Raw genomic sequence first — 82893 nt, 5'->3', positions numbered from 1 at the left:
CTGAAGGGCCAACCACCCGCCAGCCGCGTCCCCAACCTCACAGGGCAATACACCTAGGCCCCGTCGCGAAAGTCGCTTCCCCGCTGCCTGAAGGGCAGTGGGGAAGCGACCCTCACGACGCGGCCGGGCTGGGGCGCCGGCTTCAACCCGTGGCGGATCGCGTGGGCCGCGTCGATGCCGTAGCACACGTCGCGGAAGAAACGCTTGCAGGCGATGCCCAGTGCGCGCATGTCCGTCCCTGCCCCTCTCTCGTGCACTGCTGTCCACCACGATCCCGCAGGGGGTCCTACCGGAACAGTGGCGGTAGTGACGCCTTTCGCTAAGATTCCGCCAGGGCTCTTGGCAGAGGAGCGACGGATGATCCAGAGGCAGCAAGACCCCCCGTACCGCGTCGCCGTGCTGGTGACCGATCAGACCTCGTCCTTCGAGATCGGCATGGTCACAGCGGTCTTCGGTCCGTATCTGAGCGATCTGATGCCCGCGCACTACGAGCTGCGGCTCTGCGCGGAGCGGCCCTCCTCGGTGCCCATGGCAGGGGGTGCCGTGCTGACCACGCGGTACGGGCTACGGCAGCTGCGCCTGGCCCACACGGTCATCGTGCCCAGCAGCGCCGATCCGGAGGTGCCGCCGTCCGGCGCGCTCGTCCGAGAGCTGCGGGCGGCGCACCGCGCCGGCGCGCGCATCGTTTCCACGTGCATGGGTGCCTTCACACTGGCGGCGGCCGGGCTGCTCGACGGACGGCCCGCCACCACCCACTGGCGCTGGGCCGATCTGCTGCGCACCCGTCACCCGCGGGTCGCGGTGGATCCCAATCCCCTGTACGTCGACGACGAGGACGTTCTGACCGGTGCCGGCAGCGCTGCCACGCTGGATCTGTGTCTGCACCTGGTACGCAAGGACTTCGGGACGGAGCTGGCCAACACGGTGGCGCGCCGACTGGTGATCCAGCCGCACAGGGACGGCGGCCAGGCGCAGTACATCGAGGCACCGGTGCCGGCGCCGTCCGAGGACCACGGGGTCGCGCGCAGCATGGCATGGGCCCTTGAGCACCTGAGCGAGCCGGTCACGGTGGGTGCGCTCGCCCGCCAGGCGCGGATGTCCGAGCGCAGCTATCTGCGCCACTTCGCCAGAGTCACGGGGACTTCACCGATCCGCTGGCTGATCTCGCAGCGGGTACGGGCGAGCCTGCCGTTGCTGGAGACCTCGCATGCCTCGGTGGAGCAGATCGCGACGGCCGTGGGTTTCGAGTCGCCGGTGACCTACCGGCACCACTTCTCCAGGACCATGCGTACGTCGCCGTCGGCCTACCGACGGGGATTCCGTACCGTGCACGCGGCCGGAGAGGCTGCTGACGGCGCGGAACCCGTGTGACCCGGTGTCGCGGTCACCAGCCCGGCCGTGCGCGTCTGCCGAACAGGATGCCGCCCGGCTCGGGTGGTGGTGGCGTGCCGGGGCGCAGCGGCCAGGCCAGCAGCATGCCCGCGACGAAGCCGACGACATGGGCCGCGTACGCCACGGTCCCTGCGTGTGAGAGGGCCGCGCCCGACGAGTACACCGCCTGCAGCCCGAACCAGAAGCCCAACACCGCCCAGGCCGGCAGCCGCAGGGGCAGGAACAGCAGGAACGGCACGAGGATCCAGACCCTCACCCTGGGGTAGAGCACCAGATAGGCGCCGAGCACCCCGGCGATCGCCCCGGACGCGCCGATCAGCGGCGCGGTGGAATCCGAGTTCGCCAGCGCGTACCCGTACGCGGCCGCGTACCCGCACACCACGTAGAACAGCGCGTACCGCACATGGCCGAGCCGGTCCTCGATGTTGTTGCCGAAGATCAGCAGGAAGAGCATGTTGCCCAGCAGGTGCAGCCAGCTGCCGTGCAGGAACATCGCCGTGAACACCGACAGCACGGGCGACTTGACGTAGCCCGGCGGGCCCACCAGACATCCGGGACCCCGCTGCGGGTCGAAGGCGACCTGGCCCGTCGGCACCAGCCGCGGCAGCTGGTGGTGGATCAGCTCCCTGGGCACCGCCGCGTAGTGGTCCAGGAAAGCCTGCAGATGGCACAGCTGCGCCAGGCCGCTGTCACCCGCCACCGAGCCGGAGAGGCCCGGCATGAAGAGGAAGACGAGGACATTGGCAGCGATCAGCGCGTACGTCACATACGGCGTCGTGCGTACGGGCATCACATCATGGACGGGGATGACCACAAGGAACTAGTGCCCCCTGACGGACCCCGGAACCGTGTGTCGCCGCCGAGCCACGCGCCTACCACGCGACGTTGCGCCCCAGTGGGTGAACGCGACCGTCTCCGCGTACGTATGTCTCCTCAACGCCCGCGATGCGACGAACTTCGTGATGAACTACGTGAGGATCAGGCGATGAACGACCGAGTTACTCCTCCGATGCACGCCACGCCCGACGGTGAGGCCGAGATCACCCTGGTGGTGCGCCTGCCGTGGGAGGACGTGGCACGGCTCGGCCAGGAGGCCGGCCGGCTCGCCGCGCAGATGAAGCGGCCCGTGACGCTCGACGAGGCCGTCAGCCACCGGTTGCGGTCCGCGCGGCCGGCTGCCGCCCACGCGAGGCCGGCGGGTGAGCAGCCGCCCGCGATGTCCGGGAGCGCGTCCGTGTCGTCGTTGCCGCCGCGGCCGCCGGCGGAGCAGGCACGGCAGGCGATCGAGAGGATCAACGGAACGGCTTAGCCCCGCTGGTTGGGTGGGTCGGGCGCCGTGGGGTTCCTGTCGGTTTTGGGCTGCCGGCTCGTCGGGGCTGGTCGCGCCCACGCGGCGGAGCCGCATATCGACACAGCCCCGCGCCCCTAAAGCTCGCTGCTTCGCAGCTGCTTTGTCGCCTTTCGTGCCGCTACCAGTACCGGGTCCCAGACCGGGGAGAACGGTGGGGCGTAGCCCAGGTCCAATGACGTCATCTCGTCCACCGTCATGCCCGCCGTCAGTGCCACCGCCGCGATGTCGACGCGTTTGGCCGCGCCCTCGCGGCCGACGATCTGGGTGCCGAGGAGGCGGCCGGTGCGGCGTTCGGCGAGCATCTTGACGGTCATCGGGGCGGCGCCCGGGTAGTAGCCCGCGCGGCTCGTGGACTCGACGGTGGCGGTCACGTACTGCAGGCCCGCCCGGCGTGCGTCCTTCTCCCGCAGGCCGGTGCGGGCGATCTCCAGGTCACAGACCTTGCTGACCGCCGTGCCGACCACGCCGGGGAACGTGGCGTATCCGCCGCCGGCGTTCGTGCCGATGACCTGGCCGTGCTTGTTGGCGTGCGTGCCCAGCGGGATGTGCCGCTCGCGGCCCGAGACCAGGTCGAGGACCTCCACACAGTCGCCCCCCGCCCAGATGTCCTCGTGGCCGCGCACGCGCATGGCCAGGTCGGTGAGCAGGCCGTCGTGGTCGCCGAGCGGGAGGCCCGCCGCTTGCGCGAGCGCCGTCTCCGGGCGTACGCCGATGCCGAGGATCACCACGTCCGCCGGATACTCGGTGTCCTCCGTGGCGACCGCCCGCACCCTTCCGTCCTCGCCGGTCAGCAGCCTGGTGACCTCGGCGTCGTTCACCATCGTGATGCCCAGCCCCGCCATGGCCCGGTGCACCAGGCGCCCCATGTCGGGGTCGAGCGTGGACATGGGCTCCTGGCCGCTGTTGACGACCGTCACCTCGTACCCGCGGTTGATGAGGGCCTCGGCCATCTCCACACCGATGTACCCGGCGCCGACCACGACCGCGCGACGGCCCTTCGTGGCGGCCAGCGTGTCGAGGAGGGCCTGTCCGTCGTCCAGGGTCTGCACGCCGTGCACGCCGGGCGCGTCGACGCCGGGCAGCGGCGGGCGGACCGGGCGGGCGCCGGTCGCGATCACGAGCTTGTCGTACGACGTCCAGGACTCCGCGCCGGAATCGACGTCCCGCGCGCGGACGCGTGATCCAGGGACGTCGATCTCCGTGACCTCCGTGCGCAGTCGCAGGTCGATCCCCCGCGCGCGGTGCTCCTGAGGCGTGCGCGCGATCAGCTGGTCCCGGTCGGTGACGTCACCGCCCACCCAGTACGGGATGCCGCACGCCGAGAAGGACGTGAAGTGGCCCCGCTCGAAGGCCACGATCTCCAGCTCCTCGGGGACCCGCAGCCGACGCGCCTGCGACGCGGCGGACATGCCCGCCGCGTCGCCACCGATCACGACCATGCGCTCCCGCGCACCCCGCGCACCCCGCGTGCCCCTCGCGCCCCGCCTATCGCTCATGCTCATGCGAACACGCTACGGGGACAGGGCATTTCAGTCCCGTCGGCCCTGTCGGTCCCGTCAGTCCTGTTCGCCGCTCTCCCGCGGTCGCGCGCCCTCCGGTGCCGGGCGGGCCTGCGGCAGCGGGCCCAGCGCGGACATCGCCGACGCGGACGCCGGGGCCGGGCGCTGCGGCCGCCTGGGCCGGACGACCCGTACCCACACCAGCACCAGCAGGGCGGCGCCCAGGAGGAACGGGAGCAGCGCGCCGAGCGCGAGCGCGATCCAGCGGAACATGGTGACGAAGGCGTTCCAGCCGCCCGCGAGCGCGTCCAGGAAGCCCGGATCGTCGTCCTCGGTGGCCTTCTTCGCCGGGTTCTCGGTCAGCGAGAGCGTGATCGTGGCGAGGCTGGTGCGGTCCTTCAGGGACGCCTGCCGGGCGAGCAGGGCCTCCAGATCGGCCTGACGCCTGCTCAACTCGCCTTCCAGGGTGACCACGTCGCTCAGCTTCGTCGCCCGGTCCATCAGCTCCCGGATCCGCGCCACGCTGGCCCGCTGCGAGGCGATGCGGCTCTCCACGTCGACGACCTGGTCGGTGACGTCCTCGGCCTTCGCCTCGCGCTCGATCAGTTCGCCCGTGCCCTCCAGGTCGGCCAGGACCTCCTCGTACGTGTCGATGGGCACGCGCAGCGTGACACGGGTGCGTTCGCGGCCCTTGCCGTCGCGGGTGGTGGTCTCGCCGCCGACGAACCCGCCCGCGTTCTCCGTGGTGGTGCGGGCCGCGTCCAGGGCCTTCGGCACGTCCTTGACCCGCACGGTCAGCGAGGCGGTGCGGATGATGTGGCTCGCGGTGGGATCGGGTGCCCGGGTGGCCTTGCCCGCGCTGCCGCCCTTGGCGTCGCTCGCGCTGAAGTCGGCACCCGCACCGGCCTGCTGCTTGCTCTGGGCGGCGCTGTCGGAACCCCCGTTGTCCCCGCCCGAACTGCACCCGGCGAGCGCCAGCGAGGTGACGAGGAACAGTGCGGCCAGGGCCCGCACAGGTCGCCGGGATCGTCGTATACGTGTTTCGGCCATGTCTGGTTGCCCCCGAGGGTTGTCGTGACGGACGTACCTTCGACGCCGGAACGGCCCGGAACGTTGGGCACTTACGGTCCCGATGCGGTCACGGCCAGGACCCGGCCGGGACTCGGCCGGAACTCGGCGGGGGCTCGGCCGGGGCACCGGTCGATCACCCGGCATCACCCGGCATCACCGTCCTGTCAGTGGGGTCTGAGAAGGTGGAGGCATGCGTGGATCAAGTGCGGGGGCGGGGCACGTCGTCGTCATCGGGGGCGGCGTCGCCGGGCTGGCCGCCGCGCACCGGTCGCTGGACCGGGGCGCGCGGGTCACCCTCCTGGAGGCGTCGGACCGGATCGGCGGCAAGCTGCTGCCCGGCGAGATCGCGGGCGTGCGGGTGGACTTCGGCGCCGAGTCGATGCTGGCGCGCCGCCCCGAGGCGGTCGGCCTGGCCCGTGAGGTGGGCCTCACGGACCGCCTCCAGCCGCCCGCCACGGCCACCGCCTCGATCTGGACCCGCGGCGCCCTGCGCCCCATGCCCAAGGGCCACGTCATGGGGGTGCCGGGCACGGCGTCCGCCCTGGCCGGGGTGCTCTCCGAGGAGGGTCTGCGGCGCATCGAGCGTGACGCCGACCTGCCGCGCACGGAGTTCGGCGACGACGTGGCCGTGGGGGAGTACGTGGCGGCCCGACTCGGCCGAGAGGTCGTCGACCGTCTGGTGGAGCCCCTCCTGGGCGGTGTGTACGCGGGCGACGCGTACCGTATCTCGATGCGGTCGGCCGTCCCCCAGCTCTTCGGGGCGGCCCGCGCCCACGCCTCCCTGACGGAGGCCGTCCGCGAGGTCCAGGCCAGGGCCGCCGCCGCGCAGCAGACCGGGCCGGTGTTCATGGGCATCGAGGGGGGAGTGGGCGGGCTGCCGCTCGCGGTCGCCGCGTCGGTGCGCGCGCGGGGCGGCGAGATCCTCACCGGGACGCCGGTGAGCGAGCTGCGCAGGACCCCGGCGGCGTGGCGTGTCGTCGCGGGCGACCGTGTCCTGCACGCCGACGCGGTCGTCGTGGCCGTCCCGGCCCCGGCCGCCGCCGAGCTGCTGCGTGCCGAGGCGCCCGCCGCCGCGACCGAGCTGGCCGCCGTCGAGTACGCGTCCATGGCCCTCGTCACCCTCGCCTACCGCCGCGCCGGCACCGCCCTCCCCGAGGGCAGTGGCTTCCTCGTGCCGCCGGTCGACGGGCGGACCATCAAGGCGTCCACCTTCGCGTCCCAGAAGTGGTCCTGGATCGCGGACCAGGACCCCGACGTCCTCGTCCTGCGGACCTCCGTCGGGCGGTACGGCGAGACGGAGATCCTCACCCACGACGACGACCACCTCGTGGCCGTCTCCCGCCACGACCTGCGCGAGGCCACCGGACTGACCGCCGAGCCCGTCGAGACCCGCGTCACCCGCTGGAACGACGGCCTGCCCCAGTACCCCGTCGGCCACCACGCGCGCGTGGCCCGTATCCGCGCGCACGTGGCGGGGCTCCCCGGGCTGGCCGTGTGCGGCGCGGCGTACGACGGCGTCGGCATCCCGGCGTGCGTCGCGAGCGCCTACGCGGCGGTGGACCAGCTGGCCGGCGACCCGTGTGGTGTGGAGGAGCTCACGGCCAACCCGGTGCAGAGCCTGCACGGCGGAGCGGGAGAATAGGTTCATGAGTGACGACGCCCCCACCACCGAGTCCGGCAGGATCCCGAACAAGGGCAAGCTGGCCAAGGACCTGAACGAGGTCATCCGCTACACCCTGTGGTCGGTCTTCCAGCTGAAGGACGTGCTGCCCGAGGACCGCGCGGGCTACGCCGACGAGGTCCAGGAGCTCTTCGACCAGCTCGCCGCCAAGGACGTGACGGTCCGCGGCACGTACGACGTGTCGGGGCTGCGCGCCGACGCCGACCTCATGATCTGGTGGCACGCCGAGACGAGCGACCAGCTCCAGGAGGCGTACAACCTCTTCCGCCGCACCAAGCTGGGCCGCGCGCTCACGCCCGTGTGGTCGAACATGGCGCTGCACCGCCCCGCCGAGTTCAACCGCTCGCACATCCCGGCGTTCCTCGCCGACGAGACGCCCCGCGACTACGTCAGCGTGTACCCCTTCGTGCGCAGCTACGACTGGTACCTGCTGCCCGACGAGGACCGCCGCCGCATGCTCGCCGACCACGGCAAGATGGCCCGCGGTTACCCGGACGTGCGCGCCAACACGGTCGCCTCGTTCTCCCTCGGCGACTACGAGTGGATCCTGGCCTTCGAGGCCGACGAGCTGTACCGCATCGTCGACCTCATGCGCCACCTCCGCGCCTCCGAGGCCCGCATGCACGTCCGCGAGGAGGTGCCGTTCTTCACCGGGCGGCGCAGGTCGGTGGCGGAACTGGTCGCGGGGCTCGCCTGATCGGTGCGTCCCGTCGGCAGTGGTGCGGCAGCGACATCTCAGGGGCGCGAGAGGCAGGCCCTAGCGATGCCCGAACGCCGCCCGCACCTCCGGCTCCCCGGCCGCCCGGACACCCCGTATCGCGACCGAGGTGAGATACGTCCGGTCGTCGTCGCCCTCGGCGTGCCGGGTGAGCGTGGCGAGGAGCCGCAGGCCCGCCGGTGACGCCCAGTGCGCGTACGGGTGGACCTCGACGCGGGCGATGGCCAGGCAGCTCAGGCTGAGGATCAGGGGGAGCGCGAACCAGAGGGCGATCAAGGCCGGGTCCTCGCCGGGGCCGTGTGCCGGCATCAGCAGGGCGACGGTGCCCAGCGCGGTCACGAGCAGCGCGGAGCCCCGTACCTGGCGGACGGCCTCCGCGACCGTCGTCCGCGTGCCGTCCGGTACGGCGAGCCCGGCCTCGACGAGCCGGTCGGCGAGCCGCCGTACGGACTCCGCGGCCGCGGCGGACTGCCGTACGGGGTCAATGCGCGACTGGCCCTCAGGGCCTATGGCCCCTATCACCGAACGCTCCATGTCGTCCCGCCCGTCCGGGTCCACCACGGTCGCCCATCCGGTGTGCGCGAGCAGCAGGCGCCGTTGCCGGGCCATCGCCACCAGCGTCAGCTCGGCGACCCGTGCGGGGCCGCCGGACAGGAACGCCGCCTCGTACAGCGTCAGATCGCGGCGTACGACCCTGGGTTCGGCGTCGGTACGAGCGCAGGCCAGGCACAGCCGTGTGCACGCCGCGCCGACGGCGACCCAGGCCAGGAGCAGGAGAAGTGGCCACACCATGGGCGCGTTTCTATGGGAACGGCCGCCGGATCGCCATGGGTTGTTCAGGATGCGGACACGCGGTCACCGGTACATCACGTTCCGCTTCAGGGCCGGTCCTCCTCGGGGCCGATGGCCGCCGGGGGCAGGCTGTGGTCCGGGGCCGGGGTCACCGGGACCGGGGAGCCGGGATCAGCGGCCGGGCCGGGCGGGGCCGGGGAGCGGGTGAGGGGCGGAGTGCTCTTCGAGGCGGCGTCGCGGGCGAGGGCGTCGTAGTCGACGAGCCCGGTGGCCTCCAGGACCTTGATGTGGTCGAGGACGGTCGCGTTCGCGTCGTCGGCGAGGTCGCGGACCAGGGAGTTGCGGGTGGTGGCGCGGACCTGCGCGACCAGGGAGAAGACCGTGCCGTGCGCCTTGCGCAGGATGTTGGCGAACTCCCGGTCGTACTCCTCGCCCCGGGCCGCCTCCAGGGTGGCCAGCCAGGACCGCTGTTCCTCCGTCGGCTGGTTGGGCAGTTCGAGCCCGAGGCGGGCGGCGACGCCGCGGACACGTGCGTCGAGGAAGGTGTGGCCCTCGACGAGGTGCGCGCCCGCCGTGTGCACGGCCTGGGCCGTGCCCTTCTGCTCGGCCTGCTGCCCCGCCGGCAACTCCCACAGACCGGCCAGCCTGACCTTGGTGATGAACTCCCGGTCCAGGCCGGACAGCGGACCGTACTCCGTCGACACAGTGGACGCGTTGAGCGCGTGGACGCCGGTGCCGGAGCGGTCCGCGTACGACCAGAAAGGAATGATCAGCGCGACGAGGGTCGCCGTCAGTCCGGCGACGATCAGCCCTGTCCCACTGACCAGTCCACCGCGGTTGATGGATCGCAATGGTGCCTCCTGTCGCGGCACCGCACGCCAGTGCGCTTCGGGTGCGGGGTGACTACAGACCGGCATGTTACTGCCCGGTCCACGTCAACCGCCCGCACTCAGCGGCGGAGCAGGACCCGGCGGGTGGCGCGGGCCAGGCGGGCCGTCGGGCGCTCGGAGCGCGGGACGGGGCCCGAGCGGTCCAGCCACCACTCGCGCAGCCGCCGCCTGGCCTCGGCGTCCTCGGGGTGCCCGGCGAGCAGCAGATGCTCGGCGAAGTCCAGGGCGTCGCGGCGGTAGCCGCCGCTCATGGGGTGCCCGTGCGTGTACGCGAGGAAGGCCGGGCGGTACGACTCCCCGAGGATCTCCGGCAGTTCGGGCGCCACCTTCGCCACCACGTCCGCCCGCTTGGCCCCGAGCGCCCGCCCCTGCACTCCCAGCCGCGCCCGGTCGAACCCCTCGGGTACGGGCGTCCCCGCCACCAGCGCCGAGAGCAGCGAGGCCTGCGCCAGCCCGAGCCGCTGACGGGCCGGACCCGTGGAGGGCGCCGGATCGGCGTCGCGCCGGGGAGCGGTGCCGCGCTCCCCGGCCCCGGTGCCGGCCAGTGCGCCTTCCGCCGCGGACGCCCGCCGTACCGTGTCCCGGATCGCGGTCAGCTCCCGCTCCAGTTCGGCCGGTTCGGGGAAGTTCTCGTCACGTTCCAGGAGGATTCCCGGCGGGGTGACCCGGGAGACAAGGTCGGCGAGCACGTCGAGCACGGGCTGGGAGACCGGGTGGGCGTGGCTGTCGTGCCAGACACCGTCGCGTTCGAAACCGCCCGCGACATGGACGTACGCGATGGCCTCGACCGGGAGTTCGTCGAGGGCCCTGGACGGGTCCTCGCCCCGGTTGACGTGGTTGGTGTGGAGGTTCGCCACGTCGATGAGGAGCCGGACGCCGGTACGGTCGGCCAGCTCGTACAGGAACTGGCCCTCCGTCATCTCCTCGCCCGGCCAGGAGATGAGCGCCGCGATGTTCTCCAGCGCCAGCGGCACCGGCAGCGCGGCCTGGGCGGCCCGCACGTTCTCGCACAGGACGTCGAGCGCGTCCCGGGTGCGCGGGACCGGGAGCAGGTGCCCCGCTTCCAGCACGTCGGACGCCGTCAGGGGGCCACCCGCCCGTACGAAGGCGATGTGCTCCGTGACAAGGGGCGCCCCCAGCGCCTCCGCGCGCTCCGCGAGAGCCCGCAGCCGGTCCTCGGCGGGACGGTCGGCGCCGCCGAGGCCGAGCGAGACGCCGTGGGGGACGACCGTGACGCCGCGCTCGCGCAACCGGGTGAGCGACTCGGGGAGATGGCCGGGGCAGACGTTCTCGGCGACGACCTCGACCCAGTCGACACCGGCACCGACACCCGCACCCGCACCGGCACCGGCACCCGCACCGGCACCGGTCCCGTTCCCGGCCCTGGCGGCCATGTGCTCCACGGCCTCGGCGATCTCCGGCCGCCACCCGATGCCCGTCCCCAGCTGCTTCATCCTCGCCCCCTCCTCCGTCACGTCGGTCAGGCCTCACCAGGACCCTGTGGGTCGTCTCCCCGCGGCGGACCTGTGTTCCGGCGTGCCCGACTCATGACCCCGGCACGGCGGGCCGAACCCCCCGGAGGGGACCTTCAGAGCAACATTTGAGCTTGCGGCGGCTTCCCGCGCTCCGGCCCCCCGCGCTCCGGCCCCCCGCCGCTCACGGGCTACTGGACCTGTGGTTGTTGGCCCTGATCGTCGTTGAGTTCCTCCGGATCGGGCCGGTTGGTGTTGACCACGCCGGGTGCTCCCGGCGAGACGGACGAGCTCACATCGGGGTTGGTGCTCGGCTCCGCCGCGGGCGGCGAGACGGGCGACTGCCCGGGGATCGGCGGTGGCGGTCCGGTCGGGCTGGCGGTCCCGGAGACCGCCCCGTTGGCGATCCTCTCGAAGTCGACCGCTCCGGTCTTCTCCAGGATCGTGATGTGGTCGAGCACGGTCTGGTTGGCGTCCGAGGCCAGCTGGCGCACCAGCGTGTTACGGGTGGAGTTCCGCACCGTGGCGATGTCCGGGAAGATCTTGCCGTGCGCGGCGCGCAGGAGGTTCGCCCATACCTGGTTGTACTCGGCGTCCGAGGCCGCGGTCATCTCGTTCAGCCAGCCCTGCTGCTGGGCGTTGGGCTGGTTCGGCAGCTCGACACCGAGCTTCGCCGCGATGATCCGCACCCGCTTGTCCAGGTCGGCGTGGCCCACGATCAGGTGGTTCGCCGCCTCCTGCATGACCTTGTCGGAGGAGCGCTCCAGCGCCTGCTGGCCGGCCGGCCCCTCCCACAGCCCCGCCAGCCGTACGCGGACGATGAGGTCCCGGTCTGACGGGGTCAGCGGACCCCACTGCGTGGTCACCGTGTCTCCGGTGAGCGCGGCCGCGGCGGTGGCGTTGCGGTTGGGGTATGAGACGAACACGGGGTAGGCGAGTGCGCCGATCGTGCCGGCGATCGCCAGGGCGACGAGGACAGTGCCCTTGGAACGTCGCAAAGGTGCCTCCCGGAGGAAACCAACTGGTCGTTGGGAACGTGCTTGGCCAGTGCCAAGAGGTACGTACAGGCCGGTCGGCATGTTCAACCGGCTGCGATACGGCCGCGTGGCCGTGAGGGTGAGAGTGGCGGCGACACCGACACCTGTGCTGGTGACGGGCCCTGTGACAGGCCGGACCGTCGAACGCCGTCGGTCCGGGCGGTGCCGCCGGGGGCGGGTCAGATCGTGCCGTTGGCGATGGCGTCGAAGTCGACCTGTCCGGTCTTCTCCAGCATCGTGATGTGGTCCAGCACGGTCTGGTTGGTGTCCGAGGCCAGCTGGCGCACCAGGGTGTTCTGGGTCATGTTCCGCACCTGCCCGATGGCGGGGAGGATCTTGCCGTGGGCGGAGCGCAGGAGGTTCGCCCACGTCCGGTCGTACTCGTTGCCCTGGGCCGCGCTCATCTGCCGCAGCCAGCCCTTCTGCTGCTCGTTCGGCTCGTCCGGGATCTCGACGCCCAGCTGGGTGGCCACGGTCCGCACCCGCCGGTCGAGGTCGGTGTGGCCCACGATCAGGTGGTCCGCGGCCTCCTTGACGGTCTTGCTGGACGAACGCTGCATCGCCTGCTCCGCGGCCGGCAGCTCCCAGAGCCCCGCCAGCCGCACACGGACGATCAGATCGCGGTCGGAGGCCGTCAAGGGGCCCCACTGCGTGTTCACCATGCCGGCCGACATGTTCGCCTGTGCGGTGCCGGACCGGTCGGTGTAGGACCACACGGGGAACGCCAGCGCCCCGACGGTGACGACGAGGGCCGCGCTGGCGATGACCGAGACTTTGACGCGCTCCAAAAGAGCCTCCCCAGGGGAAACCAACTGGTCGTTGGGAACTGTTACGTGGCCAGTGCAGGGAGGTACGTAGGGAACGGCCGTGTTGTTCAACCACGCTCCGTCTGTGGCCGTCCGAGGTCGCGCAGCGCCGGATGGTCCGCCACCACCGTGCACGAACCCGGGGCGATCTCCGTGAAGCCGGCGTCCCGGACGACCGGGAGGCCGGAGGCGGTCAGGTGCCGCCAGCGGTCGGGCGCGGGGGTGCGTACGGCGAGGGGGAAGCCGGCGTCGCGCCAGGCCGTGCGGTCCGCGTCGGACAGCTCCCACCAGGCCAGTTGGGCGCCGTGGCCCGCCTGTGCCATGGCCTTGCCCGCCGACATGGCGACCTCCGGGTTCATCCAGAGGACGGGGGCGGCCGGGTCCGCGTCCATCGGGGGTTCCGGGTCGTCGAGGTCCGTGCCCGAGACCTGGAGGCGGGCCAGGTCCTTGGGCCAGCCGTCCAGGGGAACGGGAGGGAAGACCCGTACTTCCGCGGACTTGCCCGTCACCGTGATCCCGGGCAGCGCCTCGGCACGGCGCCACTCCGCGCCACGCGCCCGGCGGACCACCTTGCGGATCCGGGCGTCCTGCCAGTCCCGCATCGCCCGTGCCCACTGGCCGTCGCCCAGCGACCGCTCGTCGCTCAGCATGACCAGCACCGCACGGGCCGCCGTCTCCAGCGCGTCCGTACGGGCCGGGGGAGCGGACCGCTCGATCCGCGCCACCAGGGGCAGCACGAACTGCGGCGCCTCGTCCCGGGACACGGACTCGACACGGAAGGGGCTGCCCTGCGCTGTGCCGTCCGCCACCGTGTCGTCCGTCACCGTGTCGTCCGTCACTGTGTCGTCTTTCACCGCGTCGCCGTTCAGCGAGGTCTCTGCACGCGCGTCACTCGTCACGCACCCCAGTCTGCCAGGCGGAAGATCCGTTCCCCTGCGCGCGTCCGCACACCCGTACGAGGATGGGGCGCATGGCACGTGAGGTACCGGAACGCGAACAGCAACGGTTGCGGCTGGAGGGCGTGGGCCGCCGCTACGGGCGACGCGGCCGCTGGGTCCTGTCCGGCGTCGACCTGGAGGTGGCCCCCGGGGCGCTGGTCCGTATCGAGGGCGCCAACGGCACCGGCAAGTCCACGCTGCTCCGTCTCCTCGCGGGCCTCGACGCGCCCACGGAAGGCCGGATCGTGGGGCGCCCGCGCACGGCGTACGTCCCCGAACGCTTCCCGGCAGCGCTGCCCTTCACCGCGGCCGACTACCTCATGCATCTCGGCACCGTCCACGGCCTGTCCCGCGCGGCGGCCGCCGATGCCGCCGACGAGTGGCTGGAGCGCTTCGGCGCCGCCGAGCACGCCCGGACGCCGATGTCGGAACTCTCCAAGGGCAGCAGCCAGAAGGTCGCCGTCGCCCAGGCCCTGCTCGCCGCACCTGAGTTGCTGGTCCTGGACGAGGCCTGGACCGGCCTGGACGACCCGGCCCGCGGCGAACTGGAGCGCGCGGTGGCCGAGCGCACGGCCGCCGGGGGCGCGGTGGTGTTCGTCGACCACGACCCGCGCCGGCTGGCGGGGCGACCGGACGCGACCTACGCCCTCGTCGAGGGAGCCCTCAGTCCTCGTACTCGTACGGACCGCGGTACGGGGAAGGAGGACGCGGGTGCGGACGGCCCTCATGTGATCGTCCGGGCACAAGGGCCTGCGGGGGCGGCCCCGCCGGACGAGGTCACAGAACTCGCCACCCTGGTGGAGGAGGTGGCGGGTGACGCGCACCGGATCAGTGTCCCTCAGTCCCGCTCGGACGCCCTGCTCAGGGCGCTGCTCGGGGCCCGGCCGCCGTGGCACGTGGTGAGCGTGGAGCCCCGGCCCGAGCCCGTGCCCGATGCCGCGTCGGATCCCGCGCGGGGCGTCGTGCCCCGGCCCCGCACACCCGAACCCGTCGAAACCGAGAACTCCTGATGACCGCGCTCCTCCGCTACCAGGCCGCCCTGCTCCTGCGCTCCCAGCGGGCGCTCCCGCCCGTGATCCTGTACGCCGCGGTCCTCGGGATCGGCGTGCAGAGCGGGCAGCCCGTGCTGGACTCGCTCGGCTGGACGGCCGCCGCTCTGCTGCCCGTCGCCGCCTGGCTGGTCCGTATCTGCGCTACCAACGAGCCGGCCGCGGCACGCAGTTGTGTCGGCGCCGCGGCGGGCCCGGCGCGGGCGCACCTGGCGTGTGTGACGGTCGCGCTGGCGGCGGCCGCGGCGCTCGGGGTCGTGGCCACGGTCTTCGTGACGTTCATCAGTGACGCGACGAGCGCCGATCACCAGATACGGCTGTCGGCGGTCCAGGCCGGAGCCGCCGGGCTGCTCGCCACGCTCGCGTGCGCGCTCCTCGGCACGGCCGTCGGCGCGCTCACCACCCGTCCGCTGCTGCGCTCGCCGGGCCGCGCCGTGCCCGCTCTGCTGCTGGGCGCGCTCCTGGCGCTCGTCGTCACGGGTTCCCCGGCGCGGGCGGCGGTCAGCGCGCTGGTCAGGGGCTCGCAGGAGGGTACGGTCCCCGTGCCCGTCCTGCCCTTGGCGGGTGCCGTGCTGCTCACTGCGGCCGCGATCGCGCCGGCCTGTGCGCTCACCACCCGCCGGTCGTCCTGAACGGCCGGGAGCCCCGGCGGCGGAGCGCCACCGCCGGGGCCGGCGTGCCAGGTGCGCGGATCAGTCGCCCACGTCAGTCGCGCACGTCAGCCGCGTGTCAGTCCCGCACGTCAGCGGGTCAGGTCCGGCGCCATGGGCCCGTGACCGCGAACGTCGTTCCGGGGGTGTAGCAGTTGACGTACATCGTCTCGCCGTCCGGGGAGAAGGTGACGCCCGCGAACTCGCCCCACTCCGGTTCGTCGGGGGTGCCTGTGTTTTGCGCGTTGCGGGCCAGTGCGTAGACCTCGCCCTTGCGCGTCACTCCGAAGACGTGCTGGGCGCCGTTGCCGTCCTCGCAGACCATCAGGCCGCCGCTGGGGGCGAGGCAGATGTTGTCGGGTGACTCGCCCGGGAGCTGGACGTCCGTGTCCGGGCCGAAGACGATCACCAGGGTGAGGCGGCGCGCCGCCGGGTCGTAGCGCCAGATCTGGCCGTAGTGGTCCGCGGCCGAGCCCTCCGCGCTGCGCGCGAAGGACGAGACGAAGTACACGCTCGTGCCGCCCCAGTAGCAGCCCTCCAGTTTCTGCGCGTGCGTGATGCCTTTCGGGCCGAAGTCCTGGAGGCGGATGGGGGTGTGGACGGCGAGCGGATCCGGCACGTCCACCCATTCGATGCCGTCGAAGGCCGCGCCGGTCTCCTGGATCGAGGAGAGGTCGGGCACGCCGGGTACGCGCATCGCCTGGAGGCGGCCGCCCGCGCGCAGCGAACCGAGGCCGCCGCGAGGCTTGTCGGGGAGGAACCGGTAGAAGAGACCGAACGGCCTGTCGAAGGCGTCCTCGGTCTCGTAGACGATGCCGCGGCGCGGGTCGACGGCGATCGCCTCGTGCTGGAAGCGGCCCATCGCGGTGAGCGGTACGGCGCCGGAGCGGTGCGGGTCCGCGGGGTCGACCTCGAAGATGAAGCCGTGGTCCTTGGTGTAGCCGTTCGTGCCCGCCTTGTCCTCGGTCTCCTCGCAGGTCAGCCAGGTACCCCAAGGGGTGGGCCCGCCCGCGCAGTTGACCGCGGTACCGGCGATCGCGACCCGCTCGTCGAGGACGTTGCCCCGCCGGTCGAGCGTCAGGGACGTACAACCGCCCTTGCCCATCGGGTCGTACGTCAGGCCCTCGACGGTGGGGACGCCGATCCGGCCGGTGACGCGGTTCTCGTGGTTGCGGACCAGGTGGACGCGGCTGTCTCTGCCGCCCGAACGCCCGGCAAAGGCAGCCATGCCGTCATGGTTGCTGGGCACCCGGCCCTCACCGGAGAGGAGCGGGTCGCCCTCGCGGGACAGGACCCGGTAGCGGAATCCCTTCGGCAGGTCGAGCAGACCGTCGGGGTCGGGGATCAGCGGGCCGTAGCCGGAGTGGCCCACGCCCTGCGCGGCGGCGGTGCCCGCGAAGAGTTCGGAGAGGGCGCCGGTGAACGCGATGCCCGCTCCCAGAGCACCGGAGCGGGCCATCATCTGACGTCGGGTCACCGAAGTGCGTCGTGTCACAGACATGGGGAAACCTTCCTGCTGGCGGACAGGATGTGACCCGCCTGTGTGTATCACGCCACTTCGGTGCCGTGAACCACGCGCGGAGAAGGTCTCACTCCGTGCTCGGTGGTGTCACTCCGTCGGCCTTGGGCGGCCGGGACGTGACCTCGGGCGGCGGTGCGGAGGCCGGCCGCGCCGGTGGCTGTGTGGTCGTTTCCTGTGCCCCGTCGGGCTGCCCCTCCTGGTGCGCCCGCTCCAGGAACCGCAGCAGTTCCACGGGGAAGGGCAGCACGAGCGTGGAGTTCTTCTCGGCCGCGACCGCGACCACGGTCTGGAGCAGGCGGAGCTGGAGCGCGGCGGGGGTGTCGGCCATCTGCTGGGCCGCCTCGGCGAGCACCTTCGACGCCTGGAGCTCCGCGTCGGCGTTGATGATGCGGGCCCGCCGCTCGCGGTCCGCCTCGGCCTGGCGGGCCATCGAACGCTTCATGGACTCCGGCAGCGACACGTCCTTGATCTCCACGCGGTCGACCTGTACGCCCCAGCCCACGGCGGGGCTGTCGATCATCAGCTCCAGCCCCTGGTTGAGCTTCTCGCGGTTCGACAGCAGGTCGTCCAGGTCGCTCTTGCCGATGATCGAGCGGAGGGAGGTCTGGGCCATCTGGGAGACGGCGAAGCGGTAGTCCTCGACGTTGATGACGGCGCTGACCGCGTCGTGGACCTTGAAGTAGACGACGGCGTCGACCCGTACCGTCACGTTGTCCCGGGTGATGCCCTCCTGCGCGGGCACCGGCAGCGTCACGATCTGCATGTTGACCTTGCGGAGCCGGTCGACCCCGGGGATCACCATGGTGAAACCGGGCGGACGGGGTTCTCCGAGCAGCCGTCCGAGCCGGAGCACCACACCGCGCTCGTACTGCTTCACGACGCGTGCCGCCGCCGCGGCGTAGACCCCTCCGGCGCAGCCGACCGCCACAGCCGCACTCACCAGTGCCTCGATCATGACGACCCCCTTTCGAGCCGTCGTGCGTATGGTCGTGTTCACCTTTTGCCTGCGAATACCACGATATGCCACGTGCGGGGTGCGGGGTGCGGGGTGCGGGGTGGTGCGTGGCTGCGGGTTCGTTGTGGCTTGTCGCGCAGTTCCCCGCGCCCCTTACGGGGGGCGTCCCCATCCCGCAGCCGACCACCGACGGCAACCCGGCAGACGAGACCGACCGGCCGCACTCCGGAGGGAAGAGGCAGACAGGGCCGCCGGTGGCGCAACAGCGTCACCGGCAGCCCTGCCCTGTAGGCGCCCTACGGGCTCACGCCGTGTCCGAGGTCACCCTCACCGGCTCGGTGTCCGGTGCGCTGTGGCGCTCGGCCCAGTTCTCCAGGGCCGTGCGGCAGGCGTGGTCGAGGTGATGGAGACCGGAGAGGTCCACCTCGATCGGGCGGTCCTGCGGCAGGGCCTCCAGACTGTCGAGGATCTTCGGCAGGCGCAGGAAGGTCGCGTTGCCCGACAGGTACGCCTGGATGGGTCCGGCGCCCTTGTCGATGACCTCCAGCTTGATGTGCGAGGCCTCCCACGCGGTCTTGATCACCGAGAGGGCAAGACCGATCAGGACGCCCTCGAACATGTTCACCGCGACGATCCCCACCGCGGTGACCACGAGGATCAGGGCCTCACCCCGGTGCGCCCGCCACAGTCCGACGAGCCCCCGGAAGGGGATCAGCTTCCAGCCCGCGTGGATGAGGATGCCCGCCAGGGCGGGGATCGGGATGAGCGCCAGCGTGGACGGCAGCAGCGCCGCGAACAGCAGGAGCCACACGCCGTGCAGCACCCGGGACGCCTTGGTCTTCGCGCCCGCCTGGACGTTCGCCGAGCTGCGCACGATCACCGCGGTCATCGGCAGCGCGCCGAGCACACCGCACACCGTGTTGCCCGCACCTTGGGCCATCAGCTCCTTGTCGTACTCGGTCCGCGGCCCGTCGTGCAGCCGGTCCACGGCCGCGGCGCTGAAGAGCGACTCGGCGGAGGCGATCAGCGTGAACGCGAGGATCGTGCCGAGGATGCTCAGGTTCGCCAGCTCGCCGAAGGCGTCGAAGCCGGGTGGCTGGATGGAGTCCAGCAGACCCTTCACCTCGACGGTGGCGACCGGGAGGCTGAGGACGACGGAGGCCAGGGTGGCCAGGGCCACCGCGGCGAGTGCGCCCGGAACGGTCTGCGCCTTCTTCGGCAGCCGCTTCCACAGCACCATCACGGCGATGGTGCCCGCGCCGATCGCGAGCGAGGCCAGGGCCCCGGTGCTGCCGAGGGCGCCGGCGGCCGCGCCGGGCAGGCCGGCGATCTTGTCGAGGCCGGAGGCGGGTGCCTTGAGCCCGGCCGCGGCGTAGAGCTGGCCCGCGATGATGACGAGCCCGATACCGGCCAGCATGCCCTCGACGACGGACACGGATATCGCCCGGAACCAGCGGCCCAGCTTCAGGGCTCCCATGGTGAGCTGGAGCAGCCCGGTGGCCAGCACGATGACGCCCAGCGCGGCCAGCCCGAACTCGGTGACCGCCTCGAAGACCAGCACGGTCAGACCGGCCGCCGGACCGGACACCTGGAGGCTGCTGCCCCGCATGAGACCGGTGACGATGCCGCCCACGATGCCGGTGACGAGGCCGAGCTCTGCCGGGACCCCGGAGGCGACGGCGACGCCCACGCACAGCGGGAGGGCGACGAGGAACACGACGAGCGAGGCGGCGAAGTCCTGCCTCAGATGGGGGAACTTGGTCAGCACAGTTGTTCCCCCGCTCACAGGGACACGAACGAGTCGGTGTCCGCGCGGTGTTCGCGTACGGCGCCGGTGTGCACCTCGTAGTACCAGCCCCTCAGCCGGAGCCGCCCCGATGCCAGGCGCTGTTCGACGCACGGGTAGGAACGCAGCCGCAGGAGCTGCGCCAGGACGTGGTTCTGTACGGCTTCGGCGACGGCGGGGTCCGCCGCGTCGGTGGACCTGGGTTCGTCCGCGGCGTGCGTGAGCCAGTCCCGTACGGCGGGTACGGCGGTGAGGTCGTCGCCGCGCACCAGCGCGCCGACCGCTCCGCAGTGCGAGTGGCCGCAGACGACGATGTCCTGCACGCCGAGGACCTCCACGGCGTACTCGATGGTGCACGCCTCGCTCGTGGGGCGGTCGGAGGCGTACGGGGGGACGATGTTGCCCGCGGTGCGCAGTTCGAAGAGCTCGCCGGGGCGGGCGCCCGTGATCAGGGCCGGGACGACGCGGGAGTCCGAGCAGGTGATGAACAGGACTTGGGGGGACTGGCCTTCGGCCAGCCTGGCGAACTCCTCAGGGCGCTGTCCGAACGTACGGGCGTTGTCGATGAGGGGCTGCATGGTGTGGTGACTCCTCCTGGCGCGCCATGGCGGCGCGTCGGGCTGACAAGAACAGAGCGTGGGGGGGGAGAGAGAACTCTGCTGCTCAGCAGCGGAAGACCTGGAGTGTGGCCGGGGTGTGGGCCGTCCGCGGTCTCGCCCCCTGGTGATGCGACGCGACACGTGCGACCGGCTCGTCAGCGGATGCCCGATCCGTACCCGGCAGCGGACGCCCCGGCGCCGACGGCACGGAGTCGGCCGCGCGATGCCGGTCGGTCCTGGGCAGCGGGCCGAGCGGGTCCCGGGAGTGGTCGCACTTGCGGTGGGTGACGATCTCGTCGCGCAGCGCCTTACCCGTGAGTACTTTTCCGGGCGCGGCGTTGACCTTGGCATCGCGGGTGGTGTGCGCGGATGCGAAGGAGGCCGTGGGGATGAGGAACGGGAGGCAGAGCAGGACGACGGCGAGGAGTTCAACCATGGTCAAGCCCCTTCTACCTCGCATCATGTCCCTCCTCCCGCGTGTTCACAGTCTTTTGGGCGCGTCAACAGTTGGTCAACGACGGGTCAAGAACAACGGTAACCCGGCGTAGATGTTTGCTGCGTAAACTTAACGTTTCATGCTGAAGAGAGCCTGAAAGCGAGGCCGAGTTGGCTTGAAATGGGCCTTGACCGGGGGCGCGGTGCATCGCGAGTTGGGCAGGGCAGGTCAGAGCGCTGCAGGGCAGGCCAGGGCGTTGCAGGGCAGGGCGTCACGGTGTTCGCAGGGATTTGGGCCCGCCCGTCGGGCTTTTGTGCCCACCCGTCGGGCGGTGAGCGCCCTCAGTGCTCGACGAGCACCTTGGCGTCGCGTGCGAGCGCGGTGAGACGGGAAATGGCCCGGAAGTACTTCTTGCGGTAGCCGCCGTTCAGCATGTCCTCGCTGAACAGCCTGTCGAAGGGCAGCCCCGAGGCGAGGACCGGCACCTCGCGGTCGTACAGCCGGTCGGCGAGCACGACGAGCCGCAGGGCGGTCGACTGGTCCGGAACGGGCTGCACATCGGTGAGACACACGGCCTTCAGGCCGTCGGTGAGGGCGCCGTAACGGCTCGGGTGGACGCGCGCCAGGTGGTCCAGCAACTGCGGGAACTCGTCGAGGGAGGCGCCGTCGGTGGCGTACGCGGCCTTCGTGACCTGCTCCTCGGAGTACGGCGCCGGGGCCTCGGGCAGCCCGCGGTGACGGTAGTCCTCGCCGTCGATGCGCAGGGCGCGGAAGTGCGCCGACAGTCCCTGGATCTCGCGCAGGAAGTCGGCCGCCGCGAACCGGCCCTCACCGAGCTTGCCCGGCAGGGTGTTCGAGGTGGCGGCGAGCGCGACCCCCGCGTCGACGAGCTTGCCCAGCAGGGTCGAGACCAGCACGGTGTCGCCCGGGTCGTCCAGTTCGAACTCGTCGATGCACACCAGACGGTGTCCGGACAGGGTCTGGACCGTCTTCTGGAAGCCGAGCGCCCCGACCAGGTTCGTCAGCTCCACGAACGTGCCGAAGGCCTTGAGCGCGGGCTCGGCGGGGGCCGCGTGCCAGAGCGAGGCCAGCAGATGGGTCTTGCCGACGCCGTAACCGCCGTCGAGGTAGACGCCGCGCGGGCCGGTGGGGGTCTTCTTCCGGGCCTTGCCGAAGCCGAAGAGCCGGCGTCCGCCCGCACTCCGCGCCGTCCCGCCTGCGGGCGCCCCGCCGAGACCCGCCGCGAAGCCGCTCAGTACCCGGACGGCCTCCGTCTGGCTGGGCTGGTTCGGGTCCGGGATGTACGTGTCGAAGCGCACCGAGTCGAACCGGGGCGGCGGCACCATCTCGGCGACGAGCCGGTCCGCGGGGACATACGGCTCACGGGTGCACAGGGACAGCGGAGCCGCTTCGGGTATGCGACTGATCCCGGACACGGCGGTGGAGGACGACGACACGGTTACCGAGTCTAAGGGTCGTGCCACACTGCACGACATGCGACGCCTGTTCCCTGTGACCGAAGTGACAGCCCCGCGACGACCCGGAGGCGCACCCGGCGGAGGCACGGACGCGGTGGCGGGGAGCGGTGCCGACCGCGAGTGGGGGCTCGACGAACTGGCCGAGGCGTACGCCTACCCCTCGCCGTCCGGTGGCGCCCCCGAACCCTGGCTGCGCGCCAACATGGTGTCGACCCTCGACGGCGCCGCCCAGCACGGCGGGCGCTCCCAGCCCCTCTCCCACGCCGCCGACATGCGCATCTTCGGCACGTTGCGGGGGCTCGCGGACGTGGTGGTGGTGGGCGCGGAGACCGTACGTCAGGAGGGTTACCGTCCGGCCCGCGCGCGTGAGGCCTTCGCGGCGCGCCGGGAGGCCGCCGGGCAGGGCCCCGCGCCCGCCGTCGCCGTGGTGAGCGCGAGCCTGGACCTGGACTTCTCGCTCCCGCTGTTCACTTCGCCCCTCGTCCCCACGCTCCTGCTCACCGGAGCCGCGGCGGCCCCCGACCGGGTGGCCGCAGCGGAGAAGGCCGGTGCCCGGGTCGTGATCGCCGGGGACGGCATGGGGGTGGACCCCGCCCGGGCCGTACGCGCCCTCGCCGACCTCGGCCACACCCGGCTGCTCACCGAGGGCGGCCCGCGTCTGCTGGGCCAGCTGGTGGCGGCCGATGTGCTGGACGAGCTGTGTCTGACGCTCGCCCCGATGCTCACGGCGGGGGACGCGCAGCGCATCGCCGGGGGCCCGTCCGTCGCCGTACCCAAGCGTTTCGAACTCGTGTCCCTCCTGGAGGAGGCCGGGTTCCTGTTCAGCCGTTACCGTCGGACCTGAAGGATTGTGGGCGGAATGTGCCGTTCGTTGCTGGTGTCGCTGGGCACACTGGAACTCCCGGTCCCGGTCCTGGACGGAGAAGGGCGCCAGCCGTGTTCACGAGCGTATTGATGATCGAGAAGGCCCTGACGTCCGCCGACGTGGAGTTCGTCACCACGCTCCACGGCGACGAGGCGGTCTCCTTCCATGTGCTGCTCCAGCCCCGCGGGGACCAGGCGGACCGCCTTCTGCGGGCCATCGACGACCTCGCCCTCGGCGAACTGGACGAGGCGGCCCGCGAGCGCGAGACCCCCGAGGGGGCGGAGGCGCGGGAGCCCGGACAGCGCGCCCTGGAGGTGTCCCTGCGGGCGCTGCACGGGGCGGGCAAGGAAGCGCGGGGGCGGCTCATCGAGGCCCATCCGCTGGACGCGCTGAAGTCGCTGGTCGACGAGGTGGAGGCGGACGAGGTCATCGTGCTGACCGATCCCCACTACGTGGAGGAGTTCTTCCACCAGGACTGGGCGTCGCGGGCGCGGCACAAGGTGGGGGTGCCGGTGCTGAAGCTGTTCTCGCACCGTAAGGCGTAGCCGTTCGGGCGCCGGCGACCCGTTTGTGAGCCCCGGCTCGCCGTGAAGGGGGAGGTGCCCTCGCGCACGCAATAGGCTGGGGGCCCGCCCTCACCGCAGGGCGCCCTCACCGCCGTACCGATCTTGGGAGAAACGCGCATGGCACCCGGCCTTCCTACCGCCATGGACCGACCGCACTTCATCGGGATCGGCGGGGCCGGGATGTCGGGGGTCGCGAAGATACTCGCCCAGCGCGGGGCGAAGGTGGCGGGCAGTGACACCAAGGAGTCGGCGACCGTCGAGGCGCTGCGCGCGCTGGGGACGACGGTGTACATCGGGCACGCGCCGGAGCACCTGGCGGACGACGCGAGCTGTGTGGTTGTGTCCTCCGCGATCCGCGCCGGCAACCCGGAGCTGGCCCGCGCGCAGGAGCTCGGCATCCCCGTGGTCCACCGCTCGGACGCGCTGGCGGCCCTGATGGAGGGCCTGCGCCCGATCGCGGTCGCGGGCACCCACGGCAAGACCACCACGACCTCGATGCTGGCCGTGTCGCTGAGCGAGCTGGGCCTTCAGCCGTCGTACGTGATCGGCGGCGAACTCGACGCCCCCGGCTCCAACGCCCTGCACGGCGACGGCGAGATCTTCGTCGCCGAGGCGGACGAATCGGACCGCAGCTTCCACAAGTACGCGCCCGAGGTCGCCATCGTCCTCAACGTCGAACTCGACCACCACGCCAACTACGCCTCCATGGACGAGATCCACGAGTCCTTCGAGACGTTCGCGGGCCGGATCGTCCCCGGCGGCACGCTGGTGATCTCGGCGGACCACGAGGGTGCGCGGGAGCTGACACGGCGGCTGGCCGGCCAGGTGAGGACCGTGACGTACGGCGAGGCGGAGGACGCCGACGTACGGGTCCTCTCGATCGTCCCGCAGGGCCTCAAGAGCGAGGTCACGGTGGACTGGGAGGGCGCGGAGCTCACCTTCACGGTCTCGGTCCCCGGCCGTCACTACGCCCTCAACGCGGTGGCCGCGCTGACGGCGGGCGCCGCCCTCGGCGTCCCGGCCGCGGAGCTCGCCCCGGCCCTGGCCGCGTACACCGGCGTCAAGCGCCGCCTCCAGCTGAAGGGCGAGGTCGCGGGCGTCCAGGTCATCGACTCCTACGCCCACCACCCGACGGAGATGACGGCGGATCTGGAGGCGATGCGCGCGGCCGCAGGCGAGGCCCGCATCCTGGTGCTCTTCCAGCCGCACCTCTTCTCGCGGACCCAGGAACTCGGCACCGAGATGGGCCAGTCCCTGGCGCTGGCCGACGCCTCGGTCGTCCTGGACATCTACCCGGCCCGCGAGGACCCGGTCCCCGGCGTCACCAGCGAGCTGATCATCGAGGCGGCGCGGGCCGCGGGCGCGGACGTCACGGCGGTCCACGACAAGGACGCGGCGCCCGCGGTGGTCGCGGGAATGGCGAAGGCCGGCGATCTCGTTCTCACCATGGGCGCGGGTGACGTCACCGACCTGGGCCCACTGATCCTGGACCGTCTCGCGCAGCACAAGTAGCAGCACAAGCAAAGGGGTTGGCCTTCATGTCGTACGACGTCGAAAAGCCGGACGAGCAGTGGCGTGCGGAGCTGACCCCGGCCGAGTACGCGGTCCTGCGCCAGGCCGGCACGGAGCCCGCCTTCACCGGTGAGTACACCGACACCAGGACCAGGGGCGTCTACTCCTGCCGCGCCTGCGGCGCCGAACTCTTCACCTCCGAGACCAAGTTCGCGTCCCACTGCGGCTGGCCGAGCTTCTATGATGCACGCAACTCGGATGCTGTGGAACTTGTGCCCGATCATTCACACGGGATGGTGCGGACGGAGGTGCGGTGTGCGCGGTGTGGGTCGCATCTGGGTCACGTGTTTGAGGGTGAGGGGTACCCGACGCCCACCGATCAGCGGTACTGCATCAACTCGATCTCGTTGCGGCTGACGCCGGACGAGGAGTGACTGGAGGCCGCTTTTTGTAGTGCCTATGAGTAGCAGTGATGCCCCGCGCGGAGGTTCCGCGCGGGGCATCGGTGGTGTGGTCGCCCACTCTCTCTCGGATCAGTTGGCGTCGGATCCGCGTACATCGGTGTCTTTGACGAGGTACGGCGCCAACGTCGCGGCCACAACAGAGGACCGTAGATAGGGGGCCACTCGGTGGAAGTCGAAGGGGGCGATGCTGTCCGTGAGATCGAGATCGACTCCCGGGAAGCGCCGCTTGAAGGGGCGAGGGACGGCGACGATGTCCCCGTGATCGGACAGGTTGACCCACCGGCGCACCCCCGTGGGCCGTTCGCCGGTGTCGGCCAGCGGAGCCGGTGACAGGCGGTCGAAGACTCCGTGGCGGAGTGCGAGGGGGGAGCCGAGTGTCAGGAACAGGTCGACTTCGAGTTCCGGGTGGGCGTGGAGGGCCTCGTAGGCCACGACGCTTCCCAGGGAGTGGGCGAGGACCACGCGGGCGCCCGTCGAGGAGATAACGCCTGCGACCTCCTCTCGCGCCGCAACGCGGGCAGCGTCGTCCGGCCCGCCGAGATAGCGCGCCACGTCACGGAAGAAGGTGGCGATGAACGCGCGGGTGAGGCGGCCGTCGAGGCTCAGACGCTCGGAGATCGCGGAGACGAGTTGCCGGAGCGGAACGGTCAGCCGTCCCTGAGCCGTTGCCGCTGGCGGAAGTCTCAGGCCCAGAGACTCGTCCAGCGACTCCGCCCAGTGAGTGATGTCCTCGGCCAGGTGGGGATGCTCGCGCTCCAGCTGCTCGAAGTCCTCGGCACCTTGCGCGACGGGCCTGCCGAGGTGGAGATGGTGGGCGTAGTAGGCGTATGTGACAGGGACCTGCTCGGCGGCCGTGGCCAGTCCGGCGGCGAGGTCCTTGGCCCAGACGGCTGAGCGAGCGGTGACGATCTCGGCCGGTGAGAGGGCGGACCGGTAGTGGCCCACGCCGTGTACGGCCACAAAGGCGGTCATCGGATGCTTGTTCCTTGGTCGGGAGTCGGAATCGGGCGTACCTGGAGCCGGTCGTGCGGTGTCATGTGGATGATGTCCGGGCCTACACCGATGTACAGGGCGCCGTCGGGGGCAACGGCGATGGCGCACACGGTGTCCGGGAACCAGAAGACGTCGGCCTGGCTACCGCTTTTCAGGTCCCACAACCGCAGCGACCGGTCGAGTCCGCCGGTGTAGAGGTGCGGGTGTCCGTCGATCAGGACCGGGAGTGCGGCGAAGACGGCACGAGTGTGGCCGGTCAGCGTGAACGTCCGGGTGGCGTCGAGTGCGGTGACACGAACCTCGCCGCGGTCGTCACCGCTGACGACGTGCGGCTGCCCGTCGAGGTCGACGACGGCGACGGTGTGGACGGCGACAGGATGCTCGGTGACGAGCTGCGGCAGGGGCGGGCCCAGCACGCGTGCGGACCGGACGTGACCGGAACGGTATCCGGCGACGGCGTGGGTGGCGGAGGCCGCCAGGCATGTCGCGGCCACGGGAACAGGGACTGTCCTCCCTCCCCATTCGTGGATGGTCCTGGCCTCGGTCGGTGCGAGCAGGACGCGCTCCGGTTCTCCTCTCCACGCCGGGTCCGTCATGTCGACGTCGGGCCAGCGCGACATCCGGTCCAGATGATCGGCGGTGGCTATCGCCACCTCACCTCGGGCGGAGGCATAGACGATGTGCCGGGCCCCCTCGATGGTGATGGTGATGATTGCGGTGGCACCAGGGCCTTCGCCCAGGTCGCGCCGTTCCAGATGCTTCTCGGTCGTGTTCGTGTCCCACAAAGCGACCCCGTCGTGTGCGCACGAGGCGACGATCCGCGGATGTTCGCCGGCCGTCAGGACCGCGATGCCGGTGGCTTGGTCCGGCAACGGGAAGTCCGTGTGGTGCAGCAGGGTGATCCGCTGCCCGACCGCACCGTCCGCGGTCCACAGAGCCATGCTTCCGTCCTCGCTGCAGGAGACCAGTCGTCCGTCGGGAAGCACCGTCAGATCATTGATGGCGTGGGTGTGCCCGGGGTGGCGTTGAGGCACCTCGCCCCCGGCCGCGTCCGAGACGCGGACGGTACCGCCGTTGCTCGCCGTGAGGATTCGAGTCCGGTGCGGTTCGGACACGACCGCGACTCGGGTGATCGCAGTGGTGTGGCTGACGACCTGACGTGCACTGCCGCTGCCGTCCAGCGGATGCAGCTGCGCGACACCGTCCTCGCCCGCGCTGAGGAGGTACACGGATCCGTCCAGCGACGCGGCGGTGAGATCGGAGACGGTGTCGGCATGAGGACGATCCTCGTTGAGGAGTTCGAGGTACTCGTCACTGCCGATCCACACGATTCCGTCCCGATCACCCGCGACCGGCTCGGGACCGTGTCCCAGATCGAGATAGCGGTAGCACGACAGCCGCTCCCAGTTGGTGTGCGGCAGCTCGACCTCCTCGCCGTGGACGGTCAGGACCTTGACCCAGTTGTCGTAGCAGGCCACGACGCAGTCGCCGATGCCGTCGACGGAGACGCGGGACAGGTGCCACACATGGCCGTTGATGGCGGACAGGTGCGTGGTGGCGAGCGGGGCTCCGGTGGCGAGTTCCCAGTAGTGGATCATCCGGTCCTCGCCCGCGCTGGCCACTGCGGGGACCCCGTTGTAGCGCACGCTCACCATGGACCAGATCGGACCCGTATGGGCCGGGGCGGTCCATAGGAGACGTCCCGTGGCCAGGTCCCATCCCCGTAGCTCGCCGCTGTCGCAGCCAGTCACGGCGAGTTGGCGGCCGTCGACTTTCCCGGCCACCACGCCTCCCACCGGAGCACCGTGGTTCCCGAGTTCGAGCGTCGTCGTCGCGGAGTCCAGATCCCACAGCCGAGCCGTTCCGTCCTGACCAGCTGTCAAGGCGTGGGGACGGCCGTACATCTCAAGGGTTGTCAGGTCCCAGATCCTGCCGCGGTGCCCGGTCAGTGTCGTCAGGAGGTTGGTGTGCAGCGACCGGCCGGCGGTCCAGGCGATGTGACGGCCGGTGTCCTGCGTGAGGTCTGCCGCGAGCTGCCATTTCTGATGCCGGGCCGCGTCGACAGCCAGGATGTCGCGCCGCTGTCCGGGCGGACCGTCGTGGTGGGCTCCGTACGAGGTCAGATAGACCGTTCCGTGAGGGCCGTGTTCACCGTGGTAGAGCTCCTGGGCCAGGGGGGCCGGGTCCGCGTGAACGAGGTATTCGCTGTCCTGGAGGAGTTCGTCGAGCCTGCCGGCAAGGACGCTGTGACGCGCCGCGTGCCGCAGCAGATACGGCTCGGCGGTCGCCCACCGGCGGCGGCCGGAGCCGCTTGTGCGCACCGTCGCGAGCAGGCGATCCCAGACCGTGGTCGCGTCCAGGACAGGACGTTCGCGGAGCCGGTCGGCCAGCCCTTGATGGAAGAGCCGGTAGAGCGGAGCGCCTTCACGATCGACGTTGCGGCGTATGTAGAAACGCGCGGCCCGAAGCAGACCGGCGGTGGGTGCCCGGTCTTCCCCGACCGGACCCGGATCGGGGTTCGCGACCTGGGCGAGAAGGTCCTCCGGCATTCCCGCGCCCTCCGCCCAGGCCAGCGCGGCCAGCAGCTCGTGCAGGCCCGGTCGGGGGTCAAGACGGAGATGGAGGTCGAGGACCGCGTCGAGCGTACGGGGCACCTCACTGCCCAGGCGCTCGGCCTGCTCGGTCGTCGCCGGCGGTGGCATCTGTTCCTGGAGGAGTCTCAGATAGAGCCCGGCGACAAGGAACTCGCCCCACTCGCGTGGCCCGTTCAACAAGGTGTCGGCCAGCGCGCCGCCCAGGCTCTCGGCTGCCGCGAGTGAGCACCACGGCGATACGCCGGGGAGCAGCGGCCGCAGTACCCGCAGAACGAACTGGGTCAGGTCCTTGCGCAGTCGCAGGGGTGACACCTTGTCCAGGTCGATCAGTCCGTCGCAGGCACGGGCCGCCTCGATGAGCGGCCGTGGTGCCGCTTCCGGACGCGTCGCGACGAGCATCCTGCACAGCGGTCCCCCGTCCGACCGCCGAATGGATGCCAAGGGCAGCAGCACGGCGCTGACCAGATCGGCCGGGTGCTCGGCCTCGTCCACCGCGTCCATGACGAGACAGGGCGGAACGGGCTTGGCCCGCAGTGCCGTGACCAACCGGTCCGTTGTCCACGTCGTCGCGTCGCCGGGAGAACTGAGCTCCCACTGAGTGGCGAGCGAGGTGAGGATCTCCGGGACACCGCGCCGTCGCGCGTGCACGATCGCGAGTTCGTCGGTGGTCTCGTGAATGTCGCCGCCCGACGGCCGCCACAACTGCTCGGTGGTCTCGTGCAGCGCCGGATGCGCGGCACACACGAAGGTGCCGATCAGAGCGGATTTGCCGACCCCCGGTACGCCGGTGACCACACGTAACGAGGGTCCACGGCCATCCAACCAGCCTGCCAGCTCACGGAGTTCGTCACTCCGTCCGGTGAAGGACGGAGCGCCGAGGTTGCCGAAGGCGCTGTCGGCACCATGCGCCCGGATCACGAAGTGGCGGGCGTCGGCCACTTCGTCGAGGAGGGTGAACACAGCAGGATCCACGCCGGTGAGCCTGCGCGCGCCGGCCGGTTCGTACTGGGGGTTGGCGAAGAACCTCAGATGCGACAGGTCTGCACCGAGCGCGGCCAATGGCTGCTCGACGGATTGTGGATTCACGGATGTGCTCCGCGATTCCACATGGAGGGCCACCTCACGGCAGAACCGGGCGATCGGGATGTACAGCACCGATGGGTCGAGCTTCAGGTTCCCGGAGGCGAAGCCGCGAAGCACCTCGTCGACGGCGGTGCTCAGGCGGCCGTCATAGGCCTCCTCCTTCGACTGGCAGGCGGCGAGCACCCAGACACGGCGGCGCTCCGGCCGGACCAGCGACCGCAGATGCTCGGTCACCACGGCGCCGGCATGGCACAGATCGAGGATCAGCAGAACGGCCGGATCCCCGCTGCCCTCCGTGTCCTGGTTCTCCGCCATGTTGACCCAACGGGCCAGCTCCTCGGTGAGGCGACCGTCCCCGCCCACCGCCTGGATGCCGTGACCGTTGCGGGTCGGGGCTCCGTGTGCGAGGAGATGGATGACGGTGAAGTCGGCCTCGCTGCTCACGGCCTGAGTCAGGGCGCCGCCCAGCGCGGCCGCGGTGGACGCGGGGTCACGATCGGGCTCCAAGAGGACATAGGCGTACTCCTTCTCCAGCGCCGTGCGCACCCGTTGCGCGCACGGCGCCGCGAAGGTCAGTTGCTGCCACGGTGGGGGTGAGTCGTCAGCGGGGTCCGCGGCAGGTCCTTCGACGCCCACCACCAACGCCTGACGCCGCATGACGCGTCCCCCGTCCCCGTGAACTCCCATGAACTTTCGATGCATTGTGCCAGTCGACGGCCGGTGCCGAGCCGGGCTCCAGCAACGCCGGATCATGTCGGCGAGCGGAGACAGAGCATCACGCAGACCCGCTGAACGGCCTGCCGTTGAGCCGCCCGAGGGGCCGGCCTCCGGGAAGTCCGCTTCGGGTCGGTTCGGCCGTCACCTGAAGCTTTGTAATACGCGTGGCGGCATACGCTACCGATCTGGCGCAGGTACGGATCAGCATCAGTCGGGAGAAGGCACAGGCCGAGCGCATCAGGCAGAATGCGGAGCGGGCAGGTATGGACGTCTCGGCGTACCTGGTGCACGCGGCGACGCGGCAGGTGGTCGACAGCGATGCCATAGAGGAGCAGTTCGCGGGGGTGGACGCGCTGATCGCGCGGGCGGAAGAAGAGGCCGGTGCGATCGTTCACGTCGTCCCGGTGTGAGCGTGGCGGAGGTGAACTCCTGTGGCTTCCGGGGGGTGACGAGTCACGGCACGCAACTCAGATGCAGTGGAACTTCTGGAAGACCGTTCCCATGGGATGGTGCGGACAGAGGTTCGTTGTGCGAGGTGCGGCTCCCACCTCGGACACTTTTTCGAGGGGGGAGTTGCGGTACGCCGACGGATCAGCGGTACCGCATCAACTCGATCTCTTTGCGGTTGACGCCGGACAAGGAATGGCATGGCAGTCAGTTGTTCTGTTCGGGTGACATTGAGGGCTTGACCTGGATTCGAGTCTGCGGCGGGAGTCGCGGGCGAAGGCTGCTCGCACTGTACCCGGCGTACAGCCCGACTCGTCTGCTTTTACGGTCCTGACCTGGTGTTTTCCGGGGTCAGGACCGTTTGGCGTCGTGGTGGGTGTGCCCGGCTGACCTGGGGTGTTCCCGGCAGTTCCCGCGAGTTTGTGCAATGGATGTGCAATGGGGGGTCGGCTGGCGGGGGCGTTGTGCCTCGTGGGGCAGGGTGCCGGGTGACCGGTGCTGCGTAGGTTCGAGCCCCCGGCGGGGGACCCAGAACATGGGAACGAGGGAAGCCGCCGGTCGGGGGTGGACAGCTGGTGATCCAGACGGTCGTCCTGCGCCGCTGAAGACGATGAAGCCCCCTCCCTCGCCACGCTATTGGACAGTGCGGCGGACCACCTGAGGGGCGAGGACCGTGGACACCTGGACCCACCCACCCTCACCTGGGCGGTGGCGGAGGCCGCCGGACACCTGCTGGCCTGCACCCGTACCCCCGTCAGGCCAGGCGACACTAACCTGGGCTACTGCCTTCAGGCACTCGATCAACTGCCCCGGTCGGCACGCACCGGCCTGCTCGCAGCAGCCGCACGGCGCACCACCTCAGACCCCGACGGCACCCCGCCGCCCTCCACCGCACGCGTCCCCGCCCCGGACCGCCAGCCGACCGCCCCGCACCGCACACCGGGCCGTTGCCCGTGCTCGTGCAACGACGGCGGGTTCTGCGGCGGTTGCGCGCACGCTGGCTGCGGAGGCCGCCAATGAACCAGCGCACGATGCAAGGCCACGGCGAACCGCCCCAGCAGGGCCTCACCTACGGCGACGTAGGCGTCGAACCGGAGGACGATGGACTGTGCGCCGACGTCGCCGACCCAGCCACCGGCGCCGTACGGCTGTGCGCCCACCGCTGCGACACCTGCATCTTCCACGCGGGCAACCCGATGGACCTGCAGCCCGGCCGGGTCACCGAGATGGTCACCCGAGCCAGGCGGGCCGAGGCCCACGTGGTGTGCCACAAGACCCTGGGAACTGACACCCCGGCGATCTGCCGAGGCTTCGCCGACGGCCCCGACCAAGGCCGCAGCCTCGCCCGCGCGCTCGGCACGTTGCGCGAGATCTGCCCGCCATGACCACCCCACCGAAGGCACCGGGACCGGGGCCCCGCCCGCTGGCCGACCAGCCCGGTCTCGGCGACCTCTGACGGCCACTGAGCAGTGTGCATCGTGAATTGCAGGTCACGGGTCTGGTGTGCGCGGGGTTCTCGATGCTCGGGCCGGTCGCGGGCGGATGACTTCGGTGAAGATCGTCGGTCAGCGGGAGACTTCGCGGTTCGTCAGGACCAGCAGGGCCCTCACCAGTGCGGTCGCCCACTTCGGGTCGGTGCGGACCTTGCCGAGGACCCGCCAGCGCGATCTGGGATGCGGACTCCAGCAGAGGAGGCCATCGGCACCGTCAAGACGGCTGCCACGAGCTTCCTGCGGTGCCGCGAACAGGGCGTGCGCGGTACCAGGAACCTGTCCGCCATGGGCCAGAATTGAACACTGCCGAGGTGAAGGCCAATCTCGATGCCCTGGACGCCGGCAAGTACATCCTGATCCCGGTCGATCAGCAGACACAGATCCGAGACTTCGTCACCCGCGCCGGGCATCCGTACAAGACCGGCTGCGCCTTCTACGAGCTTTCCAAGCGTGAGAAGACCCAGGGCAACAAGCAGCTCGCCGTGGCGGAGAAGGATTCGGCCACCGGCCGGATGACCGGCAGGGTGTTCTCGGGCCCAGCGGCCCACCAGCTCCTCGGTCTGCCGGAGTGAGAGGTCACGGTGAAGCCGGGCGACAACCCGTCGTACACCGTGTTCGTCCAATCGACCTCCGTCAACCGGAAGTTGGTACCGGGCACCAAGCTGCTTGTCATCCTGCAGCTGAGAACTGCGACCCAGTCACGGATTTGACGGGGCGCTGCTGACTCCATTTGTGTACGCCGAAAGGCCAGCCTTCACCTTCCGCAGGACCCATCCGGAAGGCCGACGTGGCTTGCGGCTGAGGCTGGGGCGATGCTTCCACTGCGGCAGAGGGGCGACACGCTCGTCCAGGTGCTTGCCATCCTGCACGGGATCGTTGAGGGCCCGAATGCCGGTCGCGCCGAGCGCCACGACATGATCGACGCCTTCGACGTTTCGCAGGTCACAGGGGGAAGCTTCACTGTCGCGCATCCCCCACCAGTTCACTCACGCAGGGATCAACGACCCGGAATACCTACCGTTTCGGATCAATAGAAGACCTGCCAGCATGCCTGCGGATAGCAGCATCCGCAGCAGTCACCGGCGAACCGAGAACCTCTTCAATGCTCCCGAACCAGAGCCCGGGAGGGTCTGCGTCGTTTCACTTCGACGGTCCCCTCTGTTTTGGTTTAAATCCAGCAAATAAAGCGCACTGCATTCACGCGAAGGAGACGCGCAGAAGTGGAGCACTTTCCATATGAAACAGGCGAAGAGCGGCAATATTCCAGCCTGGCTGGAGCCGCTTGATCGTGCACGCCTACGAGCCGCACCCGGTTACAGGCCGGCGGGACGCACCACCCTCCCCTTGCAGGTGAGTAGGCTACCGGCAACCGCAGCCCAAGATCGACATGTTCGCGATAAAAGCGCCATGGATGGTGGTTGACCCCCTTTGCGAACAATATTGATTACTTGAGGCTTTAAGTCCATCGGTGAGCCAGGATCCGCGGCGTCAGGGTGAATGGTTGTACGCGATGGCGCAAATTCTCGGTGACATGAATCACTCAAGACGGCTCACGGACTGGATCTTGCGCGTGGTTCACTTTCCTGCGAACCGATGGGGCAACAAATCCTTCGTCGCCTATTTACCGAAAGGCACACGATGACTATATTCCATGTGTACAAAAAGCTCCTGGTCGGTCTCGCAGCCGTGTTTGCAGCCACCGCGACGGTGTTCGCCGTAACCGAGGCCGTGCAGGGCAGCGTTGCCACAGCCGCAGCCGGAAGCGACATGCCATACGCGGTCGAGGACTTCAACTACCCGGGTGCGGCAAAGATCGAGGCTGAGACGGGAGCCATCCTCAAGCGCGGCGACGGTCATATGGTGATGACAGCCTGCAACGGCAGTGAGGACATCTCGATCATGAGTCGTGCGGGGCAGAAGGACTTCTGCTTCGACGTCACAGCAAAGCCCGCCTTCCTCGTCCTTGAAATTCCTCAGGCTTACGGCATCTGGACCTCCGCCGACCCGGTGAAAACCACGATCAGGGAAGATGACGGCACTACCACCGTCATCAACGCACCTGCCAACGACTTCACCGGATACGGCGAGGCGGGCGAGACCGGCGAACCCACCACGCTCATCGAACTTCGGGTCGCTGGCTGATCTTGGCGGGCGCCATGTGTGATGTGGAACGAAAGTCAGGGCACCGTCGTTAACGCGCCCGCTCTCGGGGCCCATCAGCACGCACAGACACGTCGCGCACGGCGGCCATCCTTCCGCAGTCCAACTGCCGCTCAGCCACGCACTACCAGACCGACATGCAGGGAACGAGATGCCCTGAAGCCCGTCCTGCTCAGCCCGCATCCCAGCAACTCGCTGCCAGTGATGCTGGTGCCCCACTAAGTAGCCGACAGCACTCGCAACCCCCCAGCAGCCAAGAACCTCACAGTCGAGAGCATCAACGTGATCGAGCAAACCATCCGCAGTCCGCGTAGCACTGCCGATGTCCCGCTCCCCGGCAACTGCTCTGCTACGGGGTCAGCCGTGCAGACGGCACCCCTCGGGGATGCTGCCGACCCTGAATGCCACGAGCACATGCTCGTCGAGATCCGCACCAGTAAGTAGCCCTCTCCCCTCTCCCTGCACATCTGCGCAGCTCGTCGGCGCTGTTGTGCAGGGGCAGTTTTCCCACGCTAGGACTTTCTCTGATGTATACCCCCCGAAGGCGCGGCCTTGGCCGCACGGCTGTCGTGGCCGTCGGCCTGCTGGTCGCCCCGTTCCTGGTGGCCTCTCCTGCTCACGCAGTAAGCGGTACTGCAGAAACCAACAATGCCCACAGCTTCACCGCGCGCCTGGACATTGGCGACGGTCAGCGTGCCTGCTCGGCCGCACTGGTAGACGCCGAGTGGCTGCTGACCGCTGCCAGTTGCTTTGCCGAGGACCCGAACACGAGCCTGTCCGTGGCCGCGGGAGCGCCGACGCTGAAGACCACCGCCACGATCGGCCGCACGGACCTGGCCACGACCACGGGGCAGGTCCGGAAGGTGGTTGAACTGGTGCCGCGCGAGGACCGCGACATGGTGCTGGCCCGCCTGGCCGCACCCGTTCTGAACGTCCCCGCCGTTCCGTTGGCCACCACCGCGCCGACGACCGGGGAGAACCTGACCGCCACCGGCTATGGCCGCACCAAGGCCGAGTGGGCGCCACTCAAGCTGCACGCCGGCTCCTTCACTGCCGCCGCGCCCGCCGGCAACGACTTGCCGGTCACGGGCCAGAACGGCGCGGCCGTCTGTGCCGGGGACACCGGCGGGCCGCTGCTGCGTTCCACCCCCTCTGGCGCGGAGTTGGTCGGCATCAGCAGCCGTTCTTCCCAGGGTGGCTGCTTTGGTAGCGACGAAGCCCAGACCAGCACCGACGCGGTGAGCGTGCGGGCGGACGACCTCGCCGCCTGGGTGACGTCGAAGACCAAGCAGACCCGGATCACCGACTTCAACGGTGACGGCGTCGAGGACATCGCCGTCGCCGATCCGAAGGCGAGTGTGGGCGGAGATGCCGGTGCCGGCCTGGTCCGGGTCGTGTACGGCGGAGGCAAGGGCATCGCCCAGATCGACCAGGACCTGGACTGGGTGCCTGGCGGGGCCGAGGCGAACGACGGCTTTGGTGAGGCGCTGGCCACCGTCGACTACGACCAGGACGGCTACACCGACCTGGTGGTCGCCACCCCAGGTGAGGAACTGGCCGGCGCCGCGAACGCGGGCATGGTCGACGTACTCTTCGGCGGCCCCAGCGGGCTGGGTAGCGCTGCGGTGAAGAGCACGCACCTGGAGCAGGGCACAGGCACCGGCGCCATTCTCGCCTCTGCCTCCGAGGCCGGTGACCGCATGGGCCAGGCCCTCGCAGCCGGCACCACGGCCGCGGGTCGCCCGTGGATCCTCATCGGTGTACCGGGCGAGTCCGTCGGCACCGAGGCCGAGGGCGGTATGGCCTTCTACGTCTACGGCGACACCAGCCGCACCCTCCACCAGGACCTGCCCACCAATGTGCCCGGAGTGGTCGAGGCGGGCGACAGGTTCGGCGCCTCCGTCGCCGGTGACGAGAACTTCTTCGCCATCGGCGCGCCCGGCGAGGCCATCGGCACCGCGGCCGACTCCGGCACGGTGGCCCTGTTCAGCCACACTCTGGACGCGGACGGCCGGCCCACCACCATCGGCGGCCTGGACCAGGACAACAGTGCGGTGACCGGTGCAGCCGAGGAGGGCGACGAGTTCGGCGCCGCCCTGGCCATGACCGCCTACCGCCCCTCCGCCGCGGCCGGCACCGACACCTCGATGCTGGCGATCGGTTCGCCCGGCGAGACCACCACCGCCGGCGGCACCGACCGGGTAGAGGCGGGCCGTGCCATCCTGGTACGGATCAACGCCGACACAACCTGGACCTACCTGCGCGAACTGCGCCAGGGCGAAGCCGACGACACCGTCGTGGGCACCTCGGAGGCCGGCGACCGGATGGGCGAGAGCCTGACCGCGATCAACACCGCGCCGCGCGACGTGGCCACCGCCGCCACTCTGCTCCTGGCCGTCGGAACCCCGGGCGAGGCCATCGGCACGGAGGCCAAGGCCGGTGCGATCCACACCTTCTCGATGCTGGGCGCGGCCGGTGACAACGATCTGTGGATCGAAGCCGGAGACGGCGACGGCATCCCCGGCACCCCCAAGGCCGACCAGCGCCTGGGCCAGAGCATCCACTTCACCGGCACCCGCCTCTACGCCGGCATGCCGTATGGCCCCACTGCCTACGGTGCGCTGCACGCCCTGCCCCTTGGCAATGTCGTCCCCGGCGGCACTAACGGGGCAGTCACCACCTACCAGCCCGGCACCGGCGGACTCCCCGCCGCGGGCACCGACTTCGGCTACGCCGCCCGTTAGCCGACACCACCACAGGGGCCCGCGCCCCAGGAGTAAGAGGGAGTCGCCGAGTGAGACGGCGTATACCCTCCCGGACTGTTGGTTCGGGAGTATCGAGACGGTATTCAGGCCCTCGGCGGGCGCTGCGGATGCTGCTGTGCGCAGGCCTGCTGTCGGGTCTGCTGGGAACACCGGCCGCAGTGGCGGTGGAGCCGGCACCGTTGCCAGCGAATGTGCGGGCCGACATCGTCGGTTACTGGGAGACCGGCGGAGCCGGTCTGAAGGTAGCCGCCGAGCAGGCTCTGCTCGGCGGTGACGAGGCAATCCGCAAGTTCCTCGACGAGGCGGAGTCCATCCAGCTCGACGACAACCGCGTCGAGACCGCGCGACTGGTGATGACCGGCGGTCCAGGCATGCGGCTGGCCGCCAAGGAGGCGATGCTGAAGTCGCCGGCCGAGCTGGAAACCTTCCTCCTGTACGGCTACGAAGAGCCGCTGGACGAGGACCGCAAGGTCGAGATCGCCCGTCTGATCACCCTGGGCGGCCCGGGTGTGCAGGCGGCGGGCAAGGCCGCCCTGCAGGGTACCTTCGACGAGCGTGAGCTCTTCCTCAATACGGGCCAGTACGAGGAGCGCGAGGACGACAACCGCGTCGAGGTCGCCCGACTGACCACCACGGGCGGCCCGAATGTGAGTGCGGCAGCCAAGGTCGCCCTTCAGGGCACGCCGGAGGACATGGTCGAGTTCCTGGAGGTCGGGCAGTTCATCGCCCGTGACCGCGACCAGGAACATTCCACCATCGCCCAGCTGATCGAACAGGCCGAGCAGGCCGGCAAGCAGGCCGAGGACGCTCGCAAGACGGCGGAAGAGTCGTCGAAGAAGGCAGTCGAGGCTTCACAGCTGGCCAAGGAGGCCGCGCAGAAGGCGGCCGAGGAGACCGCGGCCGCCAAGGACGACTCCAAGAAGGCCGCGGTCAAGGCCAAGCAAGCCGCAGACGCCGCGCGAGGTGCGGCCGAGGCCGCACAGGAAGCCATCGGGTCGGCCAACGCCGCCAACCGTGCCGCACGAAGGGCCGCACTGGCCGCCGCGCAGACCGCCGCGGCGGCCGCCGCGGCCTCTGAAGCAGCGAACAAGGCCTACAAGGCAGCCATTGCCGCCGCCGGCAACGAGGCCGACGCCGACGCCGCAAGGCAGGCTGCCAGCCAGGCACGTGCCGCAGCGGACGCCGCCGAGACGTCGGCGGTCGCAGCCGGGAACGCAGGCCTTGCCTCCGCCGCTGCGGCAGTCGCCTCAGAGGCAGCCAAGGGTGCCTCCGGCAACGCGCGGGCGGCAGCTGACGCAGCCGAAGCGGCCAACGCTCACGCGGACGCGGCCGGCCTGCATTCCAACGAGGCCCGCCTGGCAGCTGCCGAAGCGCGACGGCACGCCGATGCCGCCGACGCCGCCGCCGACCGCTCTGCCGACCTGGCCCGCCGTGCGGCCACTGCCGCCTCCGGGGCCCGCGATGCCGCCAACTCGGCGGCAGCACATGCGAACAAGGCCGCCGACTACGCCGACGAAGCCGCCAAACAAGCCGGAAACGCCGCAACCTACGCTGCTGTGGCCCAGAAGAACGCCGACGGCGCCAAAGCAGCAGCCGACAGCGCGACGGCCGCAGTGGACAAAGCCAGGGAGACCTTCGACCTGGCCCGGGAGACCGAAACGGCCGACCTGCAGACCCGCACGGACGCGGCCATCGAGCGCGCCCGTTCGATGAAGACCACCTCCGAAGCAGCGATCTCGGCCTCCGCGTCCACGCAGGTCGAGGCCCTGTCCCTGAACGACACCGCGACCGTGCTGGCTCAGGAAGCCGGACGGCCCGACGTCGACATCCAGGCCACCGCCGCCAAGGGCCGCGAACTCGCCATGCAGGCGATGAAGTTGCTTGGCCCGTGGCACCAGGAAGCCGCCGCTCGCGCGCTCTCCGGCACCGACCAGGACGTTCTGGACTACCTGCGCACCCGCTGGAAAGAGGCCAACCACAACGACGTACGCCAGCGCGTCGTCGACCTGAGCTCCCAGAGCCCCTACGCTTCCATCCGCACCGCGGCCACCGAAGTCCTGACCAACGGGACCCCGGAGCAAATCGAGGCCTTCCACTCCTCCGGCCAGTACGAGGCCGGACGCGACGACATGAAGGTCGACGTCGCCCGCCTCGCCGAAACCGGCGGCCCCGGCGTCAGCGAGGCCGCCAAGACAGCACTCGCCGACGGAAACGGCAAGACCCTCGCGACGTTCCTGCACATCGGCCAGTACAGCGAGCAACTGTCCGATGAAAGGGTCATCACGGCCGGCCTCGCCGAGACCGGTGGCCCCGAAGTCCAGGCAGCGGCGAAAATCGCTCTCGCCGGACCCCCGGAGCTGATCCACGAGTTCGTCATCACCGGCCAGTACCATGCCCAGCGCAAGGACGACCTCGCCACCACCCACATCCGCCAAGTCCAGCGGCTCCTCGCCGAAGGCTCGCTGATCGCCGCAAAGGCACAAAAGGACGCCTGGCTTGCCGCGGAAGCCGCCAAGAGGGCGATAAACGCTGCCGAAGAGGCGGACGCCGCCGCCGCAGAGGCGGAGAACTCGGCCAAGCAGGCCGAGCAATACGCGGCCGACGCCAAGGCGTCAGCCGATGCCGCCACTCAGAGTGCCGCCGACGCGGCAGCATCAGCAGCCACGGCACGGAGCGCAGCCGAGCAGGCCGCGCAGGACGCCACCGCCGCCGAGAACTCCGCTGCCCAGGCCGAATTCTCCGCTACCTACGCCCGCAACTCCGCACAGAAGGCCAACGACTCCGCCGACCGGGCCCGCGCGTCGGCCCTCGCCGCTGGCAAGAGTGCCGCCGAAGCAGAGGCGGAGGCCAAGCAAGCCTGGCAGGCAACGCGCGACCTCGCCGAGCAAGAGATGGAAGAGGCCCGCAAGCAGGCGGAGGAAGAACGCAAGGCTCAGCAGCAAAGTGCGCCCAAGACGCGCTGCATGGACCTCCTCCCGTTCGACACCTCGTACTTCCCGATCAACACGGTCATCTGCGACGGCGGCGCAATCGACAGAGTGTGGGAGGTCGCGAAGGACCCCCGCACGTACAAGACGATCATCTGGGAGATGTCGGGTCTCGCCGACATCGAGGCCTGCATCGACAACCCCACGGCCGCGGACTGCGCGATGGCCGTCGTCGGCGTCACCCCCTGGGGCAAGCTCAAACTCGTTGCCAAGATCGACAATGGCCTTGACGCCATCAAGGGTGGGCGATCCGTCCGCCGCACCGTCGCCTGCCTGACCGGAGCAGCAAACAGCTTCCCGGCCGGCACCAAGGTCCTCATGGCCGACGGCACCCGGCGTCCCATCGAGCAGATCGAAACCGGCGACCTCGTCACAGCCACCGACCCCACCACCGGCGAATCCGGCCCCCGACGAGTCACCCGCACCATCCACACCCCCGACGACCGGAACTTCACCGACGTCACCCTCGCCGACGGCTCCACCCTCACCTCCACCAGCCACCATCCCTACTGGTCCGAGAACGACCAAACGTGGAAGAACGCAAGCGACCTCAAGGCCGGCGACACCCTGCGCACCCCGCAGAACAGCACGGCCGCTATCGCCCACATCCGTAACTGGGCTGGCCTTCAGGACGCCTACGACCTCACCGTCGACGACCTCCACACCTACTACGTCTCGACCGGCAGTACCGACGTCCTCGTCCACAACACCGACGAAGCCTGTCCCGCATGGGTGAAGAGTGCTTGGGACAAACTCCCGAAACGTCAGAATGGAGACCCGACTTCCGGCTACGTTTTCGAGTCTGACGGTACGCAAGTCTGGGATTCGATGCTGGTGAGCGGACGTAGTGAACTCTCCGAGGAGATCAATTCCTTCCTCAAAAGCTCTACCAACTTTCCGGAATTCCCGGGGTATGCGAGCGTCTCACATCACGCCGAAGTAAAGCTCGCATGGGAGATGCGCAATAAGATGGGGGAGGTGAAAGAGCTACACATCGTCATCAACACGAACTACGTGTGCCCAAGGGTGACGGCTCCCAACTCCATGGGCTGCAAGCAGGCAGTACCTGCCATCCTCTACGAGGACCAGACGCTGTATGTACACTATCCCGGAATGGCGGGGCCGGTAAAGCTGAAGGGCCTAGCGAAGAGGTGACGGCGGGATGATTGTCCTTGGTGGGACGCATGCGGGCGAAATCTACGCCCGATCTGAGCAGGAAGTCGATGTCCTCATTGATCACATCATGACCAATCTCATTCAAGAGGGAACAACTCCTGACGGCTTCGAGATTGTACCTGAGAGAGCCGTGATCAGTATTGTCAAGGGAAAATACCCAGAAGAGACTGACGAGAGGTGGCCGAGTAATTTTCTGTATGTCTCGGTCAACACCAAGAACGGGCATGGTGCACTGAAATGGTGGACCAGCAAGGTTCCCGATGGAGCACCTGAGAACGACATCTCTCGATTCGTCTGGACTTCGGGAAATCCCAATCCACCCTCTTTTGACCCCGAATTGATCGCAGATCCCGGTGACCCCAGTTACTACCCACGTGAAGCAGCTATCCCAGTAGCGCAAGTCCGCGCAGCTCTCGAAGAATTCTGCCGAACTCGGACAGGTGCACGGCCAGAATGTGTGCCATGGCTACTGCTTGACCAATCGGTATAAGAACAGACAGCTCCACCCTCCTGCTGTGCCCCCGGCCTGTTCGGGGGCACAGTTGCGATCTCTCGGTTTCGGGACGGTCACTGTGAGAGACGGTGTATCGTGGGGGTTTATTGATCCGAAACGGTAGTGTGATGCGCCGGAAATCCCAGATTTAAGTCTCTTGCTGGTTTTTCGGTGGCCAGCGGTGCCAACGCCTGGAGAGAAGAGACCTGCGCTACGGCTGCACGCGCTGGAGCAGATGCTGGAGCGATGCCGAGATACTGGACACGGCCCTGATCCGGCGCCTGGCTCTCCATCCGGACATCGCCCCGGCAGCCAGAACGAACCGGCGAGAGACCCCAGCGGCATCGCGACCAAGCGGCCGGTAGTCACCGGCGGATCGCTGAGTAACGTCAGCGGTGGATCTTGGCGCAGGGGGTGCCATCCGCTCTGTTGACCTGGATGCACAGCCACGTGCCGTCCCGGAAGCTTCGGCCTTTCAGATTCCAGTCCACGGAAGAGAGCTTCGTCCTCCCGGCAGTGACCGGAGTCGCGTCCTTCCACCTGGTGATGTCGGTCCGCTCGCCCCTGTAGACCGTGTACAGGCGGCCCCGGACACCGGTGCCGTGGCCATCCATCCAGCCGCCTGCCCGCTTCACCGACAGGCCCTTGCCCTTGACGCTCAGCCCCACTTTGCCTTCGGTGACGGTCGCGTCCGCGTTCGCGGGAACGGCCGCGCAGGCCAGAAAGAGGAACGCCGCTGCGGCGGTCATCATGTGTTTCATGGTTCGTCCAAGAGGAAGTTTGATGCGGGCAGTTACGGCGCCCGGCAGGTGATCACATGGTGGGCGTCCCGGTCAGCACGGCAGGGCCCGGTACGTGGTCGGGGCCACCGTCATCAGCAGCGATTCGGCGATGGCCCGCACGGCGGCCATGCCGCACGGTCGGGTTCGTCGCACACCAGATGCGCGGGGAACATCAGCGGCTCCGCCCCGTGGGCGAGGGAGAGGAACGCCTGCTCCAACTCCCCGAGCGGCGAACGAAGGGCGCTCTGCGGACGGGCGGCGGGGCGGTGGGCTTGGCGACGGTCGTACATGGCGCATCTCCCGTGAGGTGGCGGACAACTTCCGCCGCCACCCCTCCCAGGTCCCCGTGCCACCGCCGCCCCACCCGCACGCCAGCGCCGCGCCACCCGCGGCCGAATGGTCCGGCTTGCACGATGACTCGCCTCCGGTCCTCCCACGATCGCCTGCAATGACGCCTCAAATGGAGCAACATCGGCCGCGAGCGGTGCCCGCCGTCCCGCCCCCGTGCGCGACGCGTATGGGGCCCGTATCCGCGCCCTGCCATAGTGGCGAGCGTTGATCGGTTGTGGTGTGCCTTTGCAGAGGAGAGCTCGTGGAGGCGAATGGTTCTCCGGGTCCGCGGATCGGTGACGCGTTCGGGCTGCAACTCTCGGACGCGGTGCGTCTGCAGCGGCCCGTCACCGCGTTCGTCGAGCGTTCGGACGGACTGATCGTGCCGTCCGGCTCGGCCCAGTGGCTCAACGGAGAACAGGAGTGGCCGTCGGCGGTCCGGGACGCGTTGGCGAGGGCCCGGGGGCCCGTGCTCGACGTCGGCGCCGGCAGCGGCAGGCACGGCGCCTTTCTGGCCCGCAGGTCGATGCATGTGACGGCGCTGGACACGTCGGCGCTGGCGCTGGGCATCTGCCGGGACGCCGGAGTGCAGGAGACCGTCCGCGGCGACGTGACGGAGCTGGAGCACCGGATGCGGGGGAGGGAGCCGTTCCGGACCGTGCTGTTCCTGGGCAACAACGTCGGACTGCTCGGTTCCGTCTCTCGCGGCACGGACATTCTCCGGCAGGTGCACGCGATCACCTCCGCCGATGCGCTGATCATCGCGGAGGGCAGGCGTCCGGTGGGCGGCACCGCGGACAACGATGCCTATGCCGAGCGCAATCTCGCGCGTGGCGGGCTGCCGGGCGAGCTGGTGATGCGTCTGCGCTACGGCACCACGGCAACCGACTGGTTCCCCTACCTGTTCTGCGGGCCGGAGGAGCTGGAGCGCATCGCGGGGGCCGCGGGCTGGCGCCTGTGCGATGTACAGGACTTCCGCTACCCGGGCGCTCCGTCCGACGCGCCCCTGCTGTCGTACACGGCGGTGCTGCGCAAGCACGACGGGGACGGGTGAACCGGATCCGTACCGGGGGCGCGTGCGGCCCTTGCGGTCTGCTGGAGCCCTCGACGGCACCGGGAGGCCCCCTCCCCCGTCGGGGAGGGGGCGAGGTCATGCCCGGGGCCGGGTGCCGGTGATGGACACGCGTTGGCCGTAGCGCCCGTGGGGGAAGTAGTCCCAGACGGCGTGGTGCTGGACGCAGCGGTTGTCCCAGAACACCAGTGTGTTCGGCTGCCAGCGGACCCGGCACTGCAACAGGGGCGTCCGGGCGACGTGGGAGTACAGCATGTCGAGGACAGCCGTGCTCTCGGCCTGGGAGAGCTGGGTGATCTTCGACATGTAGGGGTTGTTGACGAAGAGCAGCTTGCGCCCGGTGTCCGGGTGACGGACCACGATCGGGTGTTCGCTGCGCGGAACGTCGTACCCGGGCGGTGGATTACGGCCCTTCCGCAGCCAGGGCAGTGCACCGTTGTGGAGGGCGGTCAGTTCCTCCAGGAACGTCTGCATCGCCGGCGACAGCAAGTCGTAGGCGAGATGCATATTGGCGAACAGCGTGTCGCCGCCGCTGCCGGTTTCCGGAACACGGGTGACGTACAGCATGGAACCGAGCGACGGCTCGGCGTCGGCGGTGCCGTCGTGGTGCCAGCTGTCTCCGGCGACCCAACGCGATTTCCTGCTCGAACTGATCTCCAGGATGTACGGGTCCGAGCCCTCGGCAGGGAGCGCCACAGGGTGGAGGGGGCCGAAGACTCCGGCGAACCGCTTGTGGTCGTCGGGGCTGAGGTCCTGGTCGCGGAAGACCAGCACGTGATGGGTGAGGAAGGCGTCCTTGACCTCCTTCTCCTGCTCGGGCGTCAGTTCCTTGGACAGGTCGAGGCCTGATATCTCGGCTCCGAGCAACGGAGTCAACGGGTCGACGGCGATCGTGTCGTACGCCTGGTGCGTCCGGGTTGTCAGCCGCTCGATGGCGTCCAGCGCGAACCGTTCCATGGGTCCTCCATCAGGTGTTGAGCGATCCGTGGGGATCTCGCTTTCGGGACGGCCCGGTTCACGGCGTCAGGACGCGTCGGTCCGGCACAGCCAGCCATTGATGGCGAACCGGCTGTTCGCATGGTCCCCGCCGGGGCAGCTGACAGGCATGACCTCGTGCAGGGCGGAGGGGAGGAAGAAGACGACACTGTTGTGGTCCGGGGCGTAGTCCCGGTACGTGCAGTCCTCGCGGCGCAGACCGTCGTGGTGGACGTTCAGCGGCAGGGCGGAGTCGTACATGCGCAGGGCCCCGCCGGTGAACGGGGCCGGGGTGCGGTGGAGGTAGTACACGAAGGTCACCACACGCTTGGCGGCCGCCAGGCCGCTCGCCACGTCATGGGGGCTGACGTCCTGGTGGGCGCGGTAGAAGTCACCGTCGTTGTGCACGTTCAGCGTGAAGGCCGGCCGCGTTCCGGCGCAGGAGACGCCGAGGACCTTCTCGACCTGGCCGACGACGGCATCGATGGCGGTGAGCAGTTCCGGAGCGGAGAAGCCGCGGTGAGCGAGGGAACTCCGCGTGCGCGTGTCCAGGTGGTTCCCGCGCACGCGCGCGGGGAGCAGGTCGTCCCGTTCGGCCGATACGGCGCGTTGCAGCAGCCCTTCGGCCGTCGGGGCGGGCAGAAAGTCCGTGATGCGGCAGACCTTTGTCGCCGACTGCCATATCGCATCCGCGCTCACCGGCGCTTCCCACGCCGCCGTGGTGTCGACCGCCTCGGTCATCGCTTTCCTCCGCACCTCTCCGCATTCATCCGGTCCGTATTTCCGTATGTGTTGCGTCGGCCGTCCGTACGGAACGCGTCCGTACAGAAGTCAGTCGATGGATGGCGAAGTTAGTGAGGTTATGGATGGTGCGTCAATTGCTTTCGCTCATGACGTGCGAGGCGCGTATGCCGTTCGTATCCGTCGCTGACGCGGAATGTACGTGCGGGGCGCGTATGTGTTTCGTGCGGGCGGCGGCAAGACTCAACACATGCTTCCGCCGAACGGTGCGAGAATTCCAGATCTCGCCATAGTCAACCCATTCCTCGAACGGTTGGGCCTGGGCAGGCTGTCGCCGGACCGGGTGGTCACGCATCCCGGCCGGCACCGGAAGTGCTCGGGCTTCACCACCAGCGGGCGTGGAGTGTTCGTCAAGCAGCTGAACGAGTCCCTCGGCTGCCCGGCTCCGGGCGTCGGGAGGGCCAGGTCGTTCGAGGCGCTGCGGACGCCCGAGTTGTCCGGGGCCGCCCTTCTGGGCGCCGACGACGACCGCAACCTGCTCGTCTTCGAGCTCGTCGAGGATGCCGAGCCGGGGGACCTGCTGGCGCGTGAGGGCCGGTTCGACACCCGACTGGCCCGCCGCCTGGGCGAGATGACGGGTGCCCTGCACGAACTGCCCGCCCGCGCGGAGAACGCCTCCCTCGACACCTCCCCCTCGCGATATCCGCCCCTGGAGTCCCTGGAAGGGCTGACGCTCACGCAGTACCAGTCCGCCAGTTCGGCTGTGCTCCAGGGATGGCGCCTGGTGCAGCAGGACGAGGAGGTCAAGGAGGCGCTGCGCGCGATGCGCCGCGACGAGGACACGTCGCCGAAGGTGCCCACGCACGGCGACTTCCGGCTCGACCAGGTCCTCGTCGCCGACGGACGGACCCACATCATCGACTGGGAGGAGTTCCGACTCGGTGACCCGGCCCACGACGTGGGCATGTTCGTCGGGGAGTGGCTCTACCTGGCGGCCGACCGGGCGGCCCGCGGACTGCACACCGGGCCCGTGGGCGATTCCGGGACGGTGCTCGGCGTCAGCCGCGAGGAGGTCATCGACCGGACCACGGTCGAGTTGCGGGCGATACAGCCCATGGTGGGGGAGTTCTGGTCCGGCTATCGGTCGGTGCGCCCGGCGGTCGATCCCGATGTGCCGCGCCGGGCCGCCGCATTCGCCGGATGGCACCTCTACGACCGGATGTTCAGCGTCGTGGCCAAGATGATGGTGCTCAGCATGACCCAGTACGTGGCCAATGGCATCGGGCGCAGAGCGCTGCTCAAGCCCGGTGAGATCGCCGGGCTCCTGGAGATTGGGTGAGGTCGATGTCACACACAGCTGACCTGTTGCTGCCGGAACTCGAAAACGCCTTGGAAAAGGTCGAGTTGCGGTCCGATGGAATGGCCGCGCAGGTCGACGGCCACAAACTGGAGGCAAACAGCCCGCGGCATCTTTCGGTCCTGCTCCGATGGAGTCTTTACGATTTCCTGCATTCGGGGCGCGGGCCGGACACCTACAAGTCCAAGGACGTTGTCCGGGACGCCGCCCTGGAAGCCGAACTCACCCGGGTCATGCCCCACCAGGAGACGGTCACCAGCGCTCGGGTGGACGGACGCAGGGGCGATGAGCTGCTGGCCTCCGTCGACGGCACACGGGTATGGGTGTCTCAGGACCGCAGGATCGCCGACGCCCCGGGGGACGGCGAGGTGGTCTACCTGTCGATGCCGGCCGCACGTCCCGCTCTCTCACCCGGCTTCTTCCTTGCCGACGGCAGCCGTGGGCGCTCCGTGCGCAAGCCGATCCTTCGGGTGTACGCGCATGTGCGGAGCATCGACGCGGTGCCGGGTGTCTGGGCTGCGGCGCTGCGCTGCCTGGAGGACAAGGGCGTCACCTACCGCGCCAAGGTGGCCTCCTCCCCGCTCCTGCTGCCGCGTCGTGACGCGCTGGTGCTCTTCCTGGGCCCGGACGGCTGGGACGCCGCCCTGGACATCGTCGACGCACTCGACGGGCTGCCGGGCCTGGGAGACGAGGCTTCCGTGTTCGCGCGGCGGCTCGCGCCGGGAGTGTCGATGGCGTGGCATCCCTTCGCCCGGCGGTCGCGTGGCCCGTCCGGACTCAGCTTCGGCCAGCACCGGGCAACGGCCGTGGCCCAGGGGCTCGTCGACCATGCCACCGGGACCCACCGGGGCTCTCGCAACGAGGCCGTCGCGGACGCGTTGCGGGAGGCGGGGATCGACCCCGCCGCCCCGTTCCGCCACGAGGACTCACCGGAACTGGACTTCGCCCGTACGGACCCGCGGCCCGCGCGGAGCTGACGGACGGACCGGACCGGACGGACCGGACGCCACCGCAGGAGGGAGGAGAGGCAGGAGCATGGTCGGATTTTCACCGGAGTTGGCGGCAGGCGTGCGTGCACTCGTCTCTCCGTACGGCGTCGTCTCCGAGGTGGTGCCCGGCACACCTGTCCGGGGCCTGACAGGGCTGTCCCTTGCCTCGGCCAGGGTGAACGGTGCGCCGGGCGTCGAACGGCCCGAGGAGTTCCGCGGCTCGGGCCGCAGCCCGGCCGGTCCGGGGGACGCGGAGCTGATCGCCATCGCCGAGGCCGCCGAACGCTACGCGGGCGCCGACTTTCCCGGCAGCGAGGAACGATGGGCGACCGTCGCGGAACTGGACGGACCGGTGCTGGACATGACAGCCGTGCCCCGTTGCTCGGAGACCGAATACGCGAGCGGTCACTGCCCGGTCGTCCCCTTCCGGGCCGATGAGCCCATCCGATGGCAGCGGGGGCTCGACATGGCCTCGGGAGAGGCGGTGTGGGTGCCGTCCGTGATGGCGCGTCACGGCATGCGCCGCCTCGCCCCCGCGGAGCGCTTCTGGAACCGCATCTCCACGGGCTACGCGGTGCACTCCGACCCGGCCGAGGCCCTGCTGCGCGGTCTGTGCGAGGTGTGCGAGCGGGACTCCGCGGCGCTCGTCTGGCAGCAGATGCTGCCGCTGCCGCGCATCGAGTTCACGTGTCCCACGGCGGAGCTCTCGGCACTGCTCGCCCACGGCGAACGGCACTTCGTCACGACGCATTTCTATGACGCGACGACGGACATCGGAGTGCCTACCGTCTACTGCGTGCAGGTCGCCGAGTACGACGACTCCTGCCGCCGCTCGGTCGGTTGCTCCGTCGGCCGCGACCTCACCGAGGCGGCGCAGAAGGCCCTGCTCGAAGCCATTCCCGCGCGTGCCGTGTTCCACCGCGCCGATCCCGACGCGTACGCCCTGGTCATGGCCGGAGCGCAGTTCATGGGCAGGCCGGAGCAGCGGCACGCCTTCGACTTCCTGCTGGAGCAGAGCCGCACCCGCCGGGCCGAGGACGGTACGAGCCTGCCCCGGCATGCGGGTCAGGCCCTGGCGCAGGTGGTCGGCGCCCTCTCGGAGCGGGGCATGCAGGCCGTGGCCGTCGACCGGACCACGCGCGAGCTGGCGGCGGCGGGGCTGACGGCCGTGTGCGTGGTCGTACCGGGGCTGCAACCCCTGACCTTTCACCGGTACGGGCAGTACCGGGCCCATCCGCGCCTGTACTCGGCGCCCGTTGCCATGGGCTGTCCCAGCCGACCGGAGGAGGAGTTGAACCCGTGGCCCCAGCCTTTCCTGTGATCGCCACCGGAGCCTTCGGCGAGCGGGTCGGCCGACTGCTCGCCGAGACCCGTCCCGGCGTCGAGGTGCTCTCCGCATCCGAACTCCGGCACAGCTTCAGTGAGTTCAGCGGCCCCGTCGTCCTGGCCGCCTGGCGGCCCGAGCCCGCGCTCTGCGAGGAGATCGACGCGCTGGCGTACGACGCCGGACGGACCTGGCTCCCGGTCGTCCTGGAAACCGCGGTCGTCCGGGTCGGCCCTCTGGTCCGCCCTCCGTACGCCCCCTGTTTCGGCTGCTACCGGCGCAGGCGCAGCCAGCACGACCTCCAGGCGCGGACGACCTCGCTCCTGACGGACCGTTACGACCGCGATCCGCACTGCGGCCCCGGTGGATTCCTGCCCCACCACGCCAGGGCGGCCGGCTCCGTCGCGGCGGCGTACGTGGACGGCGCACCCGGCACCGGTACGGGGCTGGTGAGCACCATTCGGCTCCGGGAGTGGGGTGTCGACGCACACCGCGTCGTGCCGTGTCACGGGTGTACGCGCTGCGGTGTCCGCGATGCCCCGGACACGGGTCTGGAGCGCCTCAGGGCGGTCCTGCCGGCTCACCCGGTGCCGCAGGCCCTGCCCGAAGGGTCGCCGCGTCGTGATCCCTCGGAGGCGCGGTGATGAGCGGGCGTGCGCCGGCTTCGGGAGCCGTGCGGGTCGGTGGCCGGGCACGGCCCGCCCTCTGCCGTGGGCTGGTGCTCGTCGACGCTCCCGGTGGGCTCGTACTGGAGGGTGGCCCGCACCGGATGCTGCTGAGCGGCGAGGCCGCCTCCGGATTCCTCCGTGCGCTGCTGCCCCTGCTGGACGGACGGCACGGCCCGGACGAACTGTGCGCCCTGCTCGCCGTCGAGCCCGCCGACCTCACCCAGGCGCTGGAGCTGCTGGACGACTGGGGCGTACTGGAGTCGGGCAGCACCGTGCGGGAGGAGCAGGACGAGCACCCGGAGGAGAACGTGCCGGAGCAGACCGTCACGTACTACTCCCGCACGGCCGCCCTCACGGGTGGGCACGCGTCCGGTGCGTCGGTGCTGGACGAGCTCTCCCGGTCTCATGTGCTGCTGGTCGCCGACGAGCCGCTGACACGGATGCTGGCGGAGGACCTGACCGCCGGTGGGGTCGGCAGGGTGTCCACCCCGGGCAGCGTGGGAGCCGGCCGCGAAGTTCCCCAGGACTGTGACCTTGTCGTGGTCGCCGACCGGCCCGGTGCTCCGGGCTGCCTGGAGGACTGGGTGGCCACGGCCTGGGCGAACGGCGTCCCCGTCCTGCGGTTCGCGACCGGAGACGGCGCGGTCGAGGTGGGACCGCTGTTCTGGCCGGGCGAGTCGGCGTGCGTCGGCTGCTTCCGCCGTGGCGGTGGGGCCGTGGGCGCCGTGGGCGCCGTGGGCGTGGAGGGCGTGGAGGGCGTGGAGGGCGTCGAGGGCGGCGCGCGGGCGCTGTCGGCCTCGGCCGCGGCCATGGAAGTGCTTGCCGTCCTCGCGCGGACGACGCCGGTGACGACCCTCGGCGCACGGGTGGGCACCACCACCGCGGGCGGTCGTACGGAGCATCACCTTTTCGCGCCCCACCCCTCGTGCGACATCTGCGGGGATTCCAGTGGCGGGGATTCCCAGGACGGGGCGGTGGACGGCGCCGTACGGCTCATCGAGGCGTATGAATGGCGCCTGGCGCTCCCGCCCGGTCGGCTGCTGCCCGCACCGCGTCTGCTCGCTCCCCGGCGTCAGCTGATGCGACAGGCGTCCCGGCGCCGCGTCACGCTGCACACCTCGCCCGGCGGGCGGCTGCCGGAACGGCCAGGCCCACGGTCGCCCCGCCGGCGCGACGGGCATCCCGGCGCGGACGATCCGGTTACGGCACTCTCGGCGCTTCTGCCGCACACGGCAGGCACGACCGCCGCGTACGGCGCCGACCGGGGTCCGGACGGGACAGATGGAGCGGACGGGGCCCACGGGGCGGGCAGGACGGACAGGGCGGATGGGATGGACAGGGCGGACGAGAACAGCCCGGTCCCCGTCAACGCCTACGTCCTGACGGACCTGCCCTGCCTCGACCTGCCCGGCCAGGTCTTTCTGTACGACGAAGCCGGCCACCGGCTGTTGTCCGTGCGAGCCGACTCCCCGCCGTGGAGACCTGCCGTGCTGTCCTCCGGGCCGGATGTCGCCTGCTTGGATGCGGTGATCGTGCTCGTCGCGGATGCCGGTCCGCTCGCCGCGGAGTTCGGGGACGGTGCCCGGCGTCTGGCGCACCTGGATGCCGGAATCGCGGCGATGCGGCTGGCATCCGCGGCACGGGAGTTGCGGATCCCGCTCTCTTTCGAACTCGGCTGGAGCGACCGCCTGCCGGCGGTCCTCGAACTCGACCCGACGAGAGAGAGCGTGGCCGCGGTGGCCGGACTGCTGGGCGGCCCGGGAACAGGGGAGGTGCACGGATGACGCCGCCGTCGATGGCCGACGCGGTCGCCGCGGTGGAAAACGCGTGCCGTAGCGCGCGGTCCGCCCCGCGCGAGGAGCCGGAGCGCCGGCACCGGACGGACGAACCCCCGGCCGTCGTACGGGAAGTGGCGGCAGTGCTGGAGACCGCGTTCCGGTCCCACGGACTGGCGGTACCGGACCAGACTCCGTACGGGATCGTCGCGGTGACGGGCCACGCCGGACCGGGCGTGCCGCGCGCCGCGTTCGCCACGGTCGACGCGGTGACGCTGTTCGAGGCGGAGTCCTCATGGACAGGGGTTCTCGCCGACGCGTACCCGGACGTGGGGTGGCTCTTCCTCGTCTGCGCCGATTTCGGGAGGATGCGCGGCCCGCGAGCCGGTGCGGCCTACCCGGAACTGCTGGCGGGGGCCGGAGCTCTCGCGCACGCTCTTCGGCTCGCGGTCTCCTGCCCGCGGCCGGGCGCCAGGATCCATACCGGCAGCCACCGTCCCGTGACCTCGGCCGTCCGACGCCGGCACCCGGGGATGCGCCACCTGGTGACCGTCTCCGCCGGCCCTCTCGATGGGAGCCCCACATGACCGCAACAGTTCCCGCGGGCGGAGCGCCCCACGGCACCGAACCCGTTGTCGCAGGGCACCCGGATCCCCTCTTCATCCTCTCCCCGCCCCGTTCGTTCTCCACGATCACCCTGGCCCTCCTGGCGGGGCACCCGCGGATCTTCGGCTTTCCCGAGATGCTGGTCTTCGCCAACGAGACGGTGCGCGACCTCGTCGGCGAGGACGGCACGGAGGCGGAGCGGTTCCCGCCGGAATACCGCCGGACCCGCTTGAGCGGGGTCTGCCGTGCCATCGCCCAACTCCACGAGGGGGAACAGACGGCGGAGGCGGTCGCCCGAGCCGAGGAGTGGCTGAGGGAACGCCCCGACTGGCCGATGCCCAGGATCCTGGATCACCTGCTGGACCTGGTCAGCCCGCAGGTCGGGGTGGAGAAATCGCCCGACACGGTGGCCACGGACGACTCCCTCGACCGGTGCCTGCGCAGCTATCCGAAGGCCCGCTACCTCCACCTGACGCGGCACCCCGTGACGACCCAGCGCTCTATGCACAACCAGAACCAGCAATACCTCACGCACCGGAAGGTGCGCGTGGTCGGAGCCGCTTCCTCCTGGTACCTGTCACACCGGCGGATCATGCGGACGCTCGGCGAACTGCCGCAGCGGCAGTGGATGCGGGTCCGCGGCGAGGATCTGGTCAACGAGCCCCGGGTGTGGCTGCGCCGAATCCTCGACTGGCTCGAACTGGAGAGTGACGAAGCGGTCATCGACCGCATGGTGCACCCCGAGTCGTGGTTGTTCGCCAACAACGGCCCTGCGGGAGGGCTGTTCGGAGGCGACCACAAGTTCTTCAGCGCCCCTGATCTCCGGCCCGTCCCGGATCCCGGTCCGGTGACATTCGACCCGGAATGGGACTTGCCGGAGGAGATGTGCAGGCGAATGGCGGTGCTGGCAGACGAATTGGGCTACTGACCCGCTCGTAAGAGAAAGGAAATCGGGTGACAAGTTTCCGGTGTTCTTCGCCGGTCAGGCCTCCGCCCTCCGGCGGAGGTGCTCGACCGGTCCGAGATGAAAAGAACCGAAAGGAGTTTTTCCGTGTCCAAGTTCACGATTCGTGATGTGTCCGAGTCCGGCTGGGAGTCGCTCGTGGTGACGGCCCTGATGGGTATCGAGGAGAGCCCGGGCTGGACCGACTGCTGGCCGACCGGTGGTACCAGCGGCGTGTGCTGCACCACATCGCCGGCCGCGCCCGAGCCGCGTAACTGAGTGCCTCGGGCAGCTGAGTGACAACGCACTGAATGGAGCGCGGTATTCCGGATTCCGCGAGATCGGGAATACCGCGTTCCGTTTTCTGTTCGCGGTGCCATGACAAGGGGACGGCAAGCCGATGGCTAGATCGTGCTGCCAGGGTTGGGGCCGTCGAATTCCCTTTGTCAAAGCGGCGCGCCGGGCGATTCGGGGCGGCAGACGAACAGGGAGTTTCGCGAACAACGGGGAGGTTGTTTCGATGTCAAGTTCCTTGACGTTCCAGATTCTTGGTGTGGTGGAAGCCCGGATCGGCACGGATCTCGTCCGGCTCAGCGGGAAACAGCGGTCTTTGCTGGCGGTGATGCTGCTTCAGGCCAACTGCACGGTGACCAACACACGCCTGATGGACGCGGTGTGGGGGAGGCCGCTGCCCGTGGCCCCTGAGACGCGGGTGCGCACCCTTGTCTCCGAACTGCGACGATCACTGTCCCGTCACGGGTTCGACGGTATCCAGACGAAGCCGTCGGGATACGTGATCCGTGTCGAGGACGGCCAACTCGACCTGAACGTTTTCCTCGCCAAGGTCCGGCAGGCGCGGGAGGCCGTGATCAACGGCGTTCCGGGCGCGGCCCTGAACGCGTACGACGAGGCCCTGGCCCTGTGGCACGGCACCGCCCTCACCGGGGCGAGCGGTCCGTTCGCCGACGCGGAAACGGCCCGCCTGGAAGAAGTCCGGCTGACCGTCATGGAGGAACGCTTCGGCGCACTGCTCCAACTCGGGCGCCCCGCCGAGGTGGTGACCGACCTGAGCCGGCTGGTCCTTCTCCATCCCTTGCGCGAGGGCCTGCACGCCCAGCTCATGACCGCCCTCTACCGCTGCGGACGCCGCAGTGAGGCGCTGGATCTGTACCGTTCGCTGCGCAGCCGACTGGTGCAGGAGCTGGGCATGGAGCCCCTCACCGAACTGCGCAATCTCCAGCAACAGATGCTCAGCAGCGAGCCGGTCCCGGACCTGGCACTGCAGGACCAGCTCACCGGTCCGGCGCACGCGCGGCGGCGTTGAGGACGCACAGGACTGACAGGACCGACAGGTCTGATCGGACGCAGAGGTCTGAGCGGACGCAGAGGTCTGAGAGGACGGAAGGGCGCTGTGCTGACGAACCTGCTGCGTACACATGTCCGGCGGCGCCTTCTTCCGATCGCCCTGATCCTGGCGTTTCAGCTGGCACAGACCACGGCCGCCCTGTGCCTGCCGGCCCTCAACGCCGATCTTGTCGACCGGGGAGTGGTGGCCGGCGACGTCGGCCACGTCCTGCGCACCGGGGCCTGGATGGCGGCCGCCACCCTGGTGCAGCTGGCGGCTTCCGTCGGTGCCGCCTGGCTCGGCGCCCGCACCGCCCTGGACGTCGGCCGGGAGCTGCGCGCGGCCGTCTTCGGCCGGGCCCTGGCCTGCGCCGAGCACGAGGTGAACCGCCTCGGCGTGTCCTCCCTCGTCATGCGCACCACCGGCGACGTCCAGCAGGTGCAGATGTTCTGCCTCACCGCGTGCACGGTCATGGTCACGGCACCGTTGATGTGCCTCGGCGGAATCGGCATGGCGTTGCGGCAGGATGTGGCGCTGTCCGGGATCGTCGCGGTCGTGGTACCCCTGCTGGCACTGGCCGTCGGGTGGGCCGTGCGCCGGGCCCGTCCTCTCTTCCGGGACCTGCAGCACCACCTCGACGTCACCCACCGCGTCCTGCGTGAGCAGATCACCGGTGTGCGGGTGATCCGGGCCTTCGTGCGGGAGACCCATGAGCGCGAGAGGTTCGACCGGGCCAACACCGACCTGCTGGACGCGGCGCTGCGGTCCGGACGTCTGATGGCCGTCCTGCTCCCCGTCGTCATGCTGGTGGTCAACGCCTCCGCGGTCGTCGTGGTGTGGGTCGGCGGACACCGCATGGCCGACGGCACCCTGCGGGTCGGCGCCCTGACGGCCTTCCTCACCTACCTCGCCCAGATCCTGGCCTCGGTGATGGCGGTGGGATCCCTGTTCGTCCTGCTGCCCCGCGCCGAGGTGAGTGCGGAGCGGATTGCGGAGGTACTGGACACGGCATCACGCCCGTCCCCGACCGCCGGACCCGGCGCACCGCGATCCGGGCGGCCAGGGCCTGTCTCCCCTGCCGCCGTGCCAGGCGCCGCGGGCCCGGTGGGGCGAAGGAAAGAGGCCCTGGAGCTGCGGGGCGTCGGATTCCGGTATCCGGGCGCCGAGGAGCCGGTGCTCCGGGACGTCACGCTGACCGTGAGGCCCGGCGAGGTCGTCGCCGTCACCGGATCCGCCGGGGCCGGCAAATCCACGCTGCTCGGCCTGATGGCGCGCAGGTTCGACCCGACGTCCGGGGCCGTCCGTCTCGGCGGCACGGACGTACGCGCGCTCGGCCGGGCCGACCTGGCCGGCGCGATCGGCTACGCGCCGCAGCAGCCTCACCTCTTCTCGGGGACAGTCGCCTCCAACCTCCGGTATGCGAAACCCGGCGCCTGCGACGAGGAACTGTGGCGGGCGCTGCGCATGGCCTGTGCCGACGCCTTCGTGGCCGGGCTGCCGGGCGGCCTGGACGCCCCGGTGCGGCAGGGCGGGAGCAACTTCTCCGGAGGACAGCGGCAGCGGCTGGCCGTCGCCCGGGCCCTGGTGCACCGGCCCGCCGTCTGCCTCCTCGACGACCCCTTCTCGGCGCTCGACCAGGCCACGGAGGCGCGACTGCGAACGGCCCTGGACGGCGAGGCGACGACCGCGGTGGTCGTCACCCAGCGGGTCTCGGCCCTGCGTGCCGCCGACCGCGTCGTGGTGCTCGACGAGGGACGGCTCGTCGGCATCGGCCCGCACGTCGACCTGCTCGATTCCTGCCCGGCCTACCGGGAGATCGTGCTGGCCGCGACGAGCGGGGAGGCCGCCTAGTGCCGCGTCAGCCAAGGTTTGCCCGTGAAGGAGCGGCGTCCGGTGCGTGCTCTCGGCGTGCCGGGCGGAAGACCCCGTTGATGGACCGGATGTACTTGGGCTTTCGGCCGGTGCGGCGAGAGGGCGTGCCGGGCGTCGCGACGGGGCGAACCTTGGCTGACGCGGCACTAGTGGCCGTCGGCGGCAACGGTTCCCGCTCCGGGCCAAAGGGGCGACGGCCGACGACGTTCCGGCGGACCGCGATCCGCCTGCTCGGTCTGCTCGCGCCCCGGCGCCGTACGGTTCTGCTCGCGCTGGCCCTCGGCGCCGCCTCGGCCGGGCTCACCGCGCTCGGACCGAGGCTTCTCGGGCATGCCACCGATCTCGTCGTCGGCGGGTCGCCCGGCGCCCCGGCCGCCTCCGGTGTCCCGTTCGGAGCCGTGGGCCGGGTTCTGTGCTGGGCGCTTCTGGTGTACACCGGCGCCGCGATCTGCGCGCTGCTGCAAGCCAGGGTCACCCTCCGGGTCATCGGCCACCTCGTGCACGACCTGCGCGCCCGCGTCGAACGCAAGACGGCACAGCTGCCGTTGAGCCACCTCGACGGCCGGCCGCGCGGCGACACCCTCAGCCGGGCCACGCACGACGTCGACAACATCGCGCAGTCCCTGCAGCAGACGCTCGGCCAACTCGTCGGTTCCACGATGACGGCGGTGGGTGTCGTCGTCGTGATGAGTTGGACCTCGCCGTTGCTCACCCTCGTCGCCCTCGTCACCGTGCCGCTCTCCGGGACCGTCGCGGCACGCCTGGCCCGTCGCGCCCAGCGGCAGTTCAAGGCCCAGCGCGCCGCCATGGGCGCGCTCACCGGGTACGCCGAGGAGACGTACTCGGGACATGCGCTGGTCACCGTCTTCGACCACCGGGAACAGGCCGAGCGACGGTTCGCCCGGCACAACGGGGACTTCCACCGGGCGAGCCTGAAGGCCCAGTACCTGTCGGGCCTGATACCGGTGGCGATGGCCTCGGTCGCGAGCCTCACCTTCGTCCTCATCGCCGTCGTGGGCGGGCTGCGCGTGGCCGCCGGCGCCCTGACCATCGGCACCGTGCAGGCGTTCGTACAGTACGCCCGGCTCCTGGGCCAGCCGCTCGGCCAGTTCGCGGGCACGGCCAACCTCGTGCAGTCGGCGGTGGCCTCGGCCGAGCGCGTCTTCGAACTGCTCGACGCCGAGGAGGAACCGCCCGACCCGCGGCCGGCGGCTGGGGCCTGGACCCCGCGTCCGGTGCGCGGACAGGTGGTCTTCGACCGGGTCCGCTTCTCCTACGACCCTGAACGGCCCCTCATCCAGGATCTCTCCCTCACCGCCGGACCGGGCACCACGACCGCCGTGGTCGGGCCCACCGGAGCAGGCAAGAGCACCCTGGTCAACCTGCTCCTGCGCTTCCACGAAGTACAGGGCGGGCGCATCCTCCTCGACGGGACGGACATCTCCCGGATGCCGCGCGGCGAACTGCGCCGGCACATCTGCACCGTCCTGCAGGACACCTGGTTGTTCACCGGGACCGTCGCCGAGAACATCGCGTACGGCAGCCGGCGCGAGGTCACCCGGGAGCAGATCGTCGCGGCGGCCCGTGCCGCGCGCCTCGACCGTCTCGTGCGCACCCTGCCCGACGGCTACGACACGCTGATCAGCGAGCACGCCACACAGATCAGCGCGGGAGAGAAACAGCTCATCACCATCGCCCGTGCCTTCCTGGCGGACGCCCCCGTGCTCGTCCTGGACGAGGCGACCAGTTCACTCGACGCGCGCACCGAGGCACTGGTCCAGGAGGCGATGCGCGAACTGCGCGCGGGACGCACCAGCCTGGTCGTCGCGCACCGCCTCGCCACGGTGCGCGACGCCGACGCCATCCTGGTGATGGCGGACGGCCGCATCGCCGAACGGGGCCGGCACGCCGAACTGCTGGCCGCGGGAGGCGTCTACGCGGGCCTGTACGAGGCCGGGTTCAGCCCTTCAGGACACAGCGCACCGGAAAGAACTTGAGCCCTCCGGAGAAGGTGGTCGTCAGCTGCACCGGCGCGCCTGCGAGGGTGGCCGACACCAGGCGGGGAAGCAACTCGGCGAAGAACTCCTCGATCTCCAGCCGGGCAAGCGAGGCCCCCAGGCAGTGGTGGACGCCGTACCCGAAGGCGAGCTGCCGGTTCGGCGTCCGGCACACATCGAACCGATGGGGATCGGGGAAGACGGACTCGTCGCGATTCGCGGACGGGTAGGACAGCAGCACGGCCTCGCCCGCGCGGATCAGCACGCCGCCGACGGTGTGGTCCTCACGGGCGGTTCGCATGAACGCCTTGACCGGGGTGACCCAGCGGATCATCTCCTCGACGGCGTCGGGCAGCCGGGCCGCACCGTCGCGCAGGGCGCTCAGCTGGCCGGGGTTCTCGATCAGGGCCCGCAGTCCACCGGCGACGGTGACGCTCGCCGTGTCGTGTCCGGCCATGAGGATGATGACGAACTGCGACAGCACCTCGTGGTCGTCCAGGAGGCGTCCCTCCACCCGTGCGTTGGCGATGACCGACGCCAGATCGTCCCTGGGGTGCGCGCGCCGGTCCGCCGTCAGCTCCAGGAAGTAGGTGTAGAACTCCCGCATGGCCGCGGTGCGTTGTTCCGGTGCCATGGACCGGCGTGCCGCCGGGGTGAAGCGGCCGACCGTCGCGGCCTCGGAGTCGTCCAGTCCCAGCAGGACGAGCAGCACGTCCAGCGCGTAGACATCGGCGACCTCACTCACGAACTCGCAGACCTCGCCCTGCCGCCGCGCCATCCGGTCCACGGCCCGCCGGGCCAGGTCCCGGATCCGTGGCCGCAACGCGGCGACGGCCTGCGGGGTGAACCGGGACGCGGTGACCGCGCGCATCACCCGGTGCTCGGGGTCGTCCAGGTGCGCCAGGGGACGCAGCAGTTCCTTCTTCCCGCCCCCGGTGCCGGGCGCGACGGTGCGTGCCGGGGCAAGCATCGGCCGCGGCGCGCTCAGGAAGACGTCGCCTCGCCGCTCCACCTCCCGGACGTCGGCATGGCGGGTGACCGCCCAGAAGGGGTGGTAGCCGGGGGGCGTCACCCAGTGGACCGGGGCCTCGCGCCGCAGCAGGTCCAGGGCCCGGTGCAGACGGTCGTCGTCGGCGTAGGCGGTCGGGTCGGCGAGGGTCAGGCCGGCTTCGGCGACGGACATCGGCACCGGAATTCTCCCCTGAATATCGAGAAGCAGCGGCCTGGATTCCTGAGGCTCGGAATACGTGGGCCATGGCATGTCACCGAATCCTGTCAGGCCGATGGCGTCCCAGAAAGGGCGTCATATTCTTGGCATCTTCTTCCGGTACCTCGTTCGTATGTTCCCCGTACATCAGGTGACGAGAATGGTGGCGACGGGTGGCGGCAGATGCCGTCAGGGAGCCGAGGGGGGTTGAAAATCAGTGATCGTGGTCGGCTACAACGGATTCACGAGGAGCGCGGAACTCTTCGGGAACCTGTACGGGGCGACGGGAGTGGACCGCCATCAGTTGATCGGACACGATGCCTCCGCCGCGCTCGTGGTGGACGGCGAGGTGGTGGCGGCTGTCGAGGAGGAGCGGCTCAGCCGGGACAAGAAGACCTCCGACTTCCCCGTCAGCGCGATCCGCTGGTGCCTGGAGCAGGCCGGAATCGGCCTCGACGACGTCGACGTCTTCGCCTTCCCCTGGCGGTTCGCCCCGGAGGTCGTCGACCGGACGATTCGGGACATCGCGGCCGGCGAAATGCCGGTCGTTGCCAAGTTCGACCAGCTCAGCCGTACCGGGGAGCTCTTCACGGGGATGCTCGGACGAGCCGCCGTGCACACCGACTTCATGACGCGGATGGACTACGCGCTCGACCCGAACCGTCTCGTCCTGGTCCCCCACCACGCTGCGCACCTGATGTGCGGCGCCTACCTGGCCGGCGTCCGCGACGCGGCCTTCCTGGTGAGCGACGGCCGCGCCGAGACCCACTCCGCGGTCATGGGCGAGCTGCGGCGCGGCGTCATGCGCGTCTTCGAACAGGGCTCCGTCGGCGTGGACGACTCCCTCGCGATGGCCTACGGAAAAATCACCCGCTACCTGGGCTTCGTCCCGAACAACGACGAATACAAGGTGATGGGACTCGCTGCCTACGCACCCCCGCCGACCCGTAATCCCCTCCTGGTGAACGCGGTTCAGCTGTACGAGGACGGCTCCTACCGCATATTCATCCCGGGGGAGAAGAATGCGTACTACTCCTTCTTCGACACGCTCTTCGACGGCGACAGTGAAAAGCGCGAAGAGTTCGACTTCCGGGTCAAGGTGGCGGGGCTCGCCCAGCACATGGTCGAGGCCGTGACGGCGCACCAGGTCAGGGTGCTCGGCGCGGCCACCGAGTTCGACACGCTGCTTTTCGAAGGCGGCCTCGCCCTCAACTGCGTCGCCGGCACGAAGATGCTGCAGAGATCGTCCTTCGCCGCGATGGAGGTCGGCTTCGGCGCCAGCGATCCCGGTGTGTCCATCGGCGCCGCGGTCCACGTGGCGGGCCTGCCGGAGCGTCCCGCGACCAACCGCACCCCCTATCTCGGACCCTCGTACGACGACACGGAGGTCCTTGCCGCTCTGGCCGAGTACCAGGATGACGTCGTATGGGCCGAACTGGACGCGGCGGAGATCGTCGCCCGGACGGTCGACCTGCTGACGGGGAAGAAGGTCGTGGCCTGGTTCCAGGGGCGCATGGAGTACGGGCCCCGCGCACTGGGCAACCGCAGCATCCTCGCCGACCCGCGGTTCCCCGACATCAAGGACGTCATCAACCTCCGGGTCAAGCACCGCGAACCGTTCCGGCCCTTCGCCCCCGTGGTCCTCGCGTCCGAGGCACCGCGCATCTTCGACCTGGGCAAGAAGACCTCGTCCCCGCACATGACGTTCGTCTTCCCGGTACGGGCCGAATACCGGGACCGCATCCCCGGCGCCTGCCACGTGGACGGCACCGCCCGCATCCAGACCGTCGACGGCGCCGCCAACCCCGAACTCGCGGCGCTGCTGCGCGCCTTCTCCGAGAGCACCGGTGTGCCGTGTCTGCTCAACACGTCGTTCAACGTCGCCGGGGAGCCGATCGTCTGCTCTCCGCGGGACGCCCTGCGGTGCTTCCTGAAGACGGAGATCGATCAACTGGTCATCGGCCGCTTCATGATCGGCAAGAAGGCCGGCAAGAAGGCCGGCAGGAAGCACGGTCAGGATGCCTGAACCCCGCGACCCCTGGACCGCGTTCGCCGACCGCCGGCCCGGTACGCGCCTGCGCAACGCGGCCGGCGAGACCACGTGGTTCAACTGGACCCAGTACCCCGATCACGGGCCGGGCCCCGAACTCCTGGGCGAGCCGCGCACGGTGCTCGACCTCGGCTGCGGCAGCGGACGCAACACGGCCCACCTGGCGGTCCGCGGTGCCCGAGCGGTCGGCGTGGACTTCTCACCCGTTCTGCTCGGCGAGGCCCGCGAGCGCTGGGGCCATGTACCGGGGCTGCGTTTCGTGGAGCGGGACGCGGCGGGCTTCCTGGCGGAGACCGACGAGCGCTTCGACGCCATCTGCTCGGTGCACGGCGCCGTCTGGTTCACGGACCCGGACATCCTGCTGCCCCTCCTGCGCAAGCGGCTCGCGCCGGACGGGCTCCTCGTCTTCTCCCACGAGCCGCCGATCGAGGGCTGCTACGGCGCGCAGGGCACCTACATCCGCCGCAAGAACGGTGGCCCACCGGTGCCCGTGGTGCGCTGGGCCCACACCCCAGAGCAATGGCGGGACATCCTCGCCCGGCACGGCTTCGTCACGGTCGACACCCGGATCGTCGAGGCCCCGGATCCCGCCTATGTCCCCACCATGCTGGTGCGGGCCGCGCCGTCGCCGAACGGGGCGACGGCCGTGGTGCACAACCCGAGTTGAGGAAAGGAGGTGCGTTTCCATGGAGAACACGAACGACGAGGTCCTGCTCGTCGAGGTGGTCGAGGAGGAGGGCGAAGCCTGCCTCTGCTACGCGGCACCGTGAATCTGAAGCGTGCCGTGTGCCGTGCCCGCGGGCACGGCACACGGCACGCACGCACGGACGGCGCCGGCCCGGCAACCGTGGCACACGAAGAGTGGGAGACCGTGAAACTTCGCCTGATCGACCCGGCGTTCTTCAGCGTCCGCCGCGACGGTACGTACCTCGCCAGCCCGAGGATCAAGGGACGGTTGAGGGTGCACCCCGCGGTCGTCGGCGTCCTCACCACGGCCGTGGACGGCATCGACGTGCAGGCGTTGGCAGCCGATTCCGCGGCCGTCGCCCAGGCGGTCGAGAAGCTGCGCGAACTCGGTTACCTGGTCCCGGCGGACGACACGGGCAACGACGAGCTGCCGGGGCCGTGGCGCGAATGGGGCGCGCTGGCCTGGCAGTTCCACCAGAGCATTCGCGACACGCCGTTCGTCCGCCCGGAGTCGGAGGGCATCGACGAGTACTACGAGGCGCTGCACCACCGCACCCGGCCGGCCAACTCCAAGGCGACGCGGGACGACGAGGAGGTGCTGCTCCTGCCCCGGGTTCGCGCCCGTATGCCGGCGTCCTTCCAGGACGTACTCGAAGGACGGCGTACCCATCGTGACTTCTCGGGCGACGCGACCCCGCTCGACGCGTTCGCCACCCTGCTGCACTACGGTTTCGGCCCGCTCCGCTTCATCGACGCGGGCAGCGTGGGTGTGCTCCAGTTGCGGGCCAACGCGTCGGGTGGCTCACGGCACGAGACGGAGGCCTACGTCGTCGTCCTGAACGTGCGGGGAGTGGATCCCGGGATCTACCGCTACGACGGCATCCGGCACGGGCTCGTTCCCGTGCGGGAGGCCGTGCCGCGCGAGACGATGGAACACCTCACCTTCGACCAGGGATTCTTCGAGGCGGCGGGTTTCGGTGTGTTCACCACGGCCTTCGCGACGCGGATGTCCTGGAAGTACCGCAACCCCCGCGCCTACAAGGTGCTGCTGCACAACGTCGGTCACATGGCCCAGGTGTTCTCGATGACCGCCGCGGCGCTCGGCCTGGGAGCGGCGATCACCGGTGCCTTCCGGGACACCGAGGTGGAGGCCCTCCTCGGGCTGCCGGGGCCGGACGAGTTCCCGACGTTCGCCATGGCCTGCGGCACACCCGTGCGCGGCGACGACGACCTGCCCGCGCGGTACCGGTTTCCGACCGCGCCGTTCCCCGTGTGACCCGCGTGAGTGGTCCTCTGGCACACGTCGCCTTCAGGAACGTGGTGTGGGGCCGCGCCGCGAGCTTCGTCGGCAACGGAATGGCTCCGGTGGCGCTGTCCTTCGCCGTGCTCGACCTCACCGGCTCGGTCACCCAGCTCGGCCTGGTGGTCGGGGCGCGCTCGGTGGCCGCGGTCGTGGCCACGGTCTTCGGCGGCGTCCTGGCGGACCGGTTGCCGCGCAGACTGCTGCTGCAGAGCACCGCCTTCGGCGCGGCCGTCACGCAGACCGCGGTGGGCCTGAGCCTGCTGGGTGGGGTGGCCTCGGTACCCCTGCTCATGCTGCTCTCCGCCCTGAACGGGGCCCTCGCGGCGGTCGAACTTCCGGCCACCACCGCCCTGGTACCCCAGACGGTCCCCGGTGAGCTGCTGCGCCGCGCCAACGCGCTGCTGCGCACGTTCACCAGCTTCGCCACCGTGAGCGGTGCCGCCGCGGGAAGTCTGCTGATCGGGTGGGCGGGCCCCAGTTGGGGGATCCTGGCCGACGCCGCGTCGTTCGCCGTGGCCGGGCTGTTCTTCCGCCGGTTGCGGGTCGGCGCGGTGCCGCGCCCCGCCGGCCGGCGTTCGCTGCTCGGCGACCTGAGTGAGGGCCGGGACGAGTTCCTTCGTCACCGCTGGCTGTGGAGCGTCGTCCTCCACGCGTGTGTCTGGCAGCTGATCTGGGCGGGTGGTGTCCAGGTCATCGGCCCCGCCGTGGCCGAAGCCCACACCAGTGCGCGGACCTGGGGGTTCGTGCTGGCGGCCCAGACCGTGGGCGCCGTCGCCGGCGGCGTTCTCGCGCTGCGCTGGCGGCCCCGCGCGCCGTTGGCCATAGGTGTGCTGCTGACCTCGTTCAGTGCGGTACTGCCCTGGTCCCTGGCGGTCGAGCCCCGTGCGGCGGTGCTGGTACCGGCCGCCTTCCTGGCCGGTGTGGCGATGGAACAGGTCAACGTCGCGCTGACCGTGGCCGTCCAGGAACGGGTCGCCTCCGACCGGCTGGCCCGGGTGACGTCGTATCAGGTACTCGGCTCTCTGGTCGCTGTTCCGCTCGGCCAGATACTGGCCGGCCCGCTCGCCTCCCTGTACGGGCAGGAGCGGGTGCTCGGCGCGGCAGGCGTCTGCATCGTCGCCGTGACGCTGGCGGTGCTGGCCGTACCGGACGTCAGAGCGGTGAGAACGGAGGGCGGACCCGACAAGGCCCGCACGCGGCCACGGGACGAGCCCGTCGCATGACCGCGTGCGGGAGCCCCGCCGTCCGGGTCCCCCGACAGCTGACCGGGGTCAGGCGGCGCGGTCCGAGATGCCCGCGGCCCCGCGGGTCTCGGCCATGGCGAGGAGCCTCGCGTACTGCCACGTCAGTTCGTCCATGTGGAAGCGGTCCGCCCCGTCGACATGGACCAGATGCTCCGCGAAGAGGAGCCCGAGCAGCTCCGACACCCGGGCCCGGGGCAGTCCCGTCAGCCGTTCCAGCGCCGGCAGACCGGCCCTCGGACCGGACAGCGATCCGAGGGCGCGGAAGAACGCCTGCGCCTCGTGTCCCAGCCGCCGGACGGACAGGGAGAGCGAGAATCCCACCGACGAGTCCCGGTCGCCGACGATCGCCAGACAGTCCAGGGGGTTGCCCTCGCGCAACGCCTCGGCATGGTCCGCGATACGGCACTGAGGGTGCATCACCAGGTTGGCCGCGGCGATGCGCAGCGCGAGCGGTGAATGCCCGCACAGCGCGGCGAGTTCCGCCGTGGCCTCAGGCTCCGCCTCGGTACGGCCGGCACCGACGACGTGCTGGAGCACCTGGTGAGCGTCGCCGGATGACAGCGGGCCGAGCTGAACCATCCCCGCGTCGGCCGCCACCAGCAGGCTGCTGAGCCGATTGCGGCTGGTGACCAGGGCGAGGGAGCCGCGAGCCGGGGGCAGCAGGGCCAGCACCTGCTGCGCGGAGACAGCGTTGTCGAGCACGAGCAGGCTCGGGCTGCCCGAGAACTCGCGGTGGTGGAGCGCCGTCAACTCGGCCATGCCGTGGGGCATCCGGTCGGGAGAGAACCCCCGCCGGGTCAGCAGGATGCGCAGCGCCTCGGCCGGGGTGAGTGCGGGCCTGGTCGAGTAGCCCTGCAGGTCCACGATGTCCAGTCCGCCCGGGTAGTGGTCGCGGTGCCGGCGGGCCCACTCCAGAGCGAGTGCCGTCTTGCCGTTGCCCGCGGCGCCCACGATCGCGACCGCGGGGGTCCAGCACCGGACGCCGTGCGACAGTTCCGAGATCTGGTGCAGTTCGGTTTCCCGGCCGGTGAACCCCGCTGCCGAGAGCGGGACGGACGGGCCGGACGGGCCGGGCGGGGCTGTGCCCACTGATGTCCGGTGCCCGCTCCGCTCGCCCCGCACGGTGACCGCCTCCCGCCATCGGTCACCGATCAGACCGCGCGGCCATTCCTCCGGCGACCCGTCGGCCAGCAGGATCATCTCCTGTGCGCGTCGCAGGTCGGATCCGGGGTCCAGCCCGAGGTCATCGGCCAGCCGGGCTCTGGTCTCCTCGTAGACGCTCAACGCCTCGCTCCGGTGCCCGGAGCGGTACAGCGCCCCCATGCGCAACAGGGCGATGCGCTCGTGGTGCGGGTGTTCCCGCACCAGCTGGGCCAGTTCCTCCAGGAGGCCGTTGTGCTGACCGAGCGCCAGCCTCGCCTCTGCCCGCAGAGTGACCGCGGACAGGTACATCTCGTTCAGCCCGTTCCCCAGACGGTGCACCAGCTCCTGCGGGCCGTCGCTGCCCAGGACAGGGCCCTGCCACTCGCCGAGGGCGCGGTCGAGGAGTGCGGTGCAGTCCGTGGCGCGGGAGGCGCGGTCCGCACGGCGCACGAGAGACCGGAAACGGTGGACGTCGACGCACTGCGGATTGGCCTGCAGCGCGTACCCGGCACCGTCGGACGCGATGGTCAGTTCCTGTCCTTCGGCGACCACTCCGTGGAACAGGCCGCGCAGCCGTGAAACGTGTGCGTGCAGACTGGCCCGGGCGCTGGTCGGCACGGCCTCACCGGTCCACAGCAGTTCGATCAGCCGGCGCACCGGAATGAAGTGCCCCATGTCGAGGAGGAGCAGCCCGAGCACCAACCGCTCCCGGCGCCGACCGATCTTGACCGGTACGCCGTCCACGCGGGCGTCGATCCGCCCCAGGAGCCTGAAGTTTCCCCCATGAAATTTCATGCGGCGATCATGGGTCCGTCATACAACGGTTTGCAAGAGCGTTCGCATTCGGAAGGCGGGTGCGGTCCGCCTGCTGCCTGAGACGGGCGGGGGTGGCCGACCGGCACGCACACCCCAGGGGCGGGACGTGTGTGGGATGTGGAGTGCATGCGCGAAGCACGGTGGCCGGCCGAGCTGCTACTGCCGTGAAGCGAGGCCCTCACGCCCGCTGCGGCGACCGCGTATCTCCCTGAGCGACAGGAGGACGACCGCGAGATTCAGTGGGAAGGCGACCACGTTCGCCACCTCCGGGATGCCGAAAGCGCGCAGCAGACTCGCTCCGGCAGCCAGCAGGAACAGGGATATCGGCAGCACCCGGCGCCAGGTCGGTATGTCCCGCATCCGGGCAACCGTGACGGAGCACCACAGCGCGAAACAGAAGAAGGCGATGCCGAATGCGATGACTGCGGGAAGCATGCGAGGTATCTCCACGAAGGCAGCCGAGCCCCGCGCGGTGGGCGGGGGGACTGCGGCTGTGCGGCTGGGACAGGGAAGTGGTGCTGCGCGACCGTGCCGCGGAGCACCACACTATGCGCTACGTGGACGGGGTCCGCGTTCAGTCGCCGAGGCGTTGGCCACCTCTCCGACGCCTCCCAAGGCTCTGTTACGGTGTGAACATGTCCAGCCCCGAGTCAGACAGGCGCTAGCCACCGGTCGTCCGGTGGCTTCCTCGGTTCTCCTCCGACACCCGTGCCACCGGTCTGCCGTTCTCCGGGCTCTTCCCCTTTCCCTTACGCGGTGACCCCGTGTGCTCGGCTGGACGACTGCTCTCCGTACCACCACCCGTCGTGATGCCGTCGTGGGTCCGCGTTCCCGCTACCCAGCCGCGACGCGGCGCGTGGAGTACTCATGCCCATCCCCCTCTACCTGCTCGGTCTGGCCGTCTTCGCCCAGGGGACCTCCGAGTTCATGCTCTCCGGTCTGGTGCCGGACATCGCCGGTGATCTGCACGTGTCCATCCCGGCAGCCGGTGCGCTGACGTCGGCGTTCGCCGTGGGAATGATCGTGGGGGCGCCGCTGATGGCGATCCTCAGTCTGCGCTGGCCCAAACGGCGGGCGCTGTTGGTCTTTCTGACCGCCTTCATGCTGGTGCACGTCGTCGGCGCGGTCACCACCAGTTTCGGTGTCCTGCTGGCCACTCGGGTGCTCGGAGCGCTGGCCAACGCCGGGTTCCTGGCGGTCGGCCTCACCACGGCGACCGGCATGGTCGCACCCCACCTCAAGGGACGGGCCACGTCCGTGCTGCTCGGCGGGGTCACCATGGCCTGTGTCGCGGGCGTGCCGGGCGGAGCCCTGCTCGGCCAGCTCTGGGGCTGGCGCTCGGCGTTCTGGGCCGTGGCCCTCGTCTGTGTACCTGCCGTCCTCGCGATCATGTGGTCGGTGCCGGACACCTCACCGGCCGATCCGGCCCCGGCGCACGCACCCGGTGCGCGCCGCGAACTGCGGGCGCTGCGCGGGCCCCGGCTGCTGGTGACGCTGGGCCTGGGCATGCTGGTGAACGGCGCGACGTTCTGCACGTTCACGTACCTCGCGCCGTTCGCCACCACCGTGGCCGGAGTCGGGGAGGCGTGGGTGCCGGCCGTGCTGGCGCTGTTCGGCGCCGGGTCGTTCGCCGGGGTCACCGTGGCCGGACGGCTCTCCGACGCCCGTCCCGTGCTGGTCCTCGTCCCCGGCGGACTGGCCCTGTTCGTGGGCTGGTTGCTGCTGTCGGCGACCGCGGGGTACCCGGCGGTGGCGGTCGTTCTCGTACTGGTCCAGGGGATGCTCTCGTTCGGCGTCGGCTCGACCCTGATCACGCGGGCGCTGTACGCGGCGGACGAGGCGCCCTCGCTGGGCGGCTCGTTCGCGACCGCCGCCCTCAACGTGGGTGCCGCCGTCGGCCCGGCCCTGGGCGGCCTCGCCATCGGCGCGGGCCTCGGCTTCCGCTCGCCGCTGTGGCTGAGCGCACTCCTGGTGGCACTGGCGTTCGCCCTGGCGGGTCTGGCGCGGGTGGCGGAGCGCACGAGGGAGCTGAACTGACCTCGGGACACAGGGGCGGGCCGCCGGTCGGATGTACGGACCGGCGGCCCGGCCCCCGGACGGGTCGCGTGGACGGGCGCCCGAACGCACAGGATGCTCACAGTGTCAGCTCCGCACCTCGCCCACCTGCGCACATCGCGCCACACGCCCGTCATGGGCGCGTAAACATCGGCCGTTTAGACTCGTCCCGCAAAACGGCTGTTCGACCGAGCCCCACCCGCAGCAGTCGCCCCCCAATCCGAAGGGTGTCCGGCGTTTTGATACGGATGGATTCAGTCACCAAGCGGTATCCGGACGGCACGGTGGCGGTCGACAGACTGTCGCTGGAGATACCGGACCGCACGATCACCGTCCTCGTCGGGCCCTCGGGCTGCGGGAAGACGACGACCCTGCGGATGATCAACCGGATGGTCGAGCCGAGCGAGGGCACGATCCTCGTCGACGGCGTGGACGTCCAGAAGCAGCCGGTCAACACCCTGCGCCGGTCCATGGGGTACGTCATCCAGAACGCCGGGCTCTTCCAGCACCGCACCATCGCCGACAACATCGCGACCGTGCCCCGGCTGCTGGGCTGGAGCAAGCAGAAGGCGAGGGCCCGGGCGGAGGAGCTGATGGAGCGGGTGGGGCTCGACTCCTCGCTCGCCAAGCGGTACCCGTACCAGCTGTCGGGTGGTCAGCAGCAGCGTGTCGGTGTGGCCCGGGCGCTGGCCGCGGATCCGCCGGTGCTGCTGATGGACGAGCCGTTCTCGGCGGTCGACCCCGTGGTCCGCAAGGGCCTGCAGGAGGAACTCCTGCGCATCCAGGGCGAGCTGGGCAAGACCATCATCTTCGTCACCCATGACATCGACGAGGCGATCCGGCTCGGCACCAAGGTCGCGGTGATGCGCACCGGCGGCCGGCTCGCGCAGTTCGCCGAGCCCGCCGAACTGCTCAGCGCTCCGGCGGACGCCTTCGTCGAGGACTTCCTCGGCGAGGGCCGCGGCGTCCGGCGGCTGTCGTTCTTCCCCTCCGAGGGCCTGGACCTGCTCACCGAGCCCGTCGTCGCGGACGGCGCCACCGCCGAACAGACCGCCGCCGCCCGCGAGGCGTCCGGGGCGCCGTACCTCCTCGTCACCGACGGCGAGGGCAAGCCGCTCGGCTGGAGCGAGCCGGGCAGCCTGCCGGGCGGGTCACCGGAGGAACTCCTGCCGTACGGGCGGCCGTTCGTCGCCGGCCAGGACTCCCTGCGGGTGGCGCTGGACTGTGCCGTGCTGTCGCCGACCGGCTGGGCCGTCGCCGTGGACGGCACCGGCAGGGTCGTCGGTGTCGTCTCCCAGGAGACGATCGGCGAGGCCATCCGAGGCGCCCACGCCGCGGGCCGGAAGGCGGATGGCGCGGGCCGGAAGGCGGACGTCGCGGGATGAGCGGGTTCTTCGACATCCCGAGCGACCTCCAGCACAGCTACTTCGGGCTGATCGGGCTGCATCTGCGCGAGGCCCTGCTGCCGGTGCTGGCCGGACTGGTCCTCGCCCTGCCGCTCGCCCAGTTGTGCGTCAGGCTGCGCTGGCTGTACCCGCCCGTGCTGTGGGTGACAACCGTCATCTACGCGATCCCGTCACTGGCCTTCTTCGTCGTCCTCATCGACTACACCGGCCTGAGCGAGATCACCGTGATGATCCCGCTGACCCTCTACAGCCTGGTGGTGCTCGTCCCCGCCATCGTGGACGGGGTGCGCTCGGTGCCGCAGGAGACCCTCGCCGCGGCCACCGCCATGGGCTTCGGGCCGGTACGCCGGTACGTCCAGGTGCAGTTGCCGATCGCCGTGCCCGCCATCATCGCCGGACTGCGGGTGGCGACCGTGTCCAGCATCTCCCTCGTCAGCGTCGGCACCCTCATCGGCAACCAGGGCGCCCTCGGCAACCTGCTCGCGGACGCCATGTTCTACCACCGGCCCGAGCTCGCGGTGACCTCGGTGGTCACCACCGCCGTCCTGGCCATCCTGGTGGACGCCCTGCTGGTGCTGGTACGTGTCCTGCTGACGCCGTGGATGCCGCGCCGCACGCCCACGAAACCGAAGGCCGAGCAGCCCGATCCGGCCGCCCTCGCCCTTAAGGACCCGGCCCGGTGAACATTCTGCACTTCGTCAACGCCTTCTTCAGCGACAGCGCCCGGTGGCACGGCTACGACGGCATCCCCACCAGGGTGGCGGAGCACATCGAGTACTCGCTGCTCGCCCTGGTCATCGCCGCCGCGATCGGGCTTCCCGTCGGGCTGGTCACCGGGCACACCGGCCGCGGCGGCAACGCGCTCGCGTTCATCGCCACGGCCGCCCGCGCCCTGCCCAGCTTCGGTCTGCTGGTGCTGCTGTTCGTGCTGATGGGGCTCGGCATGCTGCCCGTGATGATCCCGCTCGTCGTGCTCGCGGTGCCGCCCATCCTCGTGACCACGTACGAGGCCGTGCGCTCGGTCGACCCCTCGCCCGTCGACGCGGCCCGGGGCATGGGCATGCCGGAGAGCAGGGTGCTGTTGCAGGTCGAACTGCCCGAGGCGCTGCCGCTGATCCTGGGGGGCTTGCGCTCGGCGGCCATCCAGATCGTCTCCACGGCCACCATCGCCGCGTACGTCAGCTTCGGCGGGCTCGGGCGGTACATCGTGGACGGCCTCTACCAGCGCGACTACGAGAAGGTGGTCGGCGGCGCCACGCTGACGGCGCTGCTGGCGCTGCTGACGCTCGCCGTGTTCTGGGCGGTGTCGCGGGTGGCGGTGTCACCGGGGGTGCGCCGGAGCGCATGACCGCATGTGCGCATGACCGCCGGCGGCCCCGCGCCCGTGTCACGCCTCCGTGCGGGCCAGCGCGAGTTCGAGGACGACGAGCAGCGCGTCACGCACCGAGCCGCGCTCGCGGGCGTCGAACACGACGACCGGGACCTCCTCGGCGACGTCGAGCGCCCAGCGGACCTCGTCCAGGGTGTGCTCCACCGTGCCGTCGAAGGCGTTGACCGCCACCGCGAACGGGATCTCCTTGTGCTCGAAGTAGTCCACGGCCGCGTAGCAGTCGTCCAGACGCCGGGTGTCGACGATGACGAGCGCGCCGACGGCGCCCTCGACGAGGTCGTCCCACATGAAGCCGAACCGGTCCTGTCCCGGCGTACCGAACAGATACAGCTTCAGCGTCGGGTCGATGGTGAGGCAGCCGAAGTCCATGGCGACGGTGGTCGTGGACTTGGCCGGGGTGTGGGTGAGGTCGTCCACGCCCGCCGCGACCTCGGTGATGGCCGCCTCGGTGGTCAGCGGCTCGATCTCGGAGATCGAGCCGACGGTGGTGGTCTTGCCCACGCCGAAGCCGCCCGCCACCACCAGTTTGACCGGCAGCGGTGGTCGTACGGCGGCCGCCGGCACCGGGGTGGGGCGGGTGGCCGGTTCAGTCGGAGTCACGGAGTACCCCCCGGGAGTCGGGGATGGCGCGGAGACCATCGATGATCTTTCGCAGAACGGATGCGTCGCGGGCGGCGCCGGGGCGCGGCACATGCACCGTCAACTGCCCCTCGGCGCAGAGGTCCTCGGCCAGGACGCGGACGACGTTCAGGTGAAGCCTGAGCCTGGCCGCGATCTCCGCGACCGACTGCGGCCACCGGCAGGCGGCGATGATGTCGTGCCGCTCCAGGGTGAGCCGGTCGAGGGCGTCGATCCCCGCGGTGGTGGCGACGACCTGGGCCTCGACGGGGATCGCGCTGCCGGAGGCGTACCCCGCCACCCGGCCCTGGGTGAGCAGGAACGGCCGCACGGCGGAGGCCGCGCCGACGGTGGCACCGTCCGGGCCCGTGAAGCCGTCCGTCATGGGTGTCCCCCTCCTCCTGCGACTCCAGCGATTCCAGCGACTCCTGCGACCGGGTGGTCAGCGGTCAGCGCATCGCCGCGCCCCCGACGTTGTTCTTCAGTTCGAGGACGAGCTGGGGGCTGAGCGCGGCACCGGCACGGTTGGCGAACAGGGTCATCTCGTAGGCGATGTTGCCCAGCTTGGCCTCCTTGTCGGTGACCACACCGAGCACGGCACCGCTGCCGATCGCGGAGACCAGCACATGGCCGCCCTCCAGATCGATGATGACCTTGTTCAGGCCGCCCAGGCCGTAGTTGCCGGAGGCGCCGGCGGCCAGGCTGGTGATACCGGAGACGATCGCGGCCAGGCGCTCGGAGTCGGCGTGCTCGCGCTTCTGCGACACGGCGATGAGCAGCCCGTCGGAGGACACGGCGATGGCGTCGACCACGCCGGCGGTCTCGGTGGCGAACCGGTTCAGGAGCCAGGTGAAGTCAGCCGCGGCGGCCTGGAGGTCGGCCGGCTCGGCCCCTCCCGCCTGAGTGTCACCTGTCGACGTACTCACTGCTCCGCTCCTTCCGGGAGGTCGTTCTGGTGGTGCCGGCGATCCCGGCTGGACTGGTCCTGTGCGGTGGTACCCACGGGGCCCGTGGCCGCGTCGGTGGCCGCCGCCGCGTCGCGGTGCGCGCGCTCGACGGCGGCCTCGAACTCCTCGATCTGTGACCGGACGGCCTCCGCGTCGGCCGGGCGTGCCGCCTGACGCACAGCGTGGCCGGAGGTGTTCGCCGTACGGAGGGTGGCGCCCCGGACACGGCGGCGCAGGGGCCGGGCGGATCCACTGGACGCCTCCTTCGCGGCATCCCGGGGAGCCGGGGCGGTGTCGCCGCTCCGGGGCCCGGGGACGAACGGGAGCTCTGCGGACGGCTCCTGTCCGGGCCGGGGCGGCGGTCCGTCGGCGGGCTCCGGGGCACGGCGGGGGACCCGGTGGGGGAGCGGGGCGGGGTGCCCGGCGTCGGCGGCCCCGGGCGGTGCGACGGTGGAGGGCAACGGCCCGGAGGGTACGGAGGGCTCCGGGGAGCCGGCACCCTTGCCGGCCGTTCCGGCACTGCCGGAGGCAGCCGCGGCCTCCACTCCCACCGGGCTCATGGTCAGCAGCAGTGACGTCGGGACGGTCACGAAGGCGGTCAGGCCGCCGCCCACCGTGCGGGCCAGGGTGACCTCGATGCCCCAGCGGCGCGCCAGCGTGCCCACCACGAACAGGCCGAGGACCTTCGTCGGCACCAGGTCGAGGCGCTCGCGCCGGACCAGCCGGGCGTTCTCCTCGGCGAGGCGCTCGGGGCTCATACCGAGGCCGTGGTCGGCGACCTCGATCAGCGCGCCCTCGGCGGTGCTGCTGACGCCCACCTCCACCTGGCTGTCGGCGGGGGAGAAGGAGACGGCGTTCTCCAGGAGTTCGGCCACCATCAGGGTCAGGTCGCCGATGATGTCCGGCTCCACCATGACCTGGGTCCGGGCGGTGAGCCGTACCCGCTGGAAGCCCTCGATCTGGCCGAGCGCGGCGCGGACGACATCGGTGAGGGAGGCGGGTCCGGAGTCCAGGACGGTCTCGCGGATGCCGGCGAGGAGCATCAGGCTGTCCGCGTTGCGGCGCAGCCGGACGGCGATGTGGTCGATGGAGTAGAGGCGTTCGAGCAGGGCCGGGTCGGTCTCTCCGCGTTCGACCGCGTCGATGAGCGAGAGTTGACGGGTTGTCAGGTTGCTGACGCGGCGTCCGACGTTGCCGAACATCTCGGCCACGTTGCGCCGGCTGAGCACCTGCCGCTCCAGCAGCGCCGCCGCGGTGGTCTGTACGCGGTTGAACGCCCCGGCGAGCTCGCCGATCTCGTCGCGCGCCGTGACCGGCATCTCGCGCAGCCGCGGCGGTCCCGCGTCCTCGTCGTCGTCGTCGGCCACGCGGGCCAGTTCGCGTCCGGCGACGTCGGCCACCTCGCGGGCGGCCCCGGTCAGGGCCTGCACCGGCATGACCACCGAGCGGCGGACCGCCACTGAGAACGCGAGCCAGCAGACGAAGCCGAGCAGCGCGAACCCCAGCAGCCCGATGGCCCGTTCGTACGCGGTCTCGGAGGCGTGGTCGGCGCCGTCGGCGATCTGGCCGATGAGCGAGGTGGTGATCTTCAGCCGGCTCTCGGCCTGGTCGCGGTAGACGGGATACGAGTCCAGCGCTGTCGTGAACGCCCGGCGGATCTCGGCGGGGGACTCGGCCTGCAGCCCGCTGGGGTCGATCTGCAACTCGGCGTAGTGCTGGAGGATCGTGGCCTGCGAGGGGTTGTACCTGACCCCGCTCAGCTCGTCCGACTGGGCCTCGGTGGCGAACCGCCTGAAGCGGTCGGACTGGAAGGCGTACTGCTCGTCGAAGCTGACCGCGTTGATGAACTCGATCAGTGCGTTGCTGTCGCCGGTCCGGGCGGAGAAGACGCTGGTCTCGAAGGCGCTGTGGGCGGCGTCGGCGTGCAGCAGCGAGTCGAGCAGGTTGCCGGTGAAGGTGGCCGCGAGGGCGGCGTTGTGTTCGAGACCGAGACCGTCGATGACGCTCTTGGTGGCGCTGATGTACGCCGGATCGATGTTGTCGGCCGGGGTGTAGCCCGACTCGATGGTGCGGCGCAGGTCGTCCAGCCCGTCGATCTCCCTCAGGGCCCGCGCCTCGGTGTCGGGGAGCCGGTCGCCGAAGGTGTCGCGCACCTTCTCCACCTGGGCGTCCAGGGCCGCCTGGGCCTTGCGGTACGAGGCCAGTGAGGGTCCCGCGTCGTTCTGGTCGGCCTCGTGGCGCACGGAGAGCAGGATGGCCTGCTGGTGCTCGACCTCCACACGGTCCACGAGCACCGCCACCTGCACGCTGTCACGGACCAGCCGGGCCGCGGCGGCCGCGTCGCGGGCCTGCCCCACCTGGTCGGTGATGAGGTACGCGAGCAGCACGGCGACCACCGCGAGCGGCACGCCGACGAGGATGTTGAGCTTGCGCCGGAACGGCCACCGGTCGGCGAAGCCACGGATACGGAGGACACCGCCCGTGCGGTTCCGCGGTGCCGGGAGCTCGGGCGAGGTCGTGCCCGCCTCGTTCGTGGACACCAGGCCTCCTTAATGGGCGTCACATGGCGCACGAAAGCCTTACGTGACCGTTCTTGACCGGATCTGGCCGTTCGTCGAAGCGGAACGGGAGCATACAGCCAGAAAGGGAACCGACCTCGCAGAGGGGCTGCAAGGCGACTCCGGCGTCGTCCTCCGCCAACGTGCCCCGATGTCGGCCCAGGTGAGACTAGCGTCTCAACAGGCTCACCATCGATCACAATTGGGTAATAGTCGAAGCGAATCGGTGTCGAATCGGTGATCTGGTTGCTCTTGACGCATCTGGATCCGGGTGGATTGGATCAGGACAAGACCATCACGCACGTGTCCCCCCGCCTCCCAGTCCGGAACGGAATCGTGACTTCTACCCCTCCCCGCCGCAGGTCCCTCCGCAGGCACCCCGGTGCCGCCGCCGTCGCGCTCGCCGCCACCACGGCCCTGCTGGCAGGGTGCGGCTCCTCCGGTGACCAGGCAGACAACCCGCTCGACGACAAGGCCTCCGGCGACACCGTCGTCGTCGGTTCCAACAACTTCGCCGAGAGCATCCTGCTCGCCGACATCTACGGCGAGGCCCTGAAGGCCAAGGGCATGAAGGTCACGTACAAGCCGAACATCGGCAGCCGCGAGACCACCTACGGCCTGCTGAAGAACGGTTCCATCACGGTTCTGCCCGAGTACAACGGCTCGCTGCTGGCGTACCTGGACAAGACGGCCGAGCAGAAGTCGACCGAGGCCGTGAACGCCGCCGTGCAGGGCAAGCTCGACCCGAAGCTGACGCTGCTTCAGTCGTCGCCCGCCGAGGACAAGGACTCCGTCACGGTCAACGCCCAGACCGCGAAGCAGTACGGCCTCACCTCCGAGTCCACCCTCGCGGACCTCAAGGACGCCGCCCCCGACCTGGTCATCGGCGGCTCGCCCGAGTTCCAGACCCGCCACCAGGGCCTGGTGGGCCTGAAGTCGGAGTACGGCCTGGAGTTCAAGTCCTTCAAGGCGCTCGACGCGGGCGGCCCCCTGACCCAGGCGGCGCTGAAGAAGAACACCGTGCAGGCCGCGGACCTCTTCACCACGGACCCGACCATCATCAAGGAGAAGTTCGTGGTCCTTCAGGACCCGAAGAACCTCTTCGGGTTCGCCAACGTGACACCGCTGGTCCACAAGTCCGGCCTCCCCCAGGAGGGCGTCGACGCGCTCAACGCCGTCTCGGCGAAGCTGACCACCAAGACGCTGCTCGACCTGGACTCCCAGGTGCAGCTGGAGAACAAGGACCCCCTGGACGTCGCCAAGGCCTGGCTGAAGTCGGCGGGCCTGGACTGACATACGGCTCGCGCCGACGTACGGCGCGCCGACGCACGGCGGCGGGCGGTCCAGGACTCCCGGGCCGCCCGCGCCGCGTCGGGGGCGGTGCGCTACGGCTTGCGGGCCACCGCCCCGTACATCGCGATGTCCTCGTCCCGGACGCCCTGCTCGCCCATGCCGTCCGGGTGCCACTTGTGGACCTGGACGATGCCCGGCTCGACCAGTTCGAGGCCCTCGAAGAACTCGTGGGCCTCGTCGATCGTGCGCAGCCGCATCGGCATGTTCCGGGCGGCGTACTCGCGGGCGACGCGGCCCACCTCCTTGGGCGCGAAGTCGGCGGTGCCGATGGTCATCGCGAGGTGGCTGCCGGAGGGAAGGGGCTCCAGGAGACGGCGCACGATACCGACCGCGTCGTCCTCGTCCAGGACGAAGTGGACGATCGCGATCACGGTCAGCGCGACCGGCTTGCCCAGGTCGAGGGTCTCCCGGACCTCGGGAGAGTTCAGGACGGCCTCCGGGTCCTGGAAGTCGGCCTCGATGTACGCCGTCTTCCCCTCGGGCGTGCTGGAGAGCAGGCCCTGGGACAGGGTGAGCACGATCGGGTCGTTGTCCACGTAGACGACCCGGCACTCCGGCGCCACCGACTGGGCGATCTCATGGAGGTTGGGCGAGGTGGGGATGCCCGTGCCGATGTCGAGGAACTGGCGCATGCCCGCCTCCTCGGCGAGCCGGCGCACGGCACGGTTCATCCAGTCGCGGTTGGCGCGCATGTGGACCGGCAGGGCCGGCCACTCCCGCGCCATGGCGTCGCCCGCCTCCTGGTCGGCGGGGTAGAAGTCCTTGCCACCGAGGATGTAGTCGTAGATACGCGCCGAGTGCGCGTTCTCGGTGTCCATCCGGTCGGCCGGCCATCCGTTGTCGGACACAGCCATCCCCTCCTGTTTCCCATCGTGGATGGTTCTCAGTGCAGCGCCGGCAGCACCGTACTGGTCGGCGGGCTCCCCGAACTGACCGTCCCCGCCGTACCCTTGGCCCGTGATCAAGCAGCAGGGCGGGGGAGCGGGCACCTCGGACAGCGGAGCCGGGGCAGAGGGCGCGGACGGCATCGACGTCCTCGTTCTCGGCGGAGCCGGGGTCGACACGATCGTGTACGTCCCCGAGTTGCCGCTCCCGTTCGCCGACAGCTACATGGTGCCCGCGATCGAGACCCGGGCGGGCCAGACCGGCGACTTCCTGGCGGCCGGCGTGCACGCGCTGGGCCTCGGGACACACCACCTCGACATGATCGGCGACGACCACGAGGGCGACCTGGTCCGCGCGCTGCACCGTGAGCGGGGGATTCCGTTCACCGCGGTCCCCCTGCCCAGCGGCACCAGACGCGCGGTGAACCTGGTCGCCCCGGACGGGCGGCGGCTCTCGCTGTACGACAGCACCCGCACCCGGGACGCGGACCGGCTGCCGGAGGACACCGTCCGGGCCCTTGCCGAGGCCGCCCGCCACGTCCATGTGTCCCTCTCGCACCCCTGCGCCCACGCCCTGCCGCTGCTGCGGGAAACAGGGGTGACGATCTCGACCGACCTGCACGACTGGGACGGCGTCAACCCCTACCACGAGCCCTTCGCGCTCGCGGCGGACCTCGTCTTCGTGTCGGTCGCCGCGCTGACGGACCCGGAGAGGACCATGCGGGAGATCGCCGACCGCGGTCGCGCCCGGGTGGTGGTCGCCACGGCCGGCGCCGACGGGGCGTACCAGCTCGCCGACGGCGAGCTCACCCACATCCCCGCCGTCACTCCCGCGGCCCGCATCATCGACTCCAACGGCGCCGGTGACGCCTTCGCCGCGGGCTATCTCTTCGGCCACCTCTCCGGTGAGTCCCCGCGGCGGTGCGGACTCTACGGCGCCATCGCCGGCGCCCACGCCTGCACCGTCCCGGCCACCCTGACCGACCCCATCAGGCGGGACGAACTCCTCGCCAGGGCCGGGGAGTCGCGGACCTGACAGGTGTCAGTGGTCAGTGGCCGGTGGTCGCCAGGCGGGCCGCCGCCTGGGCCCGGGCCGCCTCAAGGACCGCGAGGAGGACCGCCTTGCTGGAGCTCCGCTCACGGACGTCGCAGAGGATGACCGGGGTGGAGGGGTCCAGGTCGAGGGCCTGGCGGACCTGTTCGGCGCTGGCCTCACGGCGGCCGTTGAAGCAGTTGACGCCCACGGCGAAGGGAATGTCCCGGGCCTCGAAGAAGTCGATCGAGGCGAACGACGCGTCCAGGCGGCGGGTGTCCGCCAGGACCACGGCCCCGAGGGCGCCCGTGGACAGGTCGTCCCACATGAACCAGAAGCGGTCCTGGCCGGGGGTACCGAACAGGTAGAGCACCAGCTCGGGGGAGATGGTGATCCGTCCGAAGTCCATGGCGACCGTCGTGGAGACCTTCTTCTCCACACCCGCCAGGTCGTCGACCCCGACACTCGCCGCGGTGATCCGCTCCTCGGTCTCCAGCGGCGCGACCTCGCTGACCGAGCCCACCATGGTGGTCTTGCCCACGCCGAATCCGCCCGCGATGAGGATCTTCAATGCGGTCGGCATGACCTGCTCAGAGCCGACGGATACCATCCATCACCCTTTCGATGAGTTCCACGCTCGGCTGCTCGCTCAGCGCGGGCGGGGCCTGGACAATGATCAGCTCGCCGTTGAGGAGGTCCCCACAGAGCACCTTCACCACGCTCACCGGCAGGTCCAGGTTGCCGGCGATCTCGGCCACCGCCACCGCGCGATCCCGGCACAGTGCCAGGATCGCCATGGACTCCGGTTCCAGGTGGTCGTGGTCCCACTCGTGGTCATGCCGTGAGACGACCAGCGTGATGAGGGTGAAGTTGTGCTGGCTGTGGCGCGTCCGTCCGCCGGTGATGGCGTACGGACGGACATGGCGCCCGGCCTGCTCATCGTCGAGCCAACGGGGTTCACGCATCCTGCACGTAACCGGCCGGGGCCTGCACACGGGGCGCGGCGGACAGGTACTTGCCCACCTGCTTGACCAGCGTGCCCATCTCGAAGGCCATCATCCCGACGTCGACCTCCTCGGAGGCGATGGCGGCGAGCCGCGCGCCCTGGCCGGCCGCGGTGACGAAGAGGAACGCCCGATCCATCTGGATGACCGTCTGCTGGACCTCTCCGCCGTGGAAGTGGCGTGCCACACCCCGGGCGAGGCTGTGCATGCCCGAGCCGACCGCGGAGAGGTGCTCCGCGTCGTCGCGGCGGATGTCCCGTGACTTGCCGATGAGGAGGCCGTCCCCGGACAGTACGACGGCGCAGCGGATCTCCGGTATCCGTTCCACCAGCCCGTCCAGGAGCCAGTCCAGCTGGGGACCGGAGTGTACCTGCTCAGTCATTCCTGAATGTTCCTCACAGTTAGTTGGCGCCTGGGTGCGCCGGTCAGGTGGCGCGTCGGGGAGAGCGCCAAGTCGTGGGGGCGCTTGTGGCGCCCGTCAGAGGGCGCCGGGGTCGCGCTGTGGCCGTGATGCCTCCCGGTCGTCGGTGTCGTCGGAGATCCGGGCCCGCTTCAGGCCCTGCTGTATGGCGACCATGGCACGGGCCGACGCGTCGGGCGAGAGCCCGGCCTCCCCCTTTTCGCCGCCGGGCTGGAGGTCCGCCTCCTTGCGCAGCTGCTGGGCGAGGCTGGCTCCCCGGGTCCGCTGCGGCAGGACCGTGGGAGTGCTCAGGGAACCGGAGGCCGACGCCGGGTTCGCGGCGGGCGCCGGGACCGAGCCACGGGTGGGGGCGGATCTGTGGGGCTCGCCGGCCGGCCGCGCGTCGGTACCGCGAGCCGAGGCTCTGGCACCGGCGTCGACACCCGCGCCACGGGACACCGACGTCGAGCCGACTCCCGTGCCCGCACTCGCGCTGAGTCCCGCTCCGCCGCTGAGTCCCGCTCCGCCGCTGAGCCCTGCTCCACCACTGAACCCCGCACCGGCAGCAAGTCCGGCACCGACTCCCGCTCCGGCCGTGGCCTCCGCACCGGCGGGGACGCCCCGTTCCGCGGGATGGCCGTAGCCGGGCTCGGCGTGGTGAACGGGGTGTTCCTGCGGGGCGGCCCATGCCGTCGGACCGGAGGCGCCGTTGTCCGCCGCGGGGGGCAGCAGACCCGCACCGCCGTAGTCGGGGAACCCGCTGTAGTCCGGCATCCGTGTGTGCGTCAGTACGTCACCGCCGGGGGCGGCGACGACCGTCGAACCGGCGGTCATCTCGCCCGCCCCGGCGCCCACGCCGGCGAGCGCGGTCTCGGCCACCGCCGGGGGCACGTCGGTGTCCGCCGTGTCGGCCCCGCCGATCCCGGTGCGTTCGCTCGGCGCCTGCACCTGGTTCACCGTCGCGGCGGCCGACTTCAGCTGGTCCAGGACCGGCGAGTCGATCTCTTCCAGCAGGTCCGAGGGCAGCAGCATGACGACGAGCGTGCCGCCGTACACCGACTCGCGCAGCTCCACCTTGATGTGGTGCCGCTCGGCGAGCCGGGCCACCACGAAGTGGCCGAGGCGCGGGTCCTCGCCCAGCGCCGTCATGTCCAGCTTGGGCGGGTGCGCGAGCAACTCGTTGGCCTTCTCGCGCATCTCCTCCGGCATGCCGAGGCCGTGGTCCTCGACATGCACCGCGAGGCCCTTGGCCACCTTCGTCGCGCTGATGAACACCTGCGTTTCCGGCGGCGAGAAGCTCGTGCCGTTCTCGATGAGCTCGGCGAGCAGGTGGGTCACGTCGGCGACGGCCCGGCCGGTCAGGGCCAGACGCCGGTCCGCGGGAAGGTTCTTCACCTTGACCCGGGTGTACGCCTCGGTCTCCGCGACGGCGCTGCGCATCACGTCGGTGATGGAGACGGGCGCGGTCATCCGGCGGCTCGGCGGGGCGCCGGAGAGGATCACGAGGTTCTCCGCGTGCCGCCGGACGCGGGTGGCGAGGTGGTCGACCTTGAAGATGTCCTTCAGCAGGTCGGAGTCCTCG

The 82893-nt window shown here is 70.5% G+C and carries 72 protein-coding genes and 1 pseudogene (1 of these 73 cut by a window edge); 40 read left to right on the top strand and 33 right to left on the bottom strand.

Features of this window, described 5'->3' with window-relative positions; genetic code table 11:
* Positions 1-357: 357 nt before the first annotated feature.
* Positions 358-1371 carry a GlxA family transcriptional regulator gene (locus IE262_RS34345; RefSeq protein WP_134028857.1) on the top strand — a complete coding sequence of 338 codons (1014 nt, stop codon included), beginning with the start codon at positions 358-360 and terminating at the stop codon, positions 1369-1371.
* 13 nt (positions 1372-1384) lie between these two features.
* Here IE262_RS34345 and IE262_RS34340 read toward each other — a convergent pair whose 3' ends face one another.
* Entirely contained in the window at positions 1385-2206 is an 822-nt protein-coding gene (locus IE262_RS34340; RefSeq protein WP_134028855.1) for a rhomboid family intramembrane serine protease, read from the bottom strand.
* Positions 2207-2377: 171 nt separating this feature from the next.
* Between IE262_RS34340 and IE262_RS34335 the strand changes: the two genes are divergently transcribed.
* A complete protein-coding gene (locus IE262_RS34335; protein ID WP_134028853.1) occupies positions 2378-2701 on the top strand; it encodes a hypothetical protein in 324 nt (107 codons plus the stop codon).
* A gap of 116 nt (positions 2702-2817) precedes the next feature.
* Here the strand turns inward: IE262_RS34335 and IE262_RS34330 are convergent, their stop codons facing one another.
* Both IE262_RS34330 and IE262_RS34325 read right to left on the bottom strand, forming a co-directional pair.
* On the bottom strand, positions 2818-4245 hold the full coding sequence (locus IE262_RS34330; RefSeq protein WP_189879242.1) for an FAD-dependent oxidoreductase: 1428 nt from the start codon (positions 4243-4245) through the stop codon (positions 2818-2820).
* 54 nt (positions 4246-4299) lie between these two features.
* Positions 4300-5292: a DUF4349 domain-containing protein gene (locus tag IE262_RS34325; protein WP_189879240.1), complete on the bottom strand. Its 993-nt coding sequence runs from the start codon at positions 5290-5292 to the stop codon at positions 4300-4302.
* Between the two features lie 211 nt (positions 5293-5503).
* Between IE262_RS34325 and hemG the strand changes: the two genes are divergently transcribed.
* Both hemG and hemQ read left to right on the top strand, forming a co-directional pair.
* Entirely contained in the window at positions 5504-6955 is a 1452-nt protein-coding gene (gene hemG, locus IE262_RS34320; RefSeq protein ID WP_189879238.1) for a protoporphyrinogen oxidase, read from the top strand.
* Between the two features lie 4 nt (positions 6956-6959).
* Positions 6960-7691, top strand: coding sequence for a hydrogen peroxide-dependent heme synthase (gene hemQ / locus IE262_RS34315; RefSeq protein ID WP_189879236.1), 732 nt, complete (start codon positions 6960-6962; stop codon positions 7689-7691).
* A gap of 60 nt (positions 7692-7751) precedes the next feature.
* On the opposite strand, the gene IE262_RS34310 is transcribed toward hemQ, so the two are convergent.
* From IE262_RS34310 to IE262_RS34285, 6 genes are all read right to left on the bottom strand, one after another.
* A complete protein-coding gene (locus IE262_RS34310; RefSeq protein WP_189879234.1) occupies positions 7752-8504 on the bottom strand; it encodes a TIGR04222 domain-containing membrane protein in 753 nt (250 codons plus the stop codon).
* Positions 8505-8590: 86 nt separating this feature from the next.
* Entirely contained in the window at positions 8591-9355 is a 765-nt protein-coding gene (locus IE262_RS34305; protein WP_229877778.1) for a DUF4142 domain-containing protein, read from the bottom strand.
* A 98-nt stretch (positions 9356-9453) separates the two neighbouring features.
* Positions 9454-10848: an MbnB/TglH/ChrH family RiPP precursor modification enzyme gene (locus IE262_RS34300; protein WP_189879230.1), complete on the bottom strand. Its 1395-nt coding sequence runs from the start codon at positions 10846-10848 to the stop codon at positions 9454-9456.
* 209 nt (positions 10849-11057) lie between these two features.
* Positions 11058-11864 (bottom strand): DUF4142 domain-containing protein, encoded by an 807-nt coding sequence (locus IE262_RS34295; protein WP_189879228.1) that lies wholly within the window; start codon positions 11862-11864, stop codon positions 11058-11060.
* A 218-nt stretch (positions 11865-12082) separates the two neighbouring features.
* Positions 12083-12691, bottom strand: coding sequence for a DUF4142 domain-containing protein (locus tag IE262_RS34290; RefSeq protein ID WP_189879226.1), 609 nt, complete (start codon positions 12689-12691; stop codon positions 12083-12085).
* Between the two features lie 86 nt (positions 12692-12777).
* Complete coding sequence (locus IE262_RS34285) at positions 12778-13533, bottom strand: peptidyl-tRNA hydrolase (RefSeq protein ID WP_189879255.1); 756 nt, start codon at positions 13531-13533, stop codon at positions 12778-12780.
* Between the two features lie 146 nt (positions 13534-13679).
* Between IE262_RS34285 and IE262_RS39915 the strand changes: the two genes are divergently transcribed.
* Together IE262_RS39915 and IE262_RS39910 are read left to right on the top strand one after the other, a co-directional pair.
* Positions 13680-14657, top strand: a complete 978-nt coding sequence (locus IE262_RS39915; RefSeq protein WP_229877776.1) for an ABC transporter ATP-binding protein — start codon at positions 13680-13682, stop codon at positions 14655-14657.
* On the top strand, positions 14657-15328 hold the full coding sequence (locus IE262_RS39910) for an ABC transporter (protein ID WP_229877774.1): 672 nt from the start codon (positions 14657-14659) through the stop codon (positions 15326-15328). The genes IE262_RS39915 and IE262_RS39910 overlap by 1 nt, the downstream gene beginning before the upstream one ends.
* 118 nt (positions 15329-15446) lie before the next feature.
* Here IE262_RS39910 and IE262_RS34275 read toward each other — a convergent pair whose 3' ends face one another.
* From IE262_RS34275 to zapE, 6 genes are all read right to left on the bottom strand, one after another.
* Positions 15447-16847, bottom strand: a complete 1401-nt coding sequence (locus tag IE262_RS34275; RefSeq protein ID WP_189879223.1) for a PhoX family protein — start codon at positions 16845-16847, stop codon at positions 15447-15449.
* 88 nt (positions 16848-16935) lie between these two features.
* On the bottom strand, positions 16936-17823 hold the full coding sequence (locus tag IE262_RS34270; protein WP_134028838.1) for a slipin family protein: 888 nt from the start codon (positions 17821-17823) through the stop codon (positions 16936-16938).
* 304 nt (positions 17824-18127) lie between these two features.
* Positions 18128-19591 carry a SulP family inorganic anion transporter gene (locus IE262_RS34265; RefSeq protein ID WP_189879221.1) on the bottom strand — a complete coding sequence of 488 codons (1464 nt, stop codon included), beginning with the start codon at positions 19589-19591 and terminating at the stop codon, positions 18128-18130.
* A gap of 14 nt (positions 19592-19605) precedes the next feature.
* Positions 19606-20187 (bottom strand): carbonic anhydrase, encoded by a 582-nt coding sequence (locus IE262_RS34260; RefSeq protein ID WP_134028834.1) that lies wholly within the window; start codon positions 20185-20187, stop codon positions 19606-19608.
* Between the two features lie 85 nt (positions 20188-20272).
* On the bottom strand, positions 20273-20644 hold the full coding sequence (locus IE262_RS34255) for a hypothetical protein (RefSeq protein ID WP_229877772.1): 372 nt from the start codon (positions 20642-20644) through the stop codon (positions 20273-20275).
* Between the two features lie 341 nt (positions 20645-20985).
* On the bottom strand, positions 20986-22140 hold the full coding sequence (gene zapE / locus IE262_RS34250; protein ID WP_373305208.1) for a cell division protein ZapE: 1155 nt from the start codon (positions 22138-22140) through the stop codon (positions 20986-20988).
* Between zapE and IE262_RS34245 the strand changes: the two genes are divergently transcribed.
* The 4 genes from IE262_RS34245 (at position 22139) to msrB (ending at position 25499) form a co-directional block, all read left to right on the top strand.
* Complete coding sequence (locus tag IE262_RS34245) at positions 22139-22966, top strand: pyrimidine reductase family protein (RefSeq protein ID WP_229877770.1); 828 nt, start codon at positions 22139-22141, stop codon at positions 22964-22966. The genes zapE and IE262_RS34245 overlap by 2 nt on opposite strands.
* A gap of 92 nt (positions 22967-23058) precedes the next feature.
* On the top strand, positions 23059-23532 hold the full coding sequence (locus IE262_RS34240; protein ID WP_189879217.1) for an indole-3-glycerol phosphate synthase: 474 nt from the start codon (positions 23059-23061) through the stop codon (positions 23530-23532).
* Between the two features lie 138 nt (positions 23533-23670).
* Complete coding sequence (murC, locus tag IE262_RS34235) at positions 23671-25065, top strand: UDP-N-acetylmuramate--L-alanine ligase (RefSeq protein ID WP_189879215.1); 1395 nt, start codon at positions 23671-23673, stop codon at positions 25063-25065.
* A gap of 26 nt (positions 25066-25091) precedes the next feature.
* Positions 25092-25499, top strand: coding sequence for a peptide-methionine (R)-S-oxide reductase MsrB (gene msrB, locus IE262_RS34230; protein WP_189879213.1), 408 nt, complete (start codon positions 25092-25094; stop codon positions 25497-25499).
* Positions 25500-25598: 99 nt separating this feature from the next.
* Here the strand turns inward: msrB and IE262_RS34225 are convergent, their stop codons facing one another.
* Complete coding sequence (locus tag IE262_RS34225; RefSeq protein ID WP_189879211.1) at positions 25599-26501, bottom strand: hypothetical protein; 903 nt, start codon at positions 26499-26501, stop codon at positions 25599-25601.
* A complete protein-coding gene (locus IE262_RS34220) occupies positions 26498-30886 on the bottom strand; it encodes a WD40 repeat domain-containing protein (protein ID WP_189879209.1) in 4389 nt (1462 codons plus the stop codon). Before IE262_RS34220 ends, IE262_RS34225 begins: the two co-directional genes overlap by 4 nt.
* Before the next feature lie 194 nt (positions 30887-31080).
* On the opposite strand from IE262_RS34220, the gene IE262_RS34215 reads away from it, so the two are divergent.
* From IE262_RS34215 to IE262_RS34180, 8 genes and pseudogenes are all read left to right on the top strand, one after another.
* Positions 31081-31326, top strand: coding sequence for a plasmid mobilization protein (locus IE262_RS34215; protein ID WP_229877768.1), 246 nt, complete (start codon positions 31081-31083; stop codon positions 31324-31326).
* A gap of 51 nt (positions 31327-31377) precedes the next feature.
* Positions 31378-31556 (top strand): annotated as a pseudogene (locus IE262_RS39905) (peptide-methionine (R)-S-oxide reductase); the annotation flags it as partial.
* 823 nt (positions 31557-32379) lie between these two features.
* Entirely contained in the window at positions 32380-32748 is a 369-nt protein-coding gene (locus tag IE262_RS34205) for a hypothetical protein (protein ID WP_189879207.1), read from the top strand.
* Positions 32749-33167: 419 nt separating this feature from the next.
* On the top strand, positions 33168-33428 hold the full coding sequence (locus IE262_RS39900; protein WP_229877767.1) for a hypothetical protein: 261 nt from the start codon (positions 33168-33170) through the stop codon (positions 33426-33428).
* A gap of 1081 nt (positions 33429-34509) precedes the next feature.
* The gene (locus IE262_RS34195) at positions 34510-34998 is read left to right on the top strand and encodes a hypothetical protein (protein WP_229877765.1); all 489 of its coding nucleotides are present in this window, start codon (positions 34510-34512) and stop codon (positions 34996-34998) included.
* A gap of 545 nt (positions 34999-35543) precedes the next feature.
* A complete protein-coding gene (locus tag IE262_RS34190) occupies positions 35544-37760 on the top strand; it encodes a trypsin-like serine protease (RefSeq protein WP_189879203.1) in 2217 nt (738 codons plus the stop codon).
* Between the two features lie 128 nt (positions 37761-37888).
* Complete coding sequence (locus tag IE262_RS34185) at positions 37889-41923, top strand: DddA-like double-stranded DNA deaminase toxin (protein WP_229877763.1); 4035 nt, start codon at positions 37889-37891, stop codon at positions 41921-41923.
* A gap of 7 nt (positions 41924-41930) precedes the next feature.
* Positions 41931-42434 carry an Imm1 family immunity protein gene (locus IE262_RS34180; RefSeq protein WP_189879201.1) on the top strand — a complete coding sequence of 168 codons (504 nt, stop codon included), beginning with the start codon at positions 41931-41933 and terminating at the stop codon, positions 42432-42434.
* Between the two features lie 392 nt (positions 42435-42826).
* Here IE262_RS34180 and IE262_RS34175 read toward each other — a convergent pair whose 3' ends face one another.
* The gene (locus tag IE262_RS34175) at positions 42827-43186 is read right to left on the bottom strand and encodes a hypothetical protein (RefSeq protein WP_189879199.1); all 360 of its coding nucleotides are present in this window, start codon (positions 43184-43186) and stop codon (positions 42827-42829) included.
* Positions 43187-43311: 125 nt separating this feature from the next.
* Positions 43312-43509, bottom strand: coding sequence for a hypothetical protein (locus IE262_RS34170; protein ID WP_189879197.1), 198 nt, complete (start codon positions 43507-43509; stop codon positions 43312-43314).
* A 302-nt stretch (positions 43510-43811) separates the two neighbouring features.
* On the opposite strand from IE262_RS34170, the gene IE262_RS34165 reads away from it, so the two are divergent.
* Positions 43812-44603: a class I SAM-dependent methyltransferase gene (locus tag IE262_RS34165; protein ID WP_189879195.1), complete on the top strand. Its 792-nt coding sequence runs from the start codon at positions 43812-43814 to the stop codon at positions 44601-44603.
* Between the two features lie 96 nt (positions 44604-44699).
* Here IE262_RS34165 and IE262_RS34160 read toward each other — a convergent pair whose 3' ends face one another.
* Positions 44700-45578, bottom strand: a complete 879-nt coding sequence (locus tag IE262_RS34160) for a TauD/TfdA dioxygenase family protein (protein WP_189879193.1) — start codon at positions 45576-45578, stop codon at positions 44700-44702.
* Positions 45579-45644: 66 nt separating this feature from the next.
* A complete protein-coding gene (locus IE262_RS34155; RefSeq protein ID WP_189879191.1) occupies positions 45645-46337 on the bottom strand; it encodes a 2OG-Fe(II) oxygenase in 693 nt (230 codons plus the stop codon).
* Between the two features lie 250 nt (positions 46338-46587).
* On the opposite strand from IE262_RS34155, the gene lxmK reads away from it, so the two are divergent.
* From lxmK to IE262_RS34100, 11 genes are all read left to right on the top strand, one after another.
* Entirely contained in the window at positions 46588-47676 is a 1089-nt protein-coding gene (lxmK, locus tag IE262_RS34150; protein WP_189879189.1) for a class V lanthionine synthetase subunit LxmK, read from the top strand.
* Positions 47677-47681: 5 nt separating this feature from the next.
* Positions 47682-48671 (top strand): T3SS effector HopA1 family protein, encoded by a 990-nt coding sequence (locus IE262_RS34145; RefSeq protein ID WP_189879188.1) that lies wholly within the window; start codon positions 47682-47684, stop codon positions 48669-48671.
* 58 nt (positions 48672-48729) lie between these two features.
* Positions 48730-50004 carry a YcaO-like family protein gene (locus IE262_RS34140; RefSeq protein ID WP_189879186.1) on the top strand — a complete coding sequence of 425 codons (1275 nt, stop codon included), beginning with the start codon at positions 48730-48732 and terminating at the stop codon, positions 50002-50004.
* Positions 49983-50651, top strand: a complete 669-nt coding sequence (locus IE262_RS34135; RefSeq protein ID WP_166681511.1) for a TOMM precursor leader peptide-binding protein — start codon at positions 49983-49985, stop codon at positions 50649-50651. The genes IE262_RS34140 and IE262_RS34135 overlap by 22 nt, the downstream gene beginning before the upstream one ends.
* Positions 50651-52459 (top strand): hypothetical protein, encoded by a 1809-nt coding sequence (locus IE262_RS34130; RefSeq protein ID WP_189879184.1) that lies wholly within the window; start codon positions 50651-50653, stop codon positions 52457-52459. Before IE262_RS34135 ends, IE262_RS34130 begins: the two co-directional genes overlap by 1 nt.
* Entirely contained in the window at positions 52456-53037 is a 582-nt protein-coding gene (locus tag IE262_RS34125; RefSeq protein ID WP_189879182.1) for a hypothetical protein, read from the top strand. The genes IE262_RS34130 and IE262_RS34125 overlap by 4 nt, the downstream gene beginning before the upstream one ends.
* Positions 53034-53984, top strand: coding sequence for a sulfotransferase family protein (locus IE262_RS34120; protein ID WP_166681508.1), 951 nt, complete (start codon positions 53034-53036; stop codon positions 53982-53984). The genes IE262_RS34125 and IE262_RS34120 overlap by 4 nt, the downstream gene beginning before the upstream one ends.
* Before the next feature lie 123 nt (positions 53985-54107).
* Positions 54108-54278 (top strand): hypothetical protein, encoded by a 171-nt coding sequence (locus IE262_RS34115; RefSeq protein WP_166681507.1) that lies wholly within the window; start codon positions 54108-54110, stop codon positions 54276-54278.
* 241 nt (positions 54279-54519) lie between these two features.
* On the top strand, positions 54520-55323 hold the full coding sequence (locus IE262_RS34110; RefSeq protein WP_166681506.1) for an AfsR/SARP family transcriptional regulator: 804 nt from the start codon (positions 54520-54522) through the stop codon (positions 55321-55323).
* An 87-nt stretch (positions 55324-55410) separates the two neighbouring features.
* Positions 55411-57195, top strand: coding sequence for an ABC transporter ATP-binding protein (locus tag IE262_RS34105; protein ID WP_189879181.1), 1785 nt, complete (start codon positions 55411-55413; stop codon positions 57193-57195).
* An 89-nt stretch (positions 57196-57284) separates the two neighbouring features.
* Positions 57285-59213 carry an ABC transporter ATP-binding protein gene (locus IE262_RS34100; protein ID WP_189879250.1) on the top strand — a complete coding sequence of 643 codons (1929 nt, stop codon included), beginning with the start codon at positions 57285-57287 and terminating at the stop codon, positions 59211-59213.
* Here IE262_RS34100 and IE262_RS34095 read toward each other — a convergent pair.
* The gene (locus tag IE262_RS34095) at positions 59176-60396 is read right to left on the bottom strand and encodes a cytochrome P450 (protein WP_189879179.1); all 1221 of its coding nucleotides are present in this window, start codon (positions 60394-60396) and stop codon (positions 59176-59178) included. The genes IE262_RS34100 and IE262_RS34095 overlap by 38 nt on opposite strands.
* 241 nt (positions 60397-60637) lie before the next feature.
* On the opposite strand from IE262_RS34095, the gene IE262_RS34090 reads away from it, so the two are divergent.
* From IE262_RS34090 to IE262_RS34075, 4 genes are all read left to right on the top strand, one after another.
* Positions 60638-62446 carry a carbamoyltransferase family protein gene (locus IE262_RS34090; RefSeq protein ID WP_189879177.1) on the top strand — a complete coding sequence of 603 codons (1809 nt, stop codon included), beginning with the start codon at positions 60638-60640 and terminating at the stop codon, positions 62444-62446.
* The gene (locus tag IE262_RS34085; RefSeq protein ID WP_189879175.1) at positions 62439-63137 is read left to right on the top strand and encodes a class I SAM-dependent methyltransferase; all 699 of its coding nucleotides are present in this window, start codon (positions 62439-62441) and stop codon (positions 63135-63137) included. Before IE262_RS34090 ends, IE262_RS34085 begins: the two co-directional genes overlap by 8 nt.
* Before the next feature lie 204 nt (positions 63138-63341).
* Positions 63342-64433 carry a SagB/ThcOx family dehydrogenase gene (locus IE262_RS34080; RefSeq protein WP_189879173.1) on the top strand — a complete coding sequence of 364 codons (1092 nt, stop codon included), beginning with the start codon at positions 63342-63344 and terminating at the stop codon, positions 64431-64433.
* A gap of 5 nt (positions 64434-64438) precedes the next feature.
* Positions 64439-65683, top strand: coding sequence for an MFS transporter (locus IE262_RS34075; RefSeq protein WP_166681505.1), 1245 nt, complete (start codon positions 64439-64441; stop codon positions 65681-65683).
* A gap of 48 nt (positions 65684-65731) precedes the next feature.
* Here the strand turns inward: IE262_RS34075 and IE262_RS34070 are convergent, their stop codons facing one another.
* Positions 65732-67642: an AfsR/SARP family transcriptional regulator gene (locus tag IE262_RS34070; protein WP_189879171.1), complete on the bottom strand. Its 1911-nt coding sequence runs from the start codon at positions 67640-67642 to the stop codon at positions 65732-65734.
* Between the two features lie 177 nt (positions 67643-67819).
* Positions 67820-68098, bottom strand: a complete 279-nt coding sequence (locus IE262_RS34065; protein ID WP_189879169.1) for a hypothetical protein — start codon at positions 68096-68098, stop codon at positions 67820-67822.
* Positions 68099-68530: 432 nt separating this feature from the next.
* Between IE262_RS34065 and IE262_RS34060 the strand changes: the two genes are divergently transcribed.
* The 4 genes from IE262_RS34060 (at position 68531) to IE262_RS34045 (ending at position 72472) form a co-directional block, all read left to right on the top strand.
* Positions 68531-69700, top strand: a complete 1170-nt coding sequence (locus IE262_RS34060) for a Cmx/CmrA family chloramphenicol efflux MFS transporter (RefSeq protein WP_189879167.1) — start codon at positions 68531-68533, stop codon at positions 69698-69700.
* Positions 69701-69957: 257 nt separating this feature from the next.
* The gene (locus IE262_RS34055) at positions 69958-71103 is read left to right on the top strand and encodes an ABC transporter ATP-binding protein (protein WP_189879248.1); all 1146 of its coding nucleotides are present in this window, start codon (positions 69958-69960) and stop codon (positions 71101-71103) included.
* Entirely contained in the window at positions 71100-71807 is a 708-nt protein-coding gene (locus IE262_RS34050) for an ABC transporter permease (RefSeq protein WP_134028690.1), read from the top strand. The genes IE262_RS34055 and IE262_RS34050 overlap by 4 nt, the downstream gene beginning before the upstream one ends.
* The gene (locus IE262_RS34045) at positions 71804-72472 is read left to right on the top strand and encodes an ABC transporter permease (protein ID WP_189879165.1); all 669 of its coding nucleotides are present in this window, start codon (positions 71804-71806) and stop codon (positions 72470-72472) included. Before IE262_RS34050 ends, IE262_RS34045 begins: the two co-directional genes overlap by 4 nt.
* Positions 72473-72511: 39 nt before the next feature.
* Here IE262_RS34045 and IE262_RS34040 read toward each other — a convergent pair whose 3' ends face one another.
* The 4 genes from IE262_RS34040 to IE262_RS34025 all read right to left on the bottom strand — a co-directional run bounded on the left by IE262_RS34040 (position 72512) and on the right by IE262_RS34025 (position 76619).
* Positions 72512-73114 (bottom strand): GTP-binding protein, encoded by a 603-nt coding sequence (locus tag IE262_RS34040; protein WP_189879163.1) that lies wholly within the window; start codon positions 73112-73114, stop codon positions 72512-72514.
* Positions 73101-73517, bottom strand: coding sequence for a DUF742 domain-containing protein (locus IE262_RS34035; RefSeq protein ID WP_134028684.1), 417 nt, complete (start codon positions 73515-73517; stop codon positions 73101-73103). The genes IE262_RS34040 and IE262_RS34035 overlap by 14 nt, the downstream gene beginning before the upstream one ends.
* Before the next feature lie 64 nt (positions 73518-73581).
* Positions 73582-74058 carry a roadblock/LC7 domain-containing protein gene (locus IE262_RS34030; protein WP_134028682.1) on the bottom strand — a complete coding sequence of 159 codons (477 nt, stop codon included), beginning with the start codon at positions 74056-74058 and terminating at the stop codon, positions 73582-73584.
* On the bottom strand, positions 74055-76619 hold the full coding sequence (locus IE262_RS34025; protein WP_189879161.1) for a sensor histidine kinase: 2565 nt from the start codon (positions 76617-76619) through the stop codon (positions 74055-74057). Before IE262_RS34025 ends, IE262_RS34030 begins: the two co-directional genes overlap by 4 nt.
* 354 nt (positions 76620-76973) lie before the next feature.
* Here IE262_RS34025 and IE262_RS34020 point away from each other — a divergent pair, with 354 nt between their 5' ends.
* A complete protein-coding gene (locus tag IE262_RS34020) occupies positions 76974-77930 on the top strand; it encodes an ABC transporter substrate-binding protein (protein ID WP_189879159.1) in 957 nt (318 codons plus the stop codon).
* Positions 77931-78022: 92 nt separating this feature from the next.
* Here the strand turns inward: IE262_RS34020 and IE262_RS34015 are convergent, their stop codons facing one another.
* Entirely contained in the window at positions 78023-78838 is an 816-nt protein-coding gene (locus IE262_RS34015; protein WP_189879157.1) for an SAM-dependent methyltransferase, read from the bottom strand.
* 178 nt (positions 78839-79016) lie between these two features.
* Between IE262_RS34015 and IE262_RS34010 the strand changes: the two genes are divergently transcribed.
* Positions 79017-79910, top strand: coding sequence for an adenosine kinase (locus IE262_RS34010; protein ID WP_189879246.1), 894 nt, complete (start codon positions 79017-79019; stop codon positions 79908-79910).
* Between the two features lie 13 nt (positions 79911-79923).
* On the opposite strand, the gene IE262_RS34005 is transcribed toward IE262_RS34010, so the two are convergent.
* The 4 genes from IE262_RS34005 to IE262_RS33990 all read right to left on the bottom strand — a co-directional run.
* On the bottom strand, positions 79924-80517 hold the full coding sequence (locus IE262_RS34005; RefSeq protein ID WP_134028674.1) for a GTP-binding protein: 594 nt from the start codon (positions 80515-80517) through the stop codon (positions 79924-79926).
* Positions 80498-80872, bottom strand: coding sequence for a DUF742 domain-containing protein (locus tag IE262_RS34000; protein ID WP_134028672.1), 375 nt, complete (start codon positions 80870-80872; stop codon positions 80498-80500). Before IE262_RS34000 ends, IE262_RS34005 begins: the two co-directional genes overlap by 20 nt.
* Entirely contained in the window at positions 80865-81293 is a 429-nt protein-coding gene (locus tag IE262_RS33995; RefSeq protein WP_134028670.1) for a roadblock/LC7 domain-containing protein, read from the bottom strand. Before IE262_RS33995 ends, IE262_RS34000 begins: the two co-directional genes overlap by 8 nt.
* 96 nt (positions 81294-81389) lie before the next feature.
* Positions 81390-82893, bottom strand: partial view of a sensor histidine kinase gene (locus IE262_RS33990; RefSeq protein WP_189879155.1) — the 3' portion only. 1343 nt of this gene lie beyond the right edge of the window; only the last 1504 of its 2847 coding nucleotides appear in the window; its start codon lies off the right edge, out of view; its stop codon occupies positions 81390-81392.

The sequence above is a fragment of the Streptomyces bluensis genome (assembly GCF_014650715.1).
GTDB lineage: Bacteria > Actinomycetota > Actinomycetes > Streptomycetales > Streptomycetaceae > Streptomyces > Streptomyces bluensis.
This window is presented reverse-complemented; position numbering and strand designations above follow the sequence as displayed.

Excerpts from the sequence above, each read along its gene's own strand:
- IE262_RS34345 (WP_134028857.1), top strand. The coding sequence starts at position 358 with ATGATCCAGAGGCAGCAAGACCCCCCGTACCGCGTCGCCGTGCTGGTG.
- IE262_RS34335 (WP_134028853.1), top strand. The coding sequence starts at position 2,378 with ATGAACGACCGAGTTACTCCTCCGATGCACGCCACGCCCGACGGTGAG.
- IE262_RS34330 (WP_189879242.1), bottom strand. The coding sequence starts at position 4,245 with ATGAGCATGAGCGATAGGCGGGGCGCGAGGGGCACGCGGGGTGCGCGG.
- IE262_RS34325 (WP_189879240.1), bottom strand. The coding sequence starts at position 5,292 with ATGGCCGAAACACGTATACGACGATCCCGGCGACCTGTGCGGGCCCTG.
- hemG (WP_189879238.1), top strand. The coding sequence starts at position 5,504 with ATGCGTGGATCAAGTGCGGGGGCGGGGCACGTCGTCGTCATCGGGGGC.
- hemQ (WP_189879236.1), top strand. The coding sequence starts at position 6,960 with ATGAGTGACGACGCCCCCACCACCGAGTCCGGCAGGATCCCGAACAAG.
- IE262_RS34310 (WP_189879234.1), bottom strand. The coding sequence starts at position 8,504 with ATGGTGTGGCCACTTCTCCTGCTCCTGGCCTGGGTCGCCGTCGGCGCG.
- IE262_RS34300 (WP_189879230.1), bottom strand. The coding sequence starts at position 10,848 with ATGAAGCAGCTGGGGACGGGCATCGGGTGGCGGCCGGAGATCGCCGAG.
- IE262_RS39915 (WP_229877776.1), top strand. The coding sequence starts at position 13,680 with ATGGCACGTGAGGTACCGGAACGCGAACAGCAACGGTTGCGGCTGGAG.
- IE262_RS39910 (WP_229877774.1), top strand. The coding sequence starts at position 14,657 with ATGACCGCGCTCCTCCGCTACCAGGCCGCCCTGCTCCTGCGCTCCCAG.
- IE262_RS34275 (WP_189879223.1), bottom strand. The coding sequence starts at position 16,847 with ATGTCTGTGACACGACGCACTTCGGTGACCCGACGTCAGATGATGGCC.
- IE262_RS34270 (WP_134028838.1), bottom strand. The coding sequence starts at position 17,823 with ATGATCGAGGCACTGGTGAGTGCGGCTGTGGCGGTCGGCTGCGCCGGA.
- IE262_RS34260 (WP_134028834.1), bottom strand. The coding sequence starts at position 20,187 with ATGCAGCCCCTCATCGACAACGCCCGTACGTTCGGACAGCGCCCTGAG.
- IE262_RS34255 (WP_229877772.1), bottom strand. The coding sequence starts at position 20,644 with ATGGTTGAACTCCTCGCCGTCGTCCTGCTCTGCCTCCCGTTCCTCATC.
- IE262_RS34245 (WP_229877770.1), top strand. The coding sequence starts at position 22,139 with ATGCGACGCCTGTTCCCTGTGACCGAAGTGACAGCCCCGCGACGACCC.
- zapE (WP_373305208.1), bottom strand. The coding sequence starts at position 22,140 with ATGTCGTGCAGTGTGGCACGACCCTTAGACTCGGTAACCGTGTCGTCG.
- murC (WP_189879215.1), top strand. The coding sequence starts at position 23,671 with ATGGCACCCGGCCTTCCTACCGCCATGGACCGACCGCACTTCATCGGG.
- msrB (WP_189879213.1), top strand. The coding sequence starts at position 25,092 with ATGTCGTACGACGTCGAAAAGCCGGACGAGCAGTGGCGTGCGGAGCTG.
- IE262_RS34225 (WP_189879211.1), bottom strand. The coding sequence starts at position 26,501 with ATGACCGCCTTTGTGGCCGTACACGGCGTGGGCCACTACCGGTCCGCC.
- IE262_RS34220 (WP_189879209.1), bottom strand. The coding sequence starts at position 30,886 with ATGGGAGTTCACGGGGACGGGGGACGCGTCATGCGGCGTCAGGCGTTG.
- IE262_RS34205 (WP_189879207.1), top strand. The coding sequence starts at position 32,380 with ATGAACCAGCGCACGATGCAAGGCCACGGCGAACCGCCCCAGCAGGGC.
- IE262_RS34190 (WP_189879203.1), top strand. The coding sequence starts at position 35,544 with ATGTATACCCCCCGAAGGCGCGGCCTTGGCCGCACGGCTGTCGTGGCC.
- IE262_RS34185 (WP_229877763.1), top strand. The coding sequence starts at position 37,889 with ATGCTGCTGTGCGCAGGCCTGCTGTCGGGTCTGCTGGGAACACCGGCC.
- IE262_RS34180 (WP_189879201.1), top strand. The coding sequence starts at position 41,931 with ATGATTGTCCTTGGTGGGACGCATGCGGGCGAAATCTACGCCCGATCT.
- IE262_RS34175 (WP_189879199.1), bottom strand. The coding sequence starts at position 43,186 with ATGACCGCCGCAGCGGCGTTCCTCTTTCTGGCCTGCGCGGCCGTTCCC.
- IE262_RS34170 (WP_189879197.1), bottom strand. The coding sequence starts at position 43,509 with ATGTACGACCGTCGCCAAGCCCACCGCCCCGCCGCCCGTCCGCAGAGC.
- IE262_RS34160 (WP_189879193.1), bottom strand. The coding sequence starts at position 45,578 with ATGGAACGGTTCGCGCTGGACGCCATCGAGCGGCTGACAACCCGGACG.
- IE262_RS34155 (WP_189879191.1), bottom strand. The coding sequence starts at position 46,337 with ATGACCGAGGCGGTCGACACCACGGCGGCGTGGGAAGCGCCGGTGAGC.
- lxmK (WP_189879189.1), top strand. The coding sequence starts at position 46,588 with ATGCTTCCGCCGAACGGTGCGAGAATTCCAGATCTCGCCATAGTCAAC.
- IE262_RS34145 (WP_189879188.1), top strand. The coding sequence starts at position 47,682 with ATGTCACACACAGCTGACCTGTTGCTGCCGGAACTCGAAAACGCCTTG.
- IE262_RS34140 (WP_189879186.1), top strand. The coding sequence starts at position 48,730 with ATGGTCGGATTTTCACCGGAGTTGGCGGCAGGCGTGCGTGCACTCGTC.
- IE262_RS34130 (WP_189879184.1), top strand. The coding sequence starts at position 50,651 with ATGAGCGGGCGTGCGCCGGCTTCGGGAGCCGTGCGGGTCGGTGGCCGG.
- IE262_RS34125 (WP_189879182.1), top strand. The coding sequence starts at position 52,456 with ATGACGCCGCCGTCGATGGCCGACGCGGTCGCCGCGGTGGAAAACGCG.
- IE262_RS34120 (WP_166681508.1), top strand. The coding sequence starts at position 53,034 with ATGACCGCAACAGTTCCCGCGGGCGGAGCGCCCCACGGCACCGAACCC.
- IE262_RS34110 (WP_166681506.1), top strand. The coding sequence starts at position 54,520 with ATGTCAAGTTCCTTGACGTTCCAGATTCTTGGTGTGGTGGAAGCCCGG.
- IE262_RS34100 (WP_189879250.1), top strand. The coding sequence starts at position 57,285 with ATGTACTTGGGCTTTCGGCCGGTGCGGCGAGAGGGCGTGCCGGGCGTC.
- IE262_RS34095 (WP_189879179.1), bottom strand. The coding sequence starts at position 60,396 with ATGTCCGTCGCCGAAGCCGGCCTGACCCTCGCCGACCCGACCGCCTAC.
- IE262_RS34085 (WP_189879175.1), top strand. The coding sequence starts at position 62,439 with ATGCCTGAACCCCGCGACCCCTGGACCGCGTTCGCCGACCGCCGGCCC.
- IE262_RS34070 (WP_189879171.1), bottom strand. The coding sequence starts at position 67,642 with ATGAAATTTCATGGGGGAAACTTCAGGCTCCTGGGGCGGATCGACGCC.
- IE262_RS34065 (WP_189879169.1), bottom strand. The coding sequence starts at position 68,098 with ATGCTTCCCGCAGTCATCGCATTCGGCATCGCCTTCTTCTGTTTCGCG.
- IE262_RS34060 (WP_189879167.1), top strand. The coding sequence starts at position 68,531 with ATGCCCATCCCCCTCTACCTGCTCGGTCTGGCCGTCTTCGCCCAGGGG.
- IE262_RS34050 (WP_134028690.1), top strand. The coding sequence starts at position 71,100 with ATGAGCGGGTTCTTCGACATCCCGAGCGACCTCCAGCACAGCTACTTC.
- IE262_RS34035 (WP_134028684.1), bottom strand. The coding sequence starts at position 73,517 with ATGACGGACGGCTTCACGGGCCCGGACGGTGCCACCGTCGGCGCGGCC.
- IE262_RS34005 (WP_134028674.1), bottom strand. The coding sequence starts at position 80,517 with ATGGTATCCGTCGGCTCTGAGCAGGTCATGCCGACCGCATTGAAGATC.
- IE262_RS34000 (WP_134028672.1), bottom strand. The coding sequence starts at position 80,872 with ATGCGTGAACCCCGTTGGCTCGACGATGAGCAGGCCGGGCGCCATGTC.
- IE262_RS33995 (WP_134028670.1), bottom strand. The coding sequence starts at position 81,293 with ATGACTGAGCAGGTACACTCCGGTCCCCAGCTGGACTGGCTCCTGGAC.